Genomic DNA, 115,343 nt, shown 5'->3' on the forward strand with positions numbered 1-115,343 from the left:
CGCGCAGCTGTGCCTCGAAGGCCAGGCCGTTGTCGGCGAGCGCGCCGCGCACCGTGATCCGGTCGCCGTCCGCCGTCGCGGTGGAGTCGGCGCGGGGCGAGGAGTACCGCAGGGTGCAGGTGACCTCGCCGGCACGGTCGGCGAAGAGCAGCCCGACGATCACCCCGTGCGGGTACGAGGCGAAGAACTCCCGCTGGTGGCGCACCTGTTGGTGCTCGTACGTGACGGTCGCGAGCCCTTGTGCGAGATCGAGCGCACGGCGGTAGCCGGCGCCGGGCTCGGCCGGGGCCCCGGGCACGTCGATGTGCAGGTCGCCGAAGGTCTGGTGGGCGCCGTAGCCGCGTCTGGCCTGGCCGAGCCGGTCCGCGACCGCGTCGGGGGCGAGCCGCCCCTCGGCGTCGAGTTCCGCGCGGACCCCGTCGAGGGCGCCGGGTCTCGGGGCGCGCCAGTTGCCGAAGTCGTAGCCGCCCTTCGATCCCGGGCCGCCGGTCCACAGTGTCTTCTCGTTGAACTGGAGCCGTTCGGAGGCGAGGGTTCCGAAGACCATGGCGCCGAGGGCGCCGTTGCCGATGGGCAGGGCCTCGCGCTCCCAGTCGGCGGCGGGAGTGGCGTACCAGAGCCGCAAGTCATCGGAGGTGTCACCCGCCGCCCCCTCGGCGGCCCCGGCGTCGGTGAGCGCTCCGCTCCCGGCCACCAGCATGGCGGCGGGGCCCAGCGCCGACGTCATCGTGGCTCTTCGCGTGATCCCCTGAGAGGTCCCCTGAGTCATGACCGGCCACGCTAAAGGTCCGATGACTGGGTGGCAAGACAGGAAACAGCCCCGCTCCATGGACAGAACGGGGCGGCACTTGGACGGATGTGGGTCCCCGTGGTCAGGGGGTGCAGGTCAGCCCTGCTGGAAGAGCTCCGCGGGCAGCGGCTTCAGGAGCGCGTACAGATCGTCGGTGATCGGGCGGTCCCAGGCGGCGATGGTCACCAGGACATGGTCGCTCCGGTCGAACTGCACGCACGAGATGCGGCTCTCCGAAAGCTTCAGACGGCGCACGATGAGGAGATTGTCCCCCTGCATCACCGGCATGTCCTCCGTGGAGACGACCGTGATGTCCTCGTCGTTCTCCAGGGCCAGGAGGAGCTGCGCCACCTCGAAGGGGATCTCGCCCTCCTCGGTCTCCCGCGCGGGCGAGCCTTCGGGCAGATTGCCGATGATCATCGCGGGGCCACGCCCGCCGAAGAGGTCGTAGCGCAGGAAGACGCCCTGGCAGCTGCCGTCGGGCGCGGGCAGCAGGCCCGCGCCGAGATTGCCGGGCCAGTCACCGGGATCCATGGCCAGGACGTCGAAGTCCGGGCCCGCGGGAGTGGCGGAGCTGCGGCGGCGGAGGAAGGACATGCGCCCATGGTACGTGGCCCGCGAGGTTTACCGGCGCGGGGGCAGGCGCCCCGTCGCGCCGTCCGCGCGCGCTTCGCCGGAACGCGTCCGCACGGCCCGAGGGCCCCGCCCGACCAGCGCTGAAGCTCGCGCGACGCCCACACGGGCGTACGCCGGCGATGAGGCCGTACGCCTGCCGGCGCGGGCCCGGCGTCGGCGGCCGTCACCCGCGGGGGAAGAATGACGCACCCGGAGAAGACGGAGGGACCCAAGGGCATGGACGACGCGAGCACCGTACTCGACTACTGGCACGGCGGCCTCGACGCGGTGCCGGACGAGGTCTGGCGCCACCCGCGTCTGGAGGTGCTGCTCCTGCCCGACAACGCGCTCACGCACCTGCCGCCCCGCATCGGCACGCTCACGGACCTGCACACCCTGGACCTCGGTCACAACAAGCTGCGCGCCGTCCCCGCCGAGCTCGGCGGCCTCACCCGGCTCAGCCGCTTCCTCTACCTCCACGACAACAAACTCACCGAGCTGCCCGCGTCCCTCGGCCGCCTCACCCGGCTCGCCTACCTGAACGTCGGCGAGAACCGCCTGACCGCACTGCCCGACACGCTCGGCGCGATGACCGGCCTGGTCGAACTGCGGGCCCAGAAGAACGAGTTGACCCGCCTGCCGGACACCATCGGGTCGCTCGCCGCGCTCCGCGAGCTGTGGCTGCGCGGCAACCGGCTCGGGGACCTGCCCACGTCCGTGCGCCGCCTGCGCGAGCTGCGCGAGGTGGAGCTGCGGGACAACGCCTTCACGGCCGTCCCGGAGGCCCTGCGCGGCCTGCCGCTGCTGCGCCGCCTGGACCTGCGCGGCAACGGCGTACGCCGACTCCCCGACTGGCTGGCGGAGTTGCCCGCCCTGGAGAAGCTGGACCTGCGCTGGAACGACGTCCGGATCCACGAGGGGCTGCTGCGCGCGCTCACGGAGAAGGGCTGCGTCGTGCTCCGCTAGGGCCCGCCCGCTACGTCAGGTCGAACTCGCCCTCGCGCGCCCCGTGGACGAACGCCCCCCACTCCGCCGGGGTGAAGATCAGCGACGGGCTCTCGGGACGGCCCGCGTTGCGCATCGCGATGAAGCCTTCGACGAAGGCGATCTGCACGTCGCCGCGCCCCTCGCTGCTCGATCGCCAGTCGGCCCCGCTGAGGTCGAGCTCCGGCTTGTCCCAGCCCGCGAGTGGATGCTGCTGAATGGTGCCTTCGGCCACGTCCGTGCTCCTCCCGAATGCGTCGGTCCGGCGTCAGCCTAGCTTTCACCCCGGGTGCCGGACAGGCCGCGGGAGAGGGCCGTGACCCGCCGCCGCGCGATGTCCGTCCCCGGGGGCGCTCAGGAGGCGGGCGGCTCCGCCCCGACGAGCCACATCGAGAAGAACTGCGAGCCGCCTCCGTAGGCGTGGCCGAGGGCCCTGCGGGCCCCTGCCACCTGGTGCTCGCCCGCCTGGCCGCGCACCTGGAGCGCGGCCTCGGCGAAGCGGATCATGCCGGAGGCGCCGATGGGGTTGGCGGACAGGACGCCGCCGGACATGTTCACCGGGAGATCGCCCTCCAGTTCCGTCACACCGGCCTCGGTGAGCTTCCAGCCCTCGCCCTCGCCCGCGAAGCCGAGGTTCTCCAGCCACATCGGCTCGTACCAGGAGAACGGCACGTACATCTCGACCGCGTCGATCTCCCGGCGCGGGTCCGTGACGCCCGCCTGCCGGTAGACGTCGGCCGCGCAGTCCTTGCCCGCCCGGGGCGAGACGAAGTCCTTGCCCGCGAAGAGCGTCGGCTCGCTGCGCATCGCGCCGCCGTGCATCCACGCCGGCGGTCGGGGCGAACGGGCCGCGCCCGCCCGGTCGGTGAGGACCATCGCGCAGGCGCCGTCGGAGGAGGGGCAGGTCTCCGAGTAGCGGATCGGGTCCCAGAGCATGGGCGAGGCCTGGACCTTCTCCAGGGTGATGTCGTGCTCGTGGAGGTGCGCGAAGGGGTTCTTCAGGGCGTTGCGGCGGTCCTTGTACGCGACGAGCGAGCCGACCGTGTCCGGGGCGCCGCTCCGCCGCATGTACGCGCGCACGTGCGGGGCGAAGAAGCCGCCCGCCCCGGCGAGCAGCGGCTGCTGGAAGGGGATGGGCAGCGAGAGGCCCCACATCGCGTTGGATTCCGACTGCTTTTCGAAGGCGAGGGTCAGCACCGTGCCGTGGACGCGGCCCGCGACGAGGTCCGCGGCCACCAGCGCCGTGGACCCGCCGACGGACCCGGCCGTGTGCACGCGCAGCAGGGGCTTGCCGACCGCGCCGAGGGCGTCGGCGAGGTACAGCTCCGGCATCATGACGCCCTCGAAGAAGTCGGGCGCCTTGCCGATGACCACGGCGTCGATGTCGGCCCAGGTCAGTTCGGCGTCGGCCAGGGCGCGCGCGGCGGCCTCCCGGACGAGCCCGGCGATCGACACGTCGCGCCGGGCGGCCACGTGCCGGGTCTGCCCGATCCCGACGACGGCGACGGGCTCCTTGCCCACCGAACGGCTCATCGCGCGTCTCCTTCCAGAAGGGCGACCAGGTTCTGCTGGAGGCAGGGCCCCGACGTGGCGTGCGCGACGGCCCGGTCCGACGCGCCCCGGTGGATGCGGGCGGCGGCCTCACCGAGCCGGATCAGCCCCGCGGCCATCATCGGGTTGGCGGCGAGCGCGCCCCCCGAGGGGTTGACCACGACGTCGTCGCCGAGCCGCAGGGCCTTGCGCAGGACGACCTCCTGAGAGGTGAAGGGAGCGTGCAACTCGGCCGTGTCCACCGGGTGTTCGAAGACGCCGGCGCGTTCGGCGGCCAGCCGGGTCGAGGGCGAGTCGGTGAGGTCGCGCACCCCGAGGCCGTGCGCCTCGATCCGGTGGTCGATGCCGCGGATCCACGCGGGCCGCCCGCACAGCTCACGGGCCCGCTCCCCCGCCGCGAGGATCACGGCGGCGGCCCCGTCGCCGACCGGCGGGCAGTCACCGGTACGCAGCGGGCGCACGACGTACTCCCCCTGCGCGACGTCCCCGCCGAGCTGCGCGTGCGGGTTGGCGGCGGCGTCGGCGCGGCTGCGCAGGGCCACCCCGGCGAGCGCGGGCTCATCGGTCTCCCCGGCGTCGATGAGCGCCTGCGCCTGGAGCGCGGCGAGGGCCACGGAGTCGGGCCAGAGGGGAGCGACGTAGTAGGGGTCGAGCTGCCGGGTCAGCACGTCGCGCAGGGAGCCCGGCGAGGACTTCCCGTAGGAGTAGACGAGGGCGGTGTCGGCCTCGCCGGTCTGCAGCTTCGTCCACGCCTCGTACAGCGCCCAGGCCCCGTCCATCTCCACGTGCGACTCGGAGATCGGCGGCCAGGCGCCGACGCCGTCGAGCGCCATGGTGAAGGAGAAGGCGCGCCCCGCGAGGTAGTCGGAGGACCCGGAGCAGGTGAACCCGATGTCGCTGGTCCGCAGCCCGGTCGCCGCGAGGACCTCGTGCAGCACCGGCATGAGCATCTCCACCTCGGACAGCTCGTCGGTGGAGCGCGCGGTGGCGGTCTGCCCGAAGGCGACGACGGCCACGTCACGGACGGGCCGCAGCACGGACGGCTCGCGGGACGCCATCTACACCAGCTCCTTGTACGTGTCGTAGTCGGCGTCGGGCTCGCCCGTGGGCCGGTAGTGGTCGGGGTGGCGCCCGCCCTCGGTCCACACCGGCTCGACCCGCAGCCCCATGCGGACCTGGTCGTACGGGATCCCGGCGATGCGCGCGTGCAGGGCGAGGTCCGCCCCGTCCAGCGCGATGTGCGCGTAGACGTAAGGGACCTCGATGTCGAGGTTCTTTGCCTTGATGTTGACGACGCAGTACGTGGTGACGGTGCCGCGCGGTCCGACCTCCACCCGCTCGGCCGTGGCGACGCCGCAGGTGGGGCAGGCGCCCCGGGGCGGGACGTACACCTTGCGGCAGGACGGGCAGCGCTCGCCCACGGTGCGGCGTTCGGACAGGGCGGTGATGTAGGCGGTCTGGGCGCGGCCCGGCGAGTAGGTGTAGTCGAGCCGCGCGGCGGCGACGATCCCGGTGACGGGCTCGTCGAAGACCCCGCTGTGCGGCACGGCGGCCCGCACCGGCGCGTCCCCGTCCGCCGGCTCGAAGCAGGCGATGTCGGTGATGGCGCCGACCCGTTCGCCGGCCCACCGCACCCGCACGCGCATCCCGGTCCGCACGGCGTCGGGCCCCGGCACGTCGAGCGCGTGCAGCAGCGCGGTGTCGGCCCCGTCGAGCCGCACAAGGACCCAGGCGAACGGGGCGCCGAGCGGCTGCCCGCGCCGGGGCTCGTGGTTCCACGCCCAGGTGGTGACGGTCCCGGTGGCGCCGACCTCGACGAGGTCGCGTATCTCCTCGGCGGTCACGGGGTCGTACTCGACGGGTGGCACGAGCACCCGCCCGTCCCCGGCCCGGACCCCGAGCAGGGTGCGCTCACGCAGCCCGGTGAGAAAGGCGCTCTGCACGGCCCCGAGCGACCGGGTGAAGGGAAACTCGACGACGAGAGGAGCCCGAAGCACTGCGGACGAACCGACACCTGACATGACACTCCGTTTCTCTGGACGGGCCCCTTCGGGGGCGCGGGGCTGTGACATGTGCGGCTCGGCCGCGGGGGCGCGACCAGCCGCGCCGGACCCGCGGCCGAAGAGAGACGCCCCGGCCCGCGGGGCCTAGGCCCGCCGAAACACAGGGGTTCGCTTCTCCTCGAAGGCTCGGGAGCCCTCCGCCGCGTCGGAGGTGTCGAAGATCGGCCACCCCCGCTTGAGCTCGGCCGCCAGCCCCTCCGCCTCGGAGAGCTCCGCGGCCTCGTACACGGAGGCCTTGACCGCCTCCACGGCCAGCGGCCCGCACGCGTTGATCTGCTCGGCGATGGCGAGGGCCTCGTCCAGCGCGGTCCCGTCGGGCACGACGTGCCCGACGAGCCCGATGGCCGCGGCCTCGGCGGCCGGGTAGGGCCGCCCGGTGAGCAGCATCTCCAGGGCGTGCGTACGCGGTATCTGCCGGGGCAGCCGCACGGTCGACCCACCGATGGGGAAGAGACCCCTGCGCACCTCGAAGAGCCCGAAGGTCGCCGACTCCCCCGCCACGCGGATGTCGGCGCCCTGGAGGATCTCCGTGCCGCCGGCCACGCAGTACCCCTCGACGGCGGCGATGACGGGCTTGCGGGGCCTGTGGTGTCTGAGCATCGCCTTCCAGTGCAGGTCGGGGTCGTCCCGCAGCCGGTCCCTGTAGTGGTCCCCGGCCATGCCCTTGCCCGCGAGGGCCTTGAGGTCCATGCCCGCGCAGAAGTCGCCGCCCGCCCCGGTGAGCACGATCGAGCGGATCTCGTCGTCCGCGTCGGCCGCCACCCACCGGTCGTACAGGCCGACGAGCATCGGCAGCGAGAGGGCGTTCTTCGCCTCGGGCCTGTTCAGCGTGAGTACCAGTGTGGCGCCCTCACGCCGCACGGAGAGGTGTTCCGTCCCGCCCATGTGCGGTGCTCCCTCCCTCGACGGCCCGCCGCGCGGCCGGCCTGTCGCTTCCGGACCTGGAACAGGTTGCAGGAGGCGGGTTGTCAGTTCAATACCTTTCTGACAGTCAGTCAGTTTTTCTCGCGGCGGCCCTTCCCCCTTACCGGCGCCTCTGCTCTGATGACGGCCGAGCGCGACGACGGAAGCGGACGCCGGGGTCAGGAGGAGCGTGGTGGAGTACAACCTTGCCGACCTGTTCGAATCGGTCGTCGACGTGGTCCCCGACCGCGAGGCCATCGTCTACGTCGACCACCCCGGCACGGGCGCGGAACGCCGCCTGACCTACGCCGAGCTGGACGCGGCCGCCAACCGCGTCGCGCACCACCTCATCGGCAGCGGCCTGCGCCACGGCGAACACCTGGGCCTGCACCTCTACAACGGCGTCGAGTACCTCCAGACGGTCCTCGCCTGCCTGAAGGCCCGCCTGGTGCCGGTCAACGTCAACTACCGCTACGTGGAGGAGGAACTGGTCTACCTCTACCGGGACGCGGACCTCGCGGCGCTCGTTTTCGACGCCGAGTTCACGGAGCGGGTCGCGGCGGCGCTGCCGCGCACGGAGAAGCTGCGGCACCTGATACGGGTGGGCACACCGGCCGCGGGCGCGCCCGGCCTGGACGCCACGGCGTTCACCGCGGCGGAGGCGTCGGGGTCACCGGAGCGCGGCTTCGGGCCGCGTTCGGCGGACGACCTGTTCATCATCTACACCGGCGGCACCACCGGCATGCCCAAGGGCGTCATGTGGCGCCAGGAGGACCTGTTCTTCGCCGGGCTCTTCGGCGGCGACCCCGCGGGCGAGCCGGTGAAGCGGCCGGAGGAACTGGCCGAGCGCGTCGCGGCGGGCGGCCCCGGCATCACCTTCTTCCCCACTCCCCCGCTGATGCACGGCACCTCCACGCTGACGTCGTTCATCGCGCTCAACTACGGCCAGCGGGTGGCCCTGCACCGCAGGTACGTGCCCGAGGAGGTGATCCGCACCATCGAGAAGGAGAAGGTCTCCAGCGTGTCGCTGGTGGGCGACGCGATGCTCAGGCCGCTCATCGACGCGCTGACCGGCCCCCTGAAGAACGCCGACCTCTCCTCCCTGTTCAGCGTCTCCTCCTCCGGGGCGATCATGTCGGAGACGGTGCGCGCCCAGTTCCAGCTGCTGGTGCCGAACGCGCTGCTCCTGAACAACTTCGGCTCGTCCGAGTCCGGCTCCAACGGCAGGGCCACGGACGACTCGGGCCCGGAGAAGGGCTTCCGCCTGGAGGTCAACGACCGCACCCGGGTGGTGGACCCGGCCACGCACGACCCCGTGCCGGTCGGCGAGATCGGCCGCATCGCCCAGCGCGGCCACGTGCCGCTCGGCTACTACAACGACCCGGCGAAGACCGCCGAGGTCTTCTTCCGCAGGGGCGAGGAGCGGTGGGTGCTGCTGGGCGACATGGCCACGGTCGGCGACGACGGCATCGTCACCGTCCTCGGCCGCGGCTCGCAGTGCATCAACACCGGCGGCGAGAAGGTGTACCCCGAAGAGGTCGAACAGGCCCTGAAGTCGCACCCGGACATCTACGACGCCCTGGTCGCCGGGGTCCCCGACGACCGCTGGGGCAACAGGGTCGCGGCGGTCGTCCAACTCCGCCGGTCGGCGGCCGGCTTGGACCTGGCAGCCGTGCAGACCCACTGCCGCGCCCTGCTGGCCGGCTACAAGATCCCCCGCTCGGTGGTCTTCACGGACCGCATCCAGCGCTCCCCCAGCGGCAAGGCGGACTACCGGTGGGCGAAGGCGGTGGCGGCGGGCGCCCCCGGCCCCTCAGCCCGAGCAGACTGACCGCAGCGCGCGCCCGAGCCCCACGCTGTGCAGGGCGTCGAGCCGCGCGCCGTGGCGGACCCGTACGGCCGCCACGGTCAGCGCGCCCCCGCAGCGCGGTGACGTCCGGGCGCGCTCGGAGGCCGCGATGCCCCGCACCAGTTCACCGTTGACCCGGTTGATCTCCTCGCGCGCCTCGGCGAGGTCGGGCCGCTCGTCCGGGGCCTGCCCCGGGTCGGCGTCCCAGCGGCGGAACAGCTCCCGCTGGACGAGCTTGCCGGCCTCGATCTGGTCCCGGAAGATCCGTACGGTCGCCGCGGGGTCGGCGCCTGCCTCCCGCGCCTGCCGGGCCGCCGTGTCCAGGACGACCTTCTCACGGGCGGGATCGTCGATCGGGCCGCCGGCGCCGTACTTGGCGGCGGCGACGAGATCGGCCGTGGCGAGCCGCTGGGCGGAGAGATCGGCGAGCGGGCGCAGGCGTTCGTGCGCTCCGGAGGGCCGGGCGGCGGCAGCGGACGCCGCGGCGGCCGGGCCCGCCCCCGTGAGCAGGGCGGCGGCGAGGACTCCGGCGGCCAGGAGGCGGCCGGCGGACGAAGCGGGGCGCATGACGGTTCCTCTGGGGTCGAAGGGCGGATGTCCGGGCGGCGGCCGGCCCCGACGCGTCAGTCCTGCGCCAGGAACCCCGCCACCCGCCGCACGAACCACTCCGGGTCGTCCAGCCACGGGAAGTGGCCGCCGCCCGGCTGCACTTGGCGGACGCCCGCGGGGAACAGCTCGGCGAGTTCGGCGGCGCGGGCCGGGGTGGGGCCGCCGTCGTAGGCGCCCGCCAGGACGAGGACGGGCGCCTTGAGGGACGCGAGGGCGGTGCGGGTGGCCGGGGGGTCGAAGGCGGCCTCGCCGTAGTAGGCCTCGGCGGCCCGCGCGTTCTTCTGGTCGGCGCTGCGGGCCCGGTGCTCCTGGGCCGCGGCGTCCCAACGCCCGTACGTCAGCGGGGCGATGGCGTCCCAGCCCGCGCTCGGCGCCCCGCTCTCGGCGATCTCCCGCAGCGCGGTCGCGGCCGCCGGGTACCAGGGCTCGTCCTTGCGCAGGGCTGCGGCCTCGGCGCGGTCCTCGACGGTCATGGCGCCGCCGACGGCCAGCGTGGCCGGGGTGACGAGCACGAGTGTGCGGATCCGCTTGGGGCAGCGGGCCGCGTACAGCGTCGCCAGGTCGCCGCCCGCCGAGTGGCCGAGCAGGTCGACCCGGTCGAGCCCCAGATGTTCCCGCAGCGCCTCGACGTCGTCGACGAGCCGGTCGCAGCGGTAGGTCGCCGGGTCCTCCGGCTCCGCGGAGTCACCCGTGCCGCGCAGGTCGAGCAGGATCAGCCGGCGGTGCGCGGTGAGACCGCCGAGGTCGCCCAGGTAGACGGAGGCGCGCATGGGGCCGCCCGGCAGGCAGAGCAGTGGCTCGCCCTCCCCCTTCTCGTGGTAGGCGAGCTCCGTCCCGTCGTACGCGCTGAAAGTCGGCATGAGGGGGATCATCACATCCCGCGTCGGGTCCGGGCAACGCCTGCCGGCCGGCGGGCCGGGCGACGCCTCGCAGCTCGAAGGCGTGGCGCGCCATCCCTTGACGCCCGGGGCCGGGGCTGGATTACTGACCTCGACGGAAGATCGACGACCGAATGATCGGTCGCCCGTTCGGGACGGGAGAACCACATGACGCGCAGGGCGCTTCAGCTGGACGCGGCGGAACGGCTCGGCCCCCGGGAGCTCCGGGCCCTGCAGCTGGAACGCCTCCAGGCCACCTTGCTGCACGCGTACGAGAACGTCCCGTTCTACCGGGCGGCGTTCGACAAGGCGGGGCTGCGCCCCGACGACTGCCGTTCGCCGGCCGACCTGGCGCGCTTCCCCTTCACGACCAAGGACGACCTGCGGGCCAACTACCCCTTCGGCATGTTCGCCGTCGAGCAGTCGGAGGTGCGGCGCCTGCACGCCTCCAGCGGGACGACGGGGCTGCCGACAGTCGTCGGGTACACCGAGCGGGATCTGTCCATGTGGGCGGACGTCGTGGCCCGCTCGATCCGCGCCGCGGGCGGCAGACCGGGCGACAAGGTGCATGTGGCGTACGGCTACGGCCTGTTCACCGGCGGTCTCGGCGCGCACTACGGAGCCGAGCGGCTCGGCTGTACGGTCATTCCCGCGTCCGGCGGCATGACCGCGCGCCAGGTGCGGCTGATCCAGGACTTCCGGCCCGAGATCATCATGGTGACGCCCTCGTACATGCTCACCCTCCTGGAGGAGTTCGAGCGGCAGGGCGTCGATCCCCGGACGACCTCCCTGCGGGTCGGCGTCTTCGGCGCGGAACCGTGGACCGAGGAGATGCGGCGCGAGATCGAGGAGCGCTTCGCCATCGACGCCGTCGACATATACGGCCTCTCCGAGGTGATCGGCCCCGGCGTCGCGCAGGAGTGCGTGGAGACCAAGGACGGCCTGCACATCTGGGAGGACCACTTCTACCCCGAGGTCGTCGACCCGGTCACGGGCGAGGTGCTGCCGGACGGCGAGCGCGGCGAGCTGGTCTTCACCTCCCTCACCAAGGAGGCCATGCCCGTCATCCGCTACCGCACGCGTGACCTGACGCGGCTGCTCCCCGGCACGGCACGCGTCTTCCGGCGGATGGAGAAGGTGACGGGGCGCTGCGACGACATGGTGATCCTGCGGGGGGTCAACCTCTTCCCCACGCAGATCGAGGAGATCGTGCTGCGCACGGCGGGCGTGGCCCCGCACTTCCAGCTCCGGCTGACCCGCGAGGGCCGCATGGACGCCCTGACCGTGCGCGCCGAGGCCCGCGCCGACACGACCCCCGAGCGGCGCGCGGCGGCGGCCCGCGAGATCGCCGCCGCGGTGAAGGACGGCATCGGCGTCTCGGTGGGCGTGGAGGTCGTCGACCCGGAGACGCTGGAACGGTCGGTGGGGAAGTTCAAGCGGATCGTCGATCTGCGCGGCGAGGGCTGACGGCCGGACCATGGCGCCGGCCTCCCGGGAGATGTGGACCGGGGCCGCCGGCCCCGCGGTGGCGCGGGGCCGAGCGGAGATCAGCCGTCGGACCGCACGGGCTCCAGCTTGATGCTGAAGTGGCGGAGGATCGGCGACTGGCCCACGATGCGGTAGCCCCGCACCGACTCGGGGTTCTTGGCTATGTCCGCCAGGGTGGCGGCGACGTGGTCGTAGTGGCTCCGGGTGTAGACCCGTCGGGGAAGCGCCAGCCGCACCAGCTCGAAAGGCGCGGTCTTGATGGAGTTGCCGTGCTCGTCCTCTTCCCCGAGGTACAGGCTGCCCAGCTCCGCCGAGCGGATGCCGCCGCGGCGGTAGAGCTCACAGACGAGCGCGGTGCCCGGGTACTGGTGCGGGGGGATGTGGGGCAGCAGCCGCCCGGCGTTGACGTAGAGGGCGTGCAGACCCGAGGGCTCCAGGATGTCCACCCCGGCCTCGCGGATGCGCGCCGCGAGGTAGGCGGCTATGTCGGCGCGTTCGGCGAGGTAGGCCGGTTCGGTGACTTCCAGGAGGCCGCGGGCCATCATCTCGAGGTCGCGGCCCGCCAGCCCGCCGTAGGTGGTGAAGCCCTCGGTGGCGATGAGCAGGCCTGCGCACTTCTCGGCGAGCTCGGGGTCCTTCAGACCGATGAAGCCGCCGATGTGGACGATGCCGTCCTTCTTCGCGCTCATGACGCAGCCGTCCGCGAGGCGGAAGGCCTCCTCGGCGACCTGGCGGGGCGTGCGGCCGGCGTAGCCAGGCTCGCGCTGGGTCACCAGCCAGGCGTTCTCCGCGAAGCGCGCGGCATCCAGGATCAGGGGCACGTTGTGCCGTCGGCACAGTTCGGCGGTCTGCCGCAGGTTCTCCATGCTGACCGGCTGACCGCCGCCACCGTTGTTGGTGATGGTCATCAGCACGGCCGCCACGGGCGCCTGGTGCGCGTTCTCCAGCGCCTGCTCCAGGGCGATCAGGTCGATGTTGCCCTTGAACGGGTAGTCGCTGTCGAGGTCCTTCGCCTCGGCGCAGGGCAGGTCGTAGGCCTGGCAGCCGGTCAGTTCGACGTTGGCGCGGGTGGTGTCGAAGTGGGTGTTGGACAGCACGCTCGTGCCCGGTTCGAGCAGCGCGGAGAACAGGATGCGCTCGGCGGCGCGGCCCTGGTGTGCCGGCAGGATGTGGGGGTAACCGGTGAGTTCGGAGACGACCTCGTGCCACCGGTAGTAGCTGCGGCTGCCGGCGTAGGACTCGTCGCCGTGCATGCCCGCGGCGAGCTGGTCCGCGGAGATCGCACCGGTCCCCGAGTCGCTCAGCAGGTCGATGGTGACCTCGTCGGCACGCAGATCGAAGGGGTTGTAGGCGACCCGCTCCAGCGCGGCCTCGCGCTCCGCCCGGGTGGTGAACGCGATCGGCTCTACAACTTTGATGCGGTACGGCTCCACGTGACTTCCTTCTGTGCGGTGTGCGGACTGGCGTGATCGGCGGCTTCGCGCCCGGGGTTCGAAGTGTTCTTGGTCCGTTGCGCGGGCAGCAGGCCGGCTTGCGCGTCCTGCTCCTGGGGCGGCCGGGTCAGGTAGGCCTCGGAGGACAGATAGGCGGTGATGCGGGGCTGCCGGTTCCGCTCGTACACGAGGGCGAGGTAGGCGATGAGCCCGACGCCGTCGCTGAGCCGTCGCCGCGTGAGCGCGCCCAGGCTCCGGCTCAGGGCCGTGGGGTCCATGCCGAACCGGGTCAGCAGGGCGGTCGCCCGGGCGAGGGCCTCCTCGTCGTCGCGCACGTAGTCACGGACGGGGATGTGGAGCGTGAAGCCGCTGGGCTCGCTGTCGCCCTCGGTGAAGGAATGGCAGGTGAGCGCGGACCGCCGCAGGAGCCTCCGCGTGCCGTCTGCCTCCCGCCCGGACGGCGCGAGGGAGCCGGCGGCCGTGTGGAAGAAGGAGCGGATGTCCGCCGCCGATGCCCCGGAGGAGTGGCTGAGCGCGCAGGCGTCGTCGGCCGACATGCCCGCGTGCTTCACGTAGACCTTGACGCGAGGTGACTTCCAGTCGCCCAGGTCCAGTGCGAGGAACGGATAGCCCGCCGCGGGCGGAAGCTGCGCGAAGGCCTTGTCGTAGCCGAGCCGACGCAAGGCTTCTCGCACGGTGCGTGCGGCGTGCTCGGGCCCGGCGGCGGAGGGGTTCAGATAGACCTTGACGCCGGGGACTCCTCCCGCGCGCAGGTCGAGCGCGTACCACAGGGAGAGCGGTCCCTCGGCCGCAGCGGGGAGGAACAGGTCCTCCAGGGCGTCGAGTTGCTCGGTGGAGAAGTCCCATCGGGCGGCCATCGCGCGGATGGCCTCAAGTCCGGCGCGCCCGCTGTCGCCCATGTCGCCGTGGGCCCATCCGGGCTCCACGAGCACCCGCAGGGCCGGGGCGGCGTTTGCCGTGGAGGCGAGGGAGAACTCGACGGGGGTGTGGTCGTCGGAGAGGAAGCTGGGCGACGCCGGGGGCAAGGACAGCGGCCGCCGGGCGGAGCCCGCGAGGGAGTCGAGCAGGACCTGCCCGTACAGCGCGGTGTCCGCCTCGCTCAGGCCCACCGTGGCGCCGAGCCGCCGCAGTTGGCCGAGCACGTGCTCGCCGAGTGTCGTCTCACCGGGTTCGGCCGCCGGTGTCGCGGCCTCGGGCAGGGAGCTCATCGCGTTCCTCGCACGTCGTGGCGCGGGAAGCGTGCGCACGGTGGTGCGCAGGTACGGCGGCGTGCTCCGCCGACGAGGGAGGAGACACGGGCCGATCCGCCGTGAGCGGCGGTTATTCGGCCCTGCGCCTTGTCGGGGTCGCCGCACCCGCACGGGTTCTTCCTGCTGGACGTGGTGCGCCGCTGGCCCGGTCGGTTGCCTGCAGAACGGGGCGCGGAGGTTGCGAGATCCACTGTCTCTCCTTCATCTCGTGTCACTCCAGACACTCCGCGCTGTCCTACCCCATAAATGATCTTTCCATGCAGGCTACAACAACTGCCTGTGTCGCCTGCGTCACAGGGGGTGCGCCGGTCACTGACCGGTCAGCCACCGCATGAAGCTGCTCCAGCGGCCCGGCTTGCCGGCGCCGGGGGCCTGCGGCGCCACGGGCGCGGGGGCGACGGGCGGGTGCGCCTGGTCGCGATGGCGCTCCGACGGCTCAGGGGCGGGCGCGGGGCGCGGGGTGACCGCGCCGAAGCGGACGGGCAGGCTGGCCAGGGCCCGGTTGAAGGGGCCGGGCCGCCAGGCGAGGCTGTTGGCGGGGACGGCGAGTTCCACGTCCGGCAGCGCGTTGAACAGAGCTTCGAGGCCGGTCAGGGCGATGAGCCTGGCCGGTTCCTTGGACGGGCAGGCGTGCGGTCCCGCGCTCCAGGCGAGGTGGCCGCGCGTGTCGGCCCCCTGGTCCGCGAGCGCCGTGTTGGCCGCGCCGAAGGACACCAGGAGCAGTTCACCGGCGCGGACCTTGTCGCCGGCCACGTCCGTGTCGGCGACCGGGTAGTGCGGCGCGTAGTTGGCCATGGGCGCGTTGCGCCACAGGGTGTCGTCGAGGGCCTTGTCGAACTGCCCGTTGCGCGCGTACTCCTCGACGGTCAGCATCGTGTAGAAGGCGTTGCCGATGAGGTTGCCCTCCGGCTCGCCGCCCGCGCCGAGGAGCAGCACCAGCGTGTGCGCCAGTTCCTCGTCGGTCAGCTGGGCCGGGTGCTGCATCAGGTAGGACGTGATGTCCTCCCCGGGGTGGGCGCGCTTGAGCGCCACCAGCTCGCCGACCGCCTCCAGCAGGACCTGGCTGGCCTGCTCGGCGTTGACGCCGTCGAACATGCCGGAGATGCCGAACAGGACGCGGTCGCCGATCTCCGCCGGGCAGCCGAAGAGTTCGTTGAAGACGTACAGGGGGAGCTGCTGGGCGTAGTCCCTGAGCAGGTCGGCGCTGCCGCGGGCGCTGAACTGGTTGATGAGGAACTGGGCGGCCTGGTTGACGATGCGGCTCAGCCGGCTGTTGCTGACGCGGGCCAGGCTCTCGGTGATGGCCTGCCGCAGCCGCACGTGCTCGGCGCCGTCGGTGAACATGCAGTTCGGCCGGTAGGACAGCAGCGGCAGGACCGGGCTGTCGGCGCGGATGAGGCCCTCGTTCAGCGCACGCCAGCGGCGTGAGTCCTTGCGGAAGGTCGTCGGGTCCTGCAACAGCTCCAGGGCCGCGCTGTAGTCGGTCACCAGGGTCGCCTCCACGCCGGGCGCGATCGTGACCGGCGCCGTGGGGCCGAGCTGGTGCATGTAGCGGTAGTACGCGTGCGGGTTGGCCGCGAACTCCGGGGTGTCGAGGGGTATGCGCTGCCCGCTGCCGTGTGCGGGGCAGCCGGGCGGAGGTACGGGAGGGGTTGTCATGCGTGCTCCAGGGCGGCGCGCTTCTGCAGATAGCGGACCATGGTGATCAGGGCGTTGACGGACGACGCTTTGTCGCGCGCGTCGATGGTGACGACCGGGGTGTCGGGCAGCAGGTCGAGCGCCTCCCGGACAGCCTCCGGGGTGTGCACCGTGCCGCCGTCGAACTGGTTGATGGCCACGGCGAAGTCGAGTCCGTAGCTCTCGACCAGGTCCATGACCTCGAAACTGTCGGCCAGCCGCTCGGGGTCCACCAGGACCAGCGCGCCCAGCGCCCCGCGGGCCATGTCGTCCCACAGGTTGACGAACCGCTGCTGGCCCGGTGATCCGAAGAGGTACAGCACGATGCGCTCGCTGAGGGTCAGGCGACCGAAGTCCAGGGCCACGGTGGTCGTGGTCTTCCCCTGTACTCCCTTGAGGTCGTCGACGTTCTCCGAGAGGCTCGTCATCTGCTCCTCGGTGGACAGCGGGGCGATCTCGGAGAGCGAGCCGATCAGCGTGGTCTTGCCGACGGCGAAGTGCCCGACGACCAGGATCTTCACCGCCGTCTGCTGTGCGCCGCTGCGCACGTAGGCGTCCTCAGACAGAGAGAGCCTTGAGGCCATCGAGCACCTCCTGAAGCAAGGTCTTGTTGGCGAGACGAGCCGAGGGCACCGGCGCACGGGTGACCAGATAGCCCCCCTCGGCGAGGGAACTGAGCAGCACCTTGACGACGCCCAGAGGCTGCTGGGTGTGGGCGGCGATCTCGGCGACCGAGAGATAGCCGCTGGAGCACATCTCCAGGATCTGCTGCTCCTCGGGCGAGAGCCGTTGGGGGCGCTGCTGCTCGTCGGTGGACGTCGTGACGAGGGTGATGAGGGCGAACGTGCCCTCATCGGGCAGGTCGCGCCCACGGGTGATGACGTAGGGACGGACTAACGCGCCGGCCTCTGACACGGGTTCCAGATCGGTACGGTCCGGGTCCGTCATGAGGTGACCGTGTCGGTGCGGCGGGCGCTCGACATGGCCTTGCCCAGTCGGCTGACCAGCTGCTGCATCCGATACGTGATGTCGCCCATGTCGACCTCGGCGGACGCCGCCACGGCGAGGTAGGAGCCGCCTCCCGCGGCGTTCAGGAACACCCAGCCGCCGTCGAACTCGATGAGCGTCTGGCGCCAGGACGTGCCGTCGTCGCCACAGAAGAACCCGACGGACCGGCTGAGCGACTGCAGTCCGCTCACGGCGGCGGCCACCTTGTCGGCGTCGTCCCGGCCGATCTCCGCCGTGCGGGACATCTGCAGGCCGTCGGCGGAGATCAGGACCGCGTGGAGGGCATGGGGGATCGCCAGCGCGTCCTCAAGCATCCAGGACAGGTCGTCGCTCACGGGGCATCGAATCCTTCGTGTGAATCGGCAGGAGTGTCGCGTTCGGCGGCCGGTACCCCCGCACTTCGGCCGCTGAGAGTGCCGCGCTGAAACGCGTCCATGGCCGCCACCCGTGCCTCCGCCGACCGGGCCGGCGGCGCGGTGGCTTCGTCGGGCTGGCTGTCCGGCACGAGTGCCATGGCGCGGCGCTTGTTCTGTCGCCGGGGCAGCCCCTCCACGGTCGTGGAGGGGGCCGAACCGCTGCCCCGCGAACCCGGGTCGGTTCCTCGTATCGCGGTCGGCCTCACGGGTTCCGGCATGTCCGTCAGCAGCTCCTTCGGCACCATCACCACCGCTCGGACGCCGCCGTAGGGAGAAGTGCTGTCGATGGTGACCGTGAATCCGAATCGCGCGCACAGCGCGCCGATCACCGCGAAACCGAACGCGGGAGGATTGCCGAGTTCGGAGACGCTCACCGCGGACCCGCCGGCCAGCAGCGCCGTGGCGGCCGTCTTCTCCTCCTCGCTCATCCCGACGCCCGCATCGTCGATCACGATGCAGATGCCCTTGGGGACCGTGCGCACTTCGACGTCCACCATGGAGGTCGGCGCCGAGTAGCTGGTGGCGTTGTCGAGCAGTTCGGCCACCGTCAGCGCGACCGGCTCGACGGCGCGGCTGGTCACCGCGATGTCCACCCGCGAGGCGATGTCGATGCGCTGGTAGTGCCGGATCCGGCCCTGGGCCCCGCGGATCACGTCGTAGATGGACGCCGCGTCCCGCTGCCGGCCGAGCCACCCGCCGCACAGCACGGCGATGGACTGGGCACGTCGGTTGAACTGCGAGTTCATGTGGTCGACGTCCAACAGGTCCCGCAGCACGGCCGAATCGCCGTACTTCTTCTGCAGCCCGGAGATGGCCCGCTGCTGCTCGGCCGCGAGACCCTGGAGGGTCTGCATCGCGGACTTCAGCACGGTGTTGGTCGCGTTCTCCGCCTCCTCCTTGGCCTGCCGGACCACCTCGTCATAGCCCCTGCGGAGCTCTTCGACGGTGGACTGGAGGACGGCGTGGCTGCCCTGCGCTTCGGTCAGGTCGTTCTCGACGCCCTGCTTCTGACGGCGCAACGACTTGATCGTTTTTCGCTGGCGAACGACAACCGTGGTGGCGACAGGGACGCCGGCAGCAAGCGCCCAGACTGTCGGATCCTGCAAAATTGTCATGTGACTCTCTTTGAGCGGCTGGAGTCCAGCTCTCGGATCTGTCCATGCGGACCCTCGGCGTGGGCAGTCTTCACCACCCCGGAGGGCCCCCTGGCTGTAGCCATGCCGAGGAGAAAGCCCACGTGGCATGTGCCCGAGATCGTAACACCGAACGATCATGAGGCTCTGTCAAGTACAACACGCCGTTGCAACGTTGGCGAGAAACCCATGTTCCGGCCAGTGGAGAAGATGTGGGAGCGGCGTGGAGGCTCTCGACATCTGTCCGCCCACTGAACCGATCGGCGGTGCGCCGACTGGATTTCCGCAGTCCACCGCCGCTCCCGCCCGGCAATTGACTGACCGTGAGAGAACGCGGACCGTCAAGGCGAGGCCCCGCCGGCAGGCGTGCGCCCGGCGCAAGATGGCTGATTCGAGCGCGCCCGTGACGGAGAACCGCCGCCCCCTCGTCAGCCGTCGTCGGCGGCGAAGCGGTCCCGCAGCTCCCGTTTGAGGATCTTTCCACTGGCGTTGCGCGGAAGTTCATCCACGAAGAGGATCCGCTTGGGCGCCTTGAAGGGGGCGAGCCTGTCGCGCGCGTGGGCGATGAGCTCCGCCTCCGTGGGCTCCTCGCCCTCGCCGGCGGAGTCCTTGCGCACGACGACCGCCGTGACCGCCTCGATCCAGCGCTCGTCCGGCAGCCCGATCACCGCCGCCTCCGCGACGCCCTCGTGCTCGTACAGCGCGTCCTCGACCTGGCGCGAGGCGACGAGGACGCCCCCGGAGTTGATGACGTCCTTGACGCGGTCGACGACGGTGAAATAGCCGTCGGCGTCGCGTACGGCGAGGTCGCCGGAGTGGAACCAGCCGTCGCGGAAGGCCTCCGCGGTCTCCTCGGGCTTCTCCCAGTAGCCCTCGCACAGTTGCGGTGAGCGGTAGACGACCTCGCCCGGTGTGCCGTCCGGCGCCTCCCGGCCCTCCTCGTCGACGACGCGCGCCTCGACGAACAGGACGGGCCGCCCGCAGGAGTCCATGCGCCCCTCGTGCTCGTCGGGGCCGAGGACGGTGGCGAGCGGGCCGATCTCGCTCTGCCCGAAGCAGTTGTAGAAGGCGAGCCCGGGAAGCCTGGACCGCAGCCGCTGAAGGACCGGCACCGGCATGATCGACGCGCCGTAGTAGGCCTTGCGCAGGGCGCCGAGGTCGCGGGTGGTGAAGCCGGGGTGGCGGGAGAGGCCGATCCACACCGTGGGCGGCGCGAAGAGGCTGTCGGCGCGGCCCGCCTCGACGAGGTCGAAGACGCGCTCGGGGTCGGGACCGTCCAGGACGGTGTTCTCGGCGCCGACCGCGAGGTAGGGCAGGAGGAACACGTGCATCTGCGCCGAGTGGTAGAGCGGGAGGGAGTGGACGGGCTTGTCGCCGGGCTTCAGGTCGAGGGCCGCGATGGCGCTGGCGTACTCGTGGACCAGTGCCCCGTGCGTGAGCATGGCGCCCTTCGGCAGGGCCGTCGTGCCCGAGGTGTAGAGGAGCTGCGCCAGGTCGTCGCCGCGGGGCCCCTCCCCCACGTACGCGGGTGACGCGGGGAGCCGTGCGAGCAGGGAGTCGTCCGTGTCGCGCAGGGCCAGCGTCCGCGTCCCGGCCGGGAGCCGCTCCGCCAGGTCCGGATCGACGAGGACGAGCGAGCTGCCCGACTGCTCCACGATGTACGCGAGGTCGTCGCCGGTCAGGTTCTGGTTGACCGGCACATGGATCAGGCCCGCCCGCGCGCAGGCGAGGAAGCCGATCAGATAGGCGTCGGAGTTGTGGGCGTACGCGCCGACCCGGTCGCCGTCGGCGAGGCCGAGCTCGCGCAGCACGTGGGCCGCGCGCGACACGGCCGCGTCGAGTTCCCCGTACGTCCAGGACCGCTCGCCGTAGTGGAGCGCCGGGCTCTGTGGCGCGCGGCGCGCGCTGCGGCTGAGGACTCCGTCGACCGTGTTGTCGCGTGCACCCGTCATGGCGCGATCCTGGGCGGCGCGCGCCGCCCCGGTCAAGGGAGGGCACAGATGACATACCGCTTGGTACGCTCAACCGCTCCTTCCCTCAACGATGTTGGGAGGCACCATGAGCACCACGCGCACCACGGGCGGCGTACGCCCCCCACGCACCCGTACGAGACGTCTGTCCGCCGTCGGGGTCACCCTGCTGACCGCCGTGGCCCTGCTGCCGGCCGGTGCGGGGGCCGCGACCCGCGACGCGCGCCCCTCGGACGGCGGGCTGCACGCCACCATCCGCTACACGCAGTACGGCATACCGCACATCGTCGCCGATGACCACGCCGATCTCGGCTTCGGCACCGGCTGGGCGCAGGCCGCCGACCAGGTGTGCACGCTCGCCGACGGCTATGTGACCGTGCGCGGCGAGCGCTCGCGCCACTTCGGGCCCGGGGCCGCGCCCGGCTCCGCGCTGTCCTCGGCGTCCACCAACCTGAGCAGCGACCTGTTCTTCCGCGGCGTGCGCGAGAGCGGCACGGTCGAGAAGCTCCTGAAGCTGCCCGCGCCCGCGGGGGCGAGCCGCGACGCCAAGGACCTGATGCGCGGCTTCGCCGCGGGCTACAACGCCTGGCTGAAGCAGAACCGCGTCACCGACCCCGCCTGCGCGAAGGCGTCCTGGGTCAAGCCGATCACCACCCTGGACGTGGCGCGGCACGGCTTCGCCGTCCAGGTGCTCGGCGGCCAGGGCCGGGCCGTGGACGGGATCACGGGCGCCCGGCCGCCGGCCGCCGGCGCGCCCGACCCGGCGGCGCCCGATCCGCGGCGGGCCGCGGACGCCGCCCGCGAGCTGCTCGATCCGCAGGGCGCCGACATGGGCTCCAACGCCGTCGCCTTCAGCGGCCGCACCACCGCCGACGGGAAGGGGCTGCTGCTCGGCAACCCGCACTACCCCTGGCAGGGCGGGCGCCGCTTCTGGCAGTCGCAGCAGACCATCCCCGGCGAGTTCAACGTCTCCGGCGGTTCACTGCTCGGCACCAGCCAGGTCAACATCGGCTTCAACGCCGACGTGGCGTGGAGCCACACCGTCGCCACCGGCGTCCCCTTCAACGTGCACCAGCTCACGCTGGACCCGGCCGACCCGACCGTCTACCTCGTGGACGGCGAGCGGCACACAATGATGAAGCGGACGGTCACGGTCGCCGTCAAGGGCGGCGCCCCGGTCACCCGCACCCAGTGGTGGACCCGCTACGGCCCGGTGGTCACCGGGCTCGGCGCCCAGCTCCCGCTGCCCTGGACCTCGACCACCGCGTACGCGCTCAACGACCCGAACGCGGTCAACCTGCGCGGCGCCGACACCGGCCTCGGGTTCGCCGAGGCCCGTTCCACCGCGGGCATCCTGAAGTCCCTGCGCGAGACGCAGGGGCTGCCGTGGGTGAACACCGTCGCCGCCGACCGGCGGGGCCACTCGCTGCTCAGCCAGTCCCAGGTGCTCCCCCGGATCACCGACGACCTGGCGCGGCGGTGCGGCACGGCCCTCGGCAAGGTGACGTACCCGGCCGCGGGCGTCGCGGTGCTCGACGGCTCGCGGGGCGACTGCGCGCTCGGCTCCGACAAGGACGCCGTGCAGCCGGGCGTCTTCGGCCCCGCGAAAGCGCCGACCCTCAAGGACGCCCCGTACGCGGTGAACTCCAACGACAGCGCCTGGCTGACCAACGCCGACCGGCCTATCACCGGCTACGAACGGATCTTCGGCACCATCGGCACCCAGCGGTCGATGCGCACCCGTGGCGGCATCGAGGACGTGGCGGCGCTGGCGGAGAAGGGCGATCTGACGGTGCGGGACCTCCAGCGCCAGCAGTTCGCCAACCGTGTGCCCGCGGCCGATCTCGCCGCCGGCGACGCGGCGAAGGCGTGTGCGGCGCTGCCGGGCGGGACGGCGACCGGCAGTGACGGCAGCCGCGTCGACGTGGGCGAGGCCTGCCGGGTCCTCGGGCGCTGGGACCACCGGATGGACACCGGCAGCCGTGGCGCCCTGCTCTTCGACCGCTTCTGGCGCAAGCTGACGGCGGCCGTGCCGGGCGACCGGCTGTGGAAGGCGCCGTTCTCGGCGGCCGACCCGGTGCGCACCCCGCACACCCTGAACACCTCGGCGCCCGGCTTCGCCACCGCGCTCGCGGACACCGTGCGCGAGTTGGACACCGCGGGCATCGCCCTGGACGCGCCGCTGGGCGAGCACCAGTACGTCGTACGCGGCAAGCACCGCATCCCGGTCCACGGCGGCACGGAGTCGCTCGGCGTCTGGAACAAGATCGAGGCCGTCTGGGAAGCCGGGCGCGGCTACACCGAGGTCGCGCACGGTTCGAGCCACGTCCAGGCGGTCGGCTGGGACGACGGGCGCTGCCCGAAGGCCCGTACGCTCCTGACGTACTCCCAGTCGTCGAACCCGGACTCCCCGCACCACAGCGACCAGACGCGGCTGTACGCGAAGGAGCGCTGGGTGACGTCCCGCTTCTGCGAGAAGGACATCCTCGGCGATCCCGCGCTGAAGGTGGTGAAGGTGCGCGAGCGCCGCTGAGCATGAGGGGCGGGCCCGGGCTGCGGTCCGCCCCCGCCTCCTCACATCGTGCGCCGGCGGCCCTCCCAGTACGGCTCGCGCAGCCGCCGCTTGTACAGCTTGCCGTTGGGGTCGCGAGGCATGGCCGCGATGAAGTCGACGCTCTTGGGCCGCTTGTAGCCGGCCAGACGCCGTTCGCAGTGGGCGAGGATGTCGGCGGCGAGCGCGTCGCCCGCCTCCCTGCCCTCGGCGACCTCGACGACGGCCTTGACCTCCTCGCCCCAGTCGTCGTGCGGGATGCCGAAGGCGGCGGCGTCGGCGACGGCGGGGTGGGTGAGCAGCGCCGACTCGATCTCGGCGGGGTAGATGTTCACACCGCCCGAGATGATCATGTCGATCTTGCGGTCGCGCAGGAAGAGATAGCCGTCCTCGTCGAGGAGGCCGAGGTCGCCGACGGTGAAGAAGTCACCGATGCGGTTCTTCGCCGTCTTCGCCTCGTCCTTGTGGTAGGAGAATCCGCCGGTGGACATCTTCATGTAGACGGTGCCCAGTTCACCGGGCGGGAGGCGGTTCCCCTCGTCGTCGAAGACGGCCAGCTCGCTGATGGGCCAGGCCCTGCCGACCGTCCCCGGTCTCTTCAGCCACTCCTGGGCGGTGGCGAAGGCGCCGCCGCCCTCGCTGGCCGCGTAGTACTCCTCGACGCACTCGCCCCACCACTCGATCATCGCCCGCTTCACGTGGTCGGGGCAGGGCGCGGCGCCGTGGATGGCGTGCCGCATCGAGGACACGTCGTACGCCGCCTTCGTCGCGTCCGGCAGGGCGAGCAGGCGGTGGAACTGGGTCGGCACCATATGGGTGTGCGTGCAGCGGTGCGCGTCGATGAGGCGCAGCATCTCCTCGGGCGTCCACCGGTCCATCAGGACCAGCGGGTGGCCGATGTGCAGGGCCGCGCCCGCGAACTGGAGCACGGCGGTGTGGTAGAGCGGCGAGCAGACCAGGTGGACGTTGCCGTCGAAGGGCCTGATGCCGAAGATGCCGAGGAAGCCGCCGAGGTAGGACTCCTCGGGGGCCTTGCCGGGCAGCGGGCGGCGGATGCCGCGGGGGCGGCCCGTGGTGCCCGAGGTGTAGTTCATGACCCAGCCGAGGGTGCGGTCCGCGGGCGCCGAGTCGGGCTGCCCTTCGAGGAGTCGCGCGTAGGGGCGGAAGCCGGGGACGTCGCCGACGGCGTAGCGGTGGGTCGCGGGGAGCGCGGCCTCGTCGGCCGCCGCCGCAGCCGCGCCGGCGAACCGCTCGTGCGCGATGAGTGCCTTGGCGCCGGAGTCGGTGACGATCCAGGCGATCTCCGGGCCGACCAGGTGGTGGTTGACGGGGACGAGGTAGAACCCGGCCTGGGAGGCGGCGAGGTAGGCGGTGAGGAACTCGACTCCGTTGGGCAGGACCACGGCGAAGGCGTCGCCGCGCTGCAGGCCCGCCGCCCGCAGGCCGTGGACCAGCTGGTTGACGGCGGCGTGCAGACGGCCCGCCGTCCACTGCTCGCCGCCGGGGGTGACGAGGACGGGGCGTCCGGGGTCGGCGGCGGCCTGCGCCCAGAAGCCGTTGGGGGGTGTGTTGGAGGGCGGTGTGCTCATGCGTGACGTCCCCTTCCCGCGATGCGGTTGACGCGGTCCACGGCCCGTTCGAAGCCGCGGGTCAGGTCGTCGAAGACGTCCTGGACGGCCCGTTCGCTGGTCATCCGGCCGACGATCTGCCCCACGGGCGTGCCGAGCAGCTCCTGCACCTCGTACTTCTGGATGCGTGAGACGGCGTCGGCGACGAGCAGGCCCTGGAGCGGCATGGGCAGGGCGCCGGGGCCCTGCGGGTCGTCCCACGCCTCGGTCCACTCCGTGCGGAGCTGGCGGGCGGGTTTGCCGGTCAGGGCGCGGGAGCGGACCGTGTCGCCGGACCCCGCGGCGAGCAGCTTGCGGGTGAGGGCGGGCGAGTGCAGGTCGGCCTCGGTGGTGGTGAGCCAGAGGGAGCCGAGCCAGACTCCCTGGGCGCCGAGTGCGAGCGCGGCGGCGATCTGCCGCCCGCTGCCGATGCCGCCCGCGGCGAGGACGGGCAGGGGCGTGACCGCGTCGACGGCCTCGGGGGTGAGGACCATGGAGGCGATCTCGCCGGTGTGGCCGCCCGCCTCGTACCCCTGCGCGACCACGATGTCGATGCCCGCCTCGGCGTGCTTGCGGGCGTGCCGGGCGCTGCCCGCGAGGGCGGCGACGAGGACGTCCCGGTCGTGGGCGCGCCGGATCACATCGGCCGGGGGTGAGCCGAGGGCGTTGGCGAGGAGCTTGATCGGGTAGTCGAAGGCGACGTCGAGCTGGCTGCGGGCGACCTGCTCCATCCAGCCCGTGATCCGCCACCCCGACGCCTCGCCCTCGGCCGGCTCGGGGACGCCGTGCTTGGCGAGGACGTCCCTGACGAACTGCCGGTGGCCTTCGGGGATCATGGCCTCCACGTCGGCCTCGCTGACCCCCTCGACCTTCTTGGCGGGCATGACGACGTCGAGCCCGTACGGCCGGCCGTCGACGTGCTCCTGCATCCAGTCGAGGTCCCTGGCCAGTTCGTCGGGCGCCGAGTAGCGAACCGCGCCGAGCACCCCGAACCCACCCGCCCTGCTGATGGCGGCGGCCACGGCGGGGAACGGCGTGAACCCGAAGATGGCGTGCTCGATTCCCAGTCTCCTGCTCAACTCCGTCTGCATGGGCGCAGGATGCCGCAGGGCCCGTCAAGGGGGAAGGGGTTTACTGATGCAGCGTCAGATCCGGTTCAGGGGGCGGTGCCCGGCTTCTGGCCGCGCCCACGGCGGCCGTGGTCCGGGGCGTGCAGTGCCTGGACGGTCCAGGTGAGGGCGGGGGCCAGGTCGGTCGGGGGTGGCCAGTCGTTCAGGACCGCCAGGAGGCGGAGGTAGCGGTCCCTGCGGGGGTCGTTCATGGTCCGGAAGCGGGCGGCGAGGCGGACGCGGAGGGCTTCGTCGTCGGGGTGGCCGGTGATGCGGGCGTAGTGCGCCGTGAGCGCCGCGGCGATGCGGGCGGCCCGGGGCGTGTGCGGGCCGATGCCCTCGGCCAGCGCCGGTTCGGCCAGGGAGCGGACGGCTTCGGCGAGGACGCGGGGCAGGCCCATGGCGTCGTCGGGTGACCGGTCCTCGGCGAGGTCACGCGCCATGCCCTGCACGCTCGCGCGAAAGCCGGGGTCCTGGAGCAGCTCGGCCAGCTCCACCCACGCCGCGACCTGCTCCGCCGTGGGGTCGTCCGGGAGCTCCGGGGTCATGGAGCGGATGACCGCGCCGAACGCCGGGTGGCTGTGGAGGCCTTCGAAGACCATGCCGAGGAAGTCGTCGACCATGCGGCGGCGTTCGTCCTCGGACAGCTTCGCGAGACGGTGCATGAGGGCCAGCTCCTCGGGGTCGGCGCCGCGTTTGGCCACGGCGGTCAGGACGGCCCTGCGCAGGCGCAGCGTGCGGATCTGCACGTCCAGGGCCTCGGCGTGCGCCGCCGCCACGTCGGCCAGCGGGACCTCCCGGTCCACGACCTTGCGGATGGTCGGCAGGTCGAGCCCGATCTCGCGCAGGGTCCGCACGAGGTCGAGGCGGGCCACGGCGTCGACGCCGTAACGCCGGTAGCCCGCCGGGGTGCGCTCCGTCGGCGTGACGATCCCGGAGTCGGACCAGAACCGGATGGTCTTGACGGTGAGCCCGGTGCGGCGGGCGAGTTCGCCGATGGAGTAGAGGGGGGCGGCGGGCCCCGGAAGCGTTTCGGTGTCGCCGTTCATGGCTCCACCCTCACGTCTCCCCCTACGGGAGACGCAAGCGGGGCCCGCTCACCCTCGTCCCTCGCCGGTCACTCCCCCAGCGCGGCCATCGCGGCGTTGTGCCCCGGCACCCCGCTGACGCCGCCACCGCGCACCGCGCCGGCCCCGCAGAGGAACACATTCGCGTGCCGGGTCTCCGCGCCCCAACGCCCGGCGCCCTCCTGGGCGTAGGGGAAGGCGAGGTCTCCGTGGAAGATGTGGCCGCCGGGCAGCCGCAGGTCGCGCTCCAGGTCCAGCGGGGTCTTGGCCTCGACGCAGGGGCGTCCCTCGGCGTCGAGCGCGAGGCAGTCGGCGATCGGCTCGGCCAGGTGCGCGTCGAGCTGGGCGAGCGTCGACTCCAGCAGCTCGGCCCGTACGGCGTCGTTGTCCTCGGCGAAGAGCCGGGCGGGGGTGTGCAGGCCGAACAGGGTGAGGGTCTGGTAGCCGCGCTCGGCGAGGTCGGGGGCGAGGATCGTCGGGTCGGTGAGGGAGTGGCAGTAGATCTCGGAGGGCGGCGCGGTGGGCGGCGTGCCGGAGGCGGCCTGCGCGTAGGCGGTCGCCAGCTCCCCGTACCCCTCGGCGATGTGGAAGGTGCCCGCGAAGGCCTCGGCCGGGTCGACGGCGGTGTCGCGGAGCCTCGGCAGCCGCTTGAGCAGCATGTTGACCTTCAGCTGCGCGCCTTCGGCGGGCGCGGGCGGCTCGTCGCCGAGGAGCCCGGCGAGGGCCTGCGGGGAGGCGTTGACCAGGACGTGCCGGGCGGCGGCCGTGCGCTCGCCCTCGTCGCCCTGGCGGTACGTGACCTCGGCGCGCCGCCCGTCGGTGGCGATCCGCGTGGCCTCACAGCCCGTGCGCAGCGTGGCCCCCGCGTTGCGCGCGGAGTCGGCGAGGGCGTCGGTGAGGGCGCCCATGCCGCCGACGGGGACGTTCCAGTCGCCGGTCCCGCCGCCGATGACGTGGTAGAGGAAGCAGCGGTTCTGCTTCAGGGAGGGGTCGCCCGCGTCGGCGAACGTGCCGATCAGGGCGTCGGTGAGGACGACGCCGCGCACCAGGTCGTCGGAGAAGCGCTGCTCGATCGCCGTGCCGATGGGTTCCTCGAAGAGCGTGCGCCAGGCGGTGGCGTCGTCGATGCGGGTGCGCAGCTCCGCCCGGGTCGGCAGCGGTTCGGTGAGCGTGGGGAAGACGCGGGCCGCGAGGCGTCCGGTCATCGCGTGGAACTCCCGCCAGGCCTCGTACTCCCCGCTGTCACCGGTCAACCGGGTGAAGGCCCGCCGGGTACGGGCCTCGCCGCCGCCGACGAGCAGCCCGGCGGGGCGGCCGCCGCGCTCGGTGGGGGTGTAGGACGAGACGGTGCGCGTGCGCACCCGGAAGTCCAGGTCGAGGTCGCGCACGACCTTCTTCGGCAGGAGGCTGACGAGGTACGAGTAGCGCGAGAGCCGTGCGTCGACCCCGGGGAAGGGCCGACCGGAGACGGCCGCGCCCCCGGTGGCGCCGAGCCTTTCGAGGAGCAGCACGGAGCGTCCGGCGCGGGCGAGGTAGGCGGCGGCGACGAGACCGTTGTGGCCACCGCCGACGATGACGGCGTCGTACACATCGCGATCAGACATGGCTCTTCCTAACACGAAGGACCACCGCCGAGGACCCCGCGCGACCGCGCCCCGGCACACCGGTCCCGCATCGGGTCACCCGGGGACGTCTCGGAGCCCGCCCGCGGCGCTCCGCTGCCGCAGCGCCGCCACCCTGCGGTAGAGCTCCACGGCCTCGGCGCCGCGGCCGAGCTGTTCCAGGCAGTGCGCCTCGTCGTTGCGGCTGGCCAGGGCGTCGGGGTGGCCCGTGCCGAGGACCCGCTCCCTGGCGGCGGCCACCCCGCGGTATTCGGTGAGGGCGTCGGGCCAGCGCCCCAGCCAGCCGAGGCCGACCGCGACCTCGCGCCGGCTGACCAGCGTGTCCGGGTGGTCGGGGCCGAGGACCCGCTCCCGGATCGCGCACACGTCCCGCGCCTCGGCGAGGGCCTCCTCCCAGCGGCCGAGCCGTCCGAGGTTCACGCCGAGGCCGTGGCGGGCCCGGAGCGTCTCGGGATCGGCGGGGCCGTTGACGCGCGTCCGGTCCTCGACCAGGACGCGGTACAGGTCGAGCGCCTCACCGCTGCGGCCGAGTCTGCCGAGGCTGATGCCGACCTCGTAGCGGGCGGCGAGCGTGTCGGGGTGGTCGGGCCCGAGCGCCCGCACCCGCGCGTCGGCGACCTCGCGGTAGGTCTGCAGCGCCTCGGGCCAGCGCCCCAGCTGTCCGAGCGCGTACGCGACCTCGTACCGCGTGACGAGTGTGTCGGGGTGCGTGGCCCCCAGGACGCGCGCGCGGGCCTGTGCCACCTCGTCGGCCAGACGGTAGGAGTCCTCCAGGCGGCCGAGGCGGCTGAGGTTGTAGGCGAGGTTGTGGCGGCAGCGCAGCGTGTCCGGGTGGTCGGGCCCCGCCACCCGCTCCCGCACCGCGAGCACCGAGGTGTACGTCTGGTGGGCCTCGAAGTGCCGCCCGAGCTGCCCGAGCACGTAGGCCATCTCCTGGCGGGCGGCGAGCGTGTCCGGATGCTCGGCGCCGAGGGAGCGCTCCCGCCCCCGCGCCACGCGGGTGTACTCGCGCAGGGCGTCGGCGGCCCGCCCGGTGCGGCTGAGCGTGAAGCCGATCTCGTACCGGCTGGCGAGCGTGTCGGGGTGGTCGGGGCCGAGGGCGTGCTCACGCTCGGCGGCGACCGCGCGGTGCACCTCGCCCGCCTCCGCCCACCGCCCGAGCCGGCCCAGGCTGAGGCCCGCGTTGTGGCGTCCCGCCAGTGTGGCGAGCAGTTCCGGCGGCGGCGCGGGCCGCTCGGGTTCGCGGGGCGCGGCGGCGCGGCGGGCGTCGGGCCGCGGTATCCACTCGCCGGTCAGGCCCGCCGCCGTGTCGGGCGGGGTGGGTCGCGGCCCGGAGCCGCCGCCCGCCTTGACCCCGGTGGTCATGCCCCGCGTCCAGGAGGGCAGCCGCTCCTCGCGGACGGTCGCGGCGCCGTGCGGGTGGTGGTTGCGCGGGTGGGGCGTGACGACGGTCGGGACGTACGCGGGGGTGGCGCGGCCTTCGGCGATGCGGCGGCTCAGGTCGCGGGCGTCCTGCGGCCGGTCGGCCGCGTCCTTGGCGAGGAGGTCGAGGACGAGGTCGTCGAGGAACGCGGGCAGTTCGCCGCGGTGGCGGCGGGGCGGCGCGGGCGCCGTGTCGCGGTGCCCGACGAGCACGGCCCAGGCGTCCTCCAAGTCGAAGGGCGGGGCCCCGGTGGCGATCTCGTACAGCACGCACCCCAGGGAGTACAGGTCACTGCGCTGGTCGACCGGGTCGCCGCTGATCTGCTCGGGCGACATGTAGTGCGGGGTGCCCATCGCGATGCCCGTGCCGGTCAGGCGCGAGGTGAAGCCGATGTCGGCGCCGAGCCGCGCGATGCCGAAGTCGCAGATCTTCACCGTGCCGTCGGTGAGCAGCATGATGTTCGCGGGCTTCAGGTCGCGGTGCACGATGCCCTGGTCATGGGTGTACGCGAGGGCGGCGGAGACCTGGGCGGCGATCTCCACGACGTCGGCGACGGGCAGCGGGTGCTGCTTGTTGTCCTCCAGGATCTGGCTGAGGTTGCGCCCTTCGAGGAGCTCCATCACCAGATAGAGCACGCCCTCGTACTCGCCGAAGTCGTGGACGACGGTCACGCCGCGGTGCTGGAGCGCGGCGGCGACGCGGGCCTCGCGGCGGAAGCGCTCGCGCAGGACGCGGGTGAAGGCGTGGTCGTGCTGCGGCCCCATCGGCTTGAGGCACTTGACGGCGACCTGGCGGCCGAGCGACTCGTCGCGCGCCCGCCACACCTCGCCCATGCCGCCGCGCCCGATCAGATCCAGGAGTCGGTAGCGGCTCTGGATCAGCCTGGTGTCCGCCATCTCGCGCCGTCGCCCCCGTCGCCTCGCTGCGCCCTCCCCGGCCCGTCCAGTATGGCTTCTGGTCTGTGAAGTTTGTACGGGGCAGGGCGGCTGCCGGGGCCGAGCCTGGCCATGGCGCGCAGGATGTGCTTGGGCGGAAGTTGCCAGCGCAGACGGCTGGGGACGGTGCGCAGGACGGCGCCGGTGAGGACAAGGCGGCGCGTCACCACGGCGGGCGGCGGGGCGGCCCTGCCGTACAGCTCGTGCGCGTACGCGGGCAGCGAGGCGTACGCGAGGCGGGCCACCTGCCGCCACAGCAGGAAGCGCGCCGGGACCAGCAGGGGCGGCGTCGGCGGACACCGCAGGAAGTCGTCCACGGCGCGGGCGCCTGGACCGGCGGCCAACTCGCCCCGCACGTCACGGAAGTACGCCCGCAGCTCGGCCGTGGACCCCGGCACATCGGCCGGATCGAGCCCCACCAGCCGGGCGCTCTCGCGGTGCTCGCGCACATACCGGTCGGCGAGGGCGTCCGGCATCCGCAGCCCCGACCGGCGTGCGACGTGGAGGTAGGAGTCGATCTCCGCGCAGTGCACCCAGAGCAGCAGCTCCGGCTCGTCGACCCGGTACCGCTCCCCCGTCGCCGGGTCGGTGGCCGTGAGCGTCGCGTGGATCTTGCGCACCCGCGCGCCGGCGCGCTCGGCGGCCTCGGTGGTGCCGTAGGTGGTGGTCCCGACGAACCCGGCGGTGCGCATCAGCCGCCCCCAGGCGTCGGCGCGGAAGTCGCTGTTCTGCATGACGCCGCGCACCGCTCGGGGATGCAGGGCCTGAAGGTAGAGGGCGCGTATCCCCGCGACCCACATCATGGGGTCGGAGTGCACCTGCCAGGTCACCGAACCCGGCCCGAAGAGTCCGGGGTCGGGCGAGGGCGCGTGCGCGGGGTCGGTCACAGCGGGGTCGGTCACGGGGTCCACCTCCGGGGGCCGGTCATGTCCTCCAGTGTGACGCCGTCCCGTGACGGGTGTCCGGCGCCCGGGTCATCGCCGTACGCGCGGCATCCCCAGGCCGATCCAGGAGATGATCTCCCGCTGGATCTCGTTGTTGCCGCCGCCGAAGGTGAAGATGACCGCCGAGCGGTAGCCGCGTTCGAGATCGCCGCGCAGGACCGTGCCCGCCGAGCCCTCCTTGAGGGCGCCCGCCGCGCCGATGACCTCCATGAGCCAGGCGTACGCGTCGCGGCGCGCCTCGGAGCCGTAGACCTTGACGGCGGAGGCGTCCTGCGGGGTGAGGGTGCCCTCCTGGACGGCGTTGACCATCCGCCAGTTGAGGAGCTTCATCGCGTCGAGCCTGGTGTGGGTCATGGCCAGGCGCCGGCGGACCCAGCCGAGGTCGATGACCCGGCGGCCGTCGGCGAGCTTGGTGTCCATGGCCCAGCGCTGTACGTCGTGGAGGGCGCGGATGGCCATCGTGCCGTGGGCGGCGAGGGTGACGCGCTCGTGGTTGAGCTGGTTGGTGATGAGGCGCCAGCCCTTGTTCTCCTCGCCGACGCGGTGGGTGACGGGGACGCGGACGTTCTCGTAGTAGCCGGCCGTGGTGTCGTGCGAGGCGAGGGTGTTGATGAGGGTGCAGGAGTAGCCCGGGGCGGTCGTCGGGACCAGGAGCATGGTGATGCCCTTGTGGAGCGGGACGCCCTCCTCGGGCGCCGCCGTGCGCACGGCGAGCCAGACCCAGTCGGCGGTGTCGCCGTTGGTCGTCCAGATCTTCTGCCCGTTGACGACGTACTCGTCGCCGTCCCTCACCGCCTTCGTCCGCAGCGCCGCGAGGTCCGTGCCGGCGGCGGGCTCGCTGTAGCCGATGGCGAAGTCGAGTTCGCCGGAGAGGATCCTCGGCAGGAAGTAGCTCTTCTGCTCCTCGGTCCCGAACCGCATGAGCGTGGGGCCCACGGTGTTGAGTGCCATCAGCGGCAGCGGCACGCCCGCCTGTGCGGCCTCGTCGAAGAAGATGAACTGCTCCATGGGCGTGAGCCCGCGGCCGCCGTACTCCTCGGGCCACCCGACCCCCAGCCAGCCGTCCGCGCCCAGGCGGCGGATGGTCTCCCGGTAGAACCGCTTCCGGGCGGCGGGTTCGGCATGGCGGACGTGCACGTCGTCCGGCACGAGGCCGGCGAAGTACGCGCGCAGTTCGGTGCGCAACCGCTGCTGCTCCGGCGTGTATTCGAGGTGCACGGCCCCTCCAGGCTCTGGCTGGCTCACTCGCTCCCGGACCTGACGGCGCACACAGTAGAACGCGTTGCAGAAATAGGGAATGGCGGTGCGGGAGCGAGTGCCGCGGGGCCCGTCGCCTCGGCCCGGCGCCTTCACTAGGCCGTCGCGGGTCCCGTCAGCGCCTTCGTGAGGTCGTCGCAGGCCCGTTCGCAGCGGCGGCAGGCCTTCGCGCAGCCGGCCGACGCGGGGCACGTGGCGCAGAGGGCCGCGCACTGGCGGCGGACGGCGCGGCACCACTCGACCTGCACGCGTACGCGCTGCTCGTCCTCCTCGCCGTACGCGCCCCGCCCGGCGAGGACGCGGAAGGTCGCGTCGCAGACGTCGGCGCAGGCGGCGGTGAGACGGAGCGCATGGCTCGGCCCGTCGGCCGGGCGGCGCCGGGCGCAGACCCGGACGCACTCGTCACAGACCCGTGCGCAGGCGAAACGCGCTTCCAGCACCTGACGGGCTCCGGCCGGTCCCCCTGCTGCGGCTCCTCCGTCGGGACGGGCGCGGGTCGCACCGCCCGGGGGCCGGACGGCAAGGGTGTCGTGGCGGTCACGGGACCTCGCCCTTCGGCCGGGCACGGGTTTCCGCCCTGGTGAGGCTCAAACCTGGCGGAGGAGCGGCACGGGGACCTGCCGGAGGAGGGGCACGGCGTGCCGGGCGCGAAGGAGCCCCGCCGCGACGGGGGAGACACGGCGGGGCCCACCCATCGATTGCCCGCTCTGACGGGCCTCACACACCCGAGCCGCACTCGTTTTCGACGGGACCGCGACGGCCTGTACATCCCGGGCCCGTTGTCAGTGCCGCGCGCTACGGTCCGCACATGGCTTATATGATCGACCTGACCCTCGACTGCGCCGACGCCCAACTCCTCGGCGCCTTCTGGAAAACGGCCCTCGGCTATGTCGACGAGCCGCCGCCCGCGCCGTTCACCACCCGCGAGGAGTGGTTCGCGAGCTTCGGCCCGCCCGCGGACGAATCCGTGGACGACGGGGCCTGGCTCTGCGACCCCGAGGGGCGCGGTCCCCGCCTGTCGCTGCTCAAGGTGCCCGAGCCGAAGACCGCGAAGAACCGCCTTCACATCGACGTCCGCGTGCCGGGGCACGGCTCGGCGGGCGAGCGCTGGGCCAGGGTCAAGGCGGAGTCCGAGCGGCTCGTCGCGGCGGGCGGCGGCGTGCTCGCCGAGATCACCGGTCACCACATAGTGATGGCCGACCCGGAGGGCAACGAGTTCTGCGTCGCCGCGGGGCCGGCCCCGACCGCATCGTCCTAGCCCCGTCGGCGGGTCGGTGGGGTTCCAGGTCCTCGGCGGATCGGAGGGGTCACGTCGTCGGCGGATCGGAGGGTTCAGGCGTATGTGCGCCTCCCCCGCCGGTAGGCGAGCTCGCCCAGCGCGATGTCCACCGCGAGGAACGCCGCGAGCGGGATGCCGAGCAGCGGGACGAAGTAGCCGACGACGGCGACCGCCGCGAGCAGCGGGACGAGGACGTGGGCCGGGACGTTCTGCCACGCCCCGCGCGCCACGGGCCGGCCGAAGGCGGAGCCCCGGCCGCGCTGCCACCACATGCGGTAGCCCCAGACGATCAGGAGGATCAGGCAGAGGGCGAGCGCGATGAGGGCGAACTGGTTGACGAGGCCGAACAGCGAACCGGAGTGCGCGTCGATGCCCCAGCGCGTCAGCTTGGCGAGCACCGGGTAGTCGTCGAACCGCAGGACGTCGGTGACCTCGCCGTTCGCGGGGTCCACGGCGATGGAGTCCTGCTTCTCCGGCCAGCTTCGCTGGATCTGCCGGACCACGTACGCGGACGAGGCGTCGGCGGGCGGCACGATCTCCACGGGGTTGGAGAGCCCCTGGCCGCGGGCGGCCTTCAGGACGGCGTCGAGCCCGACGTCCGCGCGGGCCGCCCCCTCGCCGTCCGCGGCCCCGGAGCCGCCGCTCCCGCCGTGGCCGGAGTGCTCACCCGCGGGCTCCGCCGCCGGCTCCGCGCCGGGCGTGACGGTCGACGACACCGCGGGCGTGGTCTGGCCGATGGCCTCGCGGAGGTCGCTGACGCTCTGGCCCGCGTACGCCGACCAGGTCAGCCCCGTGGCCGACAGGAAGACCAGGCCGAGGGCCGCCCAGACGCCGACCGAGCCGTGCAGCGCCAGGGTGCGGCGGCGGCCCGTCGTGCCGCGCGCCTTCCGCTGCGACCTGCGGCGTCCCAGCCAGAGCACGAGGCCGCCGCCCGCGATCACCCACAGCCAGCTCGCCGCGAGTTCGCTGTAGAGGCGGCCGGCCTCCCCGAGGTGCAGATCGCGGTGGAGCTCGTCGATCCAGGTGCGCAGCGGGAGGGCCCCCGTCGAGCCGTACTGCTCCAGGTCGCCGCGCACCTCGGCCGTGTACGGGTCCACGAAGACGGCGAGGGTGTGGTCGGGGTCGACGCCCGGCACGCCGGACAGCAGGACGCGCGTGGTGGCCCCCTCCTCCGGCGAGGGCCTGACCGCGCTGATCGAGCCCTCGGGGTGTGCGGCGCGGGCGGCGGCCATCTGCCGCGTCAGGGGCAGTTCGCCCTTCCCCGGCGGCACCGGGACGCGCAGCTCGTCGGCGTACACGATCTTCTCGGCCTGGTACGAACACGCGTAGAGCAGGCCCGTCGTGGCGGCGACGAGCAGGAACGGCGCGATCAGCAGCCCGGCGTAGAAATGGAGCCGCAGCACGAGCGGCCGCAAGGTCGCCCAGCCGGACCGCTTGGGCGCGCCCTCGGCCCGCGTCTCGCGCGACGCCTCCGCGGGCTCGCCGGGTGGTCGCCCCTCGCCTTCGGCGACGACGGTGGATTCGGCGGGCATAGGGCGCTCCCTGGATAGACGGGCCATGGCCCGGCTGGGCCCGAGCCGATCCAGGAGTCGGGCCGGGGCATGGCCGAGTTCCCCCGCCCCGGCGTGACCTGCGCCACTGGCGGGTGGGCACACTGCCGCCACGCCCTTGCCACCACCACGCAAGAGGCTCAGCCGTCCGCCCCTGCCGCCGCCACGCCACGGGCTCAGCCGTCCGCCGTGGCCACCCGCGGCCCGAAGCCCGTCGGCGCACCCCGCAGCCGGATCAGGACAGCCCGCTCACGACCTCCCGCACCCGCTCCGCCAAGGACTCCGGCAGCGGCGCGTAGTGCAGCCGGGACAGCCGCTTCTGGCCCGCCTCGCTCGACGTGTGGGCCAGGAAGGACTTCAGGGCGGGCAGCGTCGCCTTCTGATTGCCCTTGTCGCACACGATCTCGTACGTGATCTGGACGATCGGATACGCGCCGGGCGCCGAGGAGTCGTGGCGGAACTTCAGCGTCAGGTCTTTGCCGTTCCCGGCGACCCGGGCCGCCGCGATCCCCGCCGACGCCGTCCTCGGTGTCGGCGCGACCGGCGCGGGCGCGCCCGTGTCGATGCTGACGGTCTTGATGTGGCGGGCCCGCGCGAAGGACAGCTCGAAGTAGCCGATCGCGCCGAAGCCGGACGTCACTTCGGAGGCGACACCGCTCGAACCGCTCGCCGACGCGCCGCCCTTGCCCTGCCAGGCCTTGCCCGGCGGGTGCCGCCAGACGTCGGGGGCGGCGCCCGCGAGATAGGCCTGGAAGTTCTGCGTGGTGCCCGAGTCGTCGGACCGGTGCACCGGGCGGACGGGGAGGGAGGGCAGCTCGACGCCGGGGTTGAGCCGCCGGATCTCCGGGTCGTCCCAGGCCGTGATCCGCCGGTCGAAGATCTTGGCGAGGGTCGTGGCGTCGAGCACCAGGTCCCGCACGCCCGGCAGGTCGTAGCCGATCGCGATGGGACCGCCCACCATGGGCAGGTCGATGGCGCGCCCGCCTTCGCAGACCCGCTTCGACAGCTCGACCTCGTCGGCGCGCAGGGGGCTGTCGGAGCCGCCGAACGCGGTCGCGCCGCGCAGGAACTGCGCTCCCCCGGCTCCCGATCCGAGCGGGTTGTAGGCGATCCGCACCCCGGGGCAGGCCGCTTCGTACTCCTTGATCCAGTGCTTCATGGCGTTCTGCTGGGCGCTCGAACCCGTCCCGGGGACCTTGCCCGACTTAGCGCAGTCGATGTCGGCGGCTTGGGACCCGACGGACGAAGCGCTTCCGTCGCCGTCCTCCGCCCCCTCCCCCAGGAGCCCGCAGCCCGCCAGGGCCAGCGACAGCACGACCGCCGCCGAGCCCGCCCCGAGTGTCCTGCCGCTGTGCTGTGTACGTCGTGGCCGTGGGCGCAGCAACGTCGTCCTTTCGAGAGGCCGGCCGGCACACCGCCGCCCGGTCACCGCTGTCGGGCCTCGCATCCTCGCCCACCCACGGCGACGGAAGATGACACCTGGGCGAACACAGGGCGACGCGTCGCCGTACGGAAGCACGGGGTTTGCATGACCATGCATCCTGATGCATACTCTTCCTATGTCCAAGGTCCTCACCTCCCTGCCCACCGGCGAGCGCGTCGGCATTGCCTTCTCCGGCGGTCTCGACACCTCGGTCGCCGTCGCCTGGATGCGCGACAAGGGCGCCGTGCCGTGCACGTACACCGCCGACATCGGCCAGTACGACGAGCCCGACATCGCCTCCGTGCCCGGCCGCGCCTCCGCGTACGGCGCCGAGATCACCCGTCTCGTCGACTGCCGTGCCGCGCTGGTCGAGGAAGGCCTCGCGGCGCTGGCCTGCGGCGCCTTCCACATCAGGTCGGGTGGCCGCCCCTACTTCAACACCACGCCGCTCGGCCGCGCCGTCACCGGCACGCTCCTGGTGCGGGCGATGCTGGAGGACGGGGTGCAGATCTGGGGCGACGGCTCCACGTTCAAGGGCAACGACATCGAGCGGTTCTACCGCTACGGCCTGCTCGCCAACCCGCACCTGCGGATCTACAAGCCCTGGCTGGACGCGGACTTCGTCACGGAGCTCGGCGGCCGCAAGGAGATGTCGGAGTGGCTGCTCGCCCACGAGCTGCCCTACCGGGACTCGACGGAGAAGGCGTACTCCACGGACGCCAACATCTGGGGCGCCACGCACGAGGCCAAGACCCTGGAGCACCTCGACACGGGCATCGAGACCGTCGACCCGATCATGGGCGTGCGGTTCTGGGACCCCTCCGTGGAGATCCCCACGGAGGACGTGACGGTCGGCTTCGAGCAGGGCCGCCCCGTGACGATCAACGGCAAGGAGTTCGCCACCCCCGTCGACCTCGTCATGGAGGCCAACGCGGTCGGCGGGCGGCACGGCCTCGGCATGTCCGACCAGATCGAGAACCGCATCATCGAGGCCAAGAGCCGCGGCATCTACGAGGCGCCCGGCATGGCCCTGCTGCACATCGCCTACGAACGCCTGGTCAACGCGATCCACAACGAGGACACCCTCGCCGCGTACCACAACGAGGGCCGGCGGCTCGGCCGGCTCATGTACGAGGGCCGCTGGCTGGACCCGCAGGCGCTGATGATCCGGGAGTCGCTGCAGCGCTGGGTCGGCGCCGCGGTCACCGGTGAGGTGACGCTGCGGCTGCGGCGCGGCGAGGACTACACGATCCTCGACACCACGGGCCCCGCCTTCAGCTACCACCCGGACAAGCTCTCCATGGAGCGGACCGAGGACTCGGCCTTCGGCCCGGTGGACCGCATCGGCCAGCTCACGATGCGCAACCTCGACATCGCGGACTCCCGTGCGCGCCTCGAGCAGTACGCGGGCATGGGCCTGGTCGGAACCGGCCACCCGGCGCCGATCGGCGCCGCGCAGGCGGCGTCGACCGGTCTGATCGGCGCCATGGACGCGGGCGGCGCGCAGGCGATCGCCTCGCGCGGCGAGGTGACGGACGAGGAGTCGGCGCTCGACCGCGCGGCGATGGAGTCCGGCACCGACTGACCCCGGCCCATCGGCCGTGCGCACTGAGGCCAGCGGGCCCCGGCGGTACTCCCCCCACCGCCGGGGCCCGCTTCCGCATGCCCCGGCGTCCGGCCCAGCGCCTCTCCGCGCTCATGTCCGGATGTGACAGGGAATCGTCATTGCGGTCGCCCCCGGCGGCCGTGAGGATGGCCGCATGCCCACCACACACCGCGTCGTCATCGCGGTCTTCCCCGACGTCGACCTGCTCGACGTCACAGGCCCCGCCGAGGTCTTCGCGCTGGCCGACCGGGAGACCGGGGGCCGCCCCGGCTACGAGGTCCTGCTCGCGGGGCCGGAGGCCGGTGCGGTGCGCACGTCGGCGGGCGTGCGGCTGCTCACGGACCTGGCGTTCGCCGACACCGGCCGGGTGGACACCCTGCTGGTGCCCGGCGCGGTCGACATGACCGGCCAGGGGCCCGTCGCCCGCATCGACGCCGAGGTCGTGGCGTGGCTGGCGGCGACCGCGCCGCAGGCCCGGCGGGTGGCCTCGGTGTGCGTGGGCGCCCACCTGCTCGCGGCGGCCGGGCTCCTGGACGGCCACACGGCGACGACGCACTGGTCGACCGCTGCCCAGCTGGCGGCCGACCACCCGGCCGTCACGGTCGACCCGGACCCGATCTTCGTACGGACGGACCGCGGACGGCTGTGGACCGGGGCCGGGATCAGCGCCTGCCTGGACCTGGCGCTCGCCCTGGTGGCCGAGGACCAGGGCGAGGAGGTCGCCCTCGCGGTGGCCCGGCAGCTCGTCATGTACCTCAAGCGGCAGGGCGGCCAGAGCCAGTTCTCCGTGCCGCTCAGCCGCCCGGCGTCGGCCCGCAGGGACATCGACGAGCTCCGGGCGTACATCGCCGACCACCTCACGGACGACCTGTCCGCGGCGGCGCTCGCGGCCCGGATGTGTCTCAGCGAGCGGCACTTCGCACGGGTCTTCAAACAGGAGACGGGCGCCAGCGCGGCCGAGTACGTGGAGGCCGCCCGGGTGGAGGCCGCCCGCCGGCTGCTCGAAGGCACCGACCACTCCCTGGAGCAGGTCGCCGCCGCGTCCGGGCTCGGCTCGGTCGAGACGCTGCACCGGGCGTTCCGCAGGCAGGTGTCCGGCACACCGGCCGCCTACCGCCGCCGCTTCCGCGTCCGCACGAGCTGACCCCGCGTCACCCCTCGCTCACCTCACCCACGACCCCCGCGGGCGGACCCGCGGCTTCGCCCTGCCCGCGGCACTTTCCTGCCCGGCTCCACTCAAGTCACCGCCTCCACGGCCACGAAAGGCACCTCATGAACACCGACCGCCCCTCCACGACCCTGCGCGACGTGATCGGTCTGGACGGCAGGGCGCCCCGCCTCGCCGAGAGCGCCCTCGTCATGATCGACTTCCAGAACACCTACCGCACCGGCGTCATGGCCCTGCCCGGCGCCGACGCGGCGCTCGCGGCGGGCGCCCGGCTCCTGGCGCGGGCCCGTGCCGCGGGCACGCCGGTCGTCCACGTCGTCAATGACGGCGGCGAGGGCACCCCGTACGACATCCGCGCCCACATCGGGGCCGTCATCGACGAGGTGGCGCCGGTGGACGGCGAGACCGTGGTGGTCAAGCGGTTCCCCGACGCCTTCCACGACACGGATCTGGAGAAGACCCTCAGCGGCCTGGGCTTCGCCCCGGGCGGCGGCGGGGACCTCGTCCTCGCCGGGTTCATGACGCACATGTGCGTCAACTACACCGCCCAGGGCGCCTTCAACCGCGGCTACCGGCCCACCGTCGTCGCCGAGGCCACCGCCACCCGGCCCCTCGCCGCGCTCGACGGCGCGGTCCTGTCCGCCGACGCGCTGCAGAGCGCGGCGCTGACGGCCGTCACGGACCTGTTCGGTGTCGTGGTGCCGACCGTCGACGCGCTGCCGGCCTGATCCCCGGCGGCGGCGCTCAGAGGGCGCCGTTGCCGAGCAGTTGTCCTCCGTCGACGACGAGGGTCTCGCCGGTGATCCAGCGTGCCCCGTCGCCGGCGAGGAACGCCACGGCCTCCCCCAGGTCCTCGGGCTCCCCGATGCGGCCGAGCGGGGTGGCCGCGGCGATCCGCGTCTCGTTCTCCTGCCACAGCGCCTCGGCGAGCCTCGTCCGCACGACGCCGGGCGCGATGGCGTTCACCCGGACCTTCGGGCCGAGTTCCAGGGCGAGCTGCTTGGTCAGATGGATCAGCGCGGCCTTGGAGACGTGGTAGACGCCCACGTCCTGGGCGACCGAGAGGCCGCCGATCGACGCGGTGTTGACGATCGATCCGCCGTGCTCGCCCATCCACGCCTTCACCGCGAGCGACGTCCACAGGATCGGCGCCCACAGGTTGACGTCCATGGTCTTGGCGAAGCGGGCGTGGTCCTGGTCGATGACGGGGCCGTGGGCGGGGTTCGTGCCGGCGTTGTTGACCAGGACGTCGAGCCGTCCGTACGACGCCACGACATGCTCGACGCAGGCGCGCGCGCCCTCCTCGTCGGTGGCGTGCGCGCCGAAGCCGCTGACGCCCTCGCCCAGCCGCTCCGCCGCCACCTTCGCCCGCTCCTCGCTGCGCGAGGTGATCACCACCCGCGCCCCGCGGTCCCGCAGGGCCCCCGCCGCCGCCAGCCCGATGCCCCGCGAGGCGCCGGTGACCAGGGCGACCCTGCCCTCCAGCGGCCCGCTCACCCGGCGTTCCGCGCGCTCTCGCGGCGGCGCAGCTCGCGCAGGGCGATGCTGCGCTTGTGCACCTCGTCGGGGCCGTCGGCCAGGCGCAGGGTGCGCAGGTGCGCGTACATGCTCGCGAGCGGGAAGTCGTCGGAGACTCCCCCGCCGCCGTGCACCTGGATCGCGCGGTCGATGACCTTCAGGGCCGCCTGGGGCGCGGCTACCTTGATGGCGGCGATCTCGGTGCGGGCCGCCTTGTTGCCGACGGTGTCCATCAGGTGCGCGGCCTTGAGGGTGAGCAGCCGGGCCATCTCGATCTCGACGCGGGACTCGGCGATCCAGTCCTGGATGTTGGCCCGGTCGGCGAGGGGCGCGCCGAACGTCGTACGGGACAGAGCGCGGTCGATCATCAGGTCCAGGGCGCGCTCGGCCATGCCGATGGTGCGCATGCAGTGGTGGATGCGGCCGGGTCCGAGCCGCGCCTGGCTGATCATGAAGCCGTCGCCCTCACCCGCGAGCAGGGCGGTGCGCGGGACGCGGACGTCCTCGAAGAGCACCTCGGCGTGGCCCTCGCGGTCCTGGTAGCCGAAGACGGGCAGGTTGCGCAGGACGGTGACGCCGGGGGTGTCGAGCGGGACGACCATCATGCTCTGCTGCCGGTGGCTCGGCCCGTCGGGGTCGGTCTTGCCCATCACGATGAGCACGCGGCAGTTCTTGTGCAGGGCGTTGGAGGTCCACCACTTGCGGCCGTTGAGGACGTAGTCGTCGCCGTCGCGCACCATGCGCATCTCGATGTTGCGGGCGTCGGAGCTGGCCACGGCGGGTTCGGTCATCGCGAACGCCGAGGCGATCTCGCCGGCGAGCAGCGGCTTGAGCCACTTCTCCTTGTGCTCGTCGGTGCCGAAGAGGGTGAGGACCTCCATGTTGCCGGTGTCCGGGGCGTTGCAGTTGGTGGCCTCGGGGGCGAGGTGGGCGCTGCGGCCCATGATCTCGGCGAGTGTCGCGTACTCCAGGTTGGTCAGGCCGGGGCCCCACTCCGGGTGCGGGTGGAAGAGGTTCCACAGGCCCTGCTTCCTCGCCTCGGTCTTCAGCTCCTCCAGGACCGGCGGGTGGAAGTGCGGGTCGCCGGATTCCGCCATCTGCCTCTCGTACACCGCCTCGGCCGGGTAGACGTGCTCGTCCATGAAGGCGAGCAGCCGCTCCTGGTACTCCTTGGCCCTGTCGCTGACGTCGAACACGGGGTCCTCCTGCGGTCCTGGTATCGGGTCTGTCGGCACTACTGGTTCGGCTGGTGCCGGCTCGGCCGGCCCCGGGAGGGGGCCGTCACGTCGTGCGCTCCGGCGCGCCGCCGAGGAGGCGCGCCAGTTCCGCGGCCGTGGTCGCCGCGTCACGGTGTACCACTCCGGCGATCCCGAGCCGCGCCGCGGCGTCGATGTTCTGCCGCAGATCGTCCACCATGACGGTGGCCTCGGGCGGGGCGCCGAGCCGCTCGCAGGCGATCGCGTACGCCCGGCGCGAGGGCTTGCGCACCCCGATCCGCCCGGAGACCGTGACGGCGTCGAACATGGCGGGCAGGTCGAAGCCCGCGTAGCAGTGGTCGCCGAGGGAGTTGGAGAGGAGCCCGACGCGGTGGCCCCCGGCGCGCAGCCGGGCCACCAGGGCGATCGTTTCGGGGTCGGGGCGCAGCCGGGCCTGCAGGCGGCTCACCAGTCCCGGGCCCTCCACCGTCAGGCCGTGGGCCCGCAGCCGGGCGGCGAAGCCGTCCTCGAACTCCCGCTCGCCGATGCGCCCTTCCTCGTGCGCCACGAGCAGCGCGGAACTCTCCCCGTCCCGGGAGAGGAGCCGCAGCGGGAGACCCGGGTCGCCGCCCAACTCCGCGCCGAGCCCGGTGAAGGCGGTGACCACGCTGGTGGTCAGCACTCCGCCGAAGTCGAAGAGGACCGCTCGGCGCGGGGGTGCCTCGCTCATCGCCGTACTCCCTGCTCCGCCGTGCGGTCGCCGCCGTGTCACGGGGGACCGTACTTGAATCCGGGTTCATGTTCAATGGTTGCCGTCGCGTGACCCCGGCGGGGCCGCCCCCTGTACATTTGAATCCAACGTCAGGTTCAACCCTTCCCACAGGAGTCCCGCGCATGACGACACACATCCCGGTCGGCGACTGGCAGCGCGTCGCGACGCGCGAGGTGACCACGGGGGACATCACCCTCCGGGTGTTCGACCACGGCGAGGCGCGTCCCGGCAGGCCGCCGGTGGTGCTGTGCCACGGCTTCCCCGAGCTGGCGTTCTCCTGGCGCCACCAGCTCTTCGCCCTCGCCGAGGCGGGCCACCGGGTCCTCGTCCCCGACATGCGCGGCTACGGAGGCAGCGGGCGGCCCGCCGACGTCGGGGCGTACGACATCCTGACGCTCTGCGGCGACCTGGTCGCCCTCCTCGACGACGCGGGCGCCGACGACGCCGTCTTCGTGGGGCACGACTGGGGCGCCTCCGTGGTGTGGAACATGGCCCTCGAACACCCGGAGCGGGTGCGGGCGGTGGCCGGCATGAGCGTGCCCGTCACCCCGCGGGCCCCCGCGCCGCCCCTGCCGATCCTGCGCTCGCGCCTGGGCGACGACTTCTACATGGTGTGGTTCCAGGAGCCGGGCGTCGCGGACCGCGCCCTGAGCCGCAACGTGCGCAGGACGATGACCGCCCGGGAGATCTACTCCGACAAGTGGGCCGCCCGCGTGGACGAGGAGGCGGTGGCGCCCTGCTGGCTGAGCGAGGACGAACTCGCCTACTACGTCGACACGTTCACCGTGACCGGCTTCACCGGCGGGCTCAACTACTACCGCAACCTGGACCGCAACTGGGCGCTCACCGAGCACCACGAGGGCCGCACCATCGACTGCCCCTCGCTGTTCGTCACCGGCTCCAAGGACCCCGTGGGCCGGTTCATGCCCGCCAAGGGGCTCGACCGGGTCCTGACCGACCTGCGCGGACACGTCGTCGTTGACGGCGCGGGCCACTGGCTTCAGCAGGAGCGGCCCGAGGAGGTCAACGCCGCGCTCCTCGATTTCCTCTCCTCGGCCGGCTGATACCATCCGCTGCCCCGGTTACGTACAGGCTCGAACGACAGTGAATGGATCTCGGTGGCTGCCCAGCCCCCGGCCGCGGACGGCGGCCAGAAGCAACCGATCACGCCCCGCAGCGCGCGCGGCGTCAGGACGCGCAACGCGCTGATCGCCGCCGCCCGCGAGGTCTTCGAGCGCGACGGCTACCTGGACGCCCGGATCACGGACATCTCCAAGGCGGCGCAGGTCGCCTCCGGGTCGTTCTACACGTACTTCAACAGCAAGGAAGAGGTCTTCCAGGCGCTCGTCGCGCAGGTGCAGGAGGAGATGCTCCACCCGCACCTGCGCGAGCGCACCGGGATCACCGATCCCCGCGAGCTGATCGACGCCTCCAACCGCGAATACCTGCGCGCGTACAAGAAGAACGCGCGGCTCATGGCCCTCTTCGAGCAGGTCGCGCAGGTGGACGAGAAGTTCATGGCGCTGCGCATCGAGCGGGGCAACGCCTTCGCCCGGCGCAACGCCAAGCTCATCCGCACCCTCCAGGAGAACGGCGAGGCCGACACCGGCCTCGATCCGCTGATCACCGCGCACGCCCTGTCCGTCATGGTGAGCCGCATGGCCTACTCGGTGTTCGTGCTCGGCCAGCGCATCCCGTACGAGCGGCTGGTGACGACGCTGAACAAGATCTGGGAGAACGGTCTCCGGCTCACGCCCGCCGAGCACCCGGAGGGGTGAGTCCCGTCAACGCTCGGCGCGCGCGGACGCCAGCAGATGGTCGCGCACGAGGGCCACGTGCGGGTTGTCGGAGGAACCGGGGCGCTGGACGAGGTAGCCGGTGTTGATGGGCGGGTCCTCGGGGTCGTCGAGCAGGACCAGCGCCCCCGAGGCCAGTTCGTCGAGACACAGGTAGCGGGGCAGCACGCTGAAGCCCGCGCCGCCCACCACCGCGGCCTTGACCGCCCGCAGGTCGGGCATGGTGAGGGCGGGCTGGCACACCAGGCGCCTGCCGTAGACGTGCCGCCAGTAGCGGCGCACGATCGGCAGGTCCTCGGCGTACGCGACCAGGGGCACGCCGTTCAGCACCGCGGGCCCGTCCGCGGCGACACGCCCCCTGCCGCCGATGCGCTCCGCCCATGAGGCGCCCGTGACCAGCACGAACTCCTCGTCGGCGAGCGGCACCGAGGCGAGCGCGCGCCCGCGTGGCCGGGCCGTGGCGATGACGAGGTCGTGCCGGCCGGAGCGCAGCTCCGCCAGGAGGTCGTCGGTGAGGCCCGTCGTGATCCGCAGCCGCACCCCCTTCTCCACCAGCGGGCCGAGGCCGGGCAGCACGCTGTGGGAGAGGAACTCCGCCGGGCCCGCCACGTGGACCGGTTCGGCCTGGGCGTCGACGCTGTGACCCGCGACCTCGGCCAGGGCGTCCAGGGGCTCGCCGATGCGGGCCGCCAGCTCGTCGGCGAACGGCGCGGGGGCCGCGCCGCGCGGCGTCCGCGCGAACAGCTCCCGGTCGAGCCGGCGCTCCAGGGAGCGGATCTGGGCGGTGACGGTGGGCTGCGAGAGACCGAGGAGGCGGGCGGCGGCCGTGAAGGATCCCGAGCGGTAGACCGCGAGGAAGGTCCGCAGCTGGTTCAGGTCGAGCGACGCGGTCCCCGCGGCCGCCTCGTCGCCGTCGTCCTCTCTTCGGTGCATACGGCCGAGCCTAGGCTCCGTCCGTGCCCGGGGCGCGGGGTGGGTCCCGGTCAGCGCACCAGCGGGGCGACCTGGTCCGTGACGAAGCGGACGTAGCCCTCCGGGTCCGGCTCGTCGGCGGTGGGCTGGAGGACCACGGTGTCGGCGCCCGCCTCGGCCAGGCGGAGCACGGCCTTCGCCACGTCCTCGGCGCCGCCCGCCACGCCGAGCCCCGGCACCTGTGCGTTGCCCTCGCGCCGCAGCTCCGCGTCCAGGCGCGCCCGTGCGCCGGGCCCGGTCGCGGCGTGGAGGTAGACCACCACCGGGTGCGGCCGGTCCGTGCGGCCTGCCGCCTCGCGGCCCTCGTCGATGAGCCGCCGCGCCCCGCGCACACCGTCCGGCGGGGTGCTCGCGTCGAGGATCGTGCCGTCCGCCGCCTCCCCGGTGAGCCGGACCGAGCGGGGGCCGCGCGCACCCGCGTACACGGCGGGGGCGGTGGCGGGCGGCCAGTCGAGGGCGACGTCGTCGAGGCGTACGTACCGCCCCTCGGTGGTGACGCGCTCGCCCGCGAGCAACGCCCGCATGGCGTCGAGGTGTTCGCGCAGCAGCGTCAGCGGGGACTCGGCCCGCGCGCCGACCTGCCCCATCCAGTCCTGTACGCCGTGCCCCACCCCGAGCATGACGCGGCCGGGGAAGAGACGGTGCAAGGTGGCCGCCTCCATCGTGGTGACCGCCGCGTTCCGCAGGGGTACGGGGAGCAGGCCCACCCCCACGCGCAGCCGCTCGGACCAGGCGAGCGCCGCGGCGGCGGTCGCGATGCCGCTCTCCAGGAAGCAGTCCTCCCAGAGCCACAGCTCGGCGAGGCCCGCGGCCTCGGCCTCGCGCACCACGTCGCGCAGCCGCTCGGGCGGGAGTTGGGGACGGAACACCATGCCGAGAGTCGTCATCCCGCCTTCCTATCGCGGCGGCCCCGGGCGATCAACCGGGTTTCCCGCGGCCGGGAGCTACGCCGCCGCGCGCGCCCGGTGGCGGCGGACCGCGTCGCGGTTGGCGCACCGCTGGGAGCAGTAGCGCTGCCGCCCGGTCCGTGAGGTGTCGGCGAAGATCGTGACGCACTCCGCGACCGCGCAGCGGCGCAGCCGGTGCATGCCGCGCCCCACCAGGTGCAGCGCGGTGCCGACCGCGATGAGCGAGGCGAGCAGGGCGCCGAGCGACAGCCGGTCCTCGCGGTAGTGCAGGTGCCAGCCGTCGCCCGCGTGGTCGGTGAGCCGGGGGTGGGCGGTGGACTCGGCGAGCATGCGGTTGGCGCGGTCGGCGCGCTCCTGCTCCCCCGTGGCGTCGACGACCTCCTCCCAGGCGTCGAGGACGGCCAGGGTGCGGGCCACGTCCGCCTCGGTGGCGGGGTGTTCCAGGGCTAGACCGGCCGCGCGGCAGCGCCGCGTCAGCTCATCGGCGTCGGCGGGGCGGCGGTTGCAGAGGTCCGCGGCGAGGTTCACGGCGTCCGTGCCGTAAGGGTTGAGGTGCATGAGGTCATTACACCAGGCTGACCGTCGTGAGCCTCTCCACCGGACACCGGACCGCCTCCGCCTCCCCCACCGCTGGACCCGCCGGCCGCCACGGCGCCGTACGGCGGGCCGTGCCCGACGACATCCCGGAACTCGTGCGCCTGCGCGCGCTGCTCTTCGAGGACCGCGGCGGCGACTACTTCAGCCCCGCCGCCACCCCCGGCGACTGGCGCCACGACCTCGCCGCCGTCCTGGCGGCGAAGCTGGCCTCGAAGAGCGTCCGCGTCCTGGTCGTGGACGGTGACCGGGGCCTCGCCGCCTGCGCCATCGGCACCGTCGAGCACTGGTTCCCCGGGCCGCACAACCGCAATGGCCGGGTCGGCCACGTGATCGGCGTGGTCACCGACCCCGCGTACCGGCGGCGCGGCCACAGCCGGGCCATCATGCGGGCCCTGCTCGACTGGTTCCGCGAGCAGGGCGCGTCCCGCGTGGACCTCTACGCCTCGGACGACGGCGCACCGCTCTACCGCGCCCTCGGCTTCGTCGACCACCCCGATCCGGCGCTGTATCGGCGCCCGTGACGGTTCGGGGCCCCGCCCCGCCGTTGGTGCGACGGCACGAACAGCGCCGCTCATCTTGGGACCGCACGACGAACTCCTGATCATCGGTCTCCCCTAGCATCGCCGCATGCTTTCGATTGGGAGGTCCCTGTGAGTGACACACCGATGGCCCCGTCGGCCGACCGGCTCTCCGCGATGGTCGCGGACCTGCGGGAACTGGTGGTCTGCGAGTCCTTCTCCGCGGACCTCGACGCCGTGGCGCGCAGTGCCGACGTCGTGGCCGCGCAGGGCGCCCGGCACCTCGGCGCACCGCCCGAGCGCCTCGTCGTGGACGGGGTCACGCATCTGCGGTGGACGTTCGGCACCCCGAAGGTCCTGCTCCTCGGTCACCACGACACCGTGTGGCCGATGGGTTCACTCGCCACCCATCCGTGGTCCCTGGAGGACGGGGTCGCCCGCGGGCCCGGCGTCTTCGACATGAAGGCCGGTCTCGTGCAGATGTTCCACGCCCTGGCCTCGCTGCCCTCCCTGGAGGGGGTGTGCGTGCTGGTGACCGGGGACGAGGAGGTCGGCTCCGACACCTCGCGGGCGCTCATCGAGGAGACGGCGCGGCAGTGCGCGGCGACCTTCGTCCTGGAGGCCTCCGCCGACGGCGGCGCCGTCAAGACCGGCCGCAAGGGCACGTCCGCGTACGAGCTCGTGGTGCACGGCAGGGCGGCGCACTCCGGTCTCGAACCGGAGAAGGGCGTCAACGCGGCGATCGGGGCCGCCCATGTCACGCTCGCCCTGGAGGGGCTCGCCGCGGAGGTCGACGCCGGGGCGCCCGACGACTGGCGCACGACCGTGACGCCGACGATGTCCTGGGCGGGCTCGACGACCAACACGGTGCCCGCGCAGGCCACCGTCTGCGTCGACGTGCGCGTGCCCACCCTCGACGCGCAGCAGGCGGTGGACGCGGCGGTGCGGCGGCTCGACGTGCCCGTGCCGGGGGCGCGCCTGGAGGTGCGCGGCGGACCGAACCGGCCGCCGCTGGAGAACGCCTCGTCCGCCGGTCTCTTCGAGCGGGCGAGCGCGATCGCCGCACGCCTGGGCATCGGACCGCTGCGCTCGGCGAGGGTCGGCGGGGCGTCCGACGGCAACTTCACCGCCGGGCTCGGCTGCCCGACCCTCGACGGCCTCGGCGCCGTGGGCGGCGGGGCGCACGCCGACGACGAGCATGTGGTCGTCGCCGAGATGGCGCCCCGCGCACGGCTCCTGGCCGCCCTCGTCGAAGAGGTCGCGCGGTGAGCGGCCTCACCGTACGGGAACTGCACGACCTGCCCGACCTGGAGGCGGTCGACTCCCTCTTCTCGCGCATCTGGGGCGCGGGGCCCGGCGGTTCACCGATGGGCGTCGAGCAGATGCGGGCCCTGTCGCACGCCGGCAACTACGTCGCCGGCGCGTACGCCGACGGCCGCCTGGTCGGCGCGACCGTCGCCTTCTTCGCGGCGCCGGTGGGCCAGGCGCTGCACTCGCACGTCACCGGCGCCCTGCCCGGCCACGCGGCGGGCCTCGCCCTGAAGCGGCACCAGCGCGCGTGGGCGCTGGACCGCGGCCTGTCCCGGATCACCTGGACCTACGACCCGCTGGTGCGGCGCAACGCCCACTTCAACCTCACCAAGCTCGGCGCGCGCCCGGTGGAGTACCTCACCGGCTTCTACGGCCCCATGGACGACGCGATCAACGGCGGCGACGACACCGACCGCGCCCTGTGCTCCTGGGAGCTCTCCGACCCCGCGGTGGTCGCCGCCGCGGCCTCGGCGCCGCTCCCGGTGACCGTCCCCGACGGCGCGGTGACCGCCCTCGCGGCGCGGGACGGGCTGCCGGTCACCGGCCGCCTCGACGCCCCCGCGCTGCTGGTCGAGGTCCCGCCCGACATCGAGGCGCTGCGCCGCACCGACCCCGGGGCGGCCAAGGCGTGGCGGCTCGCGCTGCGCGAGGTGCTCGGCGGGCTGCTCGCGACGGGGGCCACGGTCACCGGCTTCGACGACCGCACCTCGTACGTGGTCGTACGCGACACCACTCCGTGAGCGCGCCCTCCTCGCCGCTCCCCCTCGCACGCACCCCTCTTTCTCAGGAGCCCCGCACCATGAAGATCACCGGAATCGAACTGCGCCGGATCGCGATGCCCCTGCGGGCGCCGTTCCGCACCTCGTTCGGCGTGGAGACCGCGCGTGACGTCCTGCTCGTGCGCGTGGTCACGCCCGACGGCGAGGGCTGGGGCGAGTGCGTCGCCATGTCGGAGCCGCGCTACTGCTCCGAGTACGTCGAAGGGGCCGCCGACGTGCTGCGCCGCTTCCTCGTCCCCGCGCTGCCCGCCGTCGCCGACGCGCACGCGGTCAAGCGCGCGCTGAAGCCCTTCAAGGGGCACAAGATGGCCAAGGCCGCCCTGGAGACGGCCGTCCTCGACGCCCAGTTGCGCGCCACCGGCCAGTCGTTCGGCGCCTACCTCGGCGCCGAGCGCGAGCGGGTGCCGTGCGGCGTGTCGGTCGGCATCATGGACTCCGTCCCGCAGCTCCTCGACTCCGTGGGCGCCTTCATCGACGAGGGGTACGTCCGCATCAAGCTGAAGATCGAGCCGGGCTGGGACGTGGAGCCGGTGCGCGCGGTCCGCGAGCGGTTCGGCGACGACCTGCTGCTCCAGGTGGACGCCAACGCCGCCTACACCCTGGCCGACACCCGGCAGCTCGCCAAGCTGGACGACTTCGACCTGCTGCTCGTCGAACAGCCGCTGGCCGACGACGACCTCGTCCAGCACGCGGCGCTCGCGAAGCGGCTGCGCACGCCGGTCTGCCTGGACGAGTCGATCGAGTCCGCCGAGGACGCCGCCGCGGCGATCACGCTGGGCGCCGCCTCCGTCATCAACGTCAAGCCGGGCCGCGTCGGCGGCTATCTGGAGGCCAAGGCCATCCATGACGTGTGCGTGGCCCACGGCGTGCCCGTGTGGTGCGGGGGCATGCTGGAGACCGGCATCGGCCGCGCCGCCAACGTCGCCCTCGCCGCGCTGCCCGGCTTCACCCTGCCCGGCGACACCTCCGGATCGAGCCGGTACTTCGCCACGGACGTGACCGCGCCGTTCGAGCTGGCCGACGGCCATCTCGACGTGCCCACCGGGCCCGGACTCGGCGTGGAACCGCTCGACGAGGTCCTCGACCGGGTGACGACGGCCAAGGAGTGGATCCAGCTCTAGGGCCCGTCTCTGCGGTGGCCCGGCCTCCCGTCCCCGCGTGCGCTGCGCGACTCCGCAGCGGGCAGGCTGGGATCATGGACTCTCCACGCGACCCGGCCTCCCCCGCCGCCCCGCCCCGCGGAACGGAGTGGATCACCACTCCGTTCACCACGGCTCTCGCCGAGCGCCTCGTGCGCGGCGCGCTCGACGTGGAGCGCACCGCGCACGGGGTCCTGCCGCACCGGCTGCCGGCCCGCGCCCGCGCGCAGAACACCGACGAGCAGGTGGCGCGGGCGGAGGCCATGCCCGCCGGTGTCCGCCTGGTCTTCCGCACCAGGGCCACCGTGGTGGAACTCGCCGCCCTGCGCACCAAGATGGCGTACGAGGGCGCGCCGCCGGGCCCGGACGGGATGTACGACCTGCTGGTCGACGGCCGCCTGGCCGGCCGGCGTGGTGTGACGGGCGGCAACGTGCTCCTGATGGACCTGGCGACCGGGGCCACAAAGACCCGGCAGGGGCCGGTCGGCGCGGTCCGCTTCGCGGGGCTGCCGGCCGGTGACAAGGACGTGGAGATCTGGCTGCCGCACAACGAGATCACCGAGCTGGTCTTGCTGCGCACCGACGCTCCGGTCGAACCCTGCCCGGCCGGCGACCGCACGGTGTGGCTGCACCACGGCAGCTCCATCAGCCAGGGCGCCGAGGCCGCGGGCCCCACCGCGACCTGGCCCGCGGCAGCCGCCTCGCTCGGCGGAGTGGACCTGGTCAACCTCGGGCTGAGCGGCAGCGCGCTCCTGGACCCGTTCGTCGCGCGGGCCCTGCGGGACACTCCCGCGGACCTGATCAGCGTCAAGCTCGGCATCAACATCGTCAACCTGGACCTGATGCGGCTCCGCGCCTTCGGGCCCGCGGTGCACGGCTTCCTCGACACGATCCGCGAGGGCCACCCGCACACTCCCCTGCTGGTCGTCTCCCCCCTGCTGTGCCCCATGCACGAGGACACGCCGGGCCCCGCGGCCCCCGACCTCGGTGAGGGCCGCTTCGGGTTCGCGGCCATGGGCGACCCGGCGGAGCGGGACACGGGCAAACTGACGCTCACCGTGATCCGGGAGGAACTGGCCCGCGTCGTCGAGCAGCGCGCGGCCGACGACCCGCACCTCCACCACCTCGACGGCCTCGCCCTCTACGGTCCCGCGGACTGCGCCGAACTCCCCCTCCCGGACCAGCTCCATCCGGGCCCGCGGGCCCACCGCCGCATCGGCGAACGCTTCGCCGCGTACGCCTTCGCCCCCGGCGGACCGCTCCAGCGCCGGCCTACTGGCTCCTGACCTCGGCCGGCAGCGGCTCCGGCTGCGTCGCCGCATCGACGCGGTGGCTCCAGAGCAGGACGCCCGTCGTGAGCGTGGCCGCCCCGACCAGCCACGGCAGCGGGCCCGTGGGCAGTACGCCGATCGCCAGGCCCGTGACGGCGCAGGACAGCTGGAGTGCCAGGGACTGGACCGACAGGGCGGTGGCCCTGACCGTCGGGGTCACGCGGCGGTGCAGCAGGTCGTTCTCGTTGGGGCCCGCCGCGCCGAGGCCCAGGTAGACCAGGGCGAAACCGGTCACCGCGAGCACCGCGGGCGCCGGGCCCGCGAAGGTCGCCGTGGCGGCGAGCAGCAGGATCCCGGCCGTGGCCGCCGCCAGGCTCCACAGCACCGCGCGCCCGCTGCCTCCCGTGAGCCCGGCGGTGCGCGGCGCGAGGTGGCTGCCGAGCGCCGAGCAGAGGAAACCGGCGCAGGCGAGGCCCGCGTAGAGCACCGCGCCCGTCTCCGCGCCGCCGGTCAGGGCCGCGGCCCGCCCCGGCGTGAGCAGTTCGAGCGCGGCGAGGGCGCCGCCCGCGGCCGCCGCGCTGAGCAGGACCCGCCGTACGAGGGTGTCGCCGCCGCCCAGCCGGAGACCGGCCGCGATGGTGGTGGGGACGCCGCGCAGCACGTCACGCAGGGTGGCGGACCGTCGGGGCGGCTCGGGCAGCGCGGTCAGGACGTACACCACGAAGACGATGTCGAGGGCCGCGGCGAGCAGGGCGGGCACGGAGAGCGGGATCACCAGGCCGGAGGTGGTCCGCTCCAGCCATGCGCCGGGATCGGGGCCGAGGCCGAGCAGCCAGGGCAGCGCGCCGCCCACCAGGGTGCCGGCGGCGAGCGCCCCCGCGGTGGCCGTGCCGCCGCGGGCCAGGCCGGTCCGCAGGTCGGCGTCCGAGCCGGCGGCGGCGTGGACGGTGTCGACGTACCAGGCCTCGGCCGGTCCGCTGGACAGGGCCCGGCCCGCGCCCTTGACCGCCATGCCGAGCGCCAACGCCCCGGCGGTCGTGCCGAGTCCGCCCAGGGTGAAGGCGATCAGGTCGAGGAGGCCCGCGGCGACGAGGACCGCCCGGCGGCCCACGACGTCGGAGAGCCCGCCCGTGGGCAGTTCGAGCAGAGCGGCGGTCAGCGAGTGGGCGGCGAAGAAGCCGGCGATGGCGGCGAGGCTCATGCCGCGCTCGCCGAAGAGCAGCAGCTGCGGGGCGATGGCGAGCCCGAGCGGCAGCCAGAACAGGGCGCTGACCGTGACGTAGCGGCGCCGCGCGGTGTCCATGTCCAGGGGCGTCTTCACCGGGGGCCCACGGCTTCCGGCCCCGCGTCCGGTCCGGCGTCCGGCCCGTCGGCTCCGGGCTGCGCGCGGGGCGCCAGCGGCAGGCCCGCCGTGAACACCACCGTCTGCAAGGCCCTCGGGTCCGACGCGTCGCGGTCCGTGAGCTCCGCGAGCTTCGTCTCGAAGGTCTGCCACAGCTCGTCGAGGGACTCCGGTGTCAGGCGCGGCATCAGGTCGCTGATGCCGGCGGGTTCCCGCCACGACGGGTCGATCCGCCCGGCGGCGACGTCGCCCTCGTGGCGCTCGACCGTCTCCAGGAGGTGCTGGATCTGGCGCCTGCGCATCACGCCGACGAAGTCACCGCTGCCGGGTGAATCCTCCATGGCCTGGTTGCTCCACGAGGTCACCTCGTGGACGGAACGCCAGCGGCGCTCCCTGCCGTCGCGCCGCTCGGCCTCGGCGACGAACGCGTACTTCGCCAGGACCCGCAGGTGGTAGCTGGTGGAGGCGGACGACTCGCCGGTCAGCGCCGCCAGCTCCGTCGCGGTGGACGGCCCCTCCATGCGCAGCAGGCCGAGGAGCCTGATGCGGAGCGGATGCGTGAGCGCCTTGAGCGCCGCCGCGTCGCTCTCGGGGTCGAGTACGCGCCTGTTGTCATCGCCGGTAGGGGCCATGCGGGGAGCGTACGACGGACCACCCCTTCCGCAAAAGAACTTTTGCAGAGTTTCTTTTGCAGAAAGGGGTGGGTGGAGTCCCGGGCGTCAGCCGTCGGGCAGGATGACCGCACGGCCGTTGACGCGGCCCGCGTGCAGGTCCTCGTACGCCTTCGGGGCGTCGTCCAGGGTGTACGTCTCGACGTGGACGTCGATCGCGCCCGCGCGGGCCAGGTCGAGGACTTCGGCCAGTTCCGCCCTGCTGCCCCAGTACGGGGAGCGGACGGCCACGTCGTACGCGGTGGTGCCGAAGCCGACGGACGCGGCCCCGCCGCCGATGCCGACGATGGAGACGTCCGCCTCGACGCCGGCGCAGGCGGCCGCCGTGGCGGCGGTGGGCGGCGCGCCGACGAAGTCGAACACCGCCCGGGCGCCGAGGCCACCGGTCAGCTCGCGCACCCGGCCCGCGGCGTGCTCGTCGGAGAGCACGGTCTCATGGGCGCCGACCGCGCGGGCGAGGCGCAGCTTCTCCTCCGTGACGTCCAGGGCGATCACCCGCGCCGGGGTCAGCGCGCGCAGGAGCTGGATGGCGACGTGACCGAGGCCGCCGGTGCCGATGACCACGGCGGTGCTGCCCGGCGTCAGCTTCGGCAGCGACGTCTTGATCGCGTGGTACGGGGTCAGTCCCGCGTCGGTGAGCGGCACGGCGGCCACCGGGTCGAGGCCGCCCAGGGGCACCAGGTGCCGGGGGTCGTCCACGATCATGTACTCGGCGATGGCGCCGGGCGCCCCGAGGCCGGGCGGGCGGATGCCCAGCTCGGCGGCGCGCGTGCAGTAGTTCTCCTTGCCCTGCGCGCACAGCAGGCAGCTTCCGCAGCCCCAGGGCCCGTAGACGGCGACGGAGTCCCCGACCTCGAAGCCGGTGACCCCTTCACCCAGGGCCGCGACCGTGCCCGCGCCCTCGTGGCCGAGGGTCAGCGGCAGCGGGAAGGCCAGCGCCTCGGCCGGCATGCTCATCACCGCGATGTCGGAGTGGCAGACTCCCGCCGCGGTGACCTTCAGGAGCACCTGGCCCGGCCCCGGCTCGGGGCGCGGGACGGTGACCACCTCGGGGGCGGCGCCGACACTGCGGTACTGCACCGCCTTCATCTCCGCGGGCATCGCGCCTGTCCGCGCCGCTTCCGCAGGCATCGTGTCCGTACGCATCGTGCTCACTTCTCCTCGCTCCTCTCCCGGTCCCCCGGCCGGTCCGTGTCCTGGGTGGGTCAGCGCGCCGCGTAGCCGCCGTCGACCAGGTGGTAGCTGCCGTTGACGAACGACGCGCGGTCGGAGAGCAGGAACAGCGTCAGCTCGGCGACCTCCTCGGCCGTGCCGAGGCGTCCCTGGGGGTGCAGCGCGACGAGCTGCTCGCGCTGGGCGGCGTCACCCTTGAGCAGCGGGGTGTCGATGAACCCCGGGGCGACCGCGTTGACCCGTACGCCGCGCGACGCGTACTCCACGGCGGCGGTCTTGGTGAGGCCGACGACCGCGTGCTTGGCGGCGGAGTAGGCGGGCGAGCCCGCGAAGCCGTTGGCGCCGAGGATGGAGGACATGTTGACGACGGCGCCGCCGCCCGCGGCGATGAGGTGCGGCAGCTCGTACCGCAGGGAGTAGAAGACGCCGTTGAGGTTGGTGTCGATGACGCGCCGCCAGTCCTCCACGGCGTACTCACCGGTCGGGGCTGAGGCGCCGGCGATCCCCGCGTTGTTCACGGCCAGGTGCAGCGCGCCGTACGTCCGCACGGCGGACTCGACGGCCTCGCGCACCGACTCGGGGTCGGTGACGTCGACCTTCACGGCGGCGGCCCGGCCGCCGGACTCGGTCAGCTCGCGGGCGACGTCCCGCGCGCCCGCCTCGTTGAAGTCGGCGACGACGACGGAGGCTCCCGCCGCGGCGAGGCGGCGGGCGACTTCGAGGCCGATGCCGGAGGCGGCTCCGGTGACGAGGGCGGTCCGGCCCGCGAACTCCGCCGGGACGGCCGCGCTGGTGCTGGTGCTGGCATTGCTCATGGTGGTGCCTGGTTTCAGTCGGTGGTGCTGGGTGCGGGTTCGGCGGCCAGGGCCGCGAACGCCGAGTCGATGAGGAGCGGGAGCGGTTCGCTCTCGCCCGGCGCGATCCAGAAGCGGACAGCCGTGGCGAACGCCCCGACCGCCAGCGAGACGGCGAGCGCGGGGCGCAGGTCGCGCTCGGCGTCCATGCCGAGGCGCCGCGCCACGATCAGCACGGACTCGGCCTCGGCCTCGTCCTGGACCCGCAAGTAGGCGGGGAGCAGCGAGGGCTCCGCGTGGAGCAGCCGCAGCAGGTCTCCCGAGCGCGGCAGGCGGTGCCAGGCGGTCGGTTCGCCGTCGAGCCAGGTCCGCAGGGCCCGGTGGTAGGCCGTGAGGGGGCTCTCGTCGGCGGGCCGCGCGGCGAGCGCGGCGTTGATCCGCGCGAAGTCGGCGCGCAGCGCGTCGACCAGGGCGTCCTCCTTGCCGGAGAAGTACCGGGAGAAGGTGCGGCGGGAGACGTCGGCGCGCTCGCTGATCATCTCGACGGTGACCTGGTCGAGCCCGTGGGCGAGAGCCAGGTCCACGGCGGCGTCGGCCATGGTCTCCCGGCTCTCCTGCACCTTGCGGGTCCTGCGGCCCTCACTCCTGCGGGCCTCACTGCCGCGACCCTCGTTGCTGCTCATGTCTTCGACTGTACTCCTCGAACTGTCCCAACGGGACACATGGCCCGTCGGGACAGTTCACGTGGTCCAGCCGTCACCGCCGATGGCAGGCGGTCACCCGAGGCCTGGCGGCAGCTTCGCGCCCTTCGGGGCGGGCGCCCCGCAGAACTCCGCCTCGATCACGGCGACGTACAGCGACCCGTCCGGCAGCCAGTCGCCGTTGACGTTGAACGTCAGCTGACGCCTGCCGTCGGGCGTGCCGACCATCGCGGAGAGCGAGCCGTTCGTACGGCCGCTCTTGCCCACCACCTTCACTCCGCAGGACAGCTCGGCGAACTCGACGCCGAGCCCGTATCCCAGCCCCTCGCCCACCGGCACCTCGTCGAGCATCGCCGTCATCTGCGCGCGGGGAAGCAACGTGCCGCGCATGAGCGCGCGGTGGAAGCGGTTGAGGTCGCCCGCGGTGGAGATGACGTCGCCGGCCGCGCCGAGCCAGGTCATGTTCTGTTCGGTGGCGTCGACGACGGGTGCGTCGGGGGCCTCCTGGTGCAGCCGCGAGTAGCCGACCGGGTGCGGCTTCGGCATCCGGGGGTCGGCGCCGGGGAACGAGGTGCCGCGCAGCTTCAGCGGGCGGATGAGGCGGCGGGTGACCTCGCGCTCGTAGGTGCGGCCGGTCGCCTTCTCGATGACCATCCCGGCGATCACGTAGTTGGTGTTGGAGTACAGCGGGTTCTTCTCCGGGTCGGGGTGGGGCGGCTGCTTCAGGGCCAGCGCCACCAGGTCCTCGGGGGCGTGGTCGTCGTAGCGGTGCTCGGGGAAGCCGGGGCCCGCGGCGTCGTGCGCGAACCGCGGGTCGTCGGTGTGGCTCGCGATACCGCTGGTGTGGTTCAGGAGCTGCCGCAGGGTGATCTCGCCGCCGTCGTAGCCGTTGCCCCGCACCAGGCCGGGCAGCCACTTCTCGACCGTGTCGTCCAGGTCGAGCCTCCCCTCCGCCTCCAGCTGGAGCAGGACGGTCGCGATGAACGTCTTGGTGATGCTGGCCCCGCGGAAGTGGTCACCGGCCGAACGCGCACGCCCCGTGGCGGTGTCCGCGTGCCCGGCGGCCCCGAACCACGTCGCCGCGCCGTCCCGGGCCAGCGCGGCCACCCCGGGCTGACCGCCCTTGTCGATCAGGTCGTTCAGCGCCCTCGCGGTGGCCGTGTGCCCCGGTCCCCGCTCCGCCGCCTGTGCGGCCGGGGTGAGCGTCGCCGCGCCCAGGGCCCCCGTCACGGCCAGTGCGAGCAGAGCGGTACGTGCGGCTCGTCGCTTCATGTGTCTCGTCTCCCGAGTGACTTACGGGGCCGGTGGGGCCCTGTGGTGCGGGTGACGCCGAACTCCGGCCGCGGGGTTGCTCGTTGCCCGCCGCCGCTCCCCACCTCCCCGCCCGGAGGACATCACCGGGGATTCCGGGATCTTGGCTGATATACGCTGCTGCTACTTTCCCGGCAGAGCGCCGGGAGGGACATCAAGCCCGGGGGGGCTCACTCGTATGACCAGGCAATCCCGCGCGCTCCTGAGAAGCGCGCTTCCGAAGAGTGTGCTGGTGTCGGCGCTCGCGCTGAGCGTCATCGCGCCGTACGCCCAGGCGGCGCCCGCGTCGGCGACCGCGGCCGTCCCCGCCGGCATCGGCCCGTGGACGGCGCCGAAGGAACTGGCCGGGGTCACCGCCGTGGTCGACCTGAAGTCGGCCCGCGACGGCAGCGTGGCCGGACTCTTCACGCGGGACGGCGAGACCGTCCTCTCGGTGCTCCCCGCGGGCAGCACCACCTGGGGCGCGGCCACTCCCGCGCCGGCCGCCCGGCTCCAGCGCACCGACGACGGCGCCGTCTCGCTGCTCTGGTGGGAGGGCGCGGCCGACGGCGGGACCCGCACGCTCAAGATGTCGCGCCTCGCGGCGGACGGCGGCGACTTCACACCCGCCGAGACCGTCACCACGGGCACGCTCGCCCAGGACCAGGTCCACTCACGCACCCAGGTCACCACGCTCGCGGCCAACGCCGAGGGCCACCAGGCCGTCGCGTGGATGGACGCGGAGCACCGCCTGACCGTCGTGGAGCGGCCGGGCCCCGACGGCGCCTGGTCGACGCCGAAGACCCTCGACCAGCTGCCCGACCCGATCGTCCGCGACGACAACGTCTACGACTACGTCCTGCACGACATGCGCGTGGCCGTCGACCCCGCGGGCACGGTCGGAGTGCTCTGGGGCGGCAACAGCCGCTACACGGGCGACGGCGTCGACCCGGACCCGTCGGCGTACCAGTGGCACTACAAGTACCTGGAGAAGCCGGCGGGCGCCGACGCCGCCTGGACCGCCCCCCGGGACGTGCCGCAGCTCGGCGAGCAGCCCGGACAGGTCACGCTGGCCGCCCACCCGCAAGGCGGTTTCCACCTCCTGGAGAACGGCTCCTACGCGCGCAAGGCGGCCGGGGCCGCGGAGTGGGGCCCGGCGGAGCCGGTGGGGATCGGCTCCCAGTCGCACGTGCCCGCCGAGCTGCACACCGCCGCGAACGGCGACGTCACGGCCGTCGGCATGCAGGGCTCGGGTGCTCCCGGCGTCGCCACCCGCCTCGCCTCGCGCGGCAGTTGGGGCGAGACCCGGAAGCTGGCGTCGAACGTCGTGTCGGACTCGGTGAGCTCCGTGGCGACCGCGGGCGCCGTCGTCGTCACGTACACGCAGAAGCGCTTCGAGCTCGGCCGCACCGTGCGCCAGGACTTCGTCGCCCAGACCGTCGAGGGCGGTGACGTGGCGAAGCCGCGCACGCTCAACGCCCTGACCAAGGACACCGGGAGCACCGGCCGCGTGGCCGCCGACGCCAAGGGCCGCCCGGTGGCGGTGTGGACGCAGGCGGCCGCCGACGGCGGCACGCGCGCCGCGTACACCGCGACGACGGGCGCACGCGCCCTGCCCCGGTGGCACGACTACGCCGACTCCGCGCGGGGTGACGTCGTCGGCCTGTCGCCCAGTGACTCGATGAGGCTCTACACCGGGGACACCGCCAACCCGACGGAGACGTTCTCGGTGTCGCCGTGGAAGGACACGACGCGGGTCGTGCCGTTCGGCGACTTCGACGGCGACCGCTGCAACGACATGGTCGTGCGGCTGCCGGAGGGCGAGGTCAGGCTGTACACCCCGGTGTGCGGGGGCGGGCTGCCCGCGCCCGAATCGGAGCACAAGCGGCTCGCCCGCGACTGGAGCAAGTACGACACGCTGTTCGCGAGCGGCGACCAGACCGGCGACGGCCGCCCCGACCTGCTGGCCCGCGACAAAGCCACCGGTGACGTCTACCGCTACACCCACGACGGCGCCGGGGGCTTCGAGGCGCGCGTGAAGATCCGCTCCGCCTGGACCGGCTACAAGAAGGTCGTCGGCGCCGGGGACCTGAACGGCGACGGCCTCGGCGACGTGCTCGCCCTCGACGACGCCGGGGTCCTGTGGCGCTACGACGGCCTGTCCACCGGCAAGCTGAAGGACCGCGTCCGCGTCTTCAAGGACTGGGGGTCCACGTACACGGACGTCATCGGCGCGGGTGACGTCGACGGCGACGGCAAGCAGGACCTGCTCTCGCGCGACACCTCCGACCGCGTGTGGCTCAACGCGGGCGACGGCGACGGCACCTTCCAGAACCGGGTCGCCTTCGGTGACGCGAGCTACTGGAAGGGGTGGACGTCCCTCGGCTGAGCCGCGGCATCCGCCCTCCGGCCGACCGGCTTCGGGGCCGCCCCGCACGGGTGGCGGCCCCGGAACGGATCAGTCCGGCTTTCCCGGCTCGTAGAGCCACGTCGCGAACAGGTCGGAGAGATCCGCTCCCGACTTCTCCTCGCAGAGGGCGATGAAGTCCTCGGTGCGGGCGTTCTGGTGGCGATGCTGACGCGTCCAGGTCCGGAGGACGTCGAAGAAGACGTCGTCCCCGATCTCCTCGCGCACCTTGTGCAGCGTCATGGCGCCCCTGCCGTACACCGGCGGGTCGGAGGTGCGGGGGCCGCTGGGCGGGGCCGCCGGGGGGAAGTCCCAGATCCCCTCGCTCTCGGGGTGGCTGCCGTCGTGGAAGGCGTCGAAGATCTCGTCGGCGGTGTCGCCGTCGTGGTCCTCCTGCCAGAGCCACTCCGCGTACGTGGCGAAGCCCTCGTTGAGCCACATGTCCTTCCACTCGCGCGGGGTCACGGAGTTGCCGAACCACTGGTGGGCCAGTTCGTGCACCACCAGCGTGTCCTCGGGCGCCTCGTCGAAGTAGGGCCGCGTCTGGGTCTCCAGGGCGTAGCCGAGGCCGGGCAGATGGTCCACGGTGGCCCCCACCGAGGAGAAGGGGTAGGGCCCGAAGCGCTCGCTCGCCCAGTCGGTGACCTCGGGCACCAGGTCCTCGACGCCCTCGGCGTCCTCGGCCTCGTCGGGGTCCACGGCGATGTGCACGGGGATGCCGTCGGAGGTCCGGCCCTGGTGCAGGTCGAAGTAGCCGACGGTCACGTTGGCCAGGTAGCCGGCCATGGGCTCCTCGCTGCGCCAGTGGCTGGTGACGCGCTTGCCCTCGTCCTCCTCCTTGCGCGGCTCGCCGTTGCTCACCACGTCGTACGGGTCGCCGTCCTCGTCCTTGGGCACGGAGACCGTGATGTCGTAGGCGGCCTTGTCGGAGGGGTGGTGGTTGCCGGGGAACCACGTCATGGAGCCGGTCGGTTCGCCCAGCGCGGTCGAGCCGTCGTCGGTCTCGATCCAGCCCTCGACCCCCCCGTCGGCGTCCTCGATCATCCTCGGCGTTCCGTCGTAGGTGACGGTCGTCTCGAAGGTCGCGCCGTCCCGCACGGTCTTCTCGGGCGTCAGCACCAGCTCGTTCTTCTCGCGCGTGAAGCGGGCCTTCGCGCCGTCCACTTCGGCACGGCGCACCGTCAGGCCCGCGAGGTCGAGGTCGAAGCGGCTCAGGTCCTGGGTGGCGCGGGCGGTGATGACCGCGGTGGCCTTGAGGTGGTTGGTCTCGGGGACGTAGTCGAGGGTCAGGGCGTAGTGCGCGACGTCGTAGCCGCCGTTGCCCAGCTCCGGAAAGAGGGCGTCCCCGGCCCCGCGGGCGCCCGGCCGGCCCGCCGGGGTCTCGTCGCCTGGGCCCGTGCAGGCGGCTCCCGCCACCAGGGCGAGTGCGGTCAACCACGCGTACGGCCGTATGTGTCGGCTCATTGCTGTCTCCCCCTGTGCGGCACGTCCATATGATCATGGACCATACGGGTACAGCAGAGCCGACCAGGGCGTATCGCCCCTCGCGTGCGGAGGGCCGCGCGGCACGACGGCCACACGGCTCCGGCGCAGGGGCCCCTCCGTCAGGTGGCCACCGTCTCGCCGGTGATCAGCCGGGTCAGGCCGGGCAGACCGCCCTCGGCGTGGGCGCGGCGCTGACGGTCGGCGGGGGTGCCCTCCTGGAGCAGCCGGTGCACCAGCGAGGTCACCTCCCGGGTGTCCCCGGCCTCGTCGAGGGCCGGGGTGAGGTGGTCGAGCAGCATGCACAGGACGTCGCCCGCCCTGCGCGACCGGCCGTCCGGATCGACCAGCCGGCCGCTCAGGCCGTGCCGTGCGGCGTGCCAGTTCATGGCCTGGAGCAGTTCGTGCGGGCAGTCGGGGAGCGGGACGCCGGCCTTCTGCTCGCGCAGAGCGGTGGCGACGAGCGCCCTGACGATCCCGGCGAACATCACCGCCGCGTCGGCGCGGAGCTGCACGTCGGCGCAGCGCACCTCGATCGTGGGGTACCGCTCGGAGAGGCGGGCCTGCCAGTAGAGCTGGCCGGTGTCGGTGATGATGCCGGTGTCCATGAGGGACTTGATGCGGCTGTCGTGGTCGGCGAGCGAGGTGAAGCGGGGCGGCGGGCCGCTGACGGCCCAGCGGCCGAACATGACGGTGCGCCAGCTCGCCCAGCCGGTGTCCTTGCCGTCCCAGAAGGGGGAGTTCGCGGACATGGCGACCAGGACGGGCAGCCAGATCCTGACCCTGCTCAGGACGGCGACGCCGGTCTCCTTGTCCGGGACGGCCGCGTGCACGTGCATGCCGTTGACCAGGTGTTCGGCCACGAGCTGCGGGGCATGGGTGCGCAGGGCCAGATAGCGGGCGTTCCGCGTCACCGGTACGGGCGCCTCCGTCCGGAACGGCGCGACGGCGCTCGCGGCGATGCGGCAGCCGTGCTTCTCGGCCGCGGTGCCGAGGGCGTGCCGGAGCCTCAGCAGGTGGCCGCCGACCTCGTCCAGGTCGGTGCAGACGGGCGTGGCGACCTCCACCTGGGCCTGGAGCAGTTCCGACTGGACCTCACCGTCCTCCGCGATGGGCCCGAGTCCGGCAGCCGCCCGCACCTGGTCCGCGAGCGGCACCGGCAGGCAGGTTCCCGGATCGAGCAGCAAGTACTCTTCCTCGACCCCAATCGTGATCATGCGTCCCGAGTACCCCCGGATCAAAGTGACTAATCGGACATGTTACGCCGCACCGCCGTTCGGGACAGTGTGGTTTTTGCCCGGATCACGGAGGGAACCCGGAGTGCCATGGACCACTCACAGGCACCCGTGCTCGACGCGCTGACCGCGTACCACTCGGAAGGGCAGACTCCGTTCACCCCGCCCGGCCACAAGCAGGGACGCGGCGCCGACCCCCGGGTGCGCGCGGTCCTCGGGGACGCCGTGTTCCGCTCCGACGTCCTCGCCACCAGCGGCCTGGACGACCGCATGTCCTCCAAGGGCGTGCTCAGCAGGGCCCAGGAGCTGATGGCCGACGCCGTGGGCGCCGAGCACACCTTCTTCTCGACCTGCGGCAGCTCCCTGTCGGTCAAGGCCGCCATGCTCTCTGTGGCGGGACCGCACGAGAAGCTGCTCGTGGGGCGTGACGCGCACAAGTCCGTCGTCTCCGGCCTCGTCCTCGCGGGCATCGTGCCGATCTGGGTGGACCCCCAGTGGGACGCCGAGCGCCATCTGGCCCACCCGCCGTCCGCCGACGCCTTCCGCGCCGCCCTGGCCGAGCACCCCGACGCCCGCGGCGCCCTCGTCACCACGCCGACGCCGTACGGCACCTGCTCCGACCTCGCCGCCATCGCGGAGGTCTGCCACGGGCACGGCGTGCCGCTCGTCGTCGACGAGGCGTGGGGCGCGCATCTGCCGTTCCACCCCGACCTGCCGACCTGGGCCATGGACGCGGGGGCGGACGTGTGCGTCACCTCCGTGCACAAGATGGGCTCCGGGCTCGAACAGGGCTCGGTCTTCCACCTCCAGGGCGACCTGGTCCAGGCCGAGGTGCTCAAGAACCGCGAGGACCTGCTCGGCACGACCAGCCCCTCCGTGCTGCTCTACGCGGCGCTCGACGGCTGGCGCCGCCAGATGGTGGAGCACGGCCGCGCCCTCTTCGACGACGCCCTCGCCCTGGCCGGAACCGTACGGGCCAGGATCGGCGACATCGAGGGCATGCACGTCCACGGGCGCGAGGACTTCTGCGGGCCCGGCCGCGCGCACGACCTCGACCCCCTCCAGGTCATCGTGGACATCACCGGTCTGGGCACCACGGGCTACCGGGTCGCCGACTGGATCCGCGAGCACCACCACATCAACCTGCACCTGTCCGACCACCGGCGCACCAGCGCCCAGCTCACCCACGCGGACGACGCCGACGCCACGGAGAAGCTGATCACCGCGCTCCGCGACGTCGCGGCCCACGCCGACGAGCTGCGGCCCGCGGGCCCGATCGACGTCCCCGACCCGGCCTCGCTCCGCCTCGAACAGGTCATGCTGCCGCGTGACGCCTTCTTCGGGCGCGTCGAGCAGGTGCCGTGGGAGAAGGCCGTCGGCCGCGTCACCGCCGAGATGCTCACGCCCTACCCGCCCGGCATCCCGGCCGCGCTCCCCGGCGAGAAGCTCAACCACGAGGTGCTGCGGTACCTGCGCGAGGGCGTGGACGCCGGGATGGTCGTGCCGGACGCGGCCGACACCGAGGTCAAGACCGTGCGGGTGTCGGTGGAGGACTGACGCGGGGAAGGCTCCTCACAGCCCCTGGGCCGCCTTCTCCCGGAAGGCGGCCCAGGCCCCGTCCCGCACCTCGGCACGGAGCAGCACGTCCGCGGCGGTGCACGCGAGCGCCTCCGCCGCCGCCAGCATCACCGCACGGCCGCGCGGACCGGCCGCCGCCCGGGCGAACTCGGGTGTGTGGTCGGAGCCCTCCGAGCCCATGACGGCGACGAACGGGTGGATCGCGGGCACCCGGGTGCTGACGTTGCCGATGTCCGAGGAGCCCAGGTAGACCCCCGGCGCGGGCTGCGACAAGGCGATGCCCGCCCGCTCCAGGTGGTGCGCGAAGGCCCCGGAGAGCACGCCGTTGTCCCGGAAGTGCTCGTACCTGCCGCCCACGTCGGTCACCTCCGCCTTCGTACGGGTCGCGTCGGCCACGCCCCGCGCGCAGGAGCGCAGCTCGTCCGCCAGCTCCGCCAGGGCGGCGCTCGTCCCGCCGCGCAGCCCGAAGAGCCCTTCCGCGTACTCGGGGACGATGTTCGTGGCCCGGCCCCCGTCCGTGACGATGCCCTGGACGTGCGAGCCCGGCGGCAGCCGCCTGTCCAGGACGCCGAGCGTGTTGAAGAACTGGATCAGCGCGCCGAGCGCGTCGACGCCCTCCGTGGGGCTGCCGGTCGGATGCGCGGCCCGCCCGTGGAAGCCCACCCTGAGCTGAGCGCTGGCCGTCAGCGGCGCCCACGCCCAGTCGTGGACCCCCGGATGGAACATCAGCGCCGCGTCGACACCGTCGAACAGGCCCGCCGCCACCTCGGCCACCTTGCCGCCGCCGCTCTCCTCCGCGGGAGTCCCCACGGCCAGCAGGGTCCCGCCGATCTCCCCGAGCGCGGCCCGCGCGGCCAGGGCGGCGCCGAGACCGGCCGCGGCGATGAGGTTGTGCCCGCACGCGTGGCCGAGCAGCGGCAGGGCGTCGTACTCCATCAGCAGGGCCACGCGGGGGGCCGGGCCCGAAGGCGTGGCCGTACCGGCGCCCGTGCGGGCGACGAAGGCGGTGGGCAGCCCCGCGGCGCCGCGCTCCACCTCAAAGCCCTCCCCCTCCAGCTCAGCGGCGAGGAGGCGGGCCGCCCTGTGCTCCTCGTACGCGGTCTCCGGCTCGCGGTGCAGCGCGAGGCTCACGTCCCAGAGCCGGTCGGCCCTCGCGGCGACCTCCTGGCGGACACGGGCGTACACGGGCTCCATGGCCGGTGCCGCATCAGCGGTGGTGGACACGTCGGGCTCCTCGGGTCGGGTCGGTCGTCACTGGCGCATCCCCACGTGTTCCCCGAACCGGCCCCGCGCCCACCGCCCGGCCGCTCCTTCCGGTGGCGGGCCCTCGGAAGCCTGCATAGAACGGGATGAGTTGACGCGCGGGGCGAGAACGTCCCGCTGGAATGGAGAAGCGAAGATGGCCGCTGAGTCTTTCTCTGCCGCGCCGGAGCCCCCTGGGACCGGCGAACCCCTGGTGTCGGCGCCGGCCCACCGGGGCGCCGCGCAGCTCGGCGCCCCGCCTCCGCCGCCTGCCGGGCCGGCGCCGTGGCCGCAGACGGCGGACGCGGGCACGGCCGGCGCACCGCCGGACCACGCGCCGTACCGCACCCCCGACATCGACATCGGCGTCACCCGGGAGACGGCGGCCCCCGCCCCTCCCGCCGGGACGCCGTCGGCCCCTCCGGTCGAGGCGGCCCCCGATGCCGACGGCGAGGCGGTGGAGGAGCTCATACGCTGCGCCGTGCTCGCGCGGCCCCTGGACGACGTGGCCGACCTGGTCACCCGCCTGGAGCAGACACCGGAGGGCGGCCGGACCGCCTCGTCGGTCCTCCGGCTGGCCGCCGTCGCCCGCTCGGTCGACGACGTCAGCCGCCTGGTGGAACTGCTCGGCCCGCCGGAGCACCCCGCCGACCGCATGGACGAGGCCATCCGGCACGCCGCCGAGGAGCGGCCCATCCCGGAGGTGACCCGCCTCGTCCAGCTGCTCTCCGCTCCCCCGCACGACCCGCACAGCAGCGCCGAAGCGGTGCACGCCGCCGCCACGAGCCGGTCCGTCGAGGACCTGATGCAGCTCATCGGCAGCCTGCGCGAGGCCGCCCCGGCTCCCGCGCCGGCTCCCGCTCCCGCTCCCGCGGCGAGGCCGTCCATGGACGCGACGCCTCCCGCGCCGGTGTCCGCGCCGGCGGAGCCCGCACGCCCCGCGCCGGGCATGGCCGTCGGGTCCCTCGCCCCGCAGAAGCGGCGGAACGGCACCACGCCCCTGGTGTGGATGCGCCGCGCGGCGGGCGTGCTGATGCTGCTCTGCGCGGTGGCGCACCTGCCGATGGACTGGTCCCGGGGGACCACTCCCGGCCTGCCCCTGGCGGTCGGCGTCGCGGCCCTCTGCGCCGCGGCCGGCGTCGTGCTCTGTCTGAGCCGCTCGCTGTACGCGGCCGTGACCGCCGCCCTGCTGGCCGGCGCGCTGGCCGTCGGGCACCTCGTCGAGGACCGGCTCGTCTCCGGCGACCTCGCCCAGGTGCTGCGGCCCGCGGGCGTCGCGGCGCCGCTGCCCACGCTCTCCGCGGTGATCGCCGCGCTGGCCGCCCTGGTCATCGTGGCGCTGACGGTCGCGGGCCTGCGGATGTCGGCCGCCGACCGCTACCAGGCGCCGCGCGTCTGACTCCCCCACCCGGAATGCGCGGACGCCCCGCGGGGTTACAGGGGCCGAAGGAGGCAGACAGTGGAGATGACCTATTACGACCACGGGACGGCGGCGGAGCGCTGGGAGCGCGCGCGGCAGTTCTTCGACGCCAAGGAGTACGCGACGGCGGCGCGCGTCCTGGACGCGCTGGCCGACGAGGTGCCCGAGCAGGTCGCCCCGCGTCTGCTCCTCGCCCGCGCCTATTACCACTCCGCCCAGCTGCGGCGCGCCGAGACGGAGCTGCGCAAGGTGATCGAGCTCGACCCGGTCGAGGGCTACGCCCGGCTCATGCTGGGCCGCACCCTGGAGCGGCAGAACAGGGCCGACGAGGCGGTGCCGCACCTGCGGATGGCGGCCGCGCTGAGCGGCGACTTCCCCCAGGAGACGGCCCGGCTCTGACGTCCGGCACGGCACGGCGACGAGGCCCCCGCGAACCCCGCGGGGGCCTCGTCGCCGTCCTGCCGCCGCGTCGCCCGGCTTCCGCCCGTCCGCGGCGCAGGGTCGCCGCCATCAGTGACCGCGACGCGAGGGCGAGGGCGAGGGCCGGCATGCGGAAAGTCATCTGGGCGATGTCCGTCTCCCTGGACGGCTTCATGGAGGGACCGGACGGCGAGCTCGACTGGCATCTGGTCGACGACGAACTGCACCGGCACTTCAACGAGTAGACGGCCGCGATGGGCGCGTTCCTCGACGGCCGGGTCACCTGGCAGCTGATGGCCGCGTTCTGGCCGACCGCCGACCGGGCCCCGTCGAGCGAGGCAGAGGCGGAGTTCGCCGGCATCTGGCGCTCCAAGCCCAAGTACGTCGTCTCGCGCACCCTCAAGGAGGCGGGCTGGGGCACCGCGATCAAGCGCGATGTGGTGCCCGAGGAGATCCGCGCGCTCAAGGAGCGGGCCGAGGGCGACCTCGGTCTCGGCGGTGCCGAACTGGCCGGGTCGTTCCTGCGCCTCGCCTGATCGACGAGATCCACACCTACGTCCACCCCGTCGTCCTGGGCGGCGGCAGAGCCATGTTGCAGGCGCCGGGCGTCCGGGCGGACCTGCGGCTCGCTGACACCCGGACCTTCGGCAACGGCGTCGTGCGGCTCCGCCACCTGGTCTCCAACTAATGCGCTTTAGCGGTCCCTTGGCCTAGCGATTCCGCGTATCTCCCCGTAAGAATTGCGGCGACTTCGATCCAGGGGAGAGATGAGCATGAAGAGGCGCAGCGTCCTGCTCGCGGCACTGGCATTCACCGCCACGTCCGGCGGCACGGCCATGGCGGCGAGAAAGCCGGCCGCGGCGGCGAAACGCGTGGTCGTCTATTACCAGACGCAGTACACGAACGGCGCCTACGTGTCGCCGCTCGCGCTCACCGAGCACCGCACCGGCGTGACCGACGTGCTGGTCGCGGCGGTGCACCTCAACGACCTGAACGGCCCGTACGCGCCCGTCCACCTGAACGACGACCCGCCGAGCGCGGCCAAGTTCGACCGGATGTGGCGCGACCTGAAGACACTGCAAGGGCAGGGCGTGCACGTGCTTGCCATGGTCGGCGGCGCCGCGCCGGGCAGCTTCACACGGCTCGACGAGGAATTCGACACGTATTACCCGCTGTTGCGGGACTTCATCCGGCAGTACGGGCTGGACGGCGTCGACCTCGACATCGAGGAAGACATGTCGCTCGCCGGAATCGAGCGTGTCATCAGCGCCCTGCGCGCCGACTTCGGGGCCGGATTCCTCATTACGCTGGCACCGGTCGGCAGCGCGCTCAGCGGCGGCGGAAATCTCTCCGGCTTCGACTACGACGCCCTTTACCGCAGCCGCGGCCGGGACATCGCGTGGTTCAACGCCCAGTTCTACAACGGCTGGGGCCGGATGAACTCGACGTCCAGTTACGACGCCATCATCGCCCGCGGCCTGATACCCGCCGACAAGGTGGTGGCGGGCACGCTGACCTCACCGGCCAACGGCGGCAGCGGCTATGTCGACATGGCGACGCTGAAGAAGACCCTCGGCAGACTCGCCGCGAAGCACCCCGGCTTCGGCGGCGTGGCCGGCTGGGAGTACTTCAACTCGGAGCCGGGCGGCGCCACCGCACCCTGGAAGTGGGCCGCCGAGGTCGCCTCGGCGCTGGCGGTACGCCGCTGAGCGGACCCCGGTCAGGCCCACAGGGCCTCGGCGACGGCCACCCCCACAAAGGCCGCGCCGAGGCCTGCGGCGACGCTGCCGAGCGCGTTGGCCACCGCGGAGAACCGGGCACCGCTCTCGGCCAGCCGCAGCGTCTCGTAGGAGAAGGTCGAATAGGTCGTCAGGGCCCCGCACAGGCCGGTGCCGAGGAACAGCTCCAGGTGCTCGGGGGCGGCCCCGGCGGTGACGGCTCCGGCGAGCACGCCGAGGACCAGGGACCCCACGACGTTGACCGTGAAGGTGCCCCAGGGGAAGAGCGTGCCGAGGCGCGCCTGGACCGCTCGGTCCGTGAGGTGGCGCAGGGGCGCGCCGATCATCGCCCCGGCGACGACGCACAGCCAGTTCATCCGCGCACCGCCGCCGCGATCCGGCGCGTCGTCCGCGCCGCGCCCCACACCGCGAGGAGCGCCACGAGCAGGGTCAGCGCGAGATAGGCGAGGGCGGTGCGGGCGTGGCCGCCGCTGACCAGCCGCTCGATGTCCGCGGTGTACGTCGAGAACGTGGTGAAGCCGCCGAGTACGCCCGTGCCGAAGAACGGCCGCAGCAGGGGGTGCGGTGTCCACACGTCGGTGATCAGGACCATGAAGGCTCCGATGACGGCGCACCCGGCCGCGTTCACCGCGAGCGTCCACCAGGGGAAGGCGTCGGCGGCGGCCGGCCAGAGGAGGGAGGCGCCGTAGCGGGCCGAGGCCCCGAGGGCGCCGCCGACGGCCACCGCCGCGACGGTCCTCCCCTGACCGCGTGTCAGGCTCTGCCGCCGCTCGGCGTCGACGCAGCAGATGTCCGGGTCGACGGGTTCGTCGGCCGCCGCGGGGCGGCCGGTCTCGCTGGGCATGTTCCTCCTACTCGCCCGCGCCCTCCGTCGGGCGCGCTCGTGCGCGAGGAGGGACCGTTGGCGGCATCCTTCGCCGCGGTTCGGGTACGGCGGGCCCCACCGCCGCGCGGCCCGCCCCTGGGGGCCGCCGCTGTCACCAGGCTAACCCGCGGCCGGGCCTCCGGCGTCGCCGGACCCGCGCGGGTCATGCGCCGCCGGATGCCGTGCGGCGGGCGCGGCGACCCTGGGCGGCCACATGGCCGGGTCGAGAAGTCCGAGTACGTAGGCCCTGGCCACCAGGGCGGTGCGGTTCTGGACCCGCAGCCGGCGGCAGAGGCGGGACAGGTGGTAGTTGACGCCGTCGACACCGATCCCGACGGACCGTCTCGCGCTCCTGCGCGCGGACGCCCGGCCGGCGCCCGCGCTCTGCTACGTCGGCTGCGACCATCCCGACGTCGACTTATCTGCACCGCGCCGAGCCGGAGGACGCGGAGCGCGCGGGCGCGGTGTCGCTGCGCCCGGCGTTCTCCAGGGCTCCGGAGGGCGGGCTGCTGTTCGTGCAGCACCGGATCGCGGCCGAGGGCGGCGAGGTCTGGCGCCTGCTCGAAGAGGGCGCTCGGGTCTACGTGTGCGGTGACGGCTCCCGGATGGCGCCGGGCGTGCGGGAGGCCTTCCAGGGGCTGTACGCGAAGGCCACGGGCGGCGACGCCGAGGCCGCCGCGCGGTGGCTGGGGGACCTGGTCGCCGAGGGGCGGTACGTGGAGGACGTCTACGCGAGCAGCTGACCCGCGCACGGGGCGCGGAAAGGGCCGCTCCCCCGGGTCGGGGAGCGGCCCTCCGCGCGGCGGGCGGTCAGCCGCGGTAGGTCTCCAGGAGCCGCAGCCACACCTCGCTGATCGTGGGGTAGGCGGGGACCGCGTGCCACAGGCGGTCGACGGGGATCTCCCCGGCCACCGCCATGGTCGCCGAGTGGATCAGCTCACCCACCCCGGGACCGACGAAGGTGACGCCGAGCAGCACCTCGCGGTCCAGGTCGACGACCATGCGGGCGCGCCCGCGGTAGCCCTCCCCGTACAGGCTCGCGCCCGCGACGCCGGACATGTCGTAGTCGACGGCGCGCACCCGGCGGCCCGCGGCCTCGGCCTCGGCGAGGGTCAGTCCGGCGGAGGCCGCCTCGGGGTCGGTGAAGACGACCTGCGGGACCGCGTCGTGGTCGGCGGTGGCCGCGTGGGCCCCCCAGCGGTCGGTCTCCAGGAGCGGCACGCCCTGGGCGCGGGCGGCGATGGCGGCGCCCGCGACGCGCGCCTGGTACTTGCCCTGGTGGGTGAGGAGCGCCCGGTGGTTGGCGTCGCCCACCGCGTACAGCCACTCACTGCCGCGCACCCGCAGGCTGTCGTCGACGTCGAGCCAGGAGCCGGGCTCCAGGCCGACGGTGTCCAGGCCGATGTCGTCCGTGCGCGGCGCGCGGCCGGTGGCGAACAGGATCTCGTCGGCCTCCAGCGTCGAGCCGTCGTCGAGGGTGGCCCTGACCGTGCCGTTGTCGCGGGTGACGGCGGTGACCGAGACACCGGAGCGGACCTCCGCGCCGGCCTCCGTCAGCGCCTGCCCCACCAGCTCACCGGCGAACGGCTCCATGCGCGGGAGCAGCCCGCCGCCGCGCACCAGCACCGTCACCCGCGACCCGAGCGCCTGCCAGGCCGTGGCCATCTCCACGGCGACGACACCGCCGCCGACCACCAGCAGGCGGCCGGGCACGTGGTCGCTCGCGGTGGCCTCGCGGCTGGTCCACGGCTTGACGTCGGCGAGCCCCGGCAGGTCGGGCAGGGCGGCGCGGGTGCCGGTGCAGACGGCCACCGCGTGGCGGGCCGCGAGGAGCTGCTCGGAGCCGTCCTTGCCGGTCACCGAGACCTTGCGCGCTCCGGCGAGGCGGCCGTGGCCGCGGTACAGGTCGACGCCGACGCCCTCCAGCCAGCCGACCTGCCCGTCGTCCTTCCAGTGCGAGGTGAAGCCGTCGCGGTGGGCGAAGACCGCCGCGGCGTCCAGCGGCCCCTCCACCGCCTGCCGCAGGCCGGGGACGCGGCGCGCGTCGGCGCGGGCGATGACGGGGCGCAGCAGCGCCTTGCTGGGCATGCACGCCCAATAGGAGCATTCACCCCCCACGAGTTCGCTCTCCACGATCGCGGCGCTCAGGCCCGCCGCGCGTGCCCGGTCGGCCACGTTCTCCCCCACGGGCCCCGCTCCGATGACTACTACGTCGTAAGTCCTGGTATCCGTCATGGGGACAGTCTTGCCGCAGGTGTGCGCCGTGGCCACATGGGTAAGCGCGCCGGACATGCCGGTGCGTGCGCGGTTCGCCGCGCACGCGCGACGGGCGGAATACGTTCGCACCATCGGCCGTTACCGACAGCGGCCATGCCTCACACAGGAAGCAGGGACACACCCATGAGCGCGACACTGGAGCTCACCAAGGAGAACTTCGACCAGACGGTCACGGACAACGGATTCGTCCTGATCGACTTCTGGGCCGAGTGGTGCGGACCCTGCAAGCAGTTCGCTCCCGTCTACGAGAAGGCGGCCGAGGCCAACCCCGACCTCGTCTTCGCCAAGGTGGACACGGAGGCCCAGCCCGAGCTGGCCGCGGCGTTCAACATCCAGTCCATCCCGACGCTGATGATCGTGCGCGACCAGGTGGCGGTGTTCGCCCAGCCGGGCGCGCTGCCCGAGGCGGCGCTCACCGACGTCATCGGCCAGGCGCGGAACCTGGACATGGACGAGGTCCGCAGGCAGGTCGCCGAGGAGCAGGCCAAGCAGCAGGAGCAGGGCCAGTAGGTCCGCCGCGCGAGATCCGCGGCCCGGTCCTCTCAGCTGGACTCGCGGTGCACGACGTCCGCCCCGAGCACGTCGTGCACCTCGGGTTCGGTTCCCGGGTCGCGGACCACGCGGTCCACGAGTTCGGCGAGGCCGCGCCCGGAGGGCAGCTCGATGCGGACGGTGCTGAGCCGGGGCCGCAGCAGCCTGCCGAGCATGAGGTCGTCGGAGCCGACGACGGCCGTCTCGTCGGGCACCGCGACGCCTTCGTCCTGGAGCGCCCGCAGCAGCAGCATCGCGTACTCGTCGTTGTACGCGAAGACGCCGTCGAGGCCCAGTGAGCGCCAGCGCGCCGCGAGCCGCGCGGCGGACGCCTCGTCGTAGGCGAGGGGCACCTCCGTGAGGGACGCGCCGGTGATGCGCACGGCACGCAGGGCCTTGCGGAGTCCCTCGACGCGGGGCTCCGAGAAGATCTCCAGGCCGGGTTCCTCGGGGACGATCGCGCCGATCCGGCGTCTGCCGCGGGCCAGCAGGTGCAGGGCCGCGGCCTCCCCCACCCGGCGGCCGTCCATCAGGAGCGCGTGCGCGCCCTCGACGCGCTGCGGTCCGAGGGTGAAGACGGCCTTGGCGCCGGACCGCTTCAGGACCTCCACGCCGCGCGGCCCCAGCGCCGAGGCGTCGGGGGAGAGGACCGCGACGGGCCGCAGCTCGGCCCAGGCGCGGGCCGCGTCCTCGCCGGTCATGCCGAGGCTCGCGTACTGCACGACGGTGTAGTCGAGGCGGCTGAGCGCCCACTGCAGTTCATTGAAGAACTGGCTGAGGAGCGGGCCGAGCGGGGTCTCCGACGTGGGCATGAGGACCATCCGGCTGTGCCCGGCGCGCAGGCTGCGCGCGGCGGCGTGCGGGACGTAGCCCAGTTCCCTCGCGGCGGCGTGGACGCGGCGCCGTGTGGGCTCGCTTATCCGGACGGCGCTGGTGTTGTTGAGGACGTAGCTGACGGTCGCGCGGGAGACCCCCGCCAGACGCGCGACGTCGGCACTGGTCGGCACGGAGCGCCGCGCGGGCTCCTTCTTCGGTATCTGCACCATGACTTCGGCATCTTCGCAGACCGCCGCGAGGGCCCTTCGAGCGGGCGAGCGACGTTCCTCGCGCCGGTTCCGCCGCGAACTTCCCCGGCGTCGTTCCCCGTTGGGCTACTCGCCGGTTAACGTTCGGGCACCCGTCCCGACCCGGAGGTGCCCCGTGACCGCCGACCGTGCCGAAGGGCTCGCGCGCTCCGCCCGCGCGCTGGCCGCGGGAGAGGTGTCGTCGCGGGAGCTGACCGAGCGCGCCCTGGCCAGGATCGAGGCGGCGCGGACCACGCTGAACGCCTTCAAGCGGGTGCGGCCGGACGCCGCGCTCGCCGAGGCGGACGCCGCCGACCGGGAACTGGCGAAAGGCGGTCCCTTCGACGGCCGGCCGCTGCTCGGTGTGCCGCTGGCCGTGAAGGACGACATGGACGTGGCGGGCGAGCCGACCGCGTTCGGCTGCCGGGGCGAGTTCCCGCCGCAGGCCGAGGACTGCGAGGCGGTGCGCAGGCTGGGGGCGGCCGGCGCGGTCGTCGTCGGCAAGACCAACACCTGCGAGCTCGGCCAGTGGCCGTTCACCGAGGGCCCCGGCTTCGGCGACACCCGCAACCCGTGGCACACCGCCCACACGCCCGGCGGCTCCTCGGGCGGCTCGGCGGCGGCGGTCGCCGCGGGCCTCGTGCCCGCCGCCCTCGGCTCCGACGGGGCGGGGTCGGTGCGCATCCCGGCGGCCTGGACGCATCTGGTGGGGATCAAGCCGCAGCGGGGCCGGATCTCGACGTGGCCGTGGGCCGAGGCGTTCCACGGGATCACCGTCAACGGCCCGCTCGCCAGGACCGTCGCGGACGCGGCGCTGCTGCTGGACGCGGCGAGCGGCAACCACCGGGGCGACCCGCACCGGCCGCCCGCCGTGCGCGCGGCCGACGCGGCGACGCGGGACCCGGGGCGGCTGCGGATCGCGCTCTCCCTGCGCATGCCGTTCACGGGGACGCCCAAGCGGCTGCACCCGGCGGTGCGGCGGCGCGTCCTCGCGCTCGCGGACCGCCTCGCCGCGCTCGGGCACGACGTGGCGGAGGCCGACCCGGCCTACGGCCGGATCGGCCTGGCCTTCGTGCCGCGCGCCACGGCGGGCATCGCCGAGTGGGCGCGGCGCGTGCCGGACGCCGCGCTCCTCGACCGGCGCACGCGCGAGGCGGCGCGGACGGGGCGGCTGCTGGGCGGCGCCCCGCTGCGGCTCGCCCGCCGCTCGGAGGCGGCGCTGCACCGCAGGGTGGGCGCCGTCTTCTCGGCGTACGACGTGGTGCTCACGCCGACCACGGCCACGCCCCCGCCGCGCGTCGGCGCCCTGGCGGACCTGAGCGGCTGGCGCACCGACCTGGCGATGATCGCGGCCTGCCCCTACGCCTGGCCGTGGAACGTGCTGGGCTGGCCGGGCGTCAACGTCCCCGCGGGGCTCGTGCCCGGCGGCCTCCCGGTCGGCGCCCAGCTCCTCGGGCCCGCGCACAGCGAACCGCTCCTGATCTCCCTCGCCGCCCAGCTGGAGGCGGACCAGCGGTGGCACGAGCGGTGGCCCGGGTGACCGCTCCCCGCCTGCGGGGACCCCGCCGTTCGTGAACGCGTGGTGAGCCACGCGTGGCGGGCGGCCCAACAGACGCTCCCGGTGCGGAATCGGCCAGGGGGGCACTCTTGTGCGGAGCGGCTGAAGGGTTTTGGGTATATCGAGCACTTCTCGAAGGGAAGGATCTCCGCATGTCCGAGGGAGACTGTACGAAGCACCGTCCGCCGCCCCGCATCAAGGCGGCGGACGCGGTGACCGAGGCCGAGGTGGAGGCGCTGATCCGCGGCATCTGCTTCAAGACGGGCCCGCCCCGCGCCGTCGGCGTGGAGCTGGAATGGCTGGTCCATGAGCCGGGGCAGCCCCATCTGCCCGTCTCCGCCGCCCGCCTCGAAGCGGCCCTGGCCGCACTGCGGGCCCTGCCCCTCACCTCCCCCCTCACCGTCGAACCCGGCGGCCAGCTGGAGCTCAGCTCGCTGCCCGCCGCCTCACTGACGGAGTGCGTGACGGCCGTCCGGGCCGATCTCGAAGCCGTCCGGCGCACCTTGCACTCCCATCGCCTCACCCTCAGCGGTTACGGCGCCGACCCGTGGCGGCCGCCGGTACGGGTGCTGCGCGAGCCCCGCTACGACGCGCTCGAAGCCTCCCTGGACCGCGGCGGCCCCGCCGGGCGGCGCATGATGTGCTCCACGGCGTCCGTGCAGATCTGCCTGGACGCGGGGCACGAGGAACCGGGCCCGCTGGGGTACGCGCGCCGCTGGCGCCTGGCGCATCTGCTCGGGCCCGTCCTGGTCGCCTCGTTCGCCAACTCGCCGCTGTCGGAGGGCCGTCCCACCGGCTGGCGCTCCACGCGGCAGGCCGTGTGGGCGGGCATCGTGCCCGGCAGGTCGGGCGCCCCGCCGCTGGACGGGGAGCCGCGCGAGGCCTGGGCGCGGCACGTCATGGACGCGCCGGTCATGTGCGTCAGGACCACGGAGTCGGACGGGCCGTGGAGCGTCCCGGACGGGCTCTCCTTACGCTCCTGGGTCCGTTCGGCCGAGCCGAGACCCCCGACCCGCGACGATCTCGACTACCACCTGACCACGCTGTTCCCGCCGGTCAGGGCCCGCGGCCACCTGGAGCTGCGCATGGTCGACGCCCAGCCGGGCGAGGACGGCTGGATCGTGCCGCTGGCCGTGACGGCCGCCCTCTTCGACGATCCGGAGGCCGCGGAGACCGCCTACCGGACCGTCAAGCCGCTGGCCGAGCGCGACGGGCCGCCGGGTTCCGGCACCGGGCCGCACAGCCCGCTCTGGCTGGACGCCGCGCGTCACGGGCCCGCCGACGCGGAGCTGCGCGAGGCCGCCGTCACCTGCTTCGCCGCCGCGGGCGACGCGCTGGCCCGGATGGGCGCCGACACGTCCGTGCGGGACGCCGTCGCCACGTACGCCGAGCAGTACGTCGCCCGGGGCCGCTGCCCCGCCGACGACCTGCTCGACGCCTCACTGCCGCACGACGCCACGGGGAAGGACACCCACCGATGACCGGGCCGAGCACCGAACCCGACGTCCTCAAGGAACGCGCGCTCGCCGCCCTCCTGACGGCGCGGCAGCGCACCGCCGCCCTGACCGACTGCGTCGAGGACGGCGAACTGACCGCACAGCACTCACCGCTGATGTCCCCGCTCGTCTGGGACCTCGCGCACATAGGCAACCAGGAGGAGCAGTGGCTGCTGCGCGCGGTCGCGGGCCGCGACGCCATGCGGCCCGAGATCGACTCGTTGTACGACGCCTTCGAGCACCCGCGCGCCGAACGGCCGAGCCTGCCGCTGCTCGCCCCCGGTGAGGCCCGCGGCTACGCGGCCGAGGTGCGCGGGCGCGCCCTGGACGTGCTGGAGGCGACGCCGTTCCGGGGCACCGCGCTCACCGAGGCCGGCTTCGCCTTCGGGATGATCGCGCAGCACGAGCAGCAGCACGACGAGACGATGCTCATCACCCACCAGCTCCGCTCGGGCCCGGCCGTGCTCACCGCCCCCGACCCGCTGCCGGGTCCGCCCTTCACCGGACCGGCGGAAGTCCTCGTCCCCGGCGGCCCGTTCACGATGGGCACGTCCACCGAGCCGTGGGCCCTGGACAACGAACGCCCCGCGCACCGCCGTCTCGTGCCGCCCTTCTTCATCGACACCACGCCGGTGACGAACGCCGCGTACCAGCGTTTCATCGACGACGGCGGCTACGACGAGATCCGCTGGTGGACGCCCGAGGGCTGGGCGATGGTCCGGAAGAACGCGCTGCGCGCGCCGCTCTTCTGGCGCCGGGAGGGCGGGCAGTGGCTGCGGCGCCGCTTCGGGACCACCGAGCCGGTGCCCGCCGACGAACCCGTCCTGCACGTGAGCTGGTACGAGGCGGACGCCTACGCGCGCTGGGCGGGCCGGCGCCTGCCCACCGAGGAGGAGTGGGAGAAGGCCGCACGGCACGACCCGGCGACGGGCCGCTCCCTGCGCTACCCCTGGGGCGACGAGGACCCCACGCCCGAGCGGGCCAACCTGGGCCAGCGCCACCTGCGCCCCGCCCCGGCGGGGAGCTACCCGGCGGGCGCGTCACCGCTCGGCGTGCGCCAGCTCATCGGCGACGTGTGGGAGTGGACGTCCAGCGGCTTCCTGCCCTACCCGGGGTTCGCCGCCTTCCCCTACCGGGAGTACTCCGACGTGTTCTTCGGCGGCGACTACAAGGTGCTGCGCGGCGGCGCGTTCTCGGTGGACGCGGTGGCCTGCCGCGGCACGTTCCGCAACTGGGACCACCCGGTGCGGCGGCAGATCTTCTCCGGCTTCCGCACGGCCCGCGACGCCGGCCCCGCCGAGACCCCGGACCCGGTGGTGGGCTGATGTGCCGCCATCTCGCTTTCCTCGGCCCGCCGCAGCCGCTGGGAAGCCTCATCGTCGCGCCCCCGCACGGCCTGTACCGGCAGTCGTGGGCGCCCCGGCGCCAGCGCCACGGCACCGTCAACGCCGACGGCTTCGGGGTCGGCTGGTACGCCGAAGGCGACCCGGAGCCCGCCCGCTACCGGCGCGCGGGACCGATCTGGGCCGACGGCTCCTTCGCCGACCTCGCCCGGGTCGTACGCTCCGGGGCGCTCCTCGCCGCGGTGCGCGACGCCACCGAGGCGGGCGCGGACGGCGAGGCCGCGGCGGCTCCCTTCGCGGCCGGACGCTGGCTGTTCAGTCACAACGGCGCGGTGACGGGCTGGCCGCGCTCGCTCGCCCCGCTCTCCCGGGGCCTGCCGCCCGACGAACTGCTCTCCATGGAGGCGCGCTGCGACTCCGCGCTGGTGTGGGCCCTCGTCCTCAACCGGCTGCGGCGCGGCGACGACGAGGCGCGGGCGCTGGCCGACACCGTCCGCGAGGTCGCCGCGGCGGCCCCGGGCTCCCGCCTCAACCTCCTGCTCACCGGCGGCGACACGATCGCCGCGACCGCCTGGGGCGACACCCTGTGGTACCTCGCCGAACCAGGACGCCGCACCGTCGTCGCCTCCGAGCCCTACGACGACGACCCCCACTGGCGCGAGGTGCCCGACCGCACCCTGCTCGCCGCGAGCCGCACCGACGTACTGCTGACACCGCTCAAGGAGCCTTCCGCGTGAGCCCGTTCCTGCTGACCCGCACCCTGCCCGAGGACGCCACCGGGGCCGCCCTGCGCGCCGATGTCCTGCACGGCCTGGGCCGCACGCCCAAGACGCTGCCGCCCAAGTGGTTCTACGACGCGCGCGGCAGCGTCCTCTTCGAGGAGATCACCGCCCTGCCCGAGTACTACCCGACGCGCGCCGAGCGCGAGATCCTGGTCGCCAGGGCCGCCGAGATCGCGCGGATCACCGGCGCCCGGACGCTGGTGGAGCTGGGCTCCGGTTCGTCGGAGAAGACCCGCCATCTGATCGACGCCATGGAGACCCTGCACACCTACGTCCCCGTGGACGTCAGCGAGAGCGCGCTGACCGGGGCCGCGAACACCCTGCTCGCCCAGCGGCCCTCGCTCGCCGTGCACGCCCTGATCGCCGACTTCACCCGCGGCCTCGCGCTTCCGGGCACGCCGGGGCCGCGGCTCGTGGCGTTCCTCGGCGGCACGATCGGCAACCTGCTGCCCGCCGAGCGTGCGGCGTTCCTCGCCTCCGTACGCGACCTCCTCTCCCCCGGCGACGCGCTGCTGCTCGGCACGGACCTGGTCAAGGACCCCTCGGTGCTCGTCTCGGCCTACGACGACCGCTCGGGCGTGACGGCCGCGTTCAACAAGAACGTGCTCGCGGTCATGGACCGCGAACTCGGCGCCGACTTCGATCCGGACGCCTTCGAGCACGTCGCCGCCTGGGACGCGGAGAACGAGTGGATCGAGATGCGGCTGCGCTCCACCGTCCACCAGACGGTGAAGATCGCCGCGCTCGACCTGGCCGTCGACTTCGCCGAGGGCGAGGAGCTGCGCACGGAGATCTCGGCCAAGTTCCGGCAGGGGGGCGTGCGCACCGAACTGGCCGCGGCGGGACTCCACCTGGACCACTGGTGGACCGACGACAGGGGCCGCTTCGCCCTGTCGCTGAGCACGGCCGCGTAACGGCGGAGAGCCGCACGGGTTCCGGCCCCGCCCCCCGGCGGGGCCGGACGCGCGTCACATGCTGCCGACGCCGAGCTCCTTGGTGATGCGGTCGGAGGCCTTGCGGGCCTCGGCCGCCGGGTCGCCGCCCATGAGGACCGCGGACATGTAGCCCTTGATGGGGTTGTCGGCCTCGACGGCCGCCCAGCGGGGCGAGTTGGGCGTCGCCCGGCCGTTCGCCGCGCCCGCGGCCATGGCCGCCGCGCCCTCCTGGCCGGAGACGGCCGGGGCCAGCTTCGCCTTGTTCGGCACGTAGTCCATGGTCCGCGCCAGGTCGGTCTGCCACTTCTTGCCCTGGAGCGCCTCGATCACCGCGACCGCGCCCTTGTGGTCGTCGCTGCGCTCGGGCACCACGAAGTCGGAGCCGCCGGTGAACACCGCGCCGGGCTCGTCCGCCTTCTTGCCAGGGACGGGGAAGTAGCCGAGCTTCCCCTTAAGGGCGGGGTTCTTCTCCTCGATGAGCCGCGCCGCTCCGGGCACCGCGATGATCTGGGCGACGTCGCCCTTGGCGAAGACGCCGGCCTGCGGCGGGTGTTCCTCGTCGGCGTCGCGCGGGCCGCGGCCGAGCGCCTGGAGGCGCTGGTAGAAGTCCATGCCCCGCAGGGCCGCGGGCGTGTGCAGGCTGCCGCGCCAGTCGCCGGACGACTCCTTGGTCTCCGTGGCGAGGTCGCCGCCCTCGTCCCAGATGAACCCGGCCAGCGTGTACCAGTCCTGGCCCGCCAGATAGATGCCCTGGTCACCGCCGGTGTTCAGCTTCTGGGTGGCCGCCAGCCACTCCGCGCGGGTGCGGGGCGGGCGGGTGATGCCGGCCTTCGCGAAGAGGTCCTTGTTGTAGATCACCACGCGGTTGGCGGCGTACCAGGGGATGCCGTACTGGGCGCCGTCGTAGCGGCCGGGTTCGGCGAGGCCGGGCAGCCAGTCGTCCATGCCGAAGTCACGCGCGGACTCCAGCGTGAGGTCGTACAGGCCGCCCTGCTCGACGTACTGCGCCACCTGCGTGTTGCCCACCTCGATGACCTCGGGGCCGGCCCCGTCGGAGGACTTGAGCGCCTTCTTGACCTTGGTGGTGATGCCGTTCCACTCCTGGACGCGGATGTCCAGGCTGATGTCGTCGTGCTCCTTCTCGAAGCCCTCGGTGAAGCGCTCGACGAACTCCGGCGACGCGCTGCCCTTCATCAGCCAGACGGTGACGGTCCTGCGGTCCTCGCCCCCGGGCAGCAGCCGGCACCCGCCCAGCAGGACGGTGGAGGAGAGGGCGAGCGCCAAGGGCATGACGGCGCGACGGTGCGGCTTCACGTGGGTCACTTTCTGCCTGCGGACAGGGGAAGGTCGGCCCGACGTGGGGGATGAGCGGATGGCTCGAACGGGTACGGCTGAATCTTGGTATGTACCAAAGAGCCGGTCAAGGGGGGTTCGTCATCTCGCGCGTCGGGACGGGCTGGGGCACGGTGGAGTGACGTACGCCACGACACCACCGCACGGCCGGGAGGAACCCTGACATGTCGGACCACACCTACCGCGTCACCGAGATCTACGGCACCTCGCACGAAGGCGTCGACCAGGCGATCCGCAACGGCATCTCCCGCGCCTCGCAGACCCTGCGCGGCCTGGACTGGTTCGAGGTCACCCAGATCCGCGGCCACATCGAGGACGGCCAGATCCGGCACTACCAGGTGGGCCTCAAGGTCGGCTTCCGCCTGGAGGACGGCGACGGCGCCTGACCTCCGCGCGGACGGCGGCCCCGCAGGGCGGGGCGGTAATCTTGCCGGGCGCCGGGTGTTGAACCTGTCGTGAGCTCAGTGATCGCGGCGACCCGCTTCTCCGTCCTGGACCGCTCGCGCACCCGTGAGGGGCACGAGGGCCCCGAGGCCCTGCGCGACACCGTGCGCCTGGCGCAGGAGATCGAAAGATACGGCTACCACCGGTTCTGGGTCAGCGAGCACCACGGTGTGCCCGGGGTCGCGGGCTCCGCGCCCACGGTCCTCGCGGCGGCCGTCGCCTCGGCCACCCGCATCATCCGGGTCGGCACGGGCGGCGTCATGCTGCCGAACCACCGGCCGCTCGTGGTGGCCGAGCAGTTCGGCGTCCTCGAATCGCTGTTCCCCGGCCGCGTCGACATGGGGCTCGGCCGCTCCGTGGGGTTCACGGACGGGGTGCGCAAGGCGCTCGGGCGCGGCAAGCACGACGCCGAGGACTTCGCGGCGCTCCTCGCCGAGCTGCTGGCCTGGTTCCGCGGGACGTCGGGCACCGGCGTGCGCGCCCGCCCGGCCGAGGGGCTCACCGTCCCGCCGTTCGTCCTCGCCGTGGGCGAGGGAGCCGCCATCGCCGCGGAGGCCGGGCTTCCGCTGGTCATCGGGGACATCAGGAACCGCGAGAAGATGCTGCGCGGCATCGACACCTACCGCCGCTCCTTCCGCCCTTCGCCCTGGAGCGCCGAACCGTACGTCGTCGTCGCGGGCACCGTCGCGGTCGCCGCCGGCGAGGAGGAGGCGCGCCGGCTGCTCATGCCGGAGGCCTGGTCGATGGCGTACTCCCGGACGCACGGCACGTTCCCGCCGCTCCCCACGGCCGAGCGCGTGGAGTCGCTGACGATGACCGACAAGGAGCGCGGGCTGTACGAGGCGGGGCTGCGGGGCCACGTGCACGGCACGGAGGAGCAGGTCGCCGACGTTCTTGAGCGGGTCATCAAGGAGAGCGGCGCCCAGGAGGTCATGGTGACCACCAGCACGCACGACAGGGAGGGCCTGCTCGACTCCTTCCGGCGTCTGGCCCGTGTCGCGGAGCTGCCCGCAGCCCCTGAGACCCCCGAGGGGCCCCGTCCGCGTCGCCCGCCGGAACCGGCCCGGAGCGGCGCGGACGGGCGCGGTGCTCCCGGAGGTCCGGGGGAAGATCCCCCGGGAGCACCGCGGTCTCAGGTGGTGGCCAGCGCCTCGGTCGGGGGCAGCCGCGCCGCCCGCACGGCCGGGTAGAACCCCGCGAGGCCGCCGATCACCAGCGTGGCGCCGACGCCGCCGGCCATGGCCCACACCGGCACGACCGAAGGCCAGCCCTGGTAGGAGGCGTAGCCGCCGGTGACGGCGATGCCGAGCAGGACGCCGCCCAGACCGCCGAGGGCGGAGAGCAGCAGGGCCTCGGCGAGGAACTGGGTGCGGATCTGGCCGCGGGTGGCGCCCAGGGAGCGGCGCAGGCCGATCTCCGAGCGGCGTTCGAGGACCGAGATGACCATGGTGTTGGCCACCCCGACACCCCCGACGAGCAGCGCCACTCCGCCGAGGCCGAGCAGCAGTCCGCTCAGCGCGTCGTCGGTGGCCTCCTTGGCGGCGAGCGCGTCGGAGGGCCGTGAGACGGTGGTCTCGCTGGGGGTCTCCGGGTTGGCGGTGGCGCCGAGGACGGCCTGGACGTCGCCCACGGAGGACTCGTCGGCGCGGGTGTAGATCGTCGTGGGGTAGCCGTCGAAGCCCAGTTCGCTCTTGGCGACGGACCAGCCGACCAGGGCCGACGAGTCCATGGCGGGGACGAGTTGATTGGGCGCGAGCAGGCCGACGACGGTGAACCAGCGCCCGCCGAGCCACACCCGCACGTCCGGTCCCGCCTCGTGCACACCGAGCTGCTCGGCGGCCTTGGGGCCGAGGACGACGGAGGGGTAGCGGCTGTTGGCGGCGTTGAGCCAGCGGCCGTCGACGATCTCCGCGCCGACGGACTCCGGCAGGTCGGTACGGGCGGCGGCGACGCTGAGGCCGCCGGTCTCCTGCTTCGGCGTGCGGTCGTTGCGGTAGACCTTGGCGCTGGTCCTGCCGATGGCGGAGACCGAGTCCACGTGGTCCATGGCGCCGATCATCCCGACCGACTCGGCGGGCAGATGGGCGGCGCCGCCGGTGAAGGACTGGCCGGGCGTGACGGTGAGGAGGTTCGTGCCGAGCGCGGAGAGCCGCCGGTCGAGGTCCTCCGTGGAGGAGGTCGAGATGCCGACCACACCGACCATGGCGGCGATGCCGATGGCGATGCCGAGCGCCGAGAGGAACACCCGCATCGGGCGTGAGCGCAGCCCCGAGCCGCCGACCCGCAGCACGTCGGCGGGACGCATTCGGGCGGGCCGCGGTTTCCGCGGCGGGTCGGCGTCCGCGCGGCGCTCCAGCTCCCGGGGCGCGTTCGTCAGGGTCATCGCGCGGCCTCCTCGGGCACGAGGGATCGGGAGGGCGCGGCACCGGCGCCTGCTGAGTCGTGCTCGATGCGGCCGTCCTTCAGCCGCACCTCGCGGGGCAGCCTGGCGGCGATGTCGCGGTCGTGCGTGATGACGACGACCGTGGTGCCCGCCTCGTGCAGTTCGTTGAGCAGTTCGATCACGATCGCGCCCGAGCGCGAGTCCAGGGCGCCGGTGGGCTCGTCGGCGAGGAGCAGCGGCGGATCGCCGAGCACCGCCCGCGCGATGGCCACGCGCTGCTTCTCGCCGCCGGAGAGCTGGTGCGGCTCGTGGTGGAGCCGGTGGCCGAGGCCCACCCTGCGCAGCGCCTGTTCGGCGAGGCGGCGCCGCTCGGCGCGCGGCCTGCCGCTGTAGAGCAGCCCGTCGGCCACGCTGTCCAGCGCCGGCACGCCGAAGGCCAGGTGGAACTGCTGGAAGACGAAGCCGATGGTGCCGGCCCGCAGCGCGGACAGTTCGCGGTCGCTGAGTCCCGCGACGTCGTGGCCGTCGATGCGCACACGGCCCTCGGAGGGCCGGTCCAGGGTGCCCATGATGTTGAGCATCGTGGACTTGCCCGATCCCGAGGGGCCGACGATGGCGAGGAGTTCGCCGCGCCGGATGACGAGGTCCGCGCCGCGCAGCGCGGCCACGTCGCCGTACGTCTTGGTCACACCGGCCAGTTCGACCACGGGGCGGGTCGTCGGCGGCTCCAAGGGGCGGGAGGTCACTTGGGGACCCCCACGACGGTGCCTTCCTTGATGCCCTTGCCGGAGATCTCGACCCTGCTGTCCGCGAACATGCCGGTCTTGACCGGGCGGAACTCGGTGCCGTCGGCCGTGACGACCTCCACGGCGTAACCGCCGCCCTTCCGCGCCACCAGGGCGTTGACGGGGACCACGAGCACGTCCTTGCGGCTCTCGGCCTTCAGGGTGACGTCGACGGCCGCGGCCTGGTAGCGGCCGAGCCCCTTCTGGTCCTTCACCGTCAGCTCCAGGGGCAGCGTGGGGTCGTCGTCGCCGGACCCGCCGGAGTCCGAGCCGGAATCTCCCGACCCGCTCGCGGATTCGTCGCCCCGGGACGTCGACGGTGTGCCGACGTCCGTCACCTCGGCCCGGACCGTGGTGTCGTCCGGGAGGGTGACCCTGGCCTCGGTGCCCTTCTCGACCAGGTCCTCGAACTGCACGTCCAGATCGACGCCGACGATGCGTTCGGTGCCGGTCCAGGAGAGCAGGCCACCGCTGAGGGCGGCGCCCGGGGAGGTCTTCACGTCCGCGACGCGCCGGGCGGCCGGGGCCACCAGGGCGTCCCCGGTCTCGACGGCGCCGGTCTCCTCGCGGTTCAGGTCGTCCTGCCAGTCCCGCACGGCGGCGGCCGTGGCCGCGTCGTACGTGTCGTCGACGGTGAAGCCGCTGTGGCCGAGGGCGCGGAGGTTCTTCTCCAGCATGCGCACGTCGGCGCCCTCGGTGCCCGGCTGGAGGGTGCGGTAGAGCGGGAAGGAGCCGTACAGGAGCGGTACCCGCTGCTCGTCGACGCGGTAGACGGTGTCGCCGCGCTTGATGACCTCGCCCTCCTCGGGCAGCCAGGTGACGATGCCGTCGCCGCCGGAGGCGCTGCCCTGCCCGTTCTGCCCGGCCTGGCCGCTGTCCGTGTCGGAGCCCGTGCCGGACGAGGACGCGGGCGCCTGGACGGTGGCCGCGTCGCCGTAGCCGAGGTTGCCGTCCACGGTCTCGGAGTCGGTCAGCGTGGTCCGGTCCACCTCGGCCGTGGCGGGCGGCGCGGAGGGCGCGGCGCCCGCGGCGCCCTCGCCGTCCCCGCCGAGGGCGCCGGTGGCGGTGATCCCGGCCGCCGCGACGACGGCCGTCGCGGCGAGGACGATCAGGGAGGTGCGCAGCGGGCGGCGCACGCGGCTGCTCCCGGCGGGCTCCGGGTCCTGGTCCTCGCCGGCAGCGGTGTCGAGGGTCCTGACCGGGCTCTCCTCGGCGGTCTCCGCGACCTCCGGGGCCTCCGCGGCCTTGTCGAGGTCCGTCGCTGCCTTGGTGGCCACCTGGCCGGAGGTGTGGCGTTCCAGGGCCCCGGAGCGCTCGCCCGCCACGGCCGGCGCGTCGGTGCCGTCCGTGGTCACTGGCCACCTCCGGCGGGCCCGAACATGACGCCCCCGCCCGGGTACTTGCTCTGGCAGGTCTGCATGGCCTCGGTGAACTTGGCGTCCTGGGGGTCGACGCCGGCGCCGACGAGGTCGATGTTCATGCTGGAGCCGTTGATGTCGGGGTCGGGGAACTTCGGGACGCCGTTCTCGCGCAGGCACTTCGCCCAGGCGGTGACCTTGGCGGAGTCGAGCTCCTGGCCCCCTCCGCCGCCGCCACCGCCCCCGCCGAGTCCCTGCGGCGCCTTGTCCTTGCAGGCCTCCACGGCCTTCTTGAACCCGTCGGAGTTGGGGTCGGCGCCGCCCTCGGGGGTCAGCTTGACGCCGCCGCTGTCCTCCTCCGGGTCGGGGAAGTCGGGGACCCCGTTGCTCCGCATGCACTTCGAGTAGTCGAGGGCCCGGTCGAAGGCGCTCGACTTGGGGTCCTTCTCCGACGACGCGTTGGACGAGCCGTCGCCCGAGCAGCCCGCGAGGGCTGCCGTGACCAGGGCGGTGGCGGCCAGCAGCGCGGGGGCGACGATCCGCCTGGGTGCGACGCGTCGATGCGCGGTCGCTCGCTTGTGTGTGTAGGACATGGGCCAACTTCTACGCGGTGGGCGGTCACACGGCGGACACAGAGAACGGGGTTCGCACAGTGCGCTCATCGGCTCCGCTCATACGTCCGTTCCGGTGTCCCTTCCGGGTCCGTTCCCGGGTCCGTTCCCGGGTGCGGGCATGCCGGACGGCCACGTGCCGAAAGGGCATGTGGCCGTCGCTTTCCCGGGTGCTGGGCGGTCGCCGTCTAGGCGTCCCGGACCTCCTGGGCGTCGCGCGCGCGCACGGTGATCGCGCCGGTCGGACACCTCGTGACCACGCCGCGCACCGCCTGTGCCGCGTCGGCTCCGGGCTCCGCCGTTCTCAGCAGTACCTTGCCGTCGTCGTCCGACTGGTCGAAGACGTCGGGCAGGTAACTCACGCACAGGCTGGAACCGGCACACCGGTCACGGTCCACCCGGATCTCCATCTCCATCTCCATCCCCCTCTCCTCGTGCTCTCCCTCCCTCTCTGCGCAGGCCTCCCGTTCACCAGGTGACCGGCAGCCGCTCCACCCCGTAGGCGGTCGACCGGGTCCGGAACGGCACCTCGTCGGCGGGCGTCGCGAGGCGCAGGTCCGGGAAGCGCCGCAGGAGTCCGGTGAAGGCGATGCGCAGTTCCATCCGGGCCAGGGCGGCGCCCAGGCAGTGGTGGATGCCGTGCCCGAACGCCACGTGGGGCGGTGGTTCGCGGGTGACGTCGAGCCGGTCGGGATCGTCGGTGAGCGCCGGGTCGCGGTTGGCCAGCGGGATCGAGCAGACGAGGGTGTCGCCCGCTCTGATCCGCTTGCCGCCGAGCGTCATGTCCTCAAGGGCGGTGCGGGGCGTGGGGGCGTGCGGCACGGACAGATAGCGCAGCAGCTCCTCGATGCCCCGGTCGAGGGCCGCGGGGTCGCCGCGGACCAGGGCGAGCTGGGCGGGGTTCTCCAGGAGCGCGAGCGCCCCGAGCCCCAGCATGCCGGAGATGTTGTCCAGGCCGGCGAGCATCAGCAGGACGCAGATGCCGCGCAGTTCCTTGTCGGTGAAGTCCTCGCCGTGGTCGCGGACCAGCATGCCGAGGAACCCCTCGTCGGGGCTTTTGCGCTGCCGGGCCACGAGGGCGGCGAGGTAGCGGGTGAACGCCGTTCCCGCCGCCGCCCGCTCCCCCCGCTCCGCGCCGGTCTCCAGATGGGCGGCGCAGCGGCGCAGGAAGTCGTCGCGGTCGTCGCGCGGCACCCCGATCAGCTCGCACAGCACGGGGCCGGACACGGCCGACGCGAACAGCTCCACGAGGTCGGCCGGGGGCCCGGCGCGTTCCACGGCGTCGAGGCGTTCGGCGACGATGGCCTCGATGCGGGGCGCGAGCCGGCGTATCCGCCGGACGGTGAACTCCGGGGTCAGCATCTTCCGCAGCCGGGTGTGCTCGGGCGGGTCGTAGTCCATGAGCAGCCCGATGCCCTCGTCGGGCCGCCGGGCGGGCCGCCCGCCCGCCGCTGTCCGCGGGCCGAAGCGGCTGGTGGAGAACCGGACGTGGTCGCCGAGGACCTGGCGGACCTCGTCGTGGCCGGTGACCAGCCACAGGGGCCGGTCGCCGGCGCCGGGCGCCAGGCTGACCCGGGAGACGGGGCCGTCCGCCGCCAGGCGGCGCAGTTCGTCGGCCGGGTCGAAGCGGGTGCGGCGGGTGTGCAGCGGGAGGGGCGCTGGTTCGTGCGGCACGGCGGTGTCCCTCCCCTACCAGGTGACCGGGAGCGTCTCCACGGACTTCGCCGTGAAGCGGAGCTCGTCGCGCGGCACCGCGAGCCGCACCTTCGGGAAGCGCCGCAGCAGCCGCGAGATGGCGGCCCGCAGCTCCATGCGGGCCAGTGACGCGCCCAGGCAGTAGTGGAGGCCGTGCCCGAAGGCCATGTGGCCGCTGTTGTCCCGGGTGATGTCCAGGGTGTCCTGCGGTTCTCCGGGCGGCCGGGCCCCGTTGGCCTCGAGGAGGGAGCAGGCCACGAAGTCACCGGCCTTGATCACCTGGTCCCCGATGGCCACGTCCTCCTTGGCGGTGCGGGGTGAGGCGTGCGGGATGATCGTGACGCTGCGGATCACCTCCTCGACCGCGTGGTCGATGAGTTCGGGGCGTTCGACGAGCAGGGCCAGTTGGTCGGGGTTCTCCAGGAGCCCGACGAGGCCGAGGCCCAGGGTGCCGCCGGTGATGGGGATGAGGGAGGCGAGGAGGGTCGCGGCGGTGCCGGTCAGCTCCGCCTCCGTGAGGCTCCTGCCGTGGTCGCGGATGAGGCGGCCGAGCAGGTCGTCACCGGGGTCGCGGCGCTTTTGCCGCATGAGCTTGCCCAGGTAGACGAGGTAGGCGGTGCCCGCCATGTCCCGCTGTTCCCGGTCGGGGTTGTCGAGGCGGTTGTTGTCGAGGTGGCGGGTCAGTTCGGTCTGGTCGTCGCGCGGGATGCCGAGCATCGCGCAGCCGGTCAGGCTCGCGGTCGGCCAGACGAACTGCCCCACGAGGTCGACCGGCTGCCCGGCGCCCTCCAGGGCGTCGAGCCGGTCCTCGACGATGCCCTCGACCAGCGGTTCCAGGGTGCGGACCCGGCGGAGCGTGAACTCCCCGGTGAGCATCTTCCGCAGCCGGGTGTGCTCGGGCGGGTCGTACTGCAGCAGGTTGCCGGGCTGCACCAGCCGGCGCGAGGCCTCGGCGGTCTCGGCGGGCGGCGTGGTGGAGAACCTGGTGTCGCTGAGGATCGCCCGCACCTCGTCGTAGCCGTTGGCGATCCAGGCGCGGTCGGAGGTCCCCGGCACGACGGTCTCGACGAGCGGCGCTTGGTCGGGGGCCTTCAACGACTTGGGCATGGGGGGCCTTCCTCTCCGGTACGGGTCCTGTACGGCGGACTCGGCGATGGCGTGTCCGGGGTGCTGCGCTGCGGGGCGTTCACCAGGCCACCGGCAGTTCGTCCACCCCGTAGTTGGGTGTCCAGGTCCGGAAGCGGATCTCCTCGGGCGGCACCGCGACGCGCAGCTTGGGGAACCGGCGCAGCAGGGCCGGCAGCCCGATCCGCAGCTCCATCCTGGCGAGCGACGCGCCCAGGCAGTGGTGGATGCCGTGCCCGAAGGCCATGTGGCCGCTGTTCTCGCGGGTGATGTCGAGGGTGTCCCTCGGCACCCCCGGGAGCTGGGAGCGGTTGACGGCGAGCAGCGAGCACATCACCAGCTCGCCCGTCTTGATCAGGTGTCCGCCGACGCGCAGGTTCTCGCCCGCGTAGCGCGGGATGGAGTTGGGGACGGACGAGAGGTAGCGGATGAGTTCCTCCACCGCCCGGTCGATGAGTTCGGGCCGGTCCAGGAGGAGGGCGAGCTGGTCGGGGTACTGGAGCAGGGCGAGCGGGGCGAGTGCCAGCATCCCGCCGACGTTCTCGATGCCGGAGCCCATGAGGGTCGCGGCGGTGCCGGTCAGCTCCTCGTCGGTGATGTCCGCGCCGTGGTCGCGGATCAGCATGCTGAGCAGGTCGTCGCCGGGCGTGCGGCGCTTCTGCCGGACGAGCCTGCGCATGTACGTCACGAAGGCGTTGCCCGCGGCGCGCTGCCGCTCCCGCTCGCGGTCGTCGATGCGGTTGCCGAAGTTGGCGACGGCGCGGCTGGCGTTGAAGTTGCGCGCCAGGTCGGCCGCGTCGTCGCGGGGCACGCCGAGCAGGGCGCAGCCGACCAGGCCCGGGATGGGCACCGCGAAGGTGCGGACGAGGTCGCCGGGCTGCCCCGCGCTCTCCAGGGCGTCGAGGCAGTCCTCCGCGATCTCCGCGACGAACGGTTCCAGGCGCCGTATGCGCCGCAGTGTGAACTCGGGCGTCAGCATCTTGCGCAGCCGGGTGTGGTCGGGCGGGTCGTACTGGAGGAGGTTGCCGACCTCGACCTGTCCCCCTCCGCCGAGCTTGGCCTGGGCGGGCGGCAGCATCTTGAACCGGTTGTCGCCGAGGATCGCCCGCACCTCGTCGTAGCCGGTGGCGAGCCAGTGGCGGCCGGAGAACAGCAGTCCCTCGGCCTCCACCTGGACGAGCGGTGTCTCCGCGCTGATCCTCGCCAGTTCGGGCGGTGGTTCGATGCCGTTGCGGCGGATGTGCGCGGCGGTGTTGATCGGCTTCGACATCAGGGGTTCCTCTCGCCGGCCGTGTTCCGCGTCAGGGGCCATGTCGGACTCACTCCTCTCCGGTGTCGTCCGCTGCCCGGAGCTTCGCCGTGAGGACGCCTCCGATGTGCGACGACGGCGTGGGCTGGAGCATGGTGAAGTGGCTCGCCGCGATCTCGTGCGCCTCGACCTCGCCCTCGACGAAGGGCTCCCAGCTCTCCTTGGCGGCCGGCGCGGGCCGCTCGGCGGGCTGGTCGTCGGCGGCGATGAACAGCAGCAGGTCGCCCCGGAAGCGGCGCGGCGTGTGGTGCGGGGTGATGCGGCCCAGGTTGTCGATCACCTCGCGCATGTGGGACCGGAGGCCTTCGTCCATGCCCTCGCCGACGTCCTGGCTCATCGGCTGCCGCCTGTCCCCCGGCCGCGGCTGGACGTCGCCGTCCGCGCGGGCGCCGGGCGACACGTCGCGGTAGTCGGCCCCGCCGGTTCCCTCGGGGTAGCCGTCGATCACCGCGAGCAGCCGCACCTGTTCGCCCTGCTCTTCGAGGTGCGTGGCGACGGCCTGGGCGATCAGGCCGCCGAGCGACCACCCGAGGAGGTGGTAGGGGCCCGCCGGCTGGACGGTCCTGATCTGTTCGGCGTAGTCGGCCGCCATCTCGGCCATGCTGCGGGGCATGGGCTCCGGTCCCGCGAGCCCGCGCGCCTGCACGCCGTAGACGGGCAGGTCCTGCGGCAGGTGCCGCAGGAGAGCCGCGTACGCCCAGCTCAGTCCCGTACCGGTGTGGAGGCAGAACAGCGGCGGCCTGTCGCCCGTCGGGCGCAGCGGCAGCAGCACCTCCACGTCCTCGTGGTCCCCGCCGCCGGCCGCCCTGGCGCCGGGGCGGCCGTCCCTGGCCTTGCCGCGCAGGGCGAGCAGCCCCTCGGCCGTCCGCTTCGCGCGCTCGCCGGTGCGCAGCATCCGCTCTCCGGCGGAGCCGAAGGGGCAGGCGACGAACCGTTCGCCGGTCGACGCCCGGCCGTCCGCGTAGCCGCGGGCCAGCGCGGCTCCCGCGACGTACAGGTCGCCGGCGCCGCCGGGCGGGACCGGGCGCAGGTGGTCGTCGAGGACATAGGCCCGGGTGTGGGAGACGGGGCGGCCCGCGGGGGCCTCGGCGGGGAGCCGTCCGCCGGGCGCGGTCGTGTGGTCGAGCCAGGCGCCCGCGGTCTCCGCCGTGCCGTGGACGCTGACCAGGCCGGCTCGCGGATGGCGGTCCAGCCACTGCCGCGCGGCGTCGGCGGACTCCGTGGCCCCGATGCCGTCCACGACCACGGCGCCGGTCACCTGCCGGTCGTCCGCCTCGTGTTCGTGGCCCGTGGGCAGCAGCTCGCCGGTGGTGACGAGCAGTGCCGCGCCGTCCGTCGCGGTGATCGCGGGACCGTCGTCGTCGCCCGCCGCCAGGCGGACGGCGCCGCCCTCGCACAGAGCCGCGAACAGCGGCGCCAGGAGCGCCGGCACGGGGGCGCGCAGGTCGAGTGCCGTCACCTCGTGCTGCCCCGGCGGTGAGACGCGCGCGCGGTGTGCGGCCTGGTGGAGCAGCGTCCGGTGCTCGATGACCGCTGCCGTGCCGGGACCGTCGGCGCCGTCGGACGCCGTGGCGCCGAGCACGAGCGCCGCCTGCCCCGGCAGGGGCATGGGCAGCGGCTGCGTCGCGCCGTCCGCCGCGTGCCCGCCGCCGGTCACGGCCGTCCGGGGGTCGTCGAGCGGCAGCATCGGCACGGTGATGCCGTCGGCCAGCAGCGGGGCCGTCGCCGTGTCGCAGACCAGCGCGGCGGGTTCGGCCCTGCGCAGGCAGGCGGGGATGTCCTCCATGGGCCGGTGCGGATCGGCCAGGAGGCAGGCGGCGCCGGCCTTGAGCACGCCGAGCAGCGCGACCACGAGGGCGCCCGTGGGCGGCTGCGCGACGAGGACGACGTCCTCGGCGCCGATGCCCCGCCCGACCAGCCGGCGCGCGAGCCGGCCGGCCGCGGCGTCCAGCGCTCCGTGGGTGAGCGCGCCGTCCCCGGCGAGGATCGCCGGCGCGTCGGGGCGCCGCGCGGCCTGCTCGGCGAGGCGTGCGACGACGGTGCCCTCCGGCATCGCGGCTGCCGCGTCGTGCCCGGCGACGACCGCCTGGTCGCGCTCGTCCGGGCCGAGGAGCAGCTCCACCTGGGCCATGCGGAGGTCGGGGTCGGCCGCGATCTGTTCGAGGACCTGGCCGAGCCGCCGCGCGAACGCGTCGACCGTGGACCGGTCGAACAGGTCGGTGGCGTACCGGACGGTGCCGTCGACGCCCTTCGGGGCGCCTCCGCTGCCGTGCCGCTCGGTGAGGGCGAGCACGAGGTCGAGTTCGCCCACCGGCCGCCCCACCGGCAGCCGGGTGGTGCTCAGGCCCGGCAGTTCCGGCGACTCCCACACCTGGGAGGCGTCGCTGCGCAGGTCGAGCAGGACCTGGAACAGCGGGTGCCGTGCCGCGGGGGCCTGCGGTGACCGGGTGCCGACGAGGCGCGCGAAGGGCACGTCCGGGTTCTGCACCGCCCGCTGGAAGGTGTCCCGTGCCCGCCCGAGGAGTTCGCGGAAGGTGGGGTTGCCGGAGGCGTCCGTGCGCAGGACCAGCGGGTCGGCGAAGGGCCCCACCAGTCCGTCGAGGTCGCCTTCCTCGTCCCGGTTGGCCAGGACGGTGCCGAAGGTGACGTCGGGTCCCGCGCCGAGACCGGAGAGGAGCAGCGTGAGGGCGGCCTGCACCACCATGAAGAGCGTCGCGCTCTCGGCCTCGGCCACCTCCATCAGCCGGGCGTGCAGATCGCCGTCGACGGCGAGCGGCACCGCGTCCGTCCGGTGCGAGGCGACGGGCGGCCGCGGCCTGTCGGTCGGCAGTTCCTGCTCGTCCTCCAGGCCGGCCAGGGCCTTCTTCCAGTACGAGGTCTGCTCGCCGATCAGGCTGTCGGGGTCCTGTTCGTCCCGGAGCATCTCGCGCTCCCAGAGCGCGTAGTCGGCGAACTGCAGGGGCAGCGGCGCGCGTTCGGGGGCCCGGCCCTCACGGCGTGCTCCGTAGGCCGCCGCCAGGTCGCGGACCAGGACGGTCAGCGACCCGTCGTCCGTCGCGACGCGGTGCACCACCATCAGCAGGACGTGCTCGGTGTCGGAGACCGCGAACAGGCGGCACGTCCACGGTGTCTCCCGGGTGAGGTCGAACTCGTGGTCGGCGTGGCCGGCGAGGAGGTCCGGCAGCTCGTCCTCGGCCGCCGGTGTCACGGGCAGCTCGGGCCGGGCCGCGTCGACGTCGAGGACCCGCTGGTAGAGGTCACCGCCGTCCGAGCAGGTGAACGTCGTCCGCAGCATGTCGTGCCGTGCGGCGACGTCGCCGAGGGCCGCCTCCAGAGCCGCGCGGTCCAGGGCGCCGCTGAGGCGCAGCGCGATCGGGGCCCGCCGGACCGGTGAGCCGGGGTTCTCCTGCTCCAGGCGCCAGGTCCGTGTCTGGCTCGCCGTGGCGGGGATCTCGTCGGGGTGGTCGACCGGCCGCAGCTCGGGAAGCTCCTTCGACGTCAGGAGCCTGGCGACGCCGAGGGGGGTGGAGGAGCCGAAGAAGCGCCGCATGCTCAGCTCGGTGCCGAACTCCTCGCGGATGCGCGCGGCGAGCCGCATCGCGAGGCCCGAGTCGCCACCCAGGTCGAAGAAGTTGTCGTCGACGCCCACCCGTTCGAGGTCCAGGATCTCGGCGAACAGCGCGCAGAGCCTCGCCTGCGTCTCGTTCTCCGGCTCGCGTCCGGAGACCCGTCCCGCGAAGTCCGGGGCGGGCAGCGCCCTGCGGTTCACCTTGCCGTTGCGCGTCAGCGGCAGCTTGTCGAGGACGACGACCGCGGCGGGGACCATGTACGACGGCAGCGTGCGGGACAGGTGCTCGCGGAACACCTCGGTGTCCGTGCCCTCGCCGCCCTCGCCGTCCCCACCGCCTTCGCCCGCGGTGACCACGTAGCCGACCAGGCGCTGCTCGCCCGGCCGGTCCTCGCGGAGCACCACCACCGCCTGGCGCACCAGCGGGTGGGAGGCGAGCACGGCCTCGATCTCACCCAGCTCCACCCGGAACCCGCGGATCTTGATCTGTTCGTCCGCGCGCCCCACGAACAGCAGTTCCCCGTCCGCCGTCCAGCGGGCCAGGTCTCCGGTCCGGTACATCCGGGCGGCGTCACCGAACGGGCAGGCCACGAACCGCTCGGCGGTCAGGTCGGGGCGCCCGACGTAGCCGCGTGCCACGCCGGGACCCGCGATGTACACCTCGCCGACGACGCCCGGCGGGACCGGGTGGAGGAAGCCGTCGAGGACGTACGTGCCGACGTTGCCCAGCGGGCGGCCGATCGGCGGCGCCGCGTCGCTCGACCTGATCTCCTCGTCCACGGGCCCCGCGGTGGCCATCACGGTCGCCTCGGTGGGGCCGTAGGTGTTCCACACCCGCGCCTGCGGGGTCCAGCGGCTGGCCAGGTCCGCGGTCAGCAGCTCCGCGCCGAGGACCCAGTTCTCCACGCCGGTCAGCTCGTCGGGGTCCAGCAGGGTCAGCAGCGAGGGCACCACGCTGGCGGTGCTGACCCCGGACGTCCGCACCAGCTCGGCCAGCGCGCCCGGCTCGGCCCGCTCCTGCCCCGAGGCGATGACGAGCGTGCCGCCGCCCGCCAGGGTGACCGCGACGTCGAGGACCGACGCGTCGAAGCTGAACGACGCGAACTGCAGGACGGACACGCCCTCGGCCACGCCCAGGGCCGGCCGCATCGTCTCGGCCAGGTTCGCCACGCCGCCGTGCGCCACGGCCACGCCCTTGGGGCGGCCCGACGAGCCCGAGGTGTGGATGACATAGGCGAGCTGGTCCGGTGTCACCGCGGTGTCGAGCGGTTCGGCGGATTCCGCCGCGAGCGCCCGCACGGTCTCCACCTGGTCGAGCAGCACCGCTCGCGCCGCTCCCGTCGGCAGGCCGTCCAGGGTCCCTCCCGTGCCGATGACGACCCGCGCCCCGCTGTCGGCGATGACGTGGCCGAGGCGGTCCGCCGGGTACTCCGGGTCGAGGGGCACGAACGCGCCGCCCGCCTTCCACACCGCAAGCTCCGCCACGACCATGTCGACGCCGCGCGGCAGGCACAGGCCCACCCGTGTCTCCCGTGCCACGCCGAGCCCGGCCAGATGACGCGCCAGGCGGTTCGCCCGCGCCTCGAACTCCGCGTAGGTCAGGGTCTCCTGGCCGCTGCGCACCGCGACCGCGTCGGGCGTGCGGCCCGCCCGCGTGCGGATCAGCTCCGGCACCGGCGCGGCCGGGACCTCCACCGCCGGCGTGTTCCACCGCTCGGTCACCAAGGACCGCTCGGCCGCGTCGGACAGCTCGATCCGGCCCACGGGGAGCCCGGGGTCGGCGGCCATCTGCCGCAGGGCCCGCACCAGCCGGTCGAGCAGGGCGCGGGCGGCCGGCTCGTCGAAGGCGTCGGAGCGGTGGCTGAGCCGCATCCGCAGGCCGCCGAGCGGGTCCACCACCAGACCGAGGGGGTAGCTGATCGACTCGCGCATCCCGGCCTCGGTGAGGACCAGACCGGCCGGCGCGGCCTCCCGGGGGCCGCCCTCGCCGGACTGCTCCGGCGCGTCCATCCCCGTGGGGAAGCTCTCGAACGCCATGAGGGAGTCGAAGGTCGCCCCCGGCCCCGCGATCCGCTGGATGTCCCCGAGGCTCAGGTACTGGTGGTCCATCAGGGCCGACTGCCTGGCCTGCACGTCGGCCAGCAGCTCGGCCACGGTCCGTGCGGGGTCGCAGGGGACGCGCACGGGGACGGTGTTGATGAACAGGCCCAGCATGTCCTCCATGCCCGGCAGTTCCGCGGGGCGGCCCGCGACGGACGCGCCGAAGACCACGTCCCGGCGGCCCGCGAGCTGTCCGACGACCAGCGCCCACGCGACCTCGATGACCGTGTTCAGGGTGATGTCGTGGGCGCGGGTCAGCTCGCCGAGCGCGGCGTTCAGCGCCTCGTCCGCGACGGTGAAGACCTCACCCGACGCCCCGGACGCCTCGACCGTCGCCCCCGGCGTCACGGGCACGACCAGCGTCGGCTCCTCCACGCCGGACAGCTCCGCCGACCACGCCTCCTGCGCGGCCTCCTTGTCCTGACGTCCCAGCCAGGAAAGGAACTCCGAGTAGGGCGTGACCGCGGGCAGCCCGCCCGCGGCGCCCCCTGCCTCGTAGCAGGCCCACAGCTCACGCCGCAGGACGGGCAGGGACCAGCCGTCGAGCACGATGTGATGGAGCGTCACCATCATGCGGTGCCGCTCGTGGCCCGTCTTGACCAGGAGCACCTTCACGAGCGGTGGGCGCGTCAGGTCGAAGCCCTTGTCCCGTTCCTGTGCCCCGATGCGGTCGGACTCCGCCTGGGCCTCGTCCGCACCGAGGTCCGACAGGTCCTCCTCACGCCACGGCAGGACGGCCTGCGGCATGACGATCTGGACGGCCTGCCCGGACCCCGCCACCTGCCGGAAGCCCACGCGCAGGCTCGCGTGCCGGTCCAGGAGCGACTGCCAGGACGCCCGCAGGACGCCGGGGTCCAGCGGCCCTTCGAGGCCGACGATCATCTGCTCCACATACACGTCCGGGCCGTCGTCCGCGAACATCGAGTGGAACAGCAGCCCTTCCTGGAGCGGTGAGAGCGGCCAGATGTCGGCCAGGCCCGGCGCCGCCAGCTCCAGCTTCTCGACCTGGGCCTGGGTGAGCGCGACCAGCGGGAAGTCGGAGGGTGTGTGGCCGCCCGCCGCCGGGTCGCCCGCGTGGGCGGCCAGGCCGGTCAGCATCGCCGCCCAGCCCTCGACCAGGGCGCGCGCCGCCTCCTCGGCCAGGAGGTGTTCCGGGCAGGCCAGGCTGAGCGTGAGCCGCGGCCCGTCCGCGAGGTCGTGGACGACGCCGGTGACCTCCAGCGGGTGGGCGACCGGGAGATGCCCGCCGGCGGGGTCGCCCGCCGGCGAGTGGTCTCCGTCGGCGGGCGCGCCGGGGACCCGGCCGAGGTAGGTGAAGCCGATCCGCGCGGTGGGCAGGGCGGCGAGTTCCTGTGCGGTCGCTTCGTTGAGGTGGCGCAGCAGGCCGTGGCCGAGGCCGTCGCCGGGCACGGCGCGCAGCTGCTCCTTGACCCGCTTCACGGTGTCGCCCGCCGCCGGGCCGCCGGACAGGATCTCGTCGAGGTCGGCGGCGCCCACGTCGAGGCGTACGGGATGGGTGCCGGTGAACCAGCCGACGGTCCGCGACAGGTCCATGCCGTCGGTCAGTTCCACCCGGCCGTGGCCCTCCACGTCCACCAGGAAGCCGCCCGCCGGGGCGTCGTCACCGCGCCATCGCGTGACCGCGGCGGCGAGGCCGGTCAGGAGCACGTCGTCGGCGCCGGCGTGGTAGGCGGTGGTCACGCCGGTCAGCAGGGCCGATGTGACGTCGGCCGGCACCGTCGCCGAGACCCGCCGGACGGTGGCCGCGACGTCGCGTGCCGGGTCGGCGGGGACCTCGGTGAGCTGCGGGTCGGGGCCCTGGAGCAGTTCCTTCCACCGGGGGAGTTCCGCGGTCCGCTCCGCGCCGCCCGCCTGTTCGGCCAGCGCCCGCGCCCAGTGGCGGAAGGAGGTGGGGACCGGTTCCAGTTCGGGCTTGTGCCCCGCGGCGAGCGCGGCGCAGGCCTGCTCCAGGTCGGGCAGCAGGATGCGCCACGACACCGCGTCCACCACGAGGTGGTCGACGACCAGCAGCAGCCGTCCCGGCGTGTCGGGGCCGAGGTCGAACCAGACCACCTGGAGCATGACGCCGGAGCGCGGGTCGAGCCGCGCCACCGCCGCCTTGCTCTCCGCGGCGATCGTCCGCGGCAGGTCGTCGGCGGACGCCGACGCCGCGTCGACCCGGCGCACCCACGATCCGGCCGGGGCCGTGCCGGGCCCCGAGATCACGAGCCGCCGCTCCGGTTCCGTCTCCAGGCGGGCGCGCAGCACGTCGTGGTGATCGACGACGGCGCGCACCGCGTCGGCCAGGGTCTCGGAGCGCAGCGCGGCCGGGGTCTCGACCAGGGCTGACTGCACGACGTGGCCGACGTGTGCGGCGCCGACGCGGTCGAGCAGTTCGTGCATGACCGGCGTCAGGGGCACCTCTCCGGCGCCGGGGTCGCCGCCGCCCGCGGCCGGGCCGGCGACGGGTGAGGCCACCAGGGCCAGGGCGGCCGGGGTGCGGTGCTCGAAGACCTGGCGCGCGGTGATCGCGAGTCCCGCGCGGCGGGCGCCGGACACCAGCATCATCGACTGGATGGAGTCGCCGCCGAGGGCGAAGAACGAGTCGTCGGCGCCGGCCCGTTCGATCCCGAGCGTCTCGGCGAACAGCCCGCACAGGACCGCCTCGACGGGCGTCCGCGGGTCGCGGCCCCGTGCGGTCCTTCCGGGCGCGGGCAGGGCGTCGCGGTCGAGCTTGCCGTTCACGGTGAGCGGCAGCGCGTCGAGGACGACCACCGCCGAGGGGACCATGTGGTCGGGGAGGCGGAGGCCCGCGTACGCGCGGAGCGCCTCGGGGTCGACGGAGCCGTCCGCGCCGTCGGTGCGGTCCGTGCCGGGGACGACGTAGGCGACCAGGTGGCGGTCGCCGGGCCGGTCCTCGCGTGCCACGACCGCCACCTGGCCCACCGAGGGGTGCCGGGCGATGACCGCCTCGATCTCGCCGGGCTCCACGCGGAAGCCGCGCAGCTTCACCTGGTCGTCGGCCCGCCCGGCGAACGCCAGCTGTCCGTCGGCCATCCAGCGGGCGAGGTCGCCGGTGCGGTACATCCGGCCGCCCGCGCCGAAGGGGCAGGCCACGAACCGCTCGGCCGTCAGGCCCGGCCGTCCCGCGTACCCGCGCGCCACTCCCGGCCCGGCGACGTACAGTTCGCCGGTCACGCCGGGCGGCGTCGGCCGCAGGAAGCCGTCGAGCACGTAGGTCCGCATGTTGGCCAGCGGGCGTCCGATGGGCGGCGGCTCGTCCCGCGGCCCGATGTCCTTCGCCACGGGTCCCGAGGTGGCCATCACGGTGGCCTCGGTGGGGCCGTAGGTGTTCCACACCCGCGCTCGGGAAGTCCAGCGGCTCGCGAGGTCCGCGGTCAGCAGTTCGCCGCCGAGGACCCAGTTCCGCACGCCCGGCACGTCGTCCGGGTCCAGGACGCGCAGCACCGACGGCACGACGCTGGCCGACCCGACGCCGCACGCGCGGATCATGGCCGCCAGCGCCCCGGGGTCGGTGCGCTCCTCGGCCGAGGCGATGGCCAGGGTGCCGCCCGCGGCCAGCGTGACCGCCACGTCGAGCACGGAACCGTCGAAGCTGAACGACGCGTACTGGAGCATCGTCACACCCGTGCCGAGGCCGAGGGCCGGGCGCATCGCCTCGGCGAGGTTCGCCACGCCAAGGTGGGCGAGGGCCACGCCCTTGGGGCGGCCGGTCGATCCGGAGGTGTAGATGACGTAGGCGAGCTGGTCGGGCGGGACGGGCAGGCCGAGCGGCCCGGCGGCCTCCGCCGCGACCGCCCGCCGCGTGTCCGCCGCGTCGAGGCGGACGACGCGGTCGGCCTCGACGGGCGGCTCACCGGCGCAGAGCACCACCCGCGCCCCGCTGTCGGCCACCATGAACGCCAGCCGGTCCGCCGGGTACTCCGGGTCGAGCGGGACGAACGCGCCGCCCGCCTTCCACACCGCGAGCTCGCCCACGACCATGTCGACGCCGCGCGGCAGGCACAGGCCGACCCGGTCCTCCCGGCCGACGCCGAGCCCCACGAGATGCCGGGCGAGCCGGTTGGCGCGGCTCTCCAGTTCGCCGTACGTCACCTCGTCCGCGCCGCACCGCACGGCCACGGCGTCCGGCGAGCGCAGCGCCCACTCCTGGAACGCCTCCACCGCCGAGCCCGCGGCCACCGGCCGGCCCGTGGCGTTCCACCGGTCCACGACGGTCGAACGCTCGGCCCGGTCCGTCACGTCGATGTCGCCGACCCGCGCCGAGGGGTCGGCCGCGATCTGTTCCAGGACCCGCACGAACCGCCGGACGATCGAGTCGGCGGCGGCGCGGTCGAACAGGTCGGGCCGGTGATCCAGTTTCAGGCGCAGCCGGCCGCCGCCGGGGACCGCGACGAGGGTGAGGGGGTAGTGGGAGGCGTCGCGCGAGGCCCCCGCCGGGCTGAGGGTCACGGCGCCGGGTCCCGGCGCGGGCCCGGCCGGCGGCAGGGGGTAGTTCTCGTAGAGCACGAGGGTGTCGAAGACGGCTGCGGCCCCGGCGAGCTTCTGGACCTCGGCGAGGCCGACGTGCTGGTGGGGTATCAGCGCGGACTGGCGCTCCTGGAGCTCCGTCAGGGTCTCAAGGACCGGCTTCCGGCCTTCGAGGGGCACGCGCACCGGCAGGGTGTTGATGAAGAGGCCGACCATGGACTCCACGCCCGGCAGTTCGGCGGGGCGCCCGGCGACGGTCGCGCCGAACACGACGTCCGTGCGGCCCGCGAGCCGCGCGAGGACCAGGGCCCACGCGCCCTGCACCACGGTGTTCAGCGTCAGGCCCCTGGCGCGCGTCACCTCCGTCAGAGCAGCGGTGAGTTCGGCGGGCACGGTCGCGTGCGCCTGCTCGGGGAGCACGGGGGTACGGCCCGGGTCGGCCGGCGCCACCAGGGTCGAGCCGTCGACTCCGGCGAGTTCGGCCCGCCAGGCGTCCGAGGCCGCGTCCTTGTCCTGGCGGGCGAGCCAGGCCACGTACTCGCCGTAGGGAGCGACCCGTTCGAGGGCGGAGGTGTCGCCGCCCGCCGCGTACGTCGCGGAGAGCTCGCCCAGCAGGACGGGCATCGACCAGCCGTCGAGCAGGATGTGATGCAGCGTCATGACGAGGCGGCACCGGTCCTCGCCGAGCCTCACCAGCAGGAGCCGCAGCAGCGGAGGGACCGCGAGGTCGAAGCGCTTCGCGCGCTCCTGCGCCGAGAGCCGGTCGATCTCCGCCGTGGCCTCGCTCTCCGCGAGCCCGCGAACGTCCGCCTCCCGCCAGGGCAGCACGACCTCCCGCGGGATGACCTGCACCATGTGGGCGCCGGTGACCGGCCGGAAGCAGGCCCGCAGCGCGGCGTGCCGGGCCAGCAGCGCCTGCCAGGACGCCCGCAGCCGATCCGTGTCCACGGGGCCGTTGACGTCCACCGCGGACTGCACGGTGTAGACGTCCGGGCCCTGGTCGTCGAAGGAGGCGTGGAACAGCATCCCCTCCTGCAACGGCGAGAGGGGCCACACGTCCTCGACGAGGGATCGGGGTCGGGTCATCGTTCTCTCTCCTCACAACGGCTGGTGCCTGAACGGCTGGGGCTGCTCACCGGAGAATCCGGCTTCGAGTTCGTCGATCTGGTGTTGTGCGAGGTCGAGGAGGTGGAAGTCGGACGGGGTGTGTCCGCCTGCCGCGGGGTCGGCGGCGTGGGCGGCCAGGCCGGCCAGCATCTTCAGCCAGGTCTCGCCGAGCCGCCGGGCGTCGGCTTCCTCCAGCAGCCGGCTCGCCCAGCTCAGCGTGAGCGTCAGCTCGGGCCCGGCGGCGGTGTCCCTCACCACCGCGCCGGCGTCCACCACGTGCGTGGCGGGCATGCCCGGGTCGACCGAACCGCCGATCGCGGTCTCGCCGGCCGGCTGCCAGGGGCCGACCGGGCCTGCGCCGGCGCCACCGCCCGCTTCGGCGCCCGCCGCGAACCGGCCCAGGTAGTTGAAGCCGATCGGCGCGGCGGGCGCGGCCCGCAGGACCGGCCCCGTCACGGGGTTGAGATGGCGCAGCAGTTCATGGCCGAGGCCGTCCCCGGGCACCGCCCTGGCCTGTTCCTTGACGGCCTTCACCAAGCTACCGGCAGCGCTGCCGCCCGCCATAGCGGCGTCCAAGTGCTCAGCGGCCACCTCCAGGCGCACCGGACGCACACTGGTGAACCAGCCGACCGTGCGCAGCAGGTCCACGCCGTCCAGCGGCTCGCGGCCGTGGCCCTCGACGTCGACGAGGAGCCCCGCGGCGGTGTCCGGCCGCCAGTGCCCCACCGCGCCCGCGAGCGTCGCGAGGAGGATGTCGTCGACCCCGCAGTGGAAGGCGGCCGTGGCCCGGCCCACCAGCGTGGCCGCCTGTTCGAGCGGCAGCGTCCAGGTGTGGTGCAGCAGGGTGTCAACGGTGTCCAGGTCCCGGTCCAACTCCGCTGCTCCGAGCGGCGGTCGGGGCTTGCCGAGCAGGGTGAGCCAGGCGTCGAGCTCGGCGGTCCGCGCCTCGCCTGCCGCCTGTGCCGCGAGCAGCTCCGCCCAGCGGCGGAAGGACGTGCCCACCGGGTCGAGCACCGCTTCGCGGCCTGCCGCCGCCGCCTCGCACGCCGCCCGCAGGTCCGGCACGAGGACGCGCCAGGACACCCCGTCCACCACCAGGTGGTGCGCCACCAGCACGACGCGCCCGGTGCGGCCGGGCCCCGCGTCGACCCAGACCGCCCGCGCGAGGACGCCGGACGCGGGGTCGAGGCGTTCCACCGCCGCACGCGCCGCGCGGCCCGCGATCTCGTCCAGCGCGGCATCGGCGGCGTCCCCCGCGTCCACGCGGTCGACCAGACCGGCGGCGTCCACCGAGCCCCGCTCGCCGACGATCAGCTTCGGCTCGCCGGGCACCGTGCGCGCCCGCAGCATGTCGTGCGTGTCGAGCAGGGCGCCGAGTCCTGCCGCCAGCGTCGGCGTGCCGAGGTCCGCCGGGGCGCCGAGGACCATCCACTGCGCGAAGCCGGGGCGCGCCGCCCGCTCGCCGAGCGCCCGCATCACGGGCGTCCAGGGCACCTCGCCGACGCCGATGTCGGTGACGGCGGGCTCGGACCCCGGGGTCTCCGCCACCTGGGCCAGGCGCTCGGGGGTCTTCTCCTCGAAGACCTGCCGTGACGTCAGCAGGAGCCCCGCGCGGCGCGCCCGCGAGGCGAGCTGCATCGACATGATCGAGTCGCCGCCCAGCTCGAAGAAGCTGTCGCCGACCCCGACCCGCTCCAGGCCGAGCACCTCGGCGAACAGCTCGCACAGGACTCGCTCGTCCGCCGTGCGCGGCCTCCCGTCCGTCACCCGTCCGGCGAAGTCGGGCGCGGGCAGGGCCGCCCGGTCCACCTTGCCGTTGACGGTCAGCGGCAGCCGGTCGAGCGGCACGAACGCCGAGGGCACCATGTGCTCCGGCACGCGTTCCCGTACGTGGGCGGGCAGTTCGGCGGCCCAGGCGGTGGCGTCGTCCGCGCCGCCGGGGTGCCGCGCGGGGTCCGCGACGACGTACGCGACGAGGCGGCCGCCGTCGGCGTGGTCCCCGCGCACGACGGCGACGGCCTGCACGACGTCCGGGTGCGCGGTCAGGGCCGCCTCGATCTCGCCCGGTTCGACGCGGTGGCCCCGGATCTTGAGCTGGTCGTCGGCCCGGCCCACGAAGAGCAGTTCGCCCCCGGCCGTCCACCGCGCCACGTCCCCGGTGCGGTACATCCGCTCCCCCGCCCCGAACGGGCAGGCCACGAACCGCTCCGCCGAGAGCCCCGCCCGCCCCAGGTAGCCGCGCGCGAGTCCGGCCCCGGCGACGTACAGCTCACCGGCCACTCCGGGTGGCGCCGGCAGCAGGAACTCATCGAGGACGAACGCCCGTACGCCCACCATCGGGCGCCCCATGGGCACCAGGTCGCCACCCGGCGTCAGCGGGGCGCTCATCGCGGCGCAGACCGTGGTCTCCGTGGGGCCGTAGGCGTTCACCATCCGCCGGCCGGGCGCCCACCGGTCCACGAGTCCGCGCGGGCACGCCTCACCCGCGACGACGACGGTCTCCAGCTCGTCCGGCAGCCGTTCCTCGGCCGCGAGGACGCTCGGCGGCACGGTGACGTGGCTCGCCCGCGCCCGGCGCACCGCCTCGTCGAGCGACACCCGTGGCGGCAGGTCGTCCGCCGGGGGCACCACCAGCGCCGCGCCCGAGAGGAACGCCATGCAGAGTTCGGAGACCGCCGCGTCGAAGCTCAGCGAGGCGAACTGGAGCACGCGCGAGTCCGCCCGTACCCCGAAGCGGCCGATCTGCGCCCGCGCGAGGTCGCCGAGTCCCGTGTGGGTGACGACGACGCCCTTGGGCGTGCCCGTCGACCCCGATGTGTAGATCACGTACGCGGCGTCGGCGGCCCCCAGGGGCGCGCTCCGCTCGTCGGCGCGCACCGGGCCGCCCGCGCACCGGCTGACCTCCTCCGCGACATGCGGGTCGTCGGTCACCACGATCCGGCCGGGGAACCCGGCGGGCACCGCGGCCCGCGAGCGCTCGGCGCACAGCACGACCGACGGGGCCGCGTCGCCCAGCATGTACGCGATGCGCTCCGCCGGGTATCGGGCGTCCACCGGCACGAACGCCCCGCCGGCCATCGACACGGCGAGCAGTGACACGACCATGGTGGCCGACCGCTCGCCGACGACGGCCACCCGGCACTCCGGCCCGACGCCGTGCCGCACCAGATACCGCCCGAGGCGCCCGGCCGAGTCCGCCAACTCCCGGTAGGAGAAAGCATGTTCACCCGGGTCGAGCGCCACCGCGTCGGGCGTGCGCTCCGCCTGCCGCGCGAACAGCTCGGGCAGCGGCGCCGCATCGGACGCCGCCTGCGGGGAGCCGTTCCACTCCCGTACGACGAGGTCGCGCCCGGCGGCGGCCACGGTGTCCACCCGGCCCACGGGCGTCGCCGGGTCGGCGACGAACTGCTCCAGGACGCGCACCAGCGACCCGACCAGTTCCTCGGCGCGGGCCCGGTCGCACACGTCGGGGCGGAAGACGAAGTCGCCGTGCAGGGGCTCTCCGGGTGACACCACGAAGGTCAGGGGGTAGTGCCCCATGTCCCGGGGTGTGCCCGCCGGGGTGATGCGCGGGGAGTGCGGGTCGGAGGCCTCCGCGGGCGGGTGGGGGTAGTTCTCGTACACCACGAGCGTGTCGAACGTCGCCGCCCGCCCCGCGTGCTGCCGTATCTCGGCGAGGCCCAGGTGCTGGTGGGCCATGAGCGCCGCCTGACGCTCCTGCAAGGCGGTGAGCATGTCGCAGACGGGCTGCCCCGCCGTCAGCGGCACCCGTACGGGCACGGTGTTGATGAACAGGCCGACCGCCGACTCCGCTCCCGGCAGGTCGGTGGGCCTGCCCGCAACGGTCGCCCCGAACACCACGTCGGTGCGGCGGGCGAGCCGGGCGAGGAGCAGCGCCCACGCGCCCTGGACCAGGGTGTTGACGGTGAGTCCGCGGCTCCGGGCCAGTCCGGCGACGCCCCGCGACAGCTCGGCGGGGAACGCGAACCGGATGCGGTCGGGCTCCATCGGCACCCGTACCGACTCCTCGGGCACGACCAGGGTCGGCGCGTCGAGTCCGGCGAGCTCGGTCCGCCAGGCGTCGCGTGCGGCCTCCTTGTCCTGCCGGTCCAGCCACGCCAGGTAGTCGCGGTAGGACGTCACGGGCGGCAGGCTCCGCTCGCCGCCGACGGCGTGCGCCGCGTACGCCGCCCGCAGGTCGGTGACGAGGACCGGCAGGGACCAGCCGTCCATCGTGATGTGGTGGCTGGTGATGACGAGGCGGTGCCGGTCGTCGCCGACCCGGATCAGGAGGAGCCGCAGCAGCGGGGCGCGCGTCACGTCGATGCGTGCCGCCCGCTCCTCCTCGGCCAGGCGTTCCGCCTCCGCCAGGGCTCGTGCCTCCGGGAGGTCCGACACGTCGGCCTCGCGCCAGGGCAGTCCGACGTCCCGCGCCACGGCCTGCACGGCCTCGCCCGACGCGAGGCGGTGGAAGCTCGCCCGCAGGATCGGATGCCTGCGCAGCACCGTCTCCCACGCGGCGCGCAGCCGGTCCGCGTCCAGCGGCCCGTCCAGGGTGAGGGCCCGCTGGCCCTCGTAGACGTCCGGCGCGGCCTCGTCGAAGGTGGCGTGGAAGAGCATGCCCGACTGGAGCGGCGACAGCGGCCATACGTCCTCCAGGCCGGGGACCGCCGTCTCCAGCTCCTCGACCTCGTGCTGTGTCAGGGTGTCGCGGAGGAAGTCACCGGGCGTGTGCCCGCCCGCGCCGGTCTCCTCGGTGTGCGCGGCGAGGCCCGCGAGCGTCGCCGCCCAGGCCCGGCCGAGCCGTTCGGCGTCCTCCTCGGTGACCAGCAGGCCGGGGTGGCTGAGGGTGAGCGTCAGCTCGGGCCCGTCCGGGGTGTCCCGCACCGCGGCCCCGGCCTCGACGGCGTGGGTGGCGGGCATGCCGGGGTCGGCCGAACCGCCGATCGCGCTCTCCCCCGCCGGCTGCCAGAGGCCGTCGGCGGAGGCCGGGCCCGCTGCGAACCGGCCCAGGTAGTTGAAGCCGATCTGCGCGCACGGGGCAGCCTCAAGAGCGGGGGCGGTCGCGGGGTTGAGGTGGCGCAGCAGTGCGTGGCCGAGCCCGTCGCCGGGCACCGCCCGCACCTGCTCCTTGACCGCCTTGAGCAGTCGGCCGGCCGCGCGGCCGCCCGTCCGCGCCTCGTCGAGGTCCACCCCGGCCACGGTGAGGCGTACGGGGTGGGAGCTGGTGAACCAGCCGACCGTGCGGGACAGGTCCGCGCCCCCGACCGGTTCGCGGCCGTGCCCCTCGACGTCGACGAGGAGCCCCGCGGCGGTCTCGGGCCGCCAGTGCGCGACCGCGCCCGCGAGGGCGGCGAGCAGGACGGTGTCGACTCCGCAGTGGAAGGCCGCCGCGGTCCTGCCCACCAGCGTGGCCGCCTGCCCGGCCGGCAGCGTCCAGGAGGTCCGGCGCAGGGTCCGCACGGTGTCCACGGCCGGGTCGAGGGCGCGGGTTCCCACGGGACGCCGGTCCTCGCCGAGCAGGGTCAGCCAAACGTCGAGTTCGGCGGTGCGCCGCTCGTCGGCGGCCTCCGCCACCAGCAGTTCCGCCCAGCGCCTGAACGAGGTCGCGACCGGTGCGGGGCGCGGCTCGTGCCCGGCCGCCGCCGCCTCGCAGGCGGCCCGCAGGTCCGGTACGAGGACCCGCCAGGACACCCCGTCCACCACCAGGTGGTGCGCGACGACCACCAGGTGCCCGGGGTGCTCGGGGCCGGCGTCCACCCACACCGCGCGCACCATCGCGCCCGATGCCGGGTCGAGGTGACCCGCCGCCTCGCGCGCCGCCCGCTCCGCGACGTCGTGGCTCTCACCGGGCGCCGCGGGGACCCGGGACACCAGGGCGGCGGCGTCCACCGTCCCCGGCTCCCCGACGACCAGCTTCGGCTCGCCGGGGACCGCGCGGGCCCGCAGCATGTCGTGCGTGTCCAGGACGGCGCCGAGACCGGCGGCCACCACGTCGAGCCCCAGCGCGGCCGGGACGCCGAGGATCACCCACTGCGCGAACCCTGGCCCCGTGGCGCGCTCGCCGAACGCCCGCATCACCGGCGTCCAGGGCACGTCGCCCACACCCACGTCGGCGGCCACGTTCTCCGGCCCGGCCGCGGTGACGACCCGTGCGAGCCGTTCCGGCGTCTTCTCCTCGAAGACCTGCCGCGGCGTCACCACGAGGCCCGCCTCCCTGGCCCGCGCGGCGAGCTGCATGGAGCTGATCGAGTCACCGCCCAGCTCGAAGAAGCCGTCCTCGGCCCCGACCCGCTCCATGCCGAGCACGTCCGCGAACAGCCCGCACAGAAGGCGCTCGGTCCCGGTGCGCGGCGCGCGCCCCGTCACCCGGGCGGCGAAGTCCGGCGCGGGCAGCGCGCCCCGGTCGAGTTTGCCGTTGACGGTCAGCGGCAGGGCGTCGAGGACGACGACCGCCGCAGGGACCATGTACTCCGGGAGCCGGTCCGCCAGGTGGTCCCGCAGCTCCCGCCCGTCCACGTCCGCACTCCCCGGGACCGGGACCACGTACCCGACGAGCCGCCGCTCCCCCGGGACGTCCTGACGCGCGAGCACCACGGCCCGCGCGACCGCCTCGTGCCGGGCGAGCACCGCCCGCACCTCGTCCGGCTCCACCCGGAACCCCCGCACCTTGACCTGCTCGTCCGCGCGCCCCGCGAACAGCAGCTCTCCCTCGGGCGTCCAGCGGGCCAGGTCGCCCGTCCGGTACATGCGGTCCGCGTCACCGGGCCCGCGGAAGGGGTTCGCGACGAACCGCTGGGCGGTCAGGTCGGGCCGGTGGAGGTAGCCGCGGGCCAGGCCGGGGCCGACGACGTACAGCTCACCGACGGCGCCGGGGGCGACCGGCTTCAGGAAGTCGTCGAGGACGTACACCCGGCTGTTGACGAGCGGACGCCCGACCGGCACGGGGCCGTCCGCGGTCGCGCGCAGCGGTTCGCTCATCGCGGCGCAGACGGTCACCTCCGTCGGTCCGTAGGCGTTGACGAGACGGCGGTCGGCCCACCGCTCGGCCAGCCGCGGCGGGCACTCCTCACCCGCGACGATCAGGGTCTCCACGGTGTCCGGGAGCGTGTCCACCGTCGCGAGGACCGAGGGCGGCACCGTCATGTGCGTCACCCCGAACTCGGCGGCGACGTCCGCGAGCGGGACGTGCGGCGGCAGCCGGTCCGCGCCCGCCACCACGAGCGCCGCTCCCGAGAGGAGCGCCATGCACAGCTCGGAGACGGCGGCGTCGAAGCTCCAGGACGCCAGTTGCAGGACGCGGGAGGCGGGGCGTACGGCGAACCGCTCGATCTGGCCGGTGGCGAGGTTGCCGAGGCCGGCGTGGGTGACCACGACGCCCTTCGGCGTCCCCGTCGAGCCGGACGTGTAGATGACGTAGGCGGTGTCCGTCGCGCGTCCCCCGCCATGATCCGTCCGATGTGGGTGGCCGTCGTGCGTCGGGAGCGTTCCGTCGTACGGCCACCGGGGCACGTCCGCCGGGAGCACCGGCTCGGTCGTGGCCGTGCACACCACCAGCGCGGGGCGGGCGTCGTCCAGCACGTGCGCGATCCGCTCGGCGGGGTAGGCCGGGTCCACCGGGACGAACGCCGCTCCCGCCTTGGCCGCGCCCAGCAGGACCGCGACGACGTCGGCCGAGCGTTCCATCACCACGCCGACGAGGTCGCCCCTGCGCACACCGCGCGCCCGCAACCCGTGCGCCACGTGGTCGGCGGCCCGGTCGAGCCGCGCGTACGTCCACCGCCGGTCCGCCGCGATCACCGCCACCGCGTCCGGCGTCCGCCGCACCTGCGCTGCGAACAGCTCGCCGAGCGTCCCCGCCGGGACGGGCCCGTCGGTGGCGTTCCACCGGTCGAGCACCGACGACCGCTCGGCCTCCTCCAGTACGTCGACGTCGCCCACCCGCAGCGCCGGATCGGCGGTGAGCTGCTCAAGGACGCGGACGAGCTGCCTGCCCGCCCGCAGGGCCTGCCGCCCGTCGCACACGTCCGGCCGGTAGGTGACGCGGACGCCCAGACGCTCGTCGGGCACGACACCGACGGCCAGCGGGTAGTGCGTCCCGATCCGGCTGTCCACCTGGGTGAGCGTGACGCCGGTGCCCGCCGGGCCGGGGTCCGGCCGGGGCGCGGCGCCGCGCGGGTAGCTCTCGAACATCAGCATCGTGTCGAAGACGGCTCCCGCCCCACCGGCCGCCTGGATCTCGGAGAGGCCGATGTGCTGATGCGCCATCAAGCCGGTCTGTCGCGCTTGCAGTTCTTCCAGCATGGCGAGGACGGGCTGCCGGGCGTCGAGCCGCACGCGGACCGGCAGCGTGTTGATGAACAGGCCGATCGTCGACTCCACGCCGGGGATCTCCGCGGGGCGCCCCGCGACCGTGGTGCCGAACACCACGTCGGTGCGCCGGGCCAGACGCGCGAGGACGAGCGCCCACGCTCCCTGCGCCACGGTGTTCACCGTCAGCCCCCGGGTGCGGGCCAGTTCGGTCACGGCGCGGGTCGCCTCGCGCGACAGGCGAACCGAGCGTTCCTCGCACGGGACGGGGGCACTGCCCGACTCCGCCGGGGCCACGAGGGTCGGCTCGTCGGCCCCCGCCAGCTCCTCGCGCCAGGCGGCCCGTGCCGCTTCCTTGTCCTGCCGGTCCAGCCACGCCAGGTAGTCGCCGTACGAGGCCGTGCGTCCGGGCGGGGACGGCTCGCCCGGCGTCGCGTAGGCGGCGGCCACCTCGGCGAGCAGGATCGGCGTCGACCAGCCGTCCGCCACGATGTGGTGGCTGGTGACGACCAGGCGGTGCCGCCGCTCGCCGACGCGGATCAGGAGCAGCCGCAGCAGGGGCGCCGCCGTCAGGTCGAGGCGTTCGGCCGCCTCGGACGCGGCGAGGCGCTCCGCCTCGGCGAGCGCCTCGGCCTCCGTACGGTCCGACAGGTCGACCTCACGCCAGGGCAGTTCCGCCTCCCGCGCCACGACCTGCACGGCCTCGCCCGACGCGAGGCGGTGGAAACTCGCGCGCAGCGCGTCGTGCCGCGCGATCAGCCCCTGCCACGCGGCCCGCAGCCTGGCGGCGTCCAGCGGCCCGTCCACGGCGAGCACACGCTGACTCTGATAGGCGTCAGGGCTTTCCGTGGCGGCGGACCCGGGGGGCCGCCCGTCGGGGTGGGGGCCTCGGATGCCGGGGTCGGGGTCGGGCATGTCGGCCTTGTGGCCTTCCCCGGCGGCCTTCGGGGCCTCCCCGTCGAACAGGGCGTGGAACAGCATGCCTTCCTGCAGCGGCGACAGCGGCCATACGTCGGCCAGGTCCGGCACCGCGGCCTCCAGCCGTTCGACTCCGTCCTGCGTCAGGGCTCCGGCGGCCAGGAGCGGGAAGTCGCGGGGCGTGTGGCCGCCCGCGCCGGGGCTCGCCGTGTGCTCCGCGAGACCGCCGAGCAGCCGCGTCCAGGTGTTGCCGATCCGCTCGGCCTCCCGCTCCCCGAGGACGGCGCCCGGCCAGCTCAGCCGCAGCTCCAGCGCGGGTCCCTCCGGGGTGTCCCGCACGGCCACGTTCGCCTCCAGGGCGTGCGGGAGGGGCGTGTCGGGGTGGACGGAGCCGCCGATGGCGGTCCCACCGGTCGGCTGCCAGGGGACGCCCGTGCCGGTGTCCCCCGGGGCGAACCGGCCGAGGTAGTTGAAGCCGATCTGCGGGGCGGGCGCGGCCTCCAGGGCGGGGGCGGTCGCGGGGTTGAGGTGGCGCAGCAGTGCGTGGCCGAGCCCGTCGCCCGGCACGGCCCGCGCCTGCTCCTTGACGGTCTTCAGGAGTCTGCCCGCGTCGGCGCCGCCCGCCAGGGCCCGGGAGAGGTCGATCCCCGTCACGTCCAGGCGCACGGGCCGGGCGGTGGTGAACCAGCCCACCGTGCGTGACAGGTCCACGTCCCCGATCGGCTCCCGGCCGTGCCCCTCGACGTCGACCAGGATTTCCGGGGCGGCGTCCGGCCGGCAGTGCGCGACGGCGCCCGCCAAGGCGGCCAGGAGCACGTCGTCCACGCCGCAGTGGAACGCGTTCGGCATCCGGCTCAGCACCGACGCGGCCCGGGCCGGCGGCACGATCCACGAGCGCTGGCGCAGGGTGCGTACGGTGTCGACGTCCGGGTCGAGCGCACGGTGCCCGAGCGGAGCCTGTGGCGAGGGGCCGAGCAGGGTCAGCCAGTCCGCCAGCTCGGCGGCCCGCCGCTCACCGGCAGCCTCCGTGGCCAGCAGCTCCGCCCAGCGGCGGAACGAGGTCCCCACCGGGTCGAGGCGCGGTGTGCGCCCGGCGGCAGCGGCCTCGCAGGCGGCCCGCAGGTCCGCCGTCAGCACCCGCCAGGACATGCCGTCCACCGCCGAGTGGTGGGCCACGAGCACCAGTCGGCCCATCTGGCCGGGCCCTGCGTCGACCCACACCGCCCGGACCATCACACCGGCGCTCGGATCGAGCAGTTCCACGGCCGTGCGGGCCGCCCGCCCCGCGACCTCGTCCAAGGCCGCGTCGGCTGCCTCACCCGCCTCCACGCCCACGCGCTCGACGAGACGCCCCGCGTCCACGGAACCCGGTGCGCCCACCCGCGACGTGTACTCCCCGGGGATCGTGCGGGACCGCAGCATGGCGTGGGTGTCCAGTACGGCGTTGAGCCCGGCGGTGAGGACGTCGAGGCCCAGGTCGGCGGGTGCGCCGAGCACCACCCACTGCGCGAACCGGGGGTCGGCGGCACGCTCGCCGAGGGCCCGCATCACCGGCGTCCAGGGCACCTCGCCCACGCCGTCGTCGTGCGCCGGGCCGGCCTTGCCGGCCCGCTCCGAGACGGTCGCGAGGCGTTCGGGCGTCTTCTCCTCGAAGACCTGGCGGGGAGTGACCACGAGTCCAGAACGGCGTGCGCGTGAGGCCAGTTGCATGGAACTGATCGAGTCGCCGCCGAGCGCGAAGAAGCTGTCCTCTGCCCCGACCCGCTCCAGGCCGAGCACATCGGCGAACACATCGCACAGGACGCGTTCGGCCTCATTACGCGGTTCGCGGCCGGTGGTGCGGGAGGCGAAGTCGGGCGCGGGCAGGGCGGCCCGGTCGACCTTGCCGTTCGGCGTGAGCGGCAGCTCCTCCAGAACGACCAGGGCCGCAGGAACCATGTACTCGGGAAGGCGTTCCGCCACGTACGCCCGCAGATCCCGCGAGCCAAGGCCTTGGTCGTCCACGGTCACGTAGCCGACCAGCCGCTTGTCGCCGGGGCCGCCGTCCTGGCGGGCCAGCACCACCGCCTGCCGCACCGCGGCATGCCCGGCAAGGACCGCCTCCACCTCACCCGGCTCGACCCGGAACCCACGGATCTTCACCTGCTCATCCGCACGCCCCGCGAACAGCAACTCGCCCTCGGACGTCCAGCGGGCCACATCACCCGTCCGGTACATCCGGCCGCCACCCGCACCGAACGGACACGCCACGAACCGCTCGGCCGTGACCCCCGACCGCCGCAGATACCCCTGCGCCAGGCCCGTACCGGCCACGTACACCTCACCGGTCACCCCCGGGCCCACCGGCCGCAGGAACGCGTCCAGGACATACACCTGCCGGTTCGCCAACGGCCGCCCGATCGGCAGCACCGACCGCCCCGGCACGCCCACCGGCAGCACATGCCACGTCGCGCACAGCGTGACCTCCGTCGGCCCGTACAGATGC

General features: G+C 73.9%; 85 protein-coding genes and 2 pseudogenes (2 of these 87 running past the window's edge). 30 read left to right on the forward strand and 57 right to left on the reverse strand.

The window, feature by feature from the left end:
• Positions 1-727, reverse strand: the start of a protein-coding gene (locus DCW30_RS01175) for a glycoside hydrolase family 95 protein (RefSeq protein ID WP_076682751.1). Its footprint begins 1,607 nt before the window's first position; only the first 727 of its 2,334 coding nucleotides appear in the window; its start codon is at positions 725-727; its stop codon lies off the left edge, out of view.
• A gap of 159 nt (positions 728-886) precedes the next feature.
• A complete protein-coding gene (locus DCW30_RS01180) occupies positions 887-1,387 on the reverse strand; it encodes a hypothetical protein (protein ID WP_062772731.1) in 501 nt (166 codons plus the stop codon).
• Positions 1,388-1,606: 219 nt separating this feature from the next.
• Here DCW30_RS01180 and DCW30_RS01185 point away from each other — a divergent pair, with 219 nt between their 5' ends.
• Positions 1,607-2,371, forward strand: coding sequence for a leucine-rich repeat domain-containing protein (locus tag DCW30_RS01185; protein WP_079249877.1), 765 nt, complete (start codon positions 1,607-1,609; stop codon positions 2,369-2,371).
• A gap of 10 nt (positions 2,372-2,381) precedes the next feature.
• On the opposite strand, the gene DCW30_RS01190 is transcribed toward DCW30_RS01185, so the two are convergent.
• The 5 genes from DCW30_RS01190 to DCW30_RS01210 all read right to left on the reverse strand — a co-directional run bounded on the left by DCW30_RS01190 (position 2,382) and on the right by DCW30_RS01210 (position 6,888).
• Positions 2,382-2,624: a DUF397 domain-containing protein gene (locus DCW30_RS01190; RefSeq protein WP_076682753.1), complete on the reverse strand. Its 243-nt coding sequence runs from the start codon at positions 2,622-2,624 to the stop codon at positions 2,382-2,384.
• Positions 2,625-2,743: 119 nt separating this feature from the next.
• The gene (locus DCW30_RS01195) at positions 2,744-3,910 is read right to left on the reverse strand and encodes a thiolase domain-containing protein (RefSeq protein WP_076688501.1); all 1,167 of its coding nucleotides are present in this window, start codon (positions 3,908-3,910) and stop codon (positions 2,744-2,746) included.
• An 8-nt stretch (positions 3,911-3,918) separates the two neighbouring features.
• Positions 3,919-4,998, reverse strand: coding sequence for a thiolase domain-containing protein (locus DCW30_RS01200; RefSeq protein WP_076682755.1), 1,080 nt, complete (start codon positions 4,996-4,998; stop codon positions 3,919-3,921).
• Complete coding sequence (locus DCW30_RS01205) at positions 4,999-5,961, reverse strand: Zn-ribbon domain-containing OB-fold protein (protein WP_076682757.1); 963 nt, start codon at positions 5,959-5,961, stop codon at positions 4,999-5,001.
• A 126-nt stretch (positions 5,962-6,087) separates the two neighbouring features.
• Positions 6,088-6,888: a crotonase/enoyl-CoA hydratase family protein gene (locus DCW30_RS01210; RefSeq protein WP_076682759.1), complete on the reverse strand. Its 801-nt coding sequence runs from the start codon at positions 6,886-6,888 to the stop codon at positions 6,088-6,090.
• Positions 6,889-7,099: 211 nt separating this feature from the next.
• Here DCW30_RS01210 and DCW30_RS01215 point away from each other — a divergent pair, with 211 nt between their 5' ends.
• Positions 7,100-8,737 (forward strand): acyl-CoA synthetase, encoded by a 1,638-nt coding sequence (locus tag DCW30_RS01215; RefSeq protein WP_076682761.1) that lies wholly within the window; start codon positions 7,100-7,102, stop codon positions 8,735-8,737.
• Here DCW30_RS01215 and DCW30_RS01220 read toward each other — a convergent pair.
• Positions 8,720-9,322, reverse strand: a complete 603-nt coding sequence (locus tag DCW30_RS01220) for a chorismate mutase (RefSeq protein WP_076682763.1) — start codon at positions 9,320-9,322, stop codon at positions 8,720-8,722. The genes DCW30_RS01215 and DCW30_RS01220 overlap by 18 nt on opposite strands.
• A gap of 56 nt (positions 9,323-9,378) precedes the next feature.
• Positions 9,379-10,224: an alpha/beta fold hydrolase gene (locus DCW30_RS01225; RefSeq protein WP_076688503.1), complete on the reverse strand. Its 846-nt coding sequence runs from the start codon at positions 10,222-10,224 to the stop codon at positions 9,379-9,381.
• Between the two features lie 186 nt (positions 10,225-10,410).
• Here DCW30_RS01225 and paaK point away from each other — a divergent pair, with 186 nt between their 5' ends.
• Positions 10,411-11,709 (forward strand): phenylacetate--CoA ligase PaaK, encoded by a 1,299-nt coding sequence (paaK, locus tag DCW30_RS01230; RefSeq protein WP_076682765.1) that lies wholly within the window; start codon positions 10,411-10,413, stop codon positions 11,707-11,709.
• A gap of 80 nt (positions 11,710-11,789) precedes the next feature.
• On the opposite strand, the gene DCW30_RS01235 is transcribed toward paaK, so the two are convergent.
• The 8 genes from DCW30_RS01235 to DCW30_RS01270 all read right to left on the reverse strand — a co-directional run bounded on the left by DCW30_RS01235 (position 11,790) and on the right by DCW30_RS01270 (position 20,620).
• Positions 11,790-13,163 (reverse strand): tryptophanase, encoded by a 1,374-nt coding sequence (locus tag DCW30_RS01235; RefSeq protein WP_062772761.1) that lies wholly within the window; start codon positions 13,161-13,163, stop codon positions 11,790-11,792.
• Entirely contained in the window at positions 13,136-14,392 is a 1,257-nt protein-coding gene (locus tag DCW30_RS01240; protein ID WP_076682767.1) for a tryptophan dimethylallyltransferase family protein, read from the reverse strand. Before DCW30_RS01240 ends, DCW30_RS01235 begins: the two co-directional genes overlap by 28 nt.
• Positions 14,393-14,743: 351 nt before the next feature.
• A complete protein-coding gene (locus DCW30_RS01245) occupies positions 14,744-16,093 on the reverse strand; it encodes a cytochrome P450 (RefSeq protein WP_076682769.1) in 1,350 nt (449 codons plus the stop codon).
• A complete protein-coding gene (locus DCW30_RS01250; protein ID WP_062772770.1) occupies positions 16,090-16,695 on the reverse strand; it encodes a GTP-binding protein in 606 nt (201 codons plus the stop codon). The genes DCW30_RS01245 and DCW30_RS01250 overlap by 4 nt, the downstream gene beginning before the upstream one ends.
• Positions 16,670-17,059, reverse strand: a complete 390-nt coding sequence (locus tag DCW30_RS01255; RefSeq protein WP_062772773.1) for a DUF742 domain-containing protein — start codon at positions 17,057-17,059, stop codon at positions 16,670-16,672. Before DCW30_RS01255 ends, DCW30_RS01250 begins: the two co-directional genes overlap by 26 nt.
• Complete coding sequence (locus DCW30_RS01260) at positions 17,056-17,454, reverse strand: roadblock/LC7 domain-containing protein (RefSeq protein ID WP_062772777.1); 399 nt, start codon at positions 17,452-17,454, stop codon at positions 17,056-17,058. Before DCW30_RS01260 ends, DCW30_RS01255 begins: the two co-directional genes overlap by 4 nt.
• A complete protein-coding gene (locus DCW30_RS01265; protein ID WP_079249878.1) occupies positions 17,451-18,650 on the reverse strand; it encodes an ATP-binding protein in 1,200 nt (399 codons plus the stop codon). Before DCW30_RS01265 ends, DCW30_RS01260 begins: the two co-directional genes overlap by 4 nt.
• A 446-nt stretch (positions 18,651-19,096) precedes the next feature.
• The gene (locus DCW30_RS01270) at positions 19,097-20,620 is read right to left on the reverse strand and encodes an acyl-CoA synthetase (protein ID WP_076682771.1); all 1,524 of its coding nucleotides are present in this window, start codon (positions 20,618-20,620) and stop codon (positions 19,097-19,099) included.
• Positions 20,621-20,726: 106 nt separating this feature from the next.
• On the opposite strand from DCW30_RS01270, the gene DCW30_RS01275 reads away from it, so the two are divergent.
• Positions 20,727-23,171 carry a penicillin acylase family protein gene (locus DCW30_RS01275; protein WP_076682773.1) on the forward strand — a complete coding sequence of 815 codons (2,445 nt, stop codon included), beginning with the start codon at positions 20,727-20,729 and terminating at the stop codon, positions 23,169-23,171.
• 41 nt (positions 23,172-23,212) lie between these two features.
• On the opposite strand, the gene DCW30_RS01280 is transcribed toward DCW30_RS01275, so the two are convergent.
• From DCW30_RS01280 to DCW30_RS01315, 8 genes are all read right to left on the reverse strand, one after another.
• The gene (locus DCW30_RS01280; RefSeq protein ID WP_076682775.1) at positions 23,213-24,778 is read right to left on the reverse strand and encodes an acyl-CoA synthetase; all 1,566 of its coding nucleotides are present in this window, start codon (positions 24,776-24,778) and stop codon (positions 23,213-23,215) included.
• Positions 24,775-25,887, reverse strand: coding sequence for an NAD(P)H-dependent flavin oxidoreductase (locus DCW30_RS01285; RefSeq protein WP_076682777.1), 1,113 nt, complete (start codon positions 25,885-25,887; stop codon positions 24,775-24,777). The genes DCW30_RS01280 and DCW30_RS01285 overlap by 4 nt, the downstream gene beginning before the upstream one ends.
• A 65-nt stretch (positions 25,888-25,952) precedes the next feature.
• On the reverse strand, positions 25,953-26,954 hold the full coding sequence (locus tag DCW30_RS01290) for a MerR family transcriptional regulator (protein ID WP_076682779.1): 1,002 nt from the start codon (positions 26,952-26,954) through the stop codon (positions 25,953-25,955).
• Positions 26,955-27,022: 68 nt separating this feature from the next.
• Positions 27,023-28,576, reverse strand: coding sequence for a phytoene desaturase family protein (locus tag DCW30_RS01295; protein ID WP_076682780.1), 1,554 nt, complete (start codon positions 28,574-28,576; stop codon positions 27,023-27,025).
• 75 nt (positions 28,577-28,651) lie between these two features.
• Positions 28,652-30,913: a serine/threonine-protein kinase gene (locus DCW30_RS01300; RefSeq protein ID WP_076682781.1), complete on the reverse strand. Its 2,262-nt coding sequence runs from the start codon at positions 30,911-30,913 to the stop codon at positions 28,652-28,654.
• On the reverse strand, positions 30,895-31,854 hold the full coding sequence (locus DCW30_RS01305; RefSeq protein ID WP_232627015.1) for an oxygenase MpaB family protein: 960 nt from the start codon (positions 31,852-31,854) through the stop codon (positions 30,895-30,897). The genes DCW30_RS01300 and DCW30_RS01305 overlap by 19 nt, the downstream gene beginning before the upstream one ends.
• 72 nt (positions 31,855-31,926) lie before the next feature.
• Positions 31,927-33,114, reverse strand: a complete 1,188-nt coding sequence (locus tag DCW30_RS01310; protein ID WP_076682782.1) for an acyl-CoA dehydrogenase family protein — start codon at positions 33,112-33,114, stop codon at positions 31,927-31,929.
• A 134-nt stretch (positions 33,115-33,248) separates the two neighbouring features.
• Positions 33,249-33,593 carry a four-helix bundle copper-binding protein gene (locus DCW30_RS01315; protein ID WP_076682783.1) on the reverse strand — a complete coding sequence of 115 codons (345 nt, stop codon included), beginning with the start codon at positions 33,591-33,593 and terminating at the stop codon, positions 33,249-33,251.
• A 368-nt stretch (positions 33,594-33,961) separates the two neighbouring features.
• Here DCW30_RS01315 and DCW30_RS01320 point away from each other — a divergent pair, with 368 nt between their 5' ends.
• Entirely contained in the window at positions 33,962-34,411 is a 450-nt protein-coding gene (locus DCW30_RS01320; protein WP_062772810.1) for a VOC family protein, read from the forward strand.
• A gap of 74 nt (positions 34,412-34,485) precedes the next feature.
• Here DCW30_RS01320 and DCW30_RS01325 read toward each other — a convergent pair whose 3' ends face one another.
• Both DCW30_RS01325 and pstS read right to left on the reverse strand, forming a co-directional pair.
• Positions 34,486-35,964 (reverse strand): PepSY-associated TM helix domain-containing protein, encoded by a 1,479-nt coding sequence (locus DCW30_RS01325; RefSeq protein ID WP_076682784.1) that lies wholly within the window; start codon positions 35,962-35,964, stop codon positions 34,486-34,488.
• Between the two features lie 253 nt (positions 35,965-36,217).
• Entirely contained in the window at positions 36,218-37,366 is a 1,149-nt protein-coding gene (pstS, locus tag DCW30_RS01330; protein ID WP_237283312.1) for a phosphate ABC transporter substrate-binding protein PstS, read from the reverse strand.
• A gap of 175 nt (positions 37,367-37,541) precedes the next feature.
• Here pstS and argG point away from each other — a divergent pair, with 175 nt between their 5' ends.
• The 3 genes from argG to DCW30_RS01345 all read left to right on the forward strand — a co-directional run bounded on the left by argG (position 37,542) and on the right by DCW30_RS01345 (position 40,907).
• Positions 37,542-38,990, forward strand: coding sequence for an argininosuccinate synthase (gene argG, locus DCW30_RS01335; protein WP_076682785.1), 1,449 nt, complete (start codon positions 37,542-37,544; stop codon positions 38,988-38,990).
• A gap of 175 nt (positions 38,991-39,165) precedes the next feature.
• Positions 39,166-40,155, forward strand: a complete 990-nt coding sequence (locus DCW30_RS01340; protein ID WP_076682786.1) for a GlxA family transcriptional regulator — start codon at positions 39,166-39,168, stop codon at positions 40,153-40,155.
• A 128-nt stretch (positions 40,156-40,283) separates the two neighbouring features.
• Positions 40,284-40,907 (forward strand): isochorismatase family protein, encoded by a 624-nt coding sequence (locus DCW30_RS01345; protein ID WP_076682787.1) that lies wholly within the window; start codon positions 40,284-40,286, stop codon positions 40,905-40,907.
• Between the two features lie 16 nt (positions 40,908-40,923).
• Here DCW30_RS01345 and DCW30_RS01350 read toward each other — a convergent pair whose 3' ends face one another.
• The 3 genes from DCW30_RS01350 to DCW30_RS01360 all read right to left on the reverse strand — a co-directional run bounded on the left by DCW30_RS01350 (position 40,924) and on the right by DCW30_RS01360 (position 43,623).
• A complete protein-coding gene (locus DCW30_RS01350; protein ID WP_076682789.1) occupies positions 40,924-41,676 on the reverse strand; it encodes an SDR family oxidoreductase in 753 nt (250 codons plus the stop codon).
• Positions 41,673-42,893, reverse strand: coding sequence for an acyl-CoA dehydrogenase family protein (locus DCW30_RS01355; protein WP_076682791.1), 1,221 nt, complete (start codon positions 42,891-42,893; stop codon positions 41,673-41,675). Before DCW30_RS01355 ends, DCW30_RS01350 begins: the two co-directional genes overlap by 4 nt.
• Positions 42,894-42,978: 85 nt before the next feature.
• Positions 42,979-43,623: an HAD family hydrolase gene (locus tag DCW30_RS01360; protein WP_076682793.1), complete on the reverse strand. Its 645-nt coding sequence runs from the start codon at positions 43,621-43,623 to the stop codon at positions 42,979-42,981.
• A 164-nt stretch (positions 43,624-43,787) separates the two neighbouring features.
• Here DCW30_RS01360 and DCW30_RS01365 point away from each other — a divergent pair, with 164 nt between their 5' ends.
• Together DCW30_RS01365 and DCW30_RS01370 are read left to right on the forward strand one after the other, a co-directional pair.
• Positions 43,788-44,729, forward strand: a complete 942-nt coding sequence (locus DCW30_RS01365) for an alpha/beta fold hydrolase (protein ID WP_076682795.1) — start codon at positions 43,788-43,790, stop codon at positions 44,727-44,729.
• A gap of 54 nt (positions 44,730-44,783) precedes the next feature.
• On the forward strand, positions 44,784-45,443 hold the full coding sequence (locus DCW30_RS01370; RefSeq protein WP_232627012.1) for a TetR/AcrR family transcriptional regulator: 660 nt from the start codon (positions 44,784-44,786) through the stop codon (positions 45,441-45,443).
• A gap of 6 nt (positions 45,444-45,449) precedes the next feature.
• Here DCW30_RS01370 and DCW30_RS01375 read toward each other — a convergent pair whose 3' ends face one another.
• From DCW30_RS01375 to DCW30_RS01385, 3 genes are read right to left on the reverse strand one after another with little or no spacing between them, the layout of a single operon-like run.
• Positions 45,450-46,394 carry a LysR family transcriptional regulator gene (locus tag DCW30_RS01375; RefSeq protein ID WP_076682796.1) on the reverse strand — a complete coding sequence of 315 codons (945 nt, stop codon included), beginning with the start codon at positions 46,392-46,394 and terminating at the stop codon, positions 45,450-45,452.
• A gap of 50 nt (positions 46,395-46,444) precedes the next feature.
• The gene (locus DCW30_RS01380) at positions 46,445-47,320 is read right to left on the reverse strand and encodes an LLM class flavin-dependent oxidoreductase (RefSeq protein ID WP_076682798.1); all 876 of its coding nucleotides are present in this window, start codon (positions 47,318-47,320) and stop codon (positions 46,445-46,447) included.
• A 57-nt stretch (positions 47,321-47,377) separates the two neighbouring features.
• Positions 47,378-47,899, reverse strand: a complete 522-nt coding sequence (locus DCW30_RS01385) for a CGNR zinc finger domain-containing protein (RefSeq protein WP_076682800.1) — start codon at positions 47,897-47,899, stop codon at positions 47,378-47,380.
• Positions 47,900-47,925: 26 nt separating this feature from the next.
• On the opposite strand from DCW30_RS01385, the gene DCW30_RS01390 reads away from it, so the two are divergent.
• From DCW30_RS01390 to DCW30_RS01410, 5 genes are all read left to right on the forward strand, one after another.
• The gene (locus DCW30_RS01390) at positions 47,926-48,459 is read left to right on the forward strand and encodes a GNAT family N-acetyltransferase (RefSeq protein ID WP_079249880.1); all 534 of its coding nucleotides are present in this window, start codon (positions 47,926-47,928) and stop codon (positions 48,457-48,459) included.
• A gap of 174 nt (positions 48,460-48,633) precedes the next feature.
• Positions 48,634-49,725: a M20 family metallopeptidase gene (locus DCW30_RS01395; RefSeq protein ID WP_076688516.1), complete on the forward strand. Its 1,092-nt coding sequence runs from the start codon at positions 48,634-48,636 to the stop codon at positions 49,723-49,725.
• Positions 49,722-50,507, forward strand: coding sequence for a GNAT family N-acetyltransferase (locus DCW30_RS01400; RefSeq protein WP_076682802.1), 786 nt, complete (start codon positions 49,722-49,724; stop codon positions 50,505-50,507). The genes DCW30_RS01395 and DCW30_RS01400 overlap by 4 nt, the downstream gene beginning before the upstream one ends.
• Positions 50,508-50,566: 59 nt before the next feature.
• Entirely contained in the window at positions 50,567-51,667 is a 1,101-nt protein-coding gene (menC, locus tag DCW30_RS01405; protein ID WP_076682804.1) for an o-succinylbenzoate synthase, read from the forward strand.
• A 74-nt stretch (positions 51,668-51,741) separates the two neighbouring features.
• Positions 51,742-52,971 carry a GDSL-type esterase/lipase family protein gene (locus DCW30_RS01410; RefSeq protein ID WP_076682806.1) on the forward strand — a complete coding sequence of 410 codons (1,230 nt, stop codon included), beginning with the start codon at positions 51,742-51,744 and terminating at the stop codon, positions 52,969-52,971.
• On the opposite strand, the gene DCW30_RS01415 is transcribed toward DCW30_RS01410, so the two are convergent.
• From DCW30_RS01415 to DCW30_RS01440, 6 genes are all read right to left on the reverse strand, one after another.
• The gene (locus DCW30_RS01415; protein WP_076688518.1) at positions 52,958-54,259 is read right to left on the reverse strand and encodes an MFS transporter; all 1,302 of its coding nucleotides are present in this window, start codon (positions 54,257-54,259) and stop codon (positions 52,958-52,960) included. The two genes, DCW30_RS01410 and DCW30_RS01415, sit on opposite strands and share 14 nt — an antisense overlap.
• 14 nt (positions 54,260-54,273) lie before the next feature.
• Positions 54,274-54,930 (reverse strand): winged helix-turn-helix domain-containing protein, encoded by a 657-nt coding sequence (locus tag DCW30_RS01420; RefSeq protein WP_076682808.1) that lies wholly within the window; start codon positions 54,928-54,930, stop codon positions 54,274-54,276.
• Between the two features lie 87 nt (positions 54,931-55,017).
• Complete coding sequence (locus DCW30_RS01425; protein ID WP_076688520.1) at positions 55,018-56,058, reverse strand: NAD(P)-dependent alcohol dehydrogenase; 1,041 nt, start codon at positions 56,056-56,058, stop codon at positions 55,018-55,020.
• A gap of 116 nt (positions 56,059-56,174) precedes the next feature.
• A complete protein-coding gene (locus DCW30_RS01430) occupies positions 56,175-56,957 on the reverse strand; it encodes an SDR family NAD(P)-dependent oxidoreductase (protein ID WP_076682810.1) in 783 nt (260 codons plus the stop codon).
• A 14-nt stretch (positions 56,958-56,971) separates the two neighbouring features.
• Positions 56,972-57,619, reverse strand: a complete 648-nt coding sequence (locus tag DCW30_RS01435; RefSeq protein ID WP_076682812.1) for a TetR family transcriptional regulator — start codon at positions 57,617-57,619, stop codon at positions 56,972-56,974.
• A 93-nt stretch (positions 57,620-57,712) separates the two neighbouring features.
• Positions 57,713-58,909: a serine hydrolase domain-containing protein gene (locus DCW30_RS01440; protein ID WP_076682814.1), complete on the reverse strand. Its 1,197-nt coding sequence runs from the start codon at positions 58,907-58,909 to the stop codon at positions 57,713-57,715.
• A 217-nt stretch (positions 58,910-59,126) separates the two neighbouring features.
• On the opposite strand from DCW30_RS01440, the gene DCW30_RS01445 reads away from it, so the two are divergent.
• Positions 59,127-61,316, forward strand: a complete 2,190-nt coding sequence (locus DCW30_RS01445) for an FG-GAP repeat domain-containing protein (RefSeq protein WP_103557350.1) — start codon at positions 59,127-59,129, stop codon at positions 61,314-61,316.
• Positions 61,317-61,385: 69 nt separating this feature from the next.
• Here DCW30_RS01445 and DCW30_RS01450 read toward each other — a convergent pair whose 3' ends face one another.
• Positions 61,386-62,798, reverse strand: coding sequence for a M1 family metallopeptidase (locus DCW30_RS01450; protein WP_103557351.1), 1,413 nt, complete (start codon positions 62,796-62,798; stop codon positions 61,386-61,388).
• 140 nt (positions 62,799-62,938) lie between these two features.
• Positions 62,939-64,033: a carboxylate-amine ligase gene (locus tag DCW30_RS01455; RefSeq protein ID WP_076682818.1), complete on the reverse strand. Its 1,095-nt coding sequence runs from the start codon at positions 64,031-64,033 to the stop codon at positions 62,939-62,941.
• A 108-nt stretch (positions 64,034-64,141) separates the two neighbouring features.
• Here DCW30_RS01455 and DCW30_RS01460 point away from each other — a divergent pair, with 108 nt between their 5' ends.
• Positions 64,142-65,608: an aminotransferase class I/II-fold pyridoxal phosphate-dependent enzyme gene (locus tag DCW30_RS01460; RefSeq protein ID WP_076682820.1), complete on the forward strand. Its 1,467-nt coding sequence runs from the start codon at positions 64,142-64,144 to the stop codon at positions 65,606-65,608.
• A gap of 15 nt (positions 65,609-65,623) precedes the next feature.
• Here the strand turns inward: DCW30_RS01460 and DCW30_RS01465 are convergent, their stop codons facing one another.
• Positions 65,624-66,823 (reverse strand): amidohydrolase, encoded by a 1,200-nt coding sequence (locus tag DCW30_RS01465; protein WP_076688524.1) that lies wholly within the window; start codon positions 66,821-66,823, stop codon positions 65,624-65,626.
• A gap of 205 nt (positions 66,824-67,028) precedes the next feature.
• Here DCW30_RS01465 and DCW30_RS01470 point away from each other — a divergent pair, with 205 nt between their 5' ends.
• The 4 genes and pseudogenes from DCW30_RS01470 to DCW30_RS01485 all read left to right on the forward strand — a co-directional run bounded on the left by DCW30_RS01470 (position 67,029) and on the right by DCW30_RS01485 (position 70,420).
• A complete protein-coding gene (locus tag DCW30_RS01470) occupies positions 67,029-68,270 on the forward strand; it encodes a hypothetical protein (protein WP_123985570.1) in 1,242 nt (413 codons plus the stop codon).
• Between the two features lie 60 nt (positions 68,271-68,330).
• Positions 68,331-68,690, forward strand: a complete 360-nt coding sequence (locus DCW30_RS01475) for a tetratricopeptide repeat protein (protein WP_076682824.1) — start codon at positions 68,331-68,333, stop codon at positions 68,688-68,690.
• A 149-nt stretch (positions 68,691-68,839) separates the two neighbouring features.
• Positions 68,840-69,399, forward strand: a pseudogene (locus DCW30_RS01480) (dihydrofolate reductase family protein).
• A gap of 85 nt (positions 69,400-69,484) precedes the next feature.
• Positions 69,485-70,420: a glycosyl hydrolase family 18 protein gene (locus DCW30_RS01485; protein ID WP_076688526.1), complete on the forward strand. Its 936-nt coding sequence runs from the start codon at positions 69,485-69,487 to the stop codon at positions 70,418-70,420.
• 11 nt (positions 70,421-70,431) lie between these two features.
• On the opposite strand, the gene crcB is transcribed toward DCW30_RS01485, so the two are convergent.
• Together crcB and DCW30_RS01495 are read right to left on the reverse strand one after the other, a co-directional pair.
• Positions 70,432-70,806, reverse strand: a complete 375-nt coding sequence (gene crcB, locus DCW30_RS01490) for a fluoride efflux transporter CrcB (protein WP_076688528.1) — start codon at positions 70,804-70,806, stop codon at positions 70,432-70,434.
• Positions 70,803-71,294, reverse strand: a complete 492-nt coding sequence (locus DCW30_RS01495; RefSeq protein WP_076682826.1) for a fluoride efflux transporter FluC — start codon at positions 71,292-71,294, stop codon at positions 70,803-70,805. The genes crcB and DCW30_RS01495 overlap by 4 nt, the downstream gene beginning before the upstream one ends.
• 331 nt (positions 71,295-71,625) lie before the next feature.
• On the opposite strand from DCW30_RS01495, the pseudogene DCW30_RS01505 reads away from it, so the two are divergent.
• A pseudogene (locus DCW30_RS01505) lies at positions 71,626-72,058 on the forward strand (reductase); the annotation flags it as partial.
• Between the two features lie 67 nt (positions 72,059-72,125).
• On the opposite strand, the gene DCW30_RS01510 reads toward DCW30_RS01505, so the two are convergent.
• The gene (locus DCW30_RS01510) at positions 72,126-73,550 is read right to left on the reverse strand and encodes a dihydrolipoyl dehydrogenase family protein (protein WP_076682828.1); all 1,425 of its coding nucleotides are present in this window, start codon (positions 73,548-73,550) and stop codon (positions 72,126-72,128) included.
• 165 nt (positions 73,551-73,715) lie between these two features.
• Between DCW30_RS01510 and trxA the strand changes: the two genes are divergently transcribed.
• Entirely contained in the window at positions 73,716-74,102 is a 387-nt protein-coding gene (trxA, locus tag DCW30_RS01515; RefSeq protein WP_062772896.1) for a thioredoxin, read from the forward strand.
• Positions 74,103-74,134: 32 nt separating this feature from the next.
• Here the strand turns inward: trxA and DCW30_RS01520 are convergent, their stop codons facing one another.
• Positions 74,135-75,169 (reverse strand): LacI family DNA-binding transcriptional regulator, encoded by a 1,035-nt coding sequence (locus tag DCW30_RS01520; RefSeq protein WP_076682830.1) that lies wholly within the window; start codon positions 75,167-75,169, stop codon positions 74,135-74,137.
• A 154-nt stretch (positions 75,170-75,323) separates the two neighbouring features.
• Between DCW30_RS01520 and DCW30_RS01525 the strand changes: the two genes are divergently transcribed.
• The 5 genes from DCW30_RS01525 (at position 75,324) to egtD (ending at position 81,280) form a co-directional block, all read left to right on the forward strand.
• Complete coding sequence (locus DCW30_RS01525; RefSeq protein ID WP_076682832.1) at positions 75,324-76,727, forward strand: amidase; 1,404 nt, start codon at positions 75,324-75,326, stop codon at positions 76,725-76,727.
• A gap of 170 nt (positions 76,728-76,897) precedes the next feature.
• Positions 76,898-78,226, forward strand: a complete 1,329-nt coding sequence (gene egtA, locus DCW30_RS01530) for an ergothioneine biosynthesis glutamate--cysteine ligase EgtA (RefSeq protein ID WP_076682834.1) — start codon at positions 76,898-76,900, stop codon at positions 78,224-78,226.
• Positions 78,223-79,566 (forward strand): ergothioneine biosynthesis protein EgtB, encoded by a 1,344-nt coding sequence (egtB, locus tag DCW30_RS01535; protein ID WP_076682836.1) that lies wholly within the window; start codon positions 78,223-78,225, stop codon positions 79,564-79,566. The genes egtA and egtB overlap by 4 nt, the downstream gene beginning before the upstream one ends.
• Entirely contained in the window at positions 79,566-80,321 is a 756-nt protein-coding gene (gene egtC / locus DCW30_RS01540) for an ergothioneine biosynthesis protein EgtC (protein ID WP_076682838.1), read from the forward strand. The genes egtB and egtC overlap by 1 nt, the downstream gene beginning before the upstream one ends.
• Positions 80,318-81,280, forward strand: coding sequence for an L-histidine N(alpha)-methyltransferase (gene egtD, locus DCW30_RS01545; protein ID WP_076682840.1), 963 nt, complete (start codon positions 80,318-80,320; stop codon positions 81,278-81,280). Before egtC ends, egtD begins: the two co-directional genes overlap by 4 nt.
• 54 nt (positions 81,281-81,334) lie before the next feature.
• On the opposite strand, the gene DCW30_RS01550 is transcribed toward egtD, so the two are convergent.
• The gene (locus DCW30_RS01550) at positions 81,335-82,591 is read right to left on the reverse strand and encodes an extracellular solute-binding protein (protein WP_076688529.1); all 1,257 of its coding nucleotides are present in this window, start codon (positions 82,589-82,591) and stop codon (positions 81,335-81,337) included.
• Positions 82,592-82,818: 227 nt separating this feature from the next.
• Here DCW30_RS01550 and DCW30_RS01555 point away from each other — a divergent pair, with 227 nt between their 5' ends.
• Both DCW30_RS01555 and DCW30_RS01560 read left to right on the forward strand, forming a co-directional pair.
• Positions 82,819-83,040 carry a dodecin gene (locus DCW30_RS01555; RefSeq protein WP_062772917.1) on the forward strand — a complete coding sequence of 74 codons (222 nt, stop codon included), beginning with the start codon at positions 82,819-82,821 and terminating at the stop codon, positions 83,038-83,040.
• A gap of 69 nt (positions 83,041-83,109) precedes the next feature.
• Positions 83,110-84,288 carry an MsnO8 family LLM class oxidoreductase gene (locus DCW30_RS01560; RefSeq protein WP_079249881.1) on the forward strand — a complete coding sequence of 393 codons (1,179 nt, stop codon included), beginning with the start codon at positions 83,110-83,112 and terminating at the stop codon, positions 84,286-84,288.
• Here DCW30_RS01560 and DCW30_RS01565 read toward each other — a convergent pair.
• The 10 genes from DCW30_RS01565 to DCW30_RS01620 form a co-directional block, all read right to left on the reverse strand.
• Complete coding sequence (locus DCW30_RS01565) at positions 84,231-85,481, reverse strand: ABC transporter permease (RefSeq protein WP_062772923.1); 1,251 nt, start codon at positions 85,479-85,481, stop codon at positions 84,231-84,233. The genes DCW30_RS01560 and DCW30_RS01565 overlap by 58 nt on opposite strands.
• Positions 85,478-86,227: an ABC transporter ATP-binding protein gene (locus DCW30_RS01570; protein ID WP_237283313.1), complete on the reverse strand. Its 750-nt coding sequence runs from the start codon at positions 86,225-86,227 to the stop codon at positions 85,478-85,480. The genes DCW30_RS01565 and DCW30_RS01570 overlap by 4 nt, the downstream gene beginning before the upstream one ends.
• On the reverse strand, positions 86,224-87,621 hold the full coding sequence (locus DCW30_RS01575; protein WP_232627010.1) for a peptidoglycan-binding protein: 1,398 nt from the start codon (positions 87,619-87,621) through the stop codon (positions 86,224-86,226). Before DCW30_RS01575 ends, DCW30_RS01570 begins: the two co-directional genes overlap by 4 nt.
• Positions 87,618-88,217, reverse strand: coding sequence for a hypothetical protein (locus tag DCW30_RS01580; RefSeq protein WP_076682842.1), 600 nt, complete (start codon positions 88,215-88,217; stop codon positions 87,618-87,620). Before DCW30_RS01580 ends, DCW30_RS01575 begins: the two co-directional genes overlap by 4 nt.
• 206 nt (positions 88,218-88,423) lie before the next feature.
• Entirely contained in the window at positions 88,424-88,657 is a 234-nt protein-coding gene (locus tag DCW30_RS01585) for a ferredoxin (RefSeq protein WP_232627009.1), read from the reverse strand.
• 46 nt (positions 88,658-88,703) lie between these two features.
• On the reverse strand, positions 88,704-89,909 hold the full coding sequence (locus DCW30_RS01590; RefSeq protein WP_076682844.1) for a cytochrome P450: 1,206 nt from the start codon (positions 89,907-89,909) through the stop codon (positions 88,704-88,706).
• A gap of 15 nt (positions 89,910-89,924) precedes the next feature.
• The gene (locus tag DCW30_RS01595) at positions 89,925-91,037 is read right to left on the reverse strand and encodes a cytochrome P450 (protein WP_076682846.1); all 1,113 of its coding nucleotides are present in this window, start codon (positions 91,035-91,037) and stop codon (positions 89,925-89,927) included.
• Between the two features lie 79 nt (positions 91,038-91,116).
• The gene (locus tag DCW30_RS01600; RefSeq protein WP_076682848.1) at positions 91,117-92,325 is read right to left on the reverse strand and encodes a cytochrome P450; all 1,209 of its coding nucleotides are present in this window, start codon (positions 92,323-92,325) and stop codon (positions 91,117-91,119) included.
• Positions 92,326-92,374: 49 nt separating this feature from the next.
• Complete coding sequence (locus DCW30_RS37185; RefSeq protein WP_237283314.1) at positions 92,375-103,609, reverse strand: amino acid adenylation domain-containing protein; 11,235 nt, start codon at positions 103,607-103,609, stop codon at positions 92,375-92,377.
• 12 nt (positions 103,610-103,621) lie between these two features.
• Positions 103,622-115,343, reverse strand: the 3' portion of a protein-coding gene (locus tag DCW30_RS01620) for a non-ribosomal peptide synthetase (protein WP_129299873.1). It continues 2,276 nt past the right edge of the window; only the last 11,722 of its 13,998 coding nucleotides appear in the window; its start codon lies beyond the right edge, outside the window; the stop codon is at positions 103,622-103,624.

The sequence above is a fragment of the Streptomyces alfalfae genome (genome assembly GCF_004127445.1).
Classification (GTDB): domain Bacteria; phylum Actinomycetota; class Actinomycetes; order Streptomycetales; family Streptomycetaceae; genus Streptomyces; species Streptomyces alfalfae.

Excerpts from the sequence above, each read along its gene's own strand:
- DCW30_RS01180 (WP_062772731.1), bottom strand. The coding sequence starts at position 1,387 with ATGTCCTTCCTCCGCCGCCGCAGCTCCGCCACTCCCGCGGGCCCGGAC.
- DCW30_RS01185 (WP_079249877.1), top strand. The coding sequence starts at position 1,607 with ATGACGCACCCGGAGAAGACGGAGGGACCCAAGGGCATGGACGACGCG.
- DCW30_RS01200 (WP_076682755.1), bottom strand. The coding sequence starts at position 4,998 with ATGGCGTCCCGCGAGCCGTCCGTGCTGCGGCCCGTCCGTGACGTGGCC.
- DCW30_RS01205 (WP_076682757.1), bottom strand. The coding sequence starts at position 5,961 with ATGTCAGGTGTCGGTTCGTCCGCAGTGCTTCGGGCTCCTCTCGTCGTC.
- DCW30_RS01210 (WP_076682759.1), bottom strand. The coding sequence starts at position 6,888 with ATGGGCGGGACGGAACACCTCTCCGTGCGGCGTGAGGGCGCCACACTG.
- DCW30_RS01220 (WP_076682763.1), bottom strand. The coding sequence starts at position 9,322 with ATGCGCCCCGCTTCGTCCGCCGGCCGCCTCCTGGCCGCCGGAGTCCTC.
- DCW30_RS01225 (WP_076688503.1), bottom strand. The coding sequence starts at position 10,224 with ATGCCGACTTTCAGCGCGTACGACGGGACGGAGCTCGCCTACCACGAG.
- paaK (WP_076682765.1), top strand. The coding sequence starts at position 10,411 with ATGACGCGCAGGGCGCTTCAGCTGGACGCGGCGGAACGGCTCGGCCCC.
- DCW30_RS01240 (WP_076682767.1), bottom strand. The coding sequence starts at position 14,392 with ATGAGCTCCCTGCCCGAGGCCGCGACACCGGCGGCCGAACCCGGTGAG.
- DCW30_RS01245 (WP_076682769.1), bottom strand. The coding sequence starts at position 16,093 with ATGACAACCCCTCCCGTACCTCCGCCCGGCTGCCCCGCACACGGCAGC.
- DCW30_RS01250 (WP_062772770.1), bottom strand. The coding sequence starts at position 16,695 with ATGGCCTCAAGGCTCTCTCTGTCTGAGGACGCCTACGTGCGCAGCGGC.
- DCW30_RS01255 (WP_062772773.1), bottom strand. The coding sequence starts at position 17,059 with ATGACGGACCCGGACCGTACCGATCTGGAACCCGTGTCAGAGGCCGGC.
- DCW30_RS01265 (WP_079249878.1), bottom strand. The coding sequence starts at position 18,650 with ATGACAATTTTGCAGGATCCGACAGTCTGGGCGCTTGCTGCCGGCGTC.
- DCW30_RS01270 (WP_076682771.1), bottom strand. The coding sequence starts at position 20,620 with ATGACGGGTGCACGCGACAACACGGTCGACGGAGTCCTCAGCCGCAGC.
- DCW30_RS01275 (WP_076682773.1), top strand. The coding sequence starts at position 20,727 with ATGAGCACCACGCGCACCACGGGCGGCGTACGCCCCCCACGCACCCGT.
- DCW30_RS01280 (WP_076682775.1), bottom strand. The coding sequence starts at position 24,778 with ATGAGCACACCGCCCTCCAACACACCCCCCAACGGCTTCTGGGCGCAG.
- DCW30_RS01285 (WP_076682777.1), bottom strand. The coding sequence starts at position 25,887 with ATGCAGACGGAGTTGAGCAGGAGACTGGGAATCGAGCACGCCATCTTC.
- DCW30_RS01290 (WP_076682779.1), bottom strand. The coding sequence starts at position 26,954 with ATGAACGGCGACACCGAAACGCTTCCGGGGCCCGCCGCCCCCCTCTAC.
- DCW30_RS01295 (WP_076682780.1), bottom strand. The coding sequence starts at position 28,576 with ATGTCTGATCGCGATGTGTACGACGCCGTCATCGTCGGCGGTGGCCAC.
- DCW30_RS01300 (WP_076682781.1), bottom strand. The coding sequence starts at position 30,913 with ATGGCGGACACCAGGCTGATCCAGAGCCGCTACCGACTCCTGGATCTG.
- DCW30_RS01320 (WP_062772810.1), top strand. The coding sequence starts at position 33,962 with ATGGCTTATATGATCGACCTGACCCTCGACTGCGCCGACGCCCAACTC.
- DCW30_RS01325 (WP_076682784.1), bottom strand. The coding sequence starts at position 35,964 with ATGCCCGCCGAATCCACCGTCGTCGCCGAAGGCGAGGGGCGACCACCC.
- argG (WP_076682785.1), top strand. The coding sequence starts at position 37,542 with ATGTCCAAGGTCCTCACCTCCCTGCCCACCGGCGAGCGCGTCGGCATT.
- DCW30_RS01340 (WP_076682786.1), top strand. The coding sequence starts at position 39,166 with ATGCCCACCACACACCGCGTCGTCATCGCGGTCTTCCCCGACGTCGAC.
- DCW30_RS01345 (WP_076682787.1), top strand. The coding sequence starts at position 40,284 with ATGAACACCGACCGCCCCTCCACGACCCTGCGCGACGTGATCGGTCTG.
- DCW30_RS01360 (WP_076682793.1), bottom strand. The coding sequence starts at position 43,623 with ATGAGCGAGGCACCCCCGCGCCGAGCGGTCCTCTTCGACTTCGGCGGA.
- DCW30_RS01365 (WP_076682795.1), top strand. The coding sequence starts at position 43,788 with ATGACGACACACATCCCGGTCGGCGACTGGCAGCGCGTCGCGACGCGC.
- DCW30_RS01375 (WP_076682796.1), bottom strand. The coding sequence starts at position 46,394 with ATGCACCGAAGAGAGGACGACGGCGACGAGGCGGCCGCGGGGACCGCG.
- DCW30_RS01380 (WP_076682798.1), bottom strand. The coding sequence starts at position 47,320 with ATGACGACTCTCGGCATGGTGTTCCGTCCCCAACTCCCGCCCGAGCGG.
- DCW30_RS01385 (WP_076682800.1), bottom strand. The coding sequence starts at position 47,899 with ATGCACCTCAACCCTTACGGCACGGACGCCGTGAACCTCGCCGCGGAC.
- DCW30_RS01395 (WP_076688516.1), top strand. The coding sequence starts at position 48,634 with ATGGTCGCGGACCTGCGGGAACTGGTGGTCTGCGAGTCCTTCTCCGCG.
- menC (WP_076682804.1), top strand. The coding sequence starts at position 50,567 with ATGAAGATCACCGGAATCGAACTGCGCCGGATCGCGATGCCCCTGCGG.
- DCW30_RS01410 (WP_076682806.1), top strand. The coding sequence starts at position 51,742 with ATGGACTCTCCACGCGACCCGGCCTCCCCCGCCGCCCCGCCCCGCGGA.
- DCW30_RS01415 (WP_076688518.1), bottom strand. The coding sequence starts at position 54,259 with ATGGACACCGCGCGGCGCCGCTACGTCACGGTCAGCGCCCTGTTCTGG.
- DCW30_RS01420 (WP_076682808.1), bottom strand. The coding sequence starts at position 54,930 with ATGGCCCCTACCGGCGATGACAACAGGCGCGTACTCGACCCCGAGAGC.
- DCW30_RS01425 (WP_076688520.1), bottom strand. The coding sequence starts at position 56,058 with ATGAAGGCGGTGCAGTACCGCAGTGTCGGCGCCGCCCCCGAGGTGGTC.
- DCW30_RS01430 (WP_076682810.1), bottom strand. The coding sequence starts at position 56,957 with ATGAGCAATGCCAGCACCAGCACCAGCGCGGCCGTCCCGGCGGAGTTC.
- DCW30_RS01435 (WP_076682812.1), bottom strand. The coding sequence starts at position 57,619 with ATGAGCAGCAACGAGGGTCGCGGCAGTGAGGCCCGCAGGAGTGAGGGC.
- DCW30_RS01440 (WP_076682814.1), bottom strand. The coding sequence starts at position 58,909 with ATGAAGCGACGAGCCGCACGTACCGCTCTGCTCGCACTGGCCGTGACG.
- DCW30_RS01445 (WP_103557350.1), top strand. The coding sequence starts at position 59,127 with ATGACCAGGCAATCCCGCGCGCTCCTGAGAAGCGCGCTTCCGAAGAGT.
- DCW30_RS01450 (WP_103557351.1), bottom strand. The coding sequence starts at position 62,798 with ATGAGCCGACACATACGGCCGTACGCGTGGTTGACCGCACTCGCCCTG.
- DCW30_RS01455 (WP_076682818.1), bottom strand. The coding sequence starts at position 64,033 with ATGATCACGATTGGGGTCGAGGAAGAGTACTTGCTGCTCGATCCGGGA.
- DCW30_RS01460 (WP_076682820.1), top strand. The coding sequence starts at position 64,142 with ATGGACCACTCACAGGCACCCGTGCTCGACGCGCTGACCGCGTACCAC.
- DCW30_RS01465 (WP_076688524.1), bottom strand. The coding sequence starts at position 66,823 with ATGGAGCCCGTGTACGCCCGTGTCCGCCAGGAGGTCGCCGCGAGGGCC.
- DCW30_RS01470 (WP_123985570.1), top strand. The coding sequence starts at position 67,029 with ATGGCCGCTGAGTCTTTCTCTGCCGCGCCGGAGCCCCCTGGGACCGGC.
- DCW30_RS01485 (WP_076688526.1), top strand. The coding sequence starts at position 69,485 with ATGAAGAGGCGCAGCGTCCTGCTCGCGGCACTGGCATTCACCGCCACG.
- crcB (WP_076688528.1), bottom strand. The coding sequence starts at position 70,806 with ATGAACTGGCTGTGCGTCGTCGCCGGGGCGATGATCGGCGCGCCCCTG.
- DCW30_RS01495 (WP_076682826.1), bottom strand. The coding sequence starts at position 71,294 with ATGCCCAGCGAGACCGGCCGCCCCGCGGCGGCCGACGAACCCGTCGAC.
- DCW30_RS01510 (WP_076682828.1), bottom strand. The coding sequence starts at position 73,550 with ATGACGGATACCAGGACTTACGACGTAGTAGTCATCGGAGCGGGGCCC.
- trxA (WP_062772896.1), top strand. The coding sequence starts at position 73,716 with ATGAGCGCGACACTGGAGCTCACCAAGGAGAACTTCGACCAGACGGTC.
- DCW30_RS01520 (WP_076682830.1), bottom strand. The coding sequence starts at position 75,169 with ATGGTGCAGATACCGAAGAAGGAGCCCGCGCGGCGCTCCGTGCCGACC.
- egtA (WP_076682834.1), top strand. The coding sequence starts at position 76,898 with ATGTCCGAGGGAGACTGTACGAAGCACCGTCCGCCGCCCCGCATCAAG.
- egtB (WP_076682836.1), top strand. The coding sequence starts at position 78,223 with ATGACCGGGCCGAGCACCGAACCCGACGTCCTCAAGGAACGCGCGCTC.
- egtC (WP_076682838.1), top strand. The coding sequence starts at position 79,566 with ATGTGCCGCCATCTCGCTTTCCTCGGCCCGCCGCAGCCGCTGGGAAGC.
- DCW30_RS01550 (WP_076688529.1), bottom strand. The coding sequence starts at position 82,591 with ATGCCCTTGGCGCTCGCCCTCTCCTCCACCGTCCTGCTGGGCGGGTGC.
- DCW30_RS01555 (WP_062772917.1), top strand. The coding sequence starts at position 82,819 with ATGTCGGACCACACCTACCGCGTCACCGAGATCTACGGCACCTCGCAC.
- DCW30_RS01565 (WP_062772923.1), bottom strand. The coding sequence starts at position 85,481 with ATGACCCTGACGAACGCGCCCCGGGAGCTGGAGCGCCGCGCGGACGCC.
- DCW30_RS01580 (WP_076682842.1), bottom strand. The coding sequence starts at position 88,217 with ATGTCCTACACACACAAGCGAGCGACCGCGCATCGACGCGTCGCACCC.
- DCW30_RS01585 (WP_232627009.1), bottom strand. The coding sequence starts at position 88,657 with ATGGAGATGGAGATGGAGATCCGGGTGGACCGTGACCGGTGTGCCGGT.
- DCW30_RS01595 (WP_076682846.1), bottom strand. The coding sequence starts at position 91,037 with ATGCCCAAGTCGTTGAAGGCCCCCGACCAAGCGCCGCTCGTCGAGACC.
- DCW30_RS01600 (WP_076682848.1), bottom strand. The coding sequence starts at position 92,325 with ATGTCGAAGCCGATCAACACCGCCGCGCACATCCGCCGCAACGGCATC.
- DCW30_RS37185 (WP_237283314.1), bottom strand. The coding sequence starts at position 103,609 with ATGACCCGACCCCGATCCCTCGTCGAGGACGTGTGGCCCCTCTCGCCG.